The 114,379-nt window shown below is 71.8% G+C and carries 96 protein-coding genes and 1 pseudogene (1 of these 97 only partly in view); 48 read left to right on the forward strand and 49 right to left on the reverse strand.

Going from position 1 to position 114,379, the window contains the following annotated elements; genetic code table 11:
- Positions 1-4 precede the first annotated feature (4 nt).
- Positions 5-424, forward strand: a complete 420-nt coding sequence (locus WMF28_RS10790) for a hypothetical protein (protein WP_437602088.1) — start codon at positions 5-7, stop codon at positions 422-424.
- A 69-nt stretch (positions 425-493) separates the two neighbouring features.
- Here the strand turns inward: WMF28_RS10790 and WMF28_RS10795 are convergent, their stop codons facing one another.
- Complete coding sequence (locus WMF28_RS10795; protein ID WP_437602090.1) at positions 494-1,030, reverse strand: N-acetyltransferase family protein; 537 nt, start codon at positions 1,028-1,030, stop codon at positions 494-496.
- A gap of 209 nt (positions 1,031-1,239) precedes the next feature.
- Between WMF28_RS10795 and WMF28_RS10800 the strand changes: the two genes are divergently transcribed.
- Positions 1,240-1,680 carry a CBS domain-containing protein gene (locus WMF28_RS10800; RefSeq protein ID WP_437602091.1) on the forward strand — a complete coding sequence of 147 codons (441 nt, stop codon included), beginning with the start codon at positions 1,240-1,242 and terminating at the stop codon, positions 1,678-1,680.
- 186 nt (positions 1,681-1,866) lie between these two features.
- On the opposite strand, the gene WMF28_RS10805 is transcribed toward WMF28_RS10800, so the two are convergent.
- From WMF28_RS10805 to WMF28_RS10815, 3 genes are all read right to left on the reverse strand, one after another.
- Positions 1,867-2,241: a hypothetical protein gene (locus tag WMF28_RS10805; protein WP_437602092.1), complete on the reverse strand. Its 375-nt coding sequence runs from the start codon at positions 2,239-2,241 to the stop codon at positions 1,867-1,869.
- Between the two features lie 120 nt (positions 2,242-2,361).
- Positions 2,362-2,946, reverse strand: coding sequence for a hypothetical protein (locus WMF28_RS10810; RefSeq protein WP_437602093.1), 585 nt, complete (start codon positions 2,944-2,946; stop codon positions 2,362-2,364).
- Positions 2,943-5,054 (reverse strand): hypothetical protein, encoded by a 2,112-nt coding sequence (locus WMF28_RS10815; RefSeq protein ID WP_437602094.1) that lies wholly within the window; start codon positions 5,052-5,054, stop codon positions 2,943-2,945. Before WMF28_RS10815 ends, WMF28_RS10810 begins: the two co-directional genes overlap by 4 nt.
- Before the next feature lie 191 nt (positions 5,055-5,245).
- On the opposite strand from WMF28_RS10815, the gene WMF28_RS10820 reads away from it, so the two are divergent.
- On the forward strand, positions 5,246-5,647 hold the full coding sequence (locus WMF28_RS10820) for a hypothetical protein (RefSeq protein WP_437602095.1): 402 nt from the start codon (positions 5,246-5,248) through the stop codon (positions 5,645-5,647).
- A 148-nt stretch (positions 5,648-5,795) separates the two neighbouring features.
- Here the strand turns inward: WMF28_RS10820 and WMF28_RS10825 are convergent, their stop codons facing one another.
- The 5 genes from WMF28_RS10825 to pepN all read right to left on the reverse strand — a co-directional run bounded on the left by WMF28_RS10825 (position 5,796) and on the right by pepN (position 11,178).
- A complete protein-coding gene (locus WMF28_RS10825; protein ID WP_437602096.1) occupies positions 5,796-6,962 on the reverse strand; it encodes a vWA domain-containing protein in 1,167 nt (388 codons plus the stop codon).
- A gap of 244 nt (positions 6,963-7,206) precedes the next feature.
- Positions 7,207-7,872 (reverse strand): class I SAM-dependent methyltransferase, encoded by a 666-nt coding sequence (locus WMF28_RS10830; protein WP_437602097.1) that lies wholly within the window; start codon positions 7,870-7,872, stop codon positions 7,207-7,209.
- A gap of 3 nt (positions 7,873-7,875) precedes the next feature.
- Entirely contained in the window at positions 7,876-8,229 is a 354-nt protein-coding gene (locus tag WMF28_RS10835; protein ID WP_437602098.1) for a type II toxin-antitoxin system RelE/ParE family toxin, read from the reverse strand.
- The gene (locus WMF28_RS10840; protein WP_437602099.1) at positions 8,181-8,417 is read right to left on the reverse strand and encodes an addiction module protein; all 237 of its coding nucleotides are present in this window, start codon (positions 8,415-8,417) and stop codon (positions 8,181-8,183) included. The genes WMF28_RS10835 and WMF28_RS10840 overlap by 49 nt, the downstream gene beginning before the upstream one ends.
- Before the next feature lie 178 nt (positions 8,418-8,595).
- The gene (pepN, locus tag WMF28_RS10845; protein ID WP_437602100.1) at positions 8,596-11,178 is read right to left on the reverse strand and encodes an aminopeptidase N; all 2,583 of its coding nucleotides are present in this window, start codon (positions 11,176-11,178) and stop codon (positions 8,596-8,598) included.
- 708 nt (positions 11,179-11,886) lie between these two features.
- Between pepN and WMF28_RS10850 the strand changes: the two genes are divergently transcribed.
- A complete protein-coding gene (locus WMF28_RS10850) occupies positions 11,887-12,705 on the forward strand; it encodes a Uma2 family endonuclease (protein WP_437602101.1) in 819 nt (272 codons plus the stop codon).
- Between the two features lie 13 nt (positions 12,706-12,718).
- On the opposite strand, the gene WMF28_RS10855 is transcribed toward WMF28_RS10850, so the two are convergent.
- The 3 genes from WMF28_RS10855 to rarD form a co-directional block, all read right to left on the reverse strand.
- On the reverse strand, positions 12,719-13,786 hold the full coding sequence (locus WMF28_RS10855; RefSeq protein ID WP_437602102.1) for a lysylphosphatidylglycerol synthase domain-containing protein: 1,068 nt from the start codon (positions 13,784-13,786) through the stop codon (positions 12,719-12,721).
- A gap of 118 nt (positions 13,787-13,904) precedes the next feature.
- On the reverse strand, positions 13,905-14,996 hold the full coding sequence (locus WMF28_RS10860) for a TauD/TfdA family dioxygenase (RefSeq protein WP_437602103.1): 1,092 nt from the start codon (positions 14,994-14,996) through the stop codon (positions 13,905-13,907).
- A gap of 115 nt (positions 14,997-15,111) precedes the next feature.
- Entirely contained in the window at positions 15,112-16,095 is a 984-nt protein-coding gene (gene rarD, locus WMF28_RS10865) for an EamA family transporter RarD (protein WP_437602104.1), read from the reverse strand.
- Between the two features lie 225 nt (positions 16,096-16,320).
- Here rarD and WMF28_RS10870 point away from each other — a divergent pair, with 225 nt between their 5' ends.
- The 3 genes from WMF28_RS10870 to WMF28_RS10880 all read left to right on the forward strand — a co-directional run bounded on the left by WMF28_RS10870 (position 16,321) and on the right by WMF28_RS10880 (position 19,458).
- Positions 16,321-17,883 carry a hypothetical protein gene (locus tag WMF28_RS10870; RefSeq protein ID WP_437602105.1) on the forward strand — a complete coding sequence of 521 codons (1,563 nt, stop codon included), beginning with the start codon at positions 16,321-16,323 and terminating at the stop codon, positions 17,881-17,883.
- Positions 17,884-18,338: 455 nt separating this feature from the next.
- Positions 18,339-18,587 carry a hypothetical protein gene (locus WMF28_RS10875; protein WP_437602106.1) on the forward strand — a complete coding sequence of 83 codons (249 nt, stop codon included), beginning with the start codon at positions 18,339-18,341 and terminating at the stop codon, positions 18,585-18,587.
- A 505-nt stretch (positions 18,588-19,092) separates the two neighbouring features.
- The gene (locus WMF28_RS10880; RefSeq protein WP_437602108.1) at positions 19,093-19,458 is read left to right on the forward strand and encodes a hypothetical protein; all 366 of its coding nucleotides are present in this window, start codon (positions 19,093-19,095) and stop codon (positions 19,456-19,458) included.
- A 124-nt stretch (positions 19,459-19,582) separates the two neighbouring features.
- Here the strand turns inward: WMF28_RS10880 and WMF28_RS10885 are convergent, their stop codons facing one another.
- Positions 19,583-19,954: a thioredoxin family protein gene (locus tag WMF28_RS10885; protein ID WP_437602109.1), complete on the reverse strand. Its 372-nt coding sequence runs from the start codon at positions 19,952-19,954 to the stop codon at positions 19,583-19,585.
- A gap of 100 nt (positions 19,955-20,054) precedes the next feature.
- Here WMF28_RS10885 and WMF28_RS10890 point away from each other — a divergent pair, with 100 nt between their 5' ends.
- From WMF28_RS10890 to ureG, 11 genes are all read left to right on the forward strand, one after another.
- Complete coding sequence (locus WMF28_RS10890) at positions 20,055-20,591, forward strand: RNA polymerase sigma factor (protein ID WP_437602111.1); 537 nt, start codon at positions 20,055-20,057, stop codon at positions 20,589-20,591.
- 51 nt (positions 20,592-20,642) lie between these two features.
- Positions 20,643-21,440, forward strand: a complete 798-nt coding sequence (locus WMF28_RS10895) for an N-formylglutamate amidohydrolase (protein ID WP_437602112.1) — start codon at positions 20,643-20,645, stop codon at positions 21,438-21,440.
- Positions 21,441-21,617: 177 nt separating this feature from the next.
- Positions 21,618-22,538 (forward strand): Uma2 family endonuclease, encoded by a 921-nt coding sequence (locus WMF28_RS10900; RefSeq protein WP_437602113.1) that lies wholly within the window; start codon positions 21,618-21,620, stop codon positions 22,536-22,538.
- Between the two features lie 291 nt (positions 22,539-22,829).
- Positions 22,830-24,248 carry a glycoside hydrolase family 15 protein gene (locus WMF28_RS10905; RefSeq protein WP_437602114.1) on the forward strand — a complete coding sequence of 473 codons (1,419 nt, stop codon included), beginning with the start codon at positions 22,830-22,832 and terminating at the stop codon, positions 24,246-24,248.
- A 179-nt stretch (positions 24,249-24,427) separates the two neighbouring features.
- The gene (locus tag WMF28_RS10910) at positions 24,428-25,282 is read left to right on the forward strand and encodes an urease accessory protein UreD (protein ID WP_437602115.1); all 855 of its coding nucleotides are present in this window, start codon (positions 24,428-24,430) and stop codon (positions 25,280-25,282) included.
- 10 nt (positions 25,283-25,292) lie between these two features.
- Positions 25,293-25,634, forward strand: coding sequence for an urease subunit gamma (locus WMF28_RS10915; protein ID WP_437579651.1), 342 nt, complete (start codon positions 25,293-25,295; stop codon positions 25,632-25,634).
- Positions 25,635-25,652: 18 nt separating this feature from the next.
- Entirely contained in the window at positions 25,653-25,964 is a 312-nt protein-coding gene (locus WMF28_RS10920; protein WP_437602116.1) for an urease subunit beta, read from the forward strand.
- A 12-nt stretch (positions 25,965-25,976) separates the two neighbouring features.
- Positions 25,977-27,698, forward strand: coding sequence for an urease subunit alpha (gene ureC / locus WMF28_RS10925; RefSeq protein ID WP_437602117.1), 1,722 nt, complete (start codon positions 25,977-25,979; stop codon positions 27,696-27,698).
- Position 27,699: 1 nt separating this feature from the next.
- On the forward strand, positions 27,700-28,335 hold the full coding sequence (locus WMF28_RS10930) for an urease accessory protein UreE (RefSeq protein ID WP_437602118.1): 636 nt from the start codon (positions 27,700-27,702) through the stop codon (positions 28,333-28,335).
- Positions 28,332-29,012: an urease accessory protein UreF gene (locus WMF28_RS10935; RefSeq protein WP_437579655.1), complete on the forward strand. Its 681-nt coding sequence runs from the start codon at positions 28,332-28,334 to the stop codon at positions 29,010-29,012. The genes WMF28_RS10930 and WMF28_RS10935 overlap by 4 nt, the downstream gene beginning before the upstream one ends.
- Entirely contained in the window at positions 29,009-29,653 is a 645-nt protein-coding gene (gene ureG, locus WMF28_RS10940; protein WP_437602119.1) for an urease accessory protein UreG, read from the forward strand. Before WMF28_RS10935 ends, ureG begins: the two co-directional genes overlap by 4 nt.
- Positions 29,654-29,741: 88 nt before the next feature.
- On the opposite strand, the gene WMF28_RS10945 is transcribed toward ureG, so the two are convergent.
- On the reverse strand, positions 29,742-30,260 hold the full coding sequence (locus WMF28_RS10945) for a peptidylprolyl isomerase (RefSeq protein ID WP_437602120.1): 519 nt from the start codon (positions 30,258-30,260) through the stop codon (positions 29,742-29,744).
- A gap of 670 nt (positions 30,261-30,930) precedes the next feature.
- Entirely contained in the window at positions 30,931-31,146 is a 216-nt protein-coding gene (locus WMF28_RS10950; protein WP_437602121.1) for a hypothetical protein, read from the reverse strand.
- 479 nt (positions 31,147-31,625) lie between these two features.
- Here WMF28_RS10950 and WMF28_RS10955 point away from each other — a divergent pair, with 479 nt between their 5' ends.
- From WMF28_RS10955 to arfB, 3 genes are all read left to right on the forward strand, one after another.
- A complete protein-coding gene (locus WMF28_RS10955) occupies positions 31,626-32,030 on the forward strand; it encodes a hypothetical protein (RefSeq protein ID WP_437602122.1) in 405 nt (134 codons plus the stop codon).
- A 115-nt stretch (positions 32,031-32,145) separates the two neighbouring features.
- A complete protein-coding gene (locus WMF28_RS10960; protein WP_437602123.1) occupies positions 32,146-33,654 on the forward strand; it encodes a DUF1990 family protein in 1,509 nt (502 codons plus the stop codon).
- 54 nt (positions 33,655-33,708) lie between these two features.
- On the forward strand, positions 33,709-34,137 hold the full coding sequence (gene arfB, locus WMF28_RS10965) for an alternative ribosome rescue aminoacyl-tRNA hydrolase ArfB (RefSeq protein ID WP_437602125.1): 429 nt from the start codon (positions 33,709-33,711) through the stop codon (positions 34,135-34,137).
- A 9-nt stretch (positions 34,138-34,146) separates the two neighbouring features.
- On the opposite strand, the gene WMF28_RS10970 is transcribed toward arfB, so the two are convergent.
- The 3 genes from WMF28_RS10970 to WMF28_RS10980 all read right to left on the reverse strand — a co-directional run bounded on the left by WMF28_RS10970 (position 34,147) and on the right by WMF28_RS10980 (position 38,591).
- Positions 34,147-35,103, reverse strand: coding sequence for a Uma2 family endonuclease (locus WMF28_RS10970; protein ID WP_437602126.1), 957 nt, complete (start codon positions 35,101-35,103; stop codon positions 34,147-34,149).
- Between the two features lie 71 nt (positions 35,104-35,174).
- On the reverse strand, positions 35,175-35,720 hold the full coding sequence (locus WMF28_RS10975; RefSeq protein WP_437602128.1) for an NUDIX hydrolase: 546 nt from the start codon (positions 35,718-35,720) through the stop codon (positions 35,175-35,177).
- Between the two features lie 99 nt (positions 35,721-35,819).
- Entirely contained in the window at positions 35,820-38,591 is a 2,772-nt protein-coding gene (locus WMF28_RS10980; protein WP_437602129.1) for a DUF2961 domain-containing protein, read from the reverse strand.
- Between the two features lie 119 nt (positions 38,592-38,710).
- On the opposite strand from WMF28_RS10980, the gene WMF28_RS10985 reads away from it, so the two are divergent.
- Positions 38,711-40,072 carry an ADP-ribosylglycohydrolase family protein gene (locus WMF28_RS10985; protein ID WP_437602130.1) on the forward strand — a complete coding sequence of 454 codons (1,362 nt, stop codon included), beginning with the start codon at positions 38,711-38,713 and terminating at the stop codon, positions 40,070-40,072.
- A 77-nt stretch (positions 40,073-40,149) separates the two neighbouring features.
- On the opposite strand, the gene WMF28_RS10990 is transcribed toward WMF28_RS10985, so the two are convergent.
- The 7 genes from WMF28_RS10990 to WMF28_RS11020 all read right to left on the reverse strand — a co-directional run bounded on the left by WMF28_RS10990 (position 40,150) and on the right by WMF28_RS11020 (position 48,610).
- Positions 40,150-41,091 carry an ABC transporter permease gene (locus WMF28_RS10990; RefSeq protein ID WP_437602131.1) on the reverse strand — a complete coding sequence of 314 codons (942 nt, stop codon included), beginning with the start codon at positions 41,089-41,091 and terminating at the stop codon, positions 40,150-40,152.
- Positions 41,088-42,590 (reverse strand): sugar ABC transporter ATP-binding protein, encoded by a 1,503-nt coding sequence (locus WMF28_RS10995; protein WP_437602132.1) that lies wholly within the window; start codon positions 42,588-42,590, stop codon positions 41,088-41,090. Before WMF28_RS10995 ends, WMF28_RS10990 begins: the two co-directional genes overlap by 4 nt.
- Positions 42,591-42,597: 7 nt before the next feature.
- A complete protein-coding gene (locus tag WMF28_RS11000) occupies positions 42,598-43,617 on the reverse strand; it encodes an ABC transporter substrate-binding protein (protein ID WP_437602133.1) in 1,020 nt (339 codons plus the stop codon).
- Between the two features lie 141 nt (positions 43,618-43,758).
- Positions 43,759-44,577: a hypothetical protein gene (locus tag WMF28_RS11005; RefSeq protein ID WP_437602135.1), complete on the reverse strand. Its 819-nt coding sequence runs from the start codon at positions 44,575-44,577 to the stop codon at positions 43,759-43,761.
- A 69-nt stretch (positions 44,578-44,646) separates the two neighbouring features.
- Positions 44,647-45,693 (reverse strand): nicotinamidase, encoded by a 1,047-nt coding sequence (locus WMF28_RS11010; protein WP_437602136.1) that lies wholly within the window; start codon positions 45,691-45,693, stop codon positions 44,647-44,649.
- Between the two features lie 60 nt (positions 45,694-45,753).
- Positions 45,754-47,679 carry a hypothetical protein gene (locus WMF28_RS11015; protein WP_437602137.1) on the reverse strand — a complete coding sequence of 642 codons (1,926 nt, stop codon included), beginning with the start codon at positions 47,677-47,679 and terminating at the stop codon, positions 45,754-45,756.
- 67 nt (positions 47,680-47,746) lie between these two features.
- Positions 47,747-48,610 (reverse strand): protein phosphatase 2C domain-containing protein, encoded by an 864-nt coding sequence (locus WMF28_RS11020; protein WP_437602138.1) that lies wholly within the window; start codon positions 48,608-48,610, stop codon positions 47,747-47,749.
- A gap of 424 nt (positions 48,611-49,034) precedes the next feature.
- On the opposite strand from WMF28_RS11020, the gene WMF28_RS11025 reads away from it, so the two are divergent.
- Positions 49,035-49,733 (forward strand): DUF2238 domain-containing protein, encoded by a 699-nt coding sequence (locus WMF28_RS11025; RefSeq protein ID WP_437602139.1) that lies wholly within the window; start codon positions 49,035-49,037, stop codon positions 49,731-49,733.
- Between the two features lie 80 nt (positions 49,734-49,813).
- Here the strand turns inward: WMF28_RS11025 and WMF28_RS11030 are convergent, their stop codons facing one another.
- Positions 49,814-50,503 (reverse strand): NUDIX hydrolase, encoded by a 690-nt coding sequence (locus tag WMF28_RS11030; protein ID WP_437602140.1) that lies wholly within the window; start codon positions 50,501-50,503, stop codon positions 49,814-49,816.
- A gap of 254 nt (positions 50,504-50,757) precedes the next feature.
- Between WMF28_RS11030 and WMF28_RS11035 the strand changes: the two genes are divergently transcribed.
- Positions 50,758-51,597 carry an STAS domain-containing protein gene (locus WMF28_RS11035; RefSeq protein ID WP_437602141.1) on the forward strand — a complete coding sequence of 280 codons (840 nt, stop codon included), beginning with the start codon at positions 50,758-50,760 and terminating at the stop codon, positions 51,595-51,597.
- A 62-nt stretch (positions 51,598-51,659) separates the two neighbouring features.
- On the opposite strand, the gene WMF28_RS11040 is transcribed toward WMF28_RS11035, so the two are convergent.
- Positions 51,660-53,177 (reverse strand): L,D-transpeptidase, encoded by a 1,518-nt coding sequence (locus WMF28_RS11040; RefSeq protein ID WP_437602142.1) that lies wholly within the window; start codon positions 53,175-53,177, stop codon positions 51,660-51,662.
- Positions 53,178-53,227: 50 nt separating this feature from the next.
- A complete protein-coding gene (locus WMF28_RS11045; protein ID WP_437602143.1) occupies positions 53,228-54,625 on the reverse strand; it encodes a WD40/YVTN/BNR-like repeat-containing protein in 1,398 nt (465 codons plus the stop codon).
- A 186-nt stretch (positions 54,626-54,811) separates the two neighbouring features.
- Here WMF28_RS11045 and WMF28_RS11050 point away from each other — a divergent pair, with 186 nt between their 5' ends.
- The 6 genes from WMF28_RS11050 (at position 54,812) to WMF28_RS11075 (ending at position 57,448) form a co-directional block, all read left to right on the forward strand.
- Positions 54,812-54,943, forward strand: coding sequence for a hypothetical protein (locus WMF28_RS11050; RefSeq protein WP_437489870.1), 132 nt, complete (start codon positions 54,812-54,814; stop codon positions 54,941-54,943).
- Positions 54,944-54,991: 48 nt separating this feature from the next.
- Positions 54,992-55,498 (forward strand): RNA polymerase sigma factor, encoded by a 507-nt coding sequence (locus WMF28_RS11055; protein WP_437602144.1) that lies wholly within the window; start codon positions 54,992-54,994, stop codon positions 55,496-55,498.
- The gene (locus tag WMF28_RS11060; RefSeq protein WP_437602145.1) at positions 55,488-56,036 is read left to right on the forward strand and encodes a hypothetical protein; all 549 of its coding nucleotides are present in this window, start codon (positions 55,488-55,490) and stop codon (positions 56,034-56,036) included. Before WMF28_RS11055 ends, WMF28_RS11060 begins: the two co-directional genes overlap by 11 nt.
- 85 nt (positions 56,037-56,121) lie before the next feature.
- Positions 56,122-56,532, forward strand: a complete 411-nt coding sequence (locus tag WMF28_RS11065; protein WP_437602146.1) for a DUF2809 domain-containing protein — start codon at positions 56,122-56,124, stop codon at positions 56,530-56,532.
- Between the two features lie 90 nt (positions 56,533-56,622).
- Positions 56,623-57,033 carry a GFA family protein gene (locus tag WMF28_RS11070; RefSeq protein WP_437602147.1) on the forward strand — a complete coding sequence of 137 codons (411 nt, stop codon included), beginning with the start codon at positions 56,623-56,625 and terminating at the stop codon, positions 57,031-57,033.
- Between the two features lie 28 nt (positions 57,034-57,061).
- Positions 57,062-57,448: a VOC family protein gene (locus WMF28_RS11075; protein WP_437602148.1), complete on the forward strand. Its 387-nt coding sequence runs from the start codon at positions 57,062-57,064 to the stop codon at positions 57,446-57,448.
- A gap of 251 nt (positions 57,449-57,699) precedes the next feature.
- On the opposite strand, the gene trxA is transcribed toward WMF28_RS11075, so the two are convergent.
- The 8 genes from trxA to WMF28_RS11115 form a co-directional block, all read right to left on the reverse strand.
- The gene (gene trxA / locus WMF28_RS11080; RefSeq protein WP_437602149.1) at positions 57,700-58,101 is read right to left on the reverse strand and encodes a thioredoxin; all 402 of its coding nucleotides are present in this window, start codon (positions 58,099-58,101) and stop codon (positions 57,700-57,702) included.
- Between the two features lie 157 nt (positions 58,102-58,258).
- On the reverse strand, positions 58,259-58,705 hold the full coding sequence (locus tag WMF28_RS11085; RefSeq protein WP_437602150.1) for a hypothetical protein: 447 nt from the start codon (positions 58,703-58,705) through the stop codon (positions 58,259-58,261).
- Positions 58,706-58,712: 7 nt separating this feature from the next.
- A complete protein-coding gene (locus WMF28_RS11090; protein WP_437602151.1) occupies positions 58,713-59,102 on the reverse strand; it encodes a DUF4150 domain-containing protein in 390 nt (129 codons plus the stop codon).
- Between the two features lie 12 nt (positions 59,103-59,114).
- Positions 59,115-59,765 (reverse strand): DUF3540 domain-containing protein, encoded by a 651-nt coding sequence (locus WMF28_RS11095; RefSeq protein WP_437602152.1) that lies wholly within the window; start codon positions 59,763-59,765, stop codon positions 59,115-59,117.
- Positions 59,766-59,800: 35 nt separating this feature from the next.
- Positions 59,801-60,844, reverse strand: coding sequence for a pentapeptide repeat-containing protein (locus WMF28_RS11100; RefSeq protein ID WP_437602153.1), 1,044 nt, complete (start codon positions 60,842-60,844; stop codon positions 59,801-59,803).
- On the reverse strand, positions 60,841-63,516 hold the full coding sequence (locus WMF28_RS11105; RefSeq protein WP_437602154.1) for a DUF2169 domain-containing protein: 2,676 nt from the start codon (positions 63,514-63,516) through the stop codon (positions 60,841-60,843). Before WMF28_RS11105 ends, WMF28_RS11100 begins: the two co-directional genes overlap by 4 nt.
- A 98-nt stretch (positions 63,517-63,614) precedes the next feature.
- Positions 63,615-66,038, reverse strand: coding sequence for a type VI secretion system Vgr family protein (locus tag WMF28_RS11110; protein ID WP_437602155.1), 2,424 nt, complete (start codon positions 66,036-66,038; stop codon positions 63,615-63,617).
- A 95-nt stretch (positions 66,039-66,133) separates the two neighbouring features.
- A complete protein-coding gene (locus WMF28_RS11115; RefSeq protein ID WP_437602156.1) occupies positions 66,134-68,410 on the reverse strand; it encodes a DUF2169 family type VI secretion system accessory protein in 2,277 nt (758 codons plus the stop codon).
- Between the two features lie 622 nt (positions 68,411-69,032).
- On the opposite strand from WMF28_RS11115, the gene WMF28_RS11120 reads away from it, so the two are divergent.
- Positions 69,033-69,272 (forward strand): hypothetical protein, encoded by a 240-nt coding sequence (locus WMF28_RS11120; RefSeq protein WP_437602157.1) that lies wholly within the window; start codon positions 69,033-69,035, stop codon positions 69,270-69,272.
- Positions 69,273-69,349: 77 nt separating this feature from the next.
- Positions 69,350-70,606, forward strand: a complete 1,257-nt coding sequence (locus WMF28_RS11125) for a radical SAM protein (RefSeq protein ID WP_437602158.1) — start codon at positions 69,350-69,352, stop codon at positions 70,604-70,606.
- 32 nt (positions 70,607-70,638) lie between these two features.
- Here the strand turns inward: WMF28_RS11125 and WMF28_RS11130 are convergent, their stop codons facing one another.
- Positions 70,639-71,811 (reverse strand): lipase family protein, encoded by a 1,173-nt coding sequence (locus tag WMF28_RS11130; protein WP_437602159.1) that lies wholly within the window; start codon positions 71,809-71,811, stop codon positions 70,639-70,641.
- Positions 71,812-72,069: 258 nt separating this feature from the next.
- Between WMF28_RS11130 and WMF28_RS11135 the strand changes: the two are divergent.
- Positions 72,070-72,327, forward strand: a pseudogene (locus tag WMF28_RS11135) (WYL domain-containing protein); the annotation flags it as partial.
- Between the two features lie 88 nt (positions 72,328-72,415).
- On the opposite strand, the gene WMF28_RS11140 reads toward WMF28_RS11135, so the two are convergent.
- The gene (locus WMF28_RS11140) at positions 72,416-76,363 is read right to left on the reverse strand and encodes a protein kinase domain-containing protein (RefSeq protein WP_437602160.1); all 3,948 of its coding nucleotides are present in this window, start codon (positions 76,361-76,363) and stop codon (positions 72,416-72,418) included.
- A 104-nt stretch (positions 76,364-76,467) separates the two neighbouring features.
- Here WMF28_RS11140 and WMF28_RS11145 point away from each other — a divergent pair, with 104 nt between their 5' ends.
- Entirely contained in the window at positions 76,468-76,674 is a 207-nt protein-coding gene (locus WMF28_RS11145; RefSeq protein WP_437602162.1) for a hypothetical protein, read from the forward strand.
- A 6-nt stretch (positions 76,675-76,680) separates the two neighbouring features.
- On the opposite strand, the gene WMF28_RS11150 is transcribed toward WMF28_RS11145, so the two are convergent.
- Both WMF28_RS11150 and WMF28_RS11155 read right to left on the reverse strand, forming a co-directional pair.
- Positions 76,681-77,166, reverse strand: a complete 486-nt coding sequence (locus tag WMF28_RS11150; protein ID WP_437602163.1) for a hypothetical protein — start codon at positions 77,164-77,166, stop codon at positions 76,681-76,683.
- A 278-nt stretch (positions 77,167-77,444) separates the two neighbouring features.
- The gene (locus tag WMF28_RS11155; protein ID WP_437602164.1) at positions 77,445-79,010 is read right to left on the reverse strand and encodes an AbgT family transporter; all 1,566 of its coding nucleotides are present in this window, start codon (positions 79,008-79,010) and stop codon (positions 77,445-77,447) included.
- 281 nt (positions 79,011-79,291) lie between these two features.
- On the opposite strand from WMF28_RS11155, the gene ssuD reads away from it, so the two are divergent.
- Positions 79,292-80,431, forward strand: coding sequence for an FMNH2-dependent alkanesulfonate monooxygenase (gene ssuD / locus WMF28_RS11160; RefSeq protein WP_437602165.1), 1,140 nt, complete (start codon positions 79,292-79,294; stop codon positions 80,429-80,431).
- A 62-nt stretch (positions 80,432-80,493) separates the two neighbouring features.
- Here the strand turns inward: ssuD and ssuE are convergent, their stop codons facing one another.
- The 5 genes from ssuE to WMF28_RS11185 form a co-directional block, all read right to left on the reverse strand.
- Positions 80,494-81,060 carry an NADPH-dependent FMN reductase gene (ssuE, locus tag WMF28_RS11165; RefSeq protein ID WP_437602166.1) on the reverse strand — a complete coding sequence of 189 codons (567 nt, stop codon included), beginning with the start codon at positions 81,058-81,060 and terminating at the stop codon, positions 80,494-80,496.
- Between the two features lie 176 nt (positions 81,061-81,236).
- A complete protein-coding gene (locus WMF28_RS11170) occupies positions 81,237-83,150 on the reverse strand; it encodes a hypothetical protein (RefSeq protein WP_437602167.1) in 1,914 nt (637 codons plus the stop codon).
- Between the two features lie 622 nt (positions 83,151-83,772).
- Positions 83,773-84,525, reverse strand: coding sequence for a hypothetical protein (locus tag WMF28_RS11175; protein ID WP_437602168.1), 753 nt, complete (start codon positions 84,523-84,525; stop codon positions 83,773-83,775).
- The gene (locus WMF28_RS11180) at positions 84,522-85,127 is read right to left on the reverse strand and encodes an RNA polymerase sigma factor (protein WP_437602169.1); all 606 of its coding nucleotides are present in this window, start codon (positions 85,125-85,127) and stop codon (positions 84,522-84,524) included. Before WMF28_RS11180 ends, WMF28_RS11175 begins: the two co-directional genes overlap by 4 nt.
- Positions 85,127-86,227, reverse strand: a complete 1,101-nt coding sequence (locus WMF28_RS11185; RefSeq protein WP_437602170.1) for a hypothetical protein — start codon at positions 86,225-86,227, stop codon at positions 85,127-85,129. Before WMF28_RS11185 ends, WMF28_RS11180 begins: the two co-directional genes overlap by 1 nt.
- 725 nt (positions 86,228-86,952) lie before the next feature.
- Between WMF28_RS11185 and WMF28_RS11190 the strand changes: the two genes are divergently transcribed.
- A complete protein-coding gene (locus WMF28_RS11190) occupies positions 86,953-87,459 on the forward strand; it encodes a hypothetical protein (RefSeq protein ID WP_437602171.1) in 507 nt (168 codons plus the stop codon).
- A 72-nt stretch (positions 87,460-87,531) separates the two neighbouring features.
- Complete coding sequence (locus WMF28_RS11195; protein WP_437602172.1) at positions 87,532-88,257, forward strand: hypothetical protein; 726 nt, start codon at positions 87,532-87,534, stop codon at positions 88,255-88,257.
- Positions 88,258-88,365: 108 nt separating this feature from the next.
- Here the strand turns inward: WMF28_RS11195 and WMF28_RS11200 are convergent, their stop codons facing one another.
- Both WMF28_RS11200 and WMF28_RS11205 read right to left on the reverse strand, forming a co-directional pair.
- Positions 88,366-89,676, reverse strand: coding sequence for an ammonium transporter (locus WMF28_RS11200; RefSeq protein WP_437602173.1), 1,311 nt, complete (start codon positions 89,674-89,676; stop codon positions 88,366-88,368).
- A gap of 236 nt (positions 89,677-89,912) precedes the next feature.
- The gene (locus WMF28_RS11205) at positions 89,913-91,565 is read right to left on the reverse strand and encodes a 4-alpha-glucanotransferase (protein WP_437602174.1); all 1,653 of its coding nucleotides are present in this window, start codon (positions 91,563-91,565) and stop codon (positions 89,913-89,915) included.
- A 293-nt stretch (positions 91,566-91,858) separates the two neighbouring features.
- Here WMF28_RS11205 and glgX point away from each other — a divergent pair, with 293 nt between their 5' ends.
- From glgX to WMF28_RS11250, 9 genes are all read left to right on the forward strand, one after another.
- Positions 91,859-94,213, forward strand: coding sequence for a glycogen debranching protein GlgX (glgX, locus tag WMF28_RS11210; RefSeq protein WP_437602175.1), 2,355 nt, complete (start codon positions 91,859-91,861; stop codon positions 94,211-94,213).
- Positions 94,214-94,692: 479 nt separating this feature from the next.
- Positions 94,693-97,899: a malto-oligosyltrehalose synthase gene (gene treY, locus WMF28_RS11215; RefSeq protein ID WP_437602176.1), complete on the forward strand. Its 3,207-nt coding sequence runs from the start codon at positions 94,693-94,695 to the stop codon at positions 97,897-97,899.
- Between the two features lies 1 nt (position 97,900).
- Positions 97,901-99,730 (forward strand): malto-oligosyltrehalose trehalohydrolase, encoded by a 1,830-nt coding sequence (treZ, locus tag WMF28_RS11220; RefSeq protein WP_437602177.1) that lies wholly within the window; start codon positions 97,901-97,903, stop codon positions 99,728-99,730.
- Positions 99,731-99,764: 34 nt separating this feature from the next.
- Positions 99,765-100,565, forward strand: a complete 801-nt coding sequence (gene tsaA, locus WMF28_RS11225) for a tRNA (N6-threonylcarbamoyladenosine(37)-N6)-methyltransferase TrmO (protein WP_437602178.1) — start codon at positions 99,765-99,767, stop codon at positions 100,563-100,565.
- A 161-nt stretch (positions 100,566-100,726) separates the two neighbouring features.
- On the forward strand, positions 100,727-103,546 hold the full coding sequence (locus WMF28_RS11230; protein WP_437602179.1) for a PAS domain S-box protein: 2,820 nt from the start codon (positions 100,727-100,729) through the stop codon (positions 103,544-103,546).
- 262 nt (positions 103,547-103,808) lie between these two features.
- Positions 103,809-104,894, forward strand: coding sequence for a polyprenyl synthetase family protein (locus WMF28_RS11235; protein ID WP_437602180.1), 1,086 nt, complete (start codon positions 103,809-103,811; stop codon positions 104,892-104,894).
- Between the two features lie 114 nt (positions 104,895-105,008).
- On the forward strand, positions 105,009-108,176 hold the full coding sequence (locus WMF28_RS11240) for a cation-translocating P-type ATPase (RefSeq protein ID WP_437602181.1): 3,168 nt from the start codon (positions 105,009-105,011) through the stop codon (positions 108,174-108,176).
- Entirely contained in the window at positions 108,173-108,457 is a 285-nt protein-coding gene (locus tag WMF28_RS11245) for a hypothetical protein (protein ID WP_437602182.1), read from the forward strand. The genes WMF28_RS11240 and WMF28_RS11245 overlap by 4 nt, the downstream gene beginning before the upstream one ends.
- Positions 108,454-109,068, forward strand: a complete 615-nt coding sequence (locus WMF28_RS11250) for an HMA2 domain-containing protein (protein ID WP_437602183.1) — start codon at positions 108,454-108,456, stop codon at positions 109,066-109,068. The genes WMF28_RS11245 and WMF28_RS11250 overlap by 4 nt, the downstream gene beginning before the upstream one ends.
- A gap of 21 nt (positions 109,069-109,089) precedes the next feature.
- On the opposite strand, the gene WMF28_RS11255 is transcribed toward WMF28_RS11250, so the two are convergent.
- Positions 109,090-109,377 (reverse strand): TMEM165/GDT1 family protein, encoded by a 288-nt coding sequence (locus WMF28_RS11255; protein ID WP_437604242.1) that lies wholly within the window; start codon positions 109,375-109,377, stop codon positions 109,090-109,092.
- A 537-nt stretch (positions 109,378-109,914) separates the two neighbouring features.
- Between WMF28_RS11255 and WMF28_RS11260 the strand changes: the two genes are divergently transcribed.
- Together WMF28_RS11260 and WMF28_RS11265 are read left to right on the forward strand one after the other, a co-directional pair.
- Positions 109,915-110,130 carry a hypothetical protein gene (locus WMF28_RS11260; protein WP_437602184.1) on the forward strand — a complete coding sequence of 72 codons (216 nt, stop codon included), beginning with the start codon at positions 109,915-109,917 and terminating at the stop codon, positions 110,128-110,130.
- Positions 110,127-111,245 carry a collagen-like protein gene (locus tag WMF28_RS11265; RefSeq protein WP_437602185.1) on the forward strand — a complete coding sequence of 373 codons (1,119 nt, stop codon included), beginning with the start codon at positions 110,127-110,129 and terminating at the stop codon, positions 111,243-111,245. Before WMF28_RS11260 ends, WMF28_RS11265 begins: the two co-directional genes overlap by 4 nt.
- 218 nt (positions 111,246-111,463) lie before the next feature.
- Here the strand turns inward: WMF28_RS11265 and carB are convergent, their stop codons facing one another.
- Positions 111,464-114,379, reverse strand: the 3' portion of a protein-coding gene (carB, locus tag WMF28_RS11270) for a carbamoyl-phosphate synthase (glutamine-hydrolyzing) large subunit (protein ID WP_437602186.1). Its footprint extends 357 nt past the window's final position; the window shows 2,916 of its 3,273 coding nt (coding positions 358-3,273); its start codon lies beyond the right edge, outside the window — the gene reads right to left on this strand; its stop codon occupies positions 111,464-111,466.

The raw sequence follows: 114,379 nt of genomic DNA on the forward strand, positions 1-114,379 counted from the left end.
TTGGATGATCCATCGACAGACGGGTGAGATCGAGCTCGCATCCGGGGTCCGCATCGGACCCTCGTACTCGGAAGCGCAGTTTTTGTCGTCACCGCTCGCGCGGACGGCCAACGCCCTGAGCCAGGCGCAGCCGTGGAGCGGTTACAGGACGGCGCGCCAGCGCATCGGCTTCCGGACCTTCCGCGTCACGCTGCACTTCTGCAGCGGCAAGATCGCGTTGGTCGAGCTCTTCGAGGTGGGCGCGGAGTCGAAGGCGTTCTGGAACGACTGGTCCGAGAAGGAGGAGGCCGAGCGCAAGGCGAACCACGATGCCTGGCTGGAATCGATCCTCGGCGCGCCGCCGTACGAGTATCCCTGGGGCAAGATCACCTCCCAGTACGATCCGCGGGGCGGCTACAGCAGCATCGTTGTGCGCTTCGCCTAGCGCCCAGGCCCGGGCTGCTTGCCGGCGTCCCTCGGACGGGGGCGCTGCGGCGCTCGTCGGTGAGGGGCGCTACAGCGCTCGCCGGTAGCGGACCTCCGGCAGGCTGCCCGCGCCGACGCGCGCTCGTCGCTGCGCGCCGTCGCGGGCGAAGCCGGAGAGTTCGTAGAAGCGGCGCGCCCGGGTGTTCCCCTCGAGGACCCAGATCGTCATGGTCCGGTGGCGGCGCTGGGCGAGGTCGGCCTGCGCGGTGTCGAGCAGCGCGGCGCCGAGGCCGCGACCCCACGCGGCGGGCAGGAGGTAGATCGTGTACAGCTCGCCGACCTCGAGGGGGTCGTCGTCGTCGTCGCGCGTCGGTCCGGCGCTCGCGAAGCCGAGCACGGCGTCCGCGGCGCAGAGCAGCCAGGCGCGCGTACCGGTCGCGGCGCCGTGGCTCAGGATGCGCTGCCAGCTCGTCTCGCGCAGCCGCGGGGAGAGGGCGTTGAGGTCGTCGGCCGGGACGAGGCCGAGGTAAGCCGCTCTCCAGGAGTCGACCTCGACGCGCGCGATGGCGGCCGCGTCTGCCGGCTGCGCCCGGCGGATGACTGCCCTCGTGATCCGCTCCGACATGGTGTCTCGCGTCCCAGTATGCCTGGCGTCGCGGCGCGAGGCGCTGCCGTTGTGTCGTCCGGAGCGCTCGCCGGCCGGGCGCGCCATCAAGCGGCGCCCGACGCCGCATTCATCACGCTGCTCCATCCGCTGCAGGCGCCGGTCCCCTAAGGTGCGGGTGTGCGCGGTGACGCAACCGAGCGCTGCAAACGGAGCCGAAGGAGGAAACCATGCTGTGCAAGGAGATCATGAAGAGAGAGATCCAGAGCGTCATGACCGAGGACACGATCCAGACGGCCGCGTGCAAGATGCGCGATGCGAACGTCGGCTTCCTTCCTGTCTGCGACGACCAGGGGAAGGTGCTCGGGACGCTGACGGACCGCGATCTCGCCATCCGGGTGCTGGCCGACAACCGCCCGCTGAGCACGAAGACGGGCGACATCATGACCCGCGCGGTGGTCGCGTGCCGGCCTGACGACGAGGTGCAGCGCGCCGAGCAGCTGATGGGACAGCACCACAAGTCGCGCGTCCTGTGCACCGAGGCGGACGGCCGGCTGGTCGGCATCATCAGCCTGTCGGACATCGCGCAGCGCGAGGACGACAAGAACACGGCGCAGACCATCCGCCGGGTGACCGAGCGGGAGGCGCCTCAGGGGGCAAGGGCGCAGTAGCCGACCTGCGGCGATCGCGAAGGGAGCCGCCTCGACGGGCTCTCCGGGCCCGGGCTGGACGGCCCGGCCGGGGCGGCGCTGCGCGAACCGCTCGTCCAGGCGGGCCGACGAGGGCGGCCTCGCGCCGGCACCCGGCGGGCGTGACGCCGGGCCCGGGGGCCGCGCGCGGTCACGTCACCTTTCACGTCACCTTTCCGGGCCCCGCAGCGCTTCGACCAGCGCCTCGACAAGCGCCCGCACCGGCAGCGAGGGCGCCCGCTCGCCGAGCAGCTCGAGCACGTCCTCGTCGTCCTCGCCGCACGAGAGCTGCACGGCCGCGACCACGGCCCCATCGCGCTCGACCGCCAGGTCGAAGATCCCTTCCTCGTCGCTCACCGGCACGCCGAGCAGCGCCGACAGACGGCGGCCCAGGAGCTCGGCCAGCGGCTCGTCGCCGTCGAGGCTCGCCTCGTCGGGCTCGATCCTGGCCTGGACCGCGCGCGCCGGCCCCCCGCTCACCTCGGCGCCCTGGCGATCGAGCCGGAAACGCAGGCCGCCTGCCTCGAAGAATCCCGTTGTCACGCGCTGGATCAAGGCACGGCGCGCGCGCCCGGGCAAGCCGGTCCGACCGCGAGCGCCTCCGCCGCGGGTCTCGGCGCGGAGTTGCCCCTGGGGCGCCGCAACGACGCGCCCGACGGGGGCTCAGAGCACGCTGACGAGCGGCCCGGCGTCGCCGTCGAGCCATTGCTCGGAGATCACGAAGCTGGTCGAGATCCCCATCTCGCCGCGGTATCCCGAGGTGCCCGTGAGGATCTCGATCACCCTCCGGTCCCCGAGGCGGACGGGGAAGACCACGGAGACGCCCGTCGCGAGCTCCTCGCTGCTGTTCTGGTCCAGCGAGAACCACGCCTCCCCGGCGCTCGCTCCGAGCGTCCTCACGGCGGCCAGCGAGGGCGCCGCGCAGTCGATGCGGAGCCACTCGCGCCGCATCCGCGCCTTGCAAGCGGCGCCGCTCCTGTCCCGCGCGAGCCGCACCGGCTCGGCGGCGTCCCACTCCGCCGTCGCGGGCCGTGGCGTCCGCTCGGGCGCAGGCGGCGCCTCCTCCAGCGCGCGCACCCCGGACGCCGCCGCGGCCTCTCCCCCGTCCGGGAGGCCTGCCCCCGTCTCCGCCCGAGGTCCGACCGCGGCGCCGTCCGGCTCGGCTGTCCGGGCGATCAGCGACTCCGAGGCTTGCGCCGGCGCGAGCGCGCCGAGCAGGACTGTACCGATCCACAGGAGCCTCTTCATAACGTCCTCAGGAAGGCGACGAGCGCCGCCTTGTCTTTCCGCGACATGTGGCTTGTGCGGCCCATGCGATCCTCGTTCTGCGCGACGAGCTCTTCGAGCGTCCTCGCGGAGCCATCGTGGTAATAGGGCGCTGTCCCGGCGATGAAGCGCAGCGAGGGCGTCTTGTACACCGTGCCCTGCTTCTCCCTGTAGAACCCGGGTCGGGCGACGAGGCCCGGCATCGGGTAGCCCATCCGATCTGTGTACTCGGTCTCGGGCACGTGGCAGCGTGAGCACTGCGCCGCCTCGCTCGTGAAGAGCGCGAAGCCGTGCTTCTCCTCCGGCGTGAGCGGCCTATCCTCCCTGGGCGGAGGCACGAGGCCCTCGCGCAGGAAGCTGGCGAGATAGCTCGCGCGCAGCGAGTGCGCGCCGTCCGCGCCGCCGCCCATCCCCCATCGATGCAGGCCGAAGCCCTCCAGGATGCGCGCGGCGAGGAGCTCGCTCTGGGCGTTCCAGCCATAAGGACCCTCGGCCGAGACGCGCCCTGCGAGCATGGGTGTCTGTCGAGCCACGCCGCCCGCGAGCCCTGCCATCGGCCGGTTGTCGGCGGATCCGAAGAAATTGGCGAAGTCGCCGCCGCTGACCTCGTGCCACACGTGGCCGTCGTCGCGCCCATCGGGGTGACACCCGGCGCAGCCGAGCCCGCCGCTCGTTCTCCAGTCGGTCGCGTTGTAGAAGAGCTTCCGGCCGATGGCGGCCAGGTCGAGGAGCGGGGGCTCGGCCAGCCGGATGAACGGCACGGGCCCCGGCGCGAGGGGAACACCTGCCTTGTGCTCGTCGAGGCGGACGATGGCGAGGGCGTCGGTCGAGCGGCAGTACACCCAGGCCAACGATTCGTCCCCGGAGAGGGCGACGCCGCTCGGCGCGCCGCACAGGGTCGCCACGCCGGCGTCGCGCGAGAGGGTGTCCAGGGACCCCGGCGCCGCACCGGCGAGCGCCGGTGAGCTGCCGAGCGGGTACGTGCGGAGGGGCCGGAGCGTCGGCTCGACCGAGAGCGCGTCGAGCTCCACAAGGGCGTCGGTGCCCTCGCTGGCCACGAGCAGCGTGCGGGTGCTCTCGCGGTAGACGAGGGCGCGCGGCTGGACGAACGGGGCGAGCTCGCTCCTGGGTGCTTCGAGCTCCGGGTCGCCGGTGATGTCGAGCTCGAAGTCCCGCGCGATCCGGCTCGGGGCGCCCTCGCGGCGGCGCGGCGCGAGGGGCTCGTCGTTGCCCGTGATCAGGACGTCGACCGTGGCGGCGCCGAACCACGAGAGCTCGCCGAGCGCGCCGAGCGCGTGGCGCGCGACGAACAGGCGGCGGCCGTCCGGGGAGAGCGCGGCCGCGTATCCGAGCGAGGCAGCGCGCGGGTCGTCCGGAGGGGCGCGGTAGGGCGATGCGGGCAGCGCGATCGGCCTCGCCTGCGGGGGAGAGCGCAGATCGATCCGGGTGAGCGCCGACGACGTGAGGTGCGTGATGTACGCGGCCGCGCCGTCCTCGCGGATCACGACGCCGCGAGGCTCGCGCGGGACATCGATCGACCATGACTTCGTGGCGGTCGCCAGATCCACAGCGGAGACCTTGTCGGTCCACGCGCTGGTGACGATGGCGGTGCGCTCGTCCGGCGTGATCGCCAGCCCCCAGGCGTCGGCCGGCAGCGGCACGCGCGCGACCTCCACGAGCCCCGCGGTCGGATCCGGCTGCATCACGAGCAGCAGCCCGGGATCTCGGATCGTGACGAGCACGCGGCCCCCGAGGGCGAGGACCTGCGCGGGTCGCCCCGGCATCGCGATCGCGATCGGCGGAGCGCTCACGTCGACGGGCAGCGGGATGCGCCGGAGGGCGCGGTGGTCCTCGTCGGCCAGGTAGAGCGCGTCGCCCTGCGGCGCGCGCATGAGGGCGCCGCCGGTCCGCTGGACCGCGCGGAGCTTCGGGGACGGCGGCGGCGGGGACGGTGGTGGTGGAGACGGCGGTGGAGTCGCCGTCTTCTCCGCTCCGGCATTGCGCTCGTCCGGCGCGGTTTGCCTGGAGGGGCTCGAGCAGGCCGCGGCGAGGGCCGCGGCCAGAAGGAGAGTCGATGTTCGCGGCTTCATCGGGCGCCCGCGACAACGACAGCGCGCACCGGAGTTATTCCAGGATCCGCCGGATCCGGTTCTCCGCGCCGCGGCCGGCGACCCGACACTGCGCCATGGCGCCGCCACCTGCCCGACGGCAGTTGTCACCCCGGAATCCCCTGATTTCTGCCCACTGAACCCTGGTATGCGCTCTGCCATGGGCGCCGCGCATGGGAGACGCCGACATCACCTTGCGCCACCTCGCCCGAAGGCCGCTTCGCCTCGAAGCCCCCGGCGAGCCCGTGCCGCCGATCGAGAGCGTCGCCGTGGTCCTGTCGGGCCGCAGGCGGCGCTTGCCGGCGACGGGCAAGCGCCGCATTGCCTGGCCGGGGCGGCCCTTCAGCGGCGCGCACTTCCGCGTCGACGCCGTCTACCAGCGCACCGTCTCCGAGCTCCGGGCGCGCGGCAGCGTGCTCTGGCTGGTGTTCACCCCGCTCGCACGTAACGCGACCGCGGCAGCGCTGCGGGACATCGTCAGGGAGATCCACGCGGGGGCGAAGACGGCAGAGGAACGGGCCGAGCTGTATACGGCGCTCCTGGTGATGGCGACCATCGACCCCTGGGGGGCATAATCGGAACGACGCCATACCTGACGGCGCTCCGCCCGTCTCCCTGCGCGAGATCACCCGCGGTAACCCCGGCGCCGTCCTCGCTCTCTCGGGCTTCTCCGGCGCCAGGGATGCCATCGACGGGCCTCTCAGCAGGACGAAGCCCGCAGGCTCAATACGCGAGCACCTCGCCGCCCGACGAGAGCTCGCACGCGCCGTCCAGGGGATCGCCGCCCGTGCGGAGGATCTCGGACGGCTCCGGCTCGTGGTAGACGCCGGAGAGCGCGATGTCGACCATGCGCAGGATCGCGCGATCGAGCTTTGTCACGTAGTAGCAGGGGATCGTCGGCTCCTTGTGAGCGCCGCCAACCCCGGAGTCATCCGTCAAGAAGAGGTAACGGCCGCCCGTCAATTGCGCGGCTGAGCGCATGGTGAGCTCGGTGAGCTCGTCCACGCCGCTCGACGCGACGGGATAGACAGCCACCCCGCGGTCCTTGAGGGCTTGTATCCCGTCGGCCATGGCCGCCGCGTTGCTGTCGTGGTGGGGCGCGTCCGCGACCCAGAAGGCGAGGCGCGCTGTGTCGCCGCCCGTGCTCCAGGCGAGATCGGCCGCCTTGGAGAGCGCCTTGTCGGGCGCCTCCGGGAAGTCGCCGCCGCCGCCGGCCGCCTGCTCGGCGAGCTTCACCTGGAACTCGCCGGGATCGGTGCGGAAGTCGAACCACCGCACGACGTAGTCGTCCTCGGTGTCTCTATAAAGGACCAGCGACCAGCGCTGCTCGGCGTTCGGGTACTTGGCGAAGATGGAGTCGGAGAGGGCGATGAACTCCGTCTGGAGATACGCGATCTCGTCGCCCATGCTGCCGGTCGTGTCGATGATGAGCGAGACGTCGAGCGTCTCCCGCTTCACTGGAGGCGCCGCGAAGAAGCTGTGCGCGGCCTGGTGATCGGCCTCGGTGAAGGGCATGAGGCCCGGGAGCTGCTGCGCGTAGAGCGTGCTCCGGTACGAGAGGAAGAAGTCGAAATTGCGATTGTCGTCCCAGACGCCCGCGGTGAGCGTGCCTGGCTCGATGCTGCCTCCGCCGCCGGCGCCTCCGCCGCCGGCGCCTCCTTCGCCGGCGCCTCCGCCGCTGCCGGGGGAGCCGACGCCGCCTGCGAGATCGCCGCCGTCCGTCGGACCTCCCGTACCGGCCGAAGCGGTGCCGTCGACGTCGCCAGGGCCGGGGCCCGTCCCCGGGATCTCGCCATCGCTACCGTCGTCTGAGCTCGAGCTCGAGCTCGAGCACGCCCCCAGCGCGAGAAGGCATCCCACCGTGAAAGCGAAGCGCACACAGATACGCATGGGGTCTCCTTGGCCGCCGGGGTCCTCACGTGCCGACGTCGGACGCGGCCAGGCGTGCTGCAGTGCATAGTGCATGGAGCGTACCGAGCCCCGATCGCGCGATCTCCGGCGTTTGCGTGGCTGTCCGTTGTGCGGTCTGTGCCAGGACGCGCCGGAGCGCGACCCCGACGGCACAGGCGCTCGCGGGCTCCGCAGGGCGCTGATGGGCTCGCGGTCCTCGAGCTCGGTCGGTCCCGTCGCCCCCTCAGCCGATCGCCTCGGCCGTCAGCCGCCGCGTCCTCCGGCCCGACGCGAGCGTGAGGTGCTGTCCCCAGCTCGTCTGGTGCGGCACCTCCCCGTCCACGATCTCGCTCGCCCGGATCTCGAACCCGGCGGCGCGGTAGGCGGGGCGCAGCGCGTCATCGATCCACGCGTCCGAGAGCTCGGGGAGGCCGAGCCGCGCCGCGTAGGGCCGGTCGTCGAAGACGCTCTGGTTGAGCAGCGCGATGAGCTCCCCGCCCGGCCGGACGAGCCGGCGCAGCGCCTCGAGCACCGGCGCCTCCGGGAGCACGAGGGCCGAGAGCAGCGAGGCCCAGGGGAAGTTCAGCGTGAGGGTGTGGGCGAGCCCGGTGAGCTCCTCCGGCAACGCCTGCACCGACGCGACGACGAAGAGCGCGTTCGGCCGGCCGCCCCGGGCTGCCTTGCGGCCGGCGCGCCACGACACCTCGCGCATCCGCTCGCCCGCGGGGTCCACGCCGATGCAGAGCGTGTCGGGGTGGGCGCCGGCCGAGCGGTACACGAAGCGGCCGTCGCCGGTGCCGACGTCGATGAGGACCCGCGCGTGGCCAGCGAGCTTCGCCTCGAGGTCCGCGCGCGTCCACGGGAGAGACGCCTTGCCGAGCTGCACGATCATCGTCGCCTCGAGCGCCACCGCTCACTGGCCGGGGCGTCGCATCCAGTACCCCGGCCGCCGCCTCGCGTGAGCGAACGCGACGATCTGGATCGCGGAGCCTTCTGCCGTGAAGAACGCGACGAAAGGGAAACGGCGCAGGGCATACTTTCGATAGGGATAGCCATCCTGCCATAGGGGCCATGCATCGGGCGCATCGGCGATCGCGTCGAGCGCCCCCTCGATGGCGCTCACGAACTCGAGGCCGAGCCGAGGACGGCGCCGCTCGTACCAGTCTACAGCTTCGTCCAGCTCCGTCTGAGCGTCGACGCGAACGAGGATCGGTCGGGTCAACCAGCGCCCAGTCGCGCGAGGACCCGCGCCCGAACCTCGGACCACGGGGTCCCCTCGCTCCCCCCATCGCGCACCGCCTGCTCTCTGCGCTCGAGCTCCTCGAGCCAGGCGGCGTCCCAGGCATCATCGTGCGGCTCCCCGACGCTGGCGAGCAGCTCGGACGCGATCTTGAGGCGTTCTCCTTCAGGAAGGGCCAGGGCGGCAGCGAGGATGTCCTCGGTGGGATGGGCCATCGTGTGTCTAGCGTACCTCGGCTCGCGCGCCGGATCGACCCGTCGCGCCGGGCCGGGCTGGTTCAGCCGCGGGAGCGGTCGGTTCAACCGCCCCGGCTCCCGGGTCGCAGAGCTCGCTCGCGACGCCCATGCGCGCGCCGGTCGCTCCTCTGCGCGGAGTCGCAAGGGCCGGCTCGGCCTACCCGCTCGCCGCCGCGAGCTCCCGGCACCCGATCGCCCGCGCGAGGTCGTCGCTCGACTCGCGCAGCATCCGGACCAGCATCGGCAGCCGCTGCCTGGCCGGCGGCGCGCCGCCCGGGGCCGCCTGGAGCGCCGTGAGCCGCGCCTCGGCCGCCGCGAGGAGGTCCCGATCGACGCGGTACGAGGGGAACAGGTGGGTGAAATACGCGGATGCGAGCTCGTGCGTCCGCGTCTCGAAGACGTGCTGCACCCGCTCGAAGAACCCCTCCACGTACGGCTCGAGCAGCGCGCGCTGGAACGACCAGTTGAACCCCGACATGGCCGCGCTCGTGAGGTGCAGCGAGCCGTACCCCTCCCCGTGGAAGCGCTCCCACGCCGCGGCCTTCGCCGCCGGATCCGGGCGCGCCGTCTCGGCGCGCAGCGCGGCGCGCTGGCCGCGATCGGACGGGTCGCGCTCGCGCTCCTTGGCGAGCCGCTCGTCCGCGCCCGCCATGCCGCGCGCGATCCACTTCACGGCGACCGTCCAGCGCATCTCCTGGTCGATCTCGAGCCCCTCCACCTCGATCTCGCCGTCCACGAGGCGCGCGGCCACGACGAGGTCCGACGCCGAGTAGGCCGCGTGGAGGAGCGCCCGCGCCCACACGATCTGCGCGTCGCCGCGGGGCGCCGCCCGGAGCGCCGAGAGGGCGAGGCCCGTGAACGCGCTCGCCTCGGCCTCGCGCATCGGGTCGGGCACGTAGCGCGCGAGCGCCGTCACCGCGTTCGTGAGCACCGGCTCGACGAGCGAGAGGTCCGGCTCGGACGGCAGCTTGTCCCTCACCAGCGCGAGGTACGCGGGGGAGGCGAGCTTCTTGTCGCGCACCATGCTCCAGAGCGACGACCAGAGCAGCTGCCGCAGGAGCGCGTCCTCCACGCGGCCGATGTGCTCGCGCACGAACGCGAGCGAGCCCGGATCGAGCGCGATCTTCGCGAACGTGAGGTCGTTGTGGTTCGGGAACACGAGGAGCGGCGCCCGCTGCCCCCGCGCCGCGGCGACCTCGGTCGTGGCGCCGTCGATCTCGGCGGGCACCGAGTCGACGACGAGCGCGCCGCCCTCCTCGCGCGCGAGCGCCACGTCGATGCGGTGCGGCCGGAGGGTCGGGTAGTCCACGGGGGCCGTCTGCACGACGCGGAGCCGGCCGATGCGGTCGCCGTCGGGCTCCCACTCGGCCGTGAGCGTGTTGAGCGACGCCTGCTCCAGCCAGACGCGCGACCAGGCGCCGAGGTCGCGGCCCGAGCCCTCCTCCAGCGCGGACAGGAACTCGCGCAGGGTCGCGTTGCCGTACTGGTAGCGCTTGAAGTAGCGGCGCATCCCGTCGCGGAAGGCCGGCAGGCCGATCGCCGCGACGAGCTGCTTCATCGCGGCCGCCCCCTTGCCGTACGTGATGCCGTCGAAGTTCAGGAACGTGTGCTCCGTGTCCGCGAGCTCCCCGGCGATGGGGTGCGTCGTCACGAGCTGGTCCTGCCGGTAGGCCCAGCTCTTCATGACGTTGAACGCCTTCCACACGGCCGGCTCGAACCGGGTCGCCTGCTCCATGGCGAGGAAGGCCATGTACGTGGCGAAGCTCTCGTTCAGCCAGAGATCGTTCCACCACCGCATGGTCACGAGGTTGCCGAACCACATGTGGGCCATCTCGTGGAGGAACACCTCGGCGCGCGTGAGGCGCTGGTGCTCGGTCGGCGGGTCCCGGAAGATCATCCGCTCGCTGTGGGTCACGGCGCCGACGTTCTCCATGGCGCCGGCGTTGAACTCGGGGACGAAGACCTGATCGTACTTTGTGAAGGGGTACGGGTAGTCGAAGAACTCGGGGTAGAAGTCGAAGCCCTGCTTCGTGATCGTGAAGAGCTCGTCGGGGTCGAGGTGCTTCTCGAGCGATCTGCGGCAGTAGAGCCCGAGCGGGATGCCGCGGTGCTCGTCGCGGACGCCGCTGTAGGGGCCGGCGATCAGCGCGAAGATGTAGGTGCTGAACCGGGTCGTCTCCTCGAACACCCGCGTCGAGCGCCCCAGGCCCGCGCCGATGGTGCGGCGGACGCGGGCGTTGCCGATGATCTCCCAGTCCTCGGGCGCGGTCACGGAGAGCCTGTAGCTCGCCTTGATGTCCGGCTGGTCGAAGCAGGGGAACAGGCGGTGCGCGCTGAACGGCTCGAGGTCCGAGTAGAGGTAGTCCTCGCCGTCCTCGGGGTCGCGGAAATGGTGGAAGCCGTCGCCTGTATGGTCGTAGTCGTTCTCGTAGACGACGCGCACGCGCGTCTCCGGATCGAGCAGCTTCCCCGGGAGGCGGATGCGGCAGTCGGACCACTCGGGCTCGACCTCGACGCCGTTGATCTCGAGCCGCTCGATGCGCCGGCCGCGGAAGTCGATGAAGGTGTCGCCGCTGCCGCGGACGTCGAAGTAAGCGAGCGCCTCGCCGCGGTAGCCGCCCTCGCCGCGCGACAGGTCGAGGGAGAGCTCGTAGCGCGCGTTGCCGATGCGCGCGGCGCGCTCCTCGGCCTCCTTCTGGGTGAGCACGTCCCGTCCGGGGCCGCCGGTCTTTTCCGTCATGACGTGCACACCCTAGGACGAACCGCCGGAGGGTGGCCAGCGCATCCGCGCAAGGTCGGGATCGCCGCACCGCCTCGAGGCGCAGGACGGAGGCGCCTGCCAGGCGGCCGGCCGAGGGACGAGGGAGCGGACGGCCGGCCGAGGGAGCCGTCCCGCGCGGCCGGCGGCCGCAGGCTCGATGGGGGCGCGGAGCGAACCCGGGGCGTCGGCCTCCCCCATGCCGCCGGGGGCGCCCGAGACTGCGGGGAGCCTCCGGAGGGAGCCGCGCGGCCTGATTTTGTGCCAGAAGGGCGCGGCTCTGTGCCAGGGGAGGGGGGTCCGGCACTGGCTCAAACGCAATGCATTGCGACACACCGGGGTCCGGACCCCTCGAGAACGCTCGGTCGAGCGATTTTCAGGGCAAGATTGTGCCAAAAAGCGAGCTATTTGGCGAAATTCTGTGCCAACAACCCCGTGCACACCGTCTTCGTTGTGCCAGACGGGGGGTCCGGACCCCTCCGGACCGCAATGCAGAGCGCTTGCGGGGGTCTCGGACCCCTCCGGACCGCAGAGGCGAGCGCGCGCGGGGGCGCGGGATCCCTCCCGGGCGCAAGCAGCGCGAGCGGGGGAGCGCAGCGCGGCTCGGCGTGGCCTGGAGCGCCCTTGTTGAGGGGCCGAGGCCGGGCGTGTGCCGTGGTCGCGCCCGCGCGGGCTCGCGAAGCTCGGACCATGCAGCGCGCGCCGACGTCCTGGGTGATCGACCCCGACGATCCTCGGGCCCCCCCGCAGGAGCTCTGGGACCGGATGACGCCGGAGGAGCGGCAGCGCGTCCTCGACACGCTCCCGTCGGAGTTCGAGGTCTCGGAGGCGAGCCCTCCCGAGGGCGACTTCCACTTCAACCCGAAGGTGGCGGCCCGGGACACGCTGGGCGGGTACTTCCAGAGCATCGGCAGGCGCGTGTACCTCGCGTGCGAGCTGCCGGTCTACGACGCGGCAGGGCGCATGGTGGCGCCGGATCTCATCGCAGTGCTCGACGTGGAGATGAAGGAGCGGGCCTGCTGGTCCGTGAGCGCGGAGGGCAAGGGGGTCCATCTGGCGCTGGACATCCTCTGGAACGAGAGGAGCAAGAAGAAGCTCGAGGACAGCGCCGCCCGCCACGCGTCGCTCGGGATCCCCGAGTACTTCGTCTTCGACCGCCGGCGCCGCCGGTTGCGCGGCTTCCGGCTCGCCGCGGGAAGCGCGCGCTACCAGCCGATCGCCCCGCACGAGGGCCGGCTCACGAGCGCCGTGCTCGACCTGGACCTGGGCCTGGAGGGGGACCGGCTGTGCTTCTACCATGCGCTGGCCCGGCTGCCGGAGCCGCGCGAGGTGCTCGCCAGGCTCGGCGCGATGGTGGACGACCTCGCGGCGCGCATCGAGGACGCCGAGCAGCGCATCGAGGACGCCGAGCAGCGCTTGGATGAAGAGCGACAGCGCGCCGACGAGACCGAGCGAAGGCTGGCCGAGGCCCTGGCCGAGCTGGAGGGCCTCAGGCGCGAGCGCGGCTGAGCGCGCCGGCGGCTCAGCGCGCGGGAGGGCTGCGGCGCCACGCGAGCGTGGCGGCGATCCCCGCGAGCGCGAAGGCCGCCTGGAGGAGGTGCAGGAGCAGCGAGACCGCGATGGCGGAGCTCGCGGTGAGGCCGAGCAGCGAGGCGGCGAGCGTGAAGGCGCCGTCGGTGGCGCCGATCTGGCCCGGGATGAGGTCGCCGGCCGCCGTGCCGGCCGCGCCCACGCCGTACGCGGCGAGCGCGCGGAGGAGGTCGCTCTCGGCGCTGACGGCGGCGAGGAGGACACCATACTGCGCCACCTGGAGCGCGCGGCCCGCGACGCAGGCGACGAACGGCCAGCCCGGGACGGGCGGGCGCTCGCGGACGGCCTCCTGGAAGGCGGCGGTGAGCTGGCCGGCGCGGGCGAACCGCCGGGTGATCCACGCCGAGGCGGCGCGCTGCCGCGCCGCGAAGGCGACGCCGAGGCCGCTCGCGACAAGGAGGGCGGCGTGCGCGAGCACGCCTAGGGCGAACGGGGAGGCGCCGCCGCCGATGCGGAAGAGCGCCGCGGCCGCGAGGAGCGACAGCGGGGCCGCGGCCAGGAGCGCGAGCGACTGGTTCGCGGTGGCGATCGCGGCCGCGCGCGGGGCGCCGACGTGGGGCGAGAGCAGCGCGGCCTTGACCGCCTCGCCCGCGGCGCGGCCGGCCGGCATCAGCGCCATGACGGGGTAGCTGACGACGTGGATGCGAAGGAGCTCCGCAGCCGGGATGCGCTGCGGCGCGCAGAGCACGGCGGTGGCGATCGTCTCGCAGCCGACGCGCGCCGCCTCCAGCGCGATCAGGAAAGGCAAGAACGGCGCGGCGCGGGTCACCGCGGCGAGCATCTCCGCCGCGCCGACGTGCCGGATGAGCGCGACGAGGGCGGCGAGGCCAAAGGCGCCGAGCGCCGCGTGGAGCAGCGCCCTGCGCCGCGCGCCGGGGGCGGCGGACGTGTTCAGGGCGGCGGGCGGCGCGGCAGGGACGCGCGCCCCGCCGCCGGGCATGGGCCCGGGGTCGCTGTCGGGGCATTCCTCGGCCGCTCGGGCCGGAGGCAAGGGAGCCATGGGAAGGAGGTGCGCTGCGAGGCGCATGCCGGCGCCATGTGGGCGCGGCGTGCGCACGCGGCGGCGAGGCGCCCCGCGGAGAGCGCAGGCGCCCGGGGCGCTCCCCGGGCGCGACCGCTCACGCGGGAGCGAGCGGGGCGTGGAGGCGCGTGCCCGGCACGACGATGCCCCCGCGGTCGCCGGGGGTGAGCGAGCCGAAGCGCTCGCGGAACACCGGCGGCAGCGGCCGCGCGCCGGGCGGAGCGAGCCAGAGGCGGAGCAGGTGCCGCCGGCGATCCGGCTCGGGCCAGTCCTCGAACGCCGTGCGATCGTGGAGCAGCGTGTGGTTGTGCACGAGCTGGATGTCGCCCGGGCGGAGCTCCATGGTCATGTGGAGCGCCGGGTCGTTGGCGAGGGCATCGAACAGGTCGAGCGCCTCGATCTGCCGCGCCGTGAGCGGCGGGACGTCGGGAAAGCGGCGCGCCGACTCGATGTACTGCCGCTGGTAGACGGCGGACAGGAGCTGGGTGTGCCAGCTCAGCACCGGGATGCGAAAATAGGGCCGCTCGCCCGCCGGCACCTCGCCCCGGCGATCGGTCTCGAGCGGCGCGAACAGCGCCTCGGCCAGGTCCGGGCGCGCCCGCCGCAGCTCGTTGTACAGCGTGACCGAGCTGACCAGCGCCGAGAGCCCGCCCGCCCTGGCGGTCCGGAGGCAGAGCAGCGCCACGACGTCGCACGAGTCGGTGTGGAAGGTCTGCCGCTCGTGCGTCTGGTAGATGCGCACGCTCGGGTCCTGGCTCGACAGGCCGAGGTCCTTCACGTGGCCGAGCACGTGCCCTCGCGCGTTCTGCGAGCGCGCGCTCCCGAGGTGGCTGCCGATGCCGAGGAACGCGATCGCGGCCGCGCGGGGGTCGCCGCGGTCGAGCCAGGCGCCGCGCAGCCCGCGGAGGAGGGCGAAGCCGCGGCCGTCGAGCACCTCCGCGAGCACGCGGCGGAGGCGCGCGGCGAGCGACGGCAGCGGGAAGGCCTCGCTGCGCATCCGCGCCGGGTCTTCGCCCGTCTCGGCGAAGCGCCGGACGGCGGCCTCGACCTCCTCGAGCTCCGCCGGCGTGAGGTGCTCGATCCAGCCGTCGCTCTGCGCCATCGCAGGGCCGTACCAGGCCGAGGGGCCGGCGATCTGCGCCGGGATCTGCGAGAGGTCGGTGCTCGGTAGGGTCTCTTCAGAGCTCATCGTCTGGCCTAGAGAAGGAGTCGAAGCGTCGAGGCGTCAAGGACGCCGGGGGAGAGATTCGAGCTGAAACGAGTCGAGGACGCCAGTCACGCCAGGGCACCATCTCTCCTCTCTCTCAGCGGCGCGGGCGTCTTGACAGTTCGAATTCCTCTTGTCTCGTCTGCCGAGCGCTCAGCATGCGCTCGTCGTTCAACGCGCGGCGCGCGCGCAGCGCGGCGTCGGCGCTGAACACAGCGAGCCCGGCCCAGATGCAGGCGAAGCTCACGGCCTGGGTGGCCGTGAACGGCTCGCCATAGACCAGCACGGCCAGCAGGAACTGACCGCTCGGCGCGAGGTACTGGAGGAAGCCGAGGGTGGTCAGCGACAGGCGGCGCGCCGCGTTCGTGAACCAGACGAGCGGCAGCGCGGTGATGACGCCGGTCGCGGCGAGGAGGACGTGCGTCCGCAGATCGGTCTGGCCCATGGCGCCCGAGCCGTCGATGTGGAGGGTGGCCAGGTAGGCTGCGCCGAGCGGGGCGACGAACAAGGTCTCCAGGGTGGAGCCAGGGAGCGAGTTGACGGCGGCGACCTTCCGCAGCAGGCCGTAAACGCCGAACGTCCCGGCCAGCGCCAGCGCGATCCAGGGGACCGCGCCGGCGCGCGCGGCGAGGTACACGACGCCCGAGGCGGCGAAGCCGAGCGCGAGCCACTGGGCGGGCCGCGGCCGCTCGCGCAGGAAGAGCATGCCGAGGAGCACGCTGAGCAGCGGGTTGATGAAGTAGCCGAGGCTGGCGTCGAGCAGGCGCCCCACCGCGACGGCGTAGATGAAGAGGACCCAGTTCGCCGAGACGAGCGCCCCGGTCGCCGCCATGGAGATGACGACGCGCCGGTCGCGCAGCGCCGCGCCGAGCGCGCCGAGCTGCCCCGTGGCCAGCGTGAGCGCGGCGAACGAGAGCAGGCTCCACACGGTGCGGTGGGCCAGGAGCTCGAACGCGCCAACATGACGGAGCTGCTTCCAGAAGACGGGAACGATGCCCCACGCGCTGTAAGCCGCGACGCCGTAGACGACGCCCCACGCCGCTTCTGGGCGGCTCTCCGGAGCGTTCTCGGACGTGCGCATGAACGGTCGTGCTCTCCGAGGTGCGACGCCCGCGGCCCGGCGCAGCCGTCACGCGGCGCCGCTCGCGTCCTGCCGACGGCGAACATGTCCAAATTGCTCGCGGATTTCAAGCGTCTTCTGCGGGATGAGCGGCCCCTCGACTTGTCGTCTTCCCGCTCGATACCACCGCAGGCTTTCCGCCGGTGGGTGACCGCCTCGCGGCCTGATAGGATCGCGAGCGTAGCCGTGAACGACCGTCGCGACACCCTCGTATCCATCCCTCATGAGGACATCCAGAGCGCCGAGGATCGCTCGTGGATCGAGCGGCTCCTCGGCTGGCTGGTGCTGCCCGAGCTTCCTGCGGCCGAGCGGGACGAGATCGCGACGACCCTGGAGCGCGTCCAGGACCCTCGCGCCGAGGCGCGGCTGACGTTCCTCGTGGAGGCGCGTGAGCTCCCCGGGGTGGCGCGCGAGGCCGCGGGCGCGATCCTGAGGAGCTCCGGGAATCCTCCGGGCGGCGCCGGGCTCAGGGCCATCTGGGCGGGGGGCGACGCCTTGCTCCGCCGACACGCGATGCTTCTCATGGGACGCGCCGAGGCGGACATCGTCGAGCCGGTTGCCCGGGACCCCGCGCACCCGCTTCACAAGGAGGCAATCGAGGCCCTCGCGTTCGACTTCTCGGAGCCGCGCTTCCAGGCGCTGAAAATCGCCGCCCTCGTGCACCCCGACGCGGACGTCCGCAAGGTCGCCGCCGACGCGCTGCTGTGGGACGAGCCCGTCGCGGCCGAGGCGCCGCTCCTCCGCGCCGCGGCGGATCCAGCGGTCGACGTCGCCCTCGCTGCGCTGGACACGCTCCGTTACTATCCGAGCCAGCGCTGCCTCCGCGCGGTCACCGCGCTCTGCGGGCACCCTGACGAGAGGATCCGCGCCGCGGCAGGTCGCTGTGCCTTCGAGATCCGCGAGGGCAGGTTTCGGTGGGCGCTCGACCGCGCCGACCCGGCCGAGCGGCGCCTTCTCCTCGCATGGATGGATCCGGTCCGGCATCTCCTCGGCATCCCGGAGGACGATGCCGTACCCTGGGCCGACGACCCCGCTGCGCACGCGCGGATCTACCCGCTCGGTGGTGACCGCGGGTCGGACGGAGATCTGGAGACGGCCGAGCTCGTTGCGCTCTATGCCGATCTCGACGGCTGCTGGGCGGACAGGAAGAGTCGATTCTCGGACCGCTTCCGAGCGGAGCGATATGCTGCGGACCGCGGCGTCTTGACGGCGTTCCTGGTGGGACACCCCGATCCCTGGATCCGCGAGCGGTCCGCGGCGCTCCTCGCCGCGTGGGGCGAGCACGAGGCCCTCCTCGGGCTCACCCGCGACGCTGCCTTTTACGTTAAGAAGAGCGCGATGTACTGGCTCGGCCAGCTCTCGGCGAACCGGGCTCTGGCAGCTCCCGTCTGGGAGCACCTCGGCGAGCTCGGGACGACGGGCACGCACGCCCTCGAGACCCTGAACACGTACGTCGCCCATGCGCGGAAGGAGGATTCGATCCCCCGGCTCCTCACGCTCGCCCGCAGCGATGGGCGCGAGCCGGTCCGGGCCGGTGCCATCGATGCGCTCGCCAAGCTCGGCGCTCGCGCCGAGATCGAGGCGCTGCTCCCCCTGCTCGCCGAGCCGCCGCAGGTGACGTGGGGGATTCACATCGCGCTCCTGGGAGCATGCAGGCCCCTCGAGCTCCACCCGGGACGGTGCGACGCGCTTCGCGAGGTCGACAACATCGATGTTCAGATCGCGCTCGCGCGCATGATGGCGGCGTGATCTGCCGCTGATTAGCTCGCCAAGGAGAGTCCTGAACATTCGAGCTGCAGGTTGTTCGATGACCAACATCGGAGGATGAGAACCATGAGGCGCGCGCGATGACCTCTGTGAAGCAGGAGAACCCTGCGGCAACTCCTCCTGTGAGCTCGCCGCCAGTCCCTCCATCGACTGAACGTCATTCCCTGTCTCAGGAGCTCTCTAAGGTCGCGACGCTCAGAATTGTCGTGCCCGAGCCCATAGCAGCGTTGCCAGGGCTGAAGATCACGCGCGATGGAGAGGAGCTGGGGCCTGAAGCATTGAATGCCGGTCGACAAAGGAACGTATGTGCTCAAGGCGACGGTCAGCGGAAAACATCCATGGACGAGGCAGGCTCATATCCATGCCGATGGCTTCGGTGCATCCTTCACGGTCGTCATGCGCGATCTCTAGATCTCAGCGGCGAGATCCGGGACCGGATGAGGACCTACGGAGCCCGGAGCTCTGCGTCCCCGCTCTCGCCTGCGGACGACGCCCGCGCCACGCCGATCCCGGAGGACGATGCGGCGCTTTGGGCCGGCGAGGGGGCGTACGCACCGAAGTGGGCGCTGCCGCCGCGGACCTCCCCGGACGAGAAGGTGCCGCGGGAGCTCCTGGTGCAGCAGTGGGGAAACGTCGCCGCGGTGGCGCGGGAGCTCGGAAGAGATCGCGCCCAGGTGCACCGGTGACTCAGGCGGTACAACATGAAAATCGACGAGTTCCGCTGACCCCGTAGTCCGGGAGGCGCGCCGTGGCCGGGGTCCAGGCGAAGTTGGACGGCGCGGCACTGGCCTCCAACGACCGTCCTGTATGCCCGCTCGTGCGCTCGCCGGAGGCCCACCGTGCTCGCGCCCGCCACCGCGCAGCGCGTGCGCGTCGCTGGATCCCGGGTTCGCTGGCCCGCCGGGGGCAGGACCCGCGCGCGCAGGGCCGCCCGATCGCGGGCAACACCGCGCTTCCCATCCTCCCGACGAGCGGCCGCACTCGCCGCCGCGCCGCGAGATCCGCGTGGCACCCGCGTTGCTGGGCGCGGAGCGCGGCGCCGGGATCTGCGCCGAGCACAACGAGGTAGGAATGCGAAGTATCTACTCTGTGGCAGGGCTATGCGCAGCGACGATGGTCGCGTGCATGCACAACACGACCGACGAGACAGAGCCGGGAGAAACAGGGCCGGGAGAGACACAGCCTGAAAAGATGGGATTCGTCGCCGTCCAGTGGGCTATCGAGGACAGGACCGACGCCTCTCAGTGCAAGGCGTACGGCGCGAAGGCGGCCGAGCTGATGCTCATCGACACGAAGCACAACCACGTCACCAGGCAGGTGGTCCCGTGCGAGCGGTTCGACGCGAGCATCCATGTCTCCGCCGATAACTACGTCGGAGCGATCACGCTCATCGACGAGAACGGCAGCCCGGTCAGCGAACCGCTGCCGCTGGGTCCGTTCGAGGTCTCCGGGGCCGAGACGACGACGCGCCGGGTCAGCTTCCCCGCCGCCGAGGGGCGGCGCGACACCGAAGGGCAGCGAGACAGGCAACGACCGGGCGACCGACAACGCCGGTAGCTTGCGGGCGGGCCTGGCCGCCCGCCCGACCCCCCGAGCGAGCCCGAACGCGCGCTCGCCGCCGCGCCCCACCACGCCAGGCCGCCGCGGCCTCACCACGCCAAGGAGCGCCGACGAGACGCCATCACGGCGGCGACGGCGCTCGGTCCCTCCGCGCCCCCGCGGAGAGCTCCCGCCCCTCGACAAGCTTCAGGAGCTTCTCCCTCGTGGTCAGCCCCACGTGGCGCGCCACCTCCTTGCCTCCGGCGAACGCGACGACCGTCGGGAGCCCGCGGATGCCGAAGCGGCGGGCGAGCGCCGGGCTCCGATCGCCGTCGACCGCCACCACCTTCAGGCGACCTGCGCCCTCCTCCGCCAGCCGGTGCAAGATCGGCGCGAGCGCGCGGCACGGCGGGCACCACTGCGCCGTGAAATCGACGAGGACGGGCACCCCGGCCTCCAGCACCTCGGCATCGAAGTCGAGCTCGTTGATCTCGTGGACGGGATTCATGGACATTGCGCGAGCCTCCATGCCTCCTCAGGTCTCGAGACCCGCAACCATTACAGCGCTCGCCGGTGTAATGTGGGCGCGGCTCGAGACCTGACCTCCGTAGACCATGGAAGCCATCAAGGACGCGGACGACATCCTGGGGCACGTGTCGCACCTTGTGCGCTCGGAGCGTTCGGCGCTCGCGGCGCTGGCGCGCGCGGAGGGGGTGACGCCCGAGGACGCTGTCGACTGCGTGCAGGAGGGCCTCTGCACGCTGCTCACCCTCGCGCAAGAGGGCGCGCTCCCGGACGACGCCGGCGCGTGGGGGGGCGTGCTCGCCGGGATGGTGCGGAACGCCGCGCGCAACCGGCGCCGCCGTCACTTCCGCGCCCGGCCGCACGAGGACGTCGACGCGCACCCGGAGGCCGCGGGGGAGGTCCCGGCGACCGACGAGGCGATCGCGCGCGCGGAGGAGCACGTCCGCCTGCGCGCGTGCGTCGAGGAGCTCTGCGAGATCCAGAAGGCGGTCGTGACGCTGCGCATGCTCGAGGAGCGAGCGGGGGAGGACGTGGCGCGCGCGCTCGGCATCTCGGCCGGCCACGTCGCGGTCCTCCTGCACCGCGCCAAGGTCGCGCTGCGCGCCTGCATGACGACGCCGTCCTGATCGCGCGCGGCGCGGGCGCGCTCGGGTCTGCTATGTCTCGGGTAAGACGCCATGAGCACCCCTCCGCCTGCCTTGCGCATCCTTGCACCCGACGAGCCGCCTGCGTTCGAGGTGGTGAATCCCCAGGGTCGATCCAGCGCGGTCCTGCTCTGCGACCACGCCTCCAACGCGGTCCCGCGGAGCCTCCGCGAGCTGGGCATGCACGAGGAAGCGCTCTGCCAGCACACCGGCTGGGACATCGGCGCGGCGCGCCTCTCGCGCCGCCTGTCCGCGCTCCTCGACGCGCCGCTCGTGCTCTCCGGCTACTCCCGCCTGGTCATCGACTGCAACCGGCTGCTGGGCTCGCCGACCTCCATCCCCGAGATCAGCTGCGGCGTGCCCATCCCCGGCAACGTCATCGACGCCGCGGAGGCCATGGCGCGCGCCGACGCCTGCTTCTGGCCCTACCACAACGCGATCACCGCGCTCCTCGACGAGCGGCGGGACCGCCGCGAGAGCACGGCGATCCTCAGCCTCCACAGCTTCACGCCGTCGATGCCCGGCGAGGACCGACCCTGGCACGCGGCCATCCTTTACGGCCGCGATCGGCGGCTCGCCGCGCTGTTCCTCGAGGCGTTGCGCCGCGAGCCGGGGCTCTGCGTCGGCGACAACGAGCCCTACTACGTGACCGATGGCGGCGATTACGGGATCCCCGTGCACGGCGAGGGCCGCGGCCTGCCGTGCGTGCTCCTCGAGATCCGCCAGGACGGCCTGCTCAGCGACGAGGGCGTGGAGGCCTGGGCGCAGCGCCTGGCCGCGATCTACCGGGAGATCGAGGCGGACCTCTTCCCCGCGGCCGGCAGCGCGTGACGCCCGGCGCGCGCGGCGCCGCCCCTCGCCGGCGTGGCCGAGCGCGTCGGCCCGAGCGAGTTCCCGGAGCTGCTCCTCCGGCTCGATGAGCCCGGCCTCGTTCAGGCCAGCGTGGCGGAAGCGCCCCTCCCGGCGAGGCGCGACTGCCGCGGCGGCGTTCGGTGCTAGGTTCTCGGCATGGTCCTACCCGCCTCCGGAACGCCGCGGTCGCCCGGGCCCCCGCTGATCGCTCCGACGGAGGAGGAGTGGCGTGCGATGACCCCGGCGGAGCGCGAGCGCCTGCTGGTGAGCATCGTCGACGCCCTGTCCGACCCGAAGAGCGCCATGGCCGAAGGGCGGCCCCACCACAAGGCCAAGGGGCGGGCGATCGACATGCTCACCCTGCACTTCGGCTCCACCGGACGCGTCATCTACCTGGCGGAGGAGCTGGCGGTCCTGTACGCGGGTGAAGAGGTGTTCGTTCCGGATATCCTCGCGGTGCTGGACGTTCAGCAGCCCGAGGACGATCCGCGGATGGCGTGGGTGGTGGCCGACGAGGGCAGGGGGCTGAGCCTGGTGCTGGAGGTCCTGCACCAGGGCGACCGGAACAAGGATCTCGTCGCCAACGTCGAGCGCTACGCGCGCCTGGGCATCCCCGAGTACTTCGTCTACGACCGGCTCCGGCAACAGGTCCACGGCTATCGGCTCCCCGGGCCGGATGCCACGCGCTACCAGCGCATCGTGCCGCAGATGGGGCGTCACGCTTCGGCGGTGCTGGGCCTCGACCTGGCGGTCGCCGGCGATCGGCTCCAGTTCTTCCAGGGCATGGCCGAGCTGTTCGGCTCCGCGGACCTGATCGGCCGCCTGAAGGGGATGATGGAGAGCCTGGAGTCGAGGGCCGAGCAGGCGCAGGCCCAGGCCGAGCAGGCGCAGGCCCAGGCCGAGCAGGCCATGGCAGGCCTGCGAGAGGCCCTCCTGGCCGCGCTCGCCATGCGCCGGATCCCGTGCCCGGACGAGGCGCGCGCGCGCCTGCTGGCCTGTCAGGACCCGGCGACGCTGCAGCGCTGGCTGCTGCGGGCGATGAGCGCCGACGCCCTCGAACAGATCCTCGCCGACTAGCGAGGAAGAGCTCCTCGCCGACGAGCGAAGCCCCGCGGCGAGACGCGCGTAGCGCTGGAGGAGCTGCGCGTACCCGAGAATGCAGGTCCACCCGCGCCCACCGCTCGCCGTCGAGCCGGTAGAGGCCGTCCGTCGTCCCGGCCAAGAGCGCGACGGCGGGCGCGACGCGCAGGCGCCCGCGGGGGAGTGACGGTGCTCGGCTCGTGATGGTTGACGTCGATGCCGAGCGTCGATGCTACGATTCGAGCTGCGGAACAGAAGACCGATATGCCGCACCCGAACAATCCCGTCATGGACGACACGGAACGTCCGCGACACGCCTTCATGCCAGAAGACAGCCTTGAAGAGTGGATTCTTCAGGAGAGCGAGCGCGCCGAGATCTATCTCCTGAGGAACGTCTCGCCTCCAGACGCCCTCCCGGGGGCCATCATCGCGTCCCCTTCCAGATCGAGCCCTGATTACTACTATCACTGGGTCCGCGACGCCGGAATTGTCATCAAAGCCATCCAGCAGCTCTACCGGTTGGCGCGAGAGCCCGAGGCGCGGCGACGGTACTTCGATCGGATGATGGAGTTCGTGGACTTTTCCCGGCACACCCAGCAGACGGCCGTTCAGGCCGGCATCGGGCTCGGCGAGCCGAAGTTCTTCGTGAATGGAATGCCCTATACGGGCCCGTGGGGACGGCCGCAAGACGACGGGCCCGCCATTCGCGCCATCGAGCTCACCCATTGGGCCTTCCTCCTCCTGGACGAAGGCCGGCGGGAGCTGGTGCAGGAGAGGCTCTACGATGGGAGGCTGCCCACCGGATCGGTGATCAAGGCGGATCTGGAGTACACAGCGCACCGCTGGCGCGCGACGTGTTACGACCTCTGGGAGGAGGTGCTGGGTCATCACTTCTTCACGCGGCTCCTGCAGCGGAAGGCGCTCATCGAGGGAGCCGCGCTCGCGACGAGGCTCGGGGACGACGGGGCCGCGCGCTTTTACGTGGAGCAGTCGAGACACCTGGACGGCGAGCTGCGCCGGCACTGGGAGCCCGAGCGCCAGTTCCTCGTCTCCATCCGCGATCAGGGGACCGATCCCCCGCGGAGCGGCCTGGACAGCTCGGTCATCATCGCGACGCTGGGCGGGTACTCGATCCACGACTACGAGCTCTACGGCGAGGATCTCTACCCGGTCGATCACGAGCAGGTGCTCGCGACCGCCGTGGCGCAGAAGAGGACGTTCCAGTGCCTCTACCCGATCAACGATCCGTCGCGCCGGATCGCGGGCATCGCCATCGGCCGCTACCCGGAGGACCGCTACGATGGCTACCGGACGGACTCGATCGGCAACCCGTGGCCGAGCCTCACGATCGGCTTCGCGATGTATCACTACAAGCTGGCCATGCAGTATCGGCGGTCGACGAGGATCGTCCTCACGCCCACGAACCTGCCGTTCTTTCAGGCGCTGCCCGTGGAGGGCGTGCGATTCGACCCCGGGGAAGAGCTCCTCGCCGGCGATCCTCGCTTCGACCGAACCGTGGACGCGCTTCGGCGCGAAGGGGACGCGTTCCTGGAGCGAGTCCGCTACCACATGAACCCGGACGGGTCCCTGTCAGAGCAGATGAACCGATTCACCGGCTTCCAGCAAGGGGCGGCCCACCTGAGCATGAACTACGCCGCTTTCTTGCTCGCGACGGAGATGAGGAGGCACCTCTTGCTCTTCTCTTGAGCGCGCTCGACGCTCCCCTCCCGTGCGCATGGCCCGTCCGCTCGCCGAGGGAGGCGGCCGGCGTGGGGCAAAGTCCTATGGACAGCGCTGCGTGCGCCGGAGTACAAGCCCGAGGACGGATCGACGAGCAGCGAACAGCGGCGAGGCGGGGCACTTTGCACGATCGACAGGGGCTCTCATTGGCTGACCCGAAGGACCACCCCGAGCACCGCCTGGGGCTGCAGCGGGACAACGGGTTCCTCGAGGTCCGCTTCGAGCGGCACGATCGCACGAGGCCCGTGCACCTCGCGCACCGCGCGCCGTGCCGCATGCTCTTCCCGCGGCAAGAGCCGGACGAGCCGCTGCTCGGGGTGTTCATCACGACCTCCGGCGGGATGGCCGGAGGCGATGTCCTCCAGGTCTCCGTCGAGGCGCGCCGCGGCGCCACGGCCACCGTGACGAGCCAGGCCGCCGAGAAGGTCTATCCTTCGCTCGGCGCCCCCAGCTGCCTCTCGCTCGATCTCCGCGTCGGCGAGGGCGCCACGCTCGAGTGGCTGCCCCGGGAGACGATCCTGTTCGACAGCGCCCGCCTCGAGCGGCGCGTCGAGCTCGACGTCGCGCCCGGCGGGAGCCTGCTGGCGCTCGATCTCCTGGTCTTCGGCCGGCTGGCCCGGGGCGAGCGCTTCACGGCCGGCGCGCTGCACGACGTCTGGCGCGTCCGGCGCGGAGGGCGGCTCCTCTGGGCGGACGCGCTCTCCCTCTCCGGCGACATCGCCGCGCAGATCGCGGCCCCCGCGGGCTTCGGGGGCGCCACGGCGGCGGGGCTCGCGCTGCTCGTCGCCGACGACGCGGCGGCGTGGGTCGACGAGGCCCGCGCGCGGCTCTCGCGCGGGTCGTCCCGCGCGGGCGCCACGCTCGTCGGCGGGGTGCTCGTGGCCCGGGCGCTCGGCGAGGAGCCGGCGCACGTGCGGCGCGATCTCACCGATCTCGTCTCGTGGCTCAGGGCGGCGCGCTCGGGCCATCCGGCGCGCATGCCGCGCTTCTGGTCGATCTGAGGAGGAGTCGATGAATCTCACCCCCCGAGAGAAGGACAAACTGCTGATCTCCATGGCCGCGATGGTCGCGCGCCGGCGGCTGGAGCGCGGCGTCAAGCTCAACTACCCCGAGGCGATCGCGCTCATCTCCGACTTCGTGCTGGAGGGCGCCCGCGACGGCCATTCGGTGGAAGATCTGATGTGCCGGGGCGCGCGCGTGATCTTCCTGGATCAGGTGATGGAGGGCGTCGCCGAGATGATCCACGATGTCCAGGTCGAGGCCACGTTCCCCGACGGCACGAAGCTCGTCACGGTCCACCACCCGATCGGCCCGCGGCTCGGGATCCAGTCGGAGCCCCAGGGCAAGCCGTAGCGGCGAGGAGGAGGTGTCATGATTCCCGGAGAGATCATCAGCCCGGCGGCGCAGCTGGACATCCAGGTCAACCTGGGCCGGCCCGTCGTCACGCTCAGCGTCGAGAACACAGGCGATCGGCCGATCCAGGTCGGCAGCCATTACCATTTCTACGAGACGAACGAGGCGCTCGTCTTCGACCGCCAGAAGACCCGCGGCATGCGGCTCGACATCCCGGCCGGCACCGCGAAGCGCTTCGAGCCGGGCCAGAAAGAGGAAGTGTCCCTGGTGCCCTACGGCGGCGACCGCGTCGTCGTGGGTTTCCAGGGGAAGGTCAACGGCTCGCTCTAGGAGGCTCAGGCGATGGCTCATCCGATCTCTCATTCCAGCTACGCGAGCCTGTACGGCCCGACGGTGGGCCAGAAGGTGCGGCTCGCCGACACAGATCTCTTCATCGAGGTCGAGCAGGACCTCACCGCGCTCCACGGCTATGGCGAGGAGGTCACCTTCGGCGGCGGCAAGGTCATCCGCGACGGCATGGGCCAGTCCCAGCGGACGCAGGCCGAGGGCGCCGTCGACACGGTGATCGTGGGCGCGCTCATCCTCGACCACTGGGGCATCGTCAAGGCGGACATCGGCCTCAAGGACGGCCGGATCGCCGCCATCGGCAAGGCCGGCAACCCCGACGTGCAGGACGGCGTGACCCTCGTCATCGGCCCCGGCACCGAGATCATCGCGGGCGCCGGGAAGATCGTGACCGCCGGCGGCATCGACACGCACATCCATTTCATCTGCCCTCAGCTCGTCGAGGAGGCGCTCTGCTCGGGCCTGACGACGCTGATCGGCGGAGGCACCGGGCCGGCGGCGGGCACGACCGCGACGACCTGCACGCCCGGCCCCTTCCACCTCCGGCGCATGCTCCAGGCCGCCGAGGCGCTGCCGGTCAACATCGGCCTGTTCGGTAAAGGGAACACGAGCCGGCCCGCCGGCCTCATCGAGCAGATCGCTGCTGGCGCCTGCGGGCTGAAGCTCCATGAAGACTGGGGCACCACGCCGGCGGCGATCGACAACTGCCTCGCCGTCGCCGACGACTACGATGTCCAGGTGGCGATCCACTCCGACACGCTGAACGAGGGCGGCTTCGTGCAGGATACGATCCGGGCCTTCAAGGGGCGGACGATCCACTCGTTTCACACCGAGGGGGCCGGAGGCGGCCATGCGCCCGACGTCATCGCGCTGGTCGGGGTGCCCAACGTGCTCCCTGCGTCCACGAACCCGACCCGGCCGTATACCCGGAACACGGTCGTCGAGCACCTCGACATGCTCATGGTCTGCCATCACCTCAAGAAGGAGATCCCGGAGGACGTGAAGTTCGCCGAGAGCCGTATCCGGAAGGAGACGATCGCCGCCGAGGACATCCTGCACGACCTCGGGGCCATCTCGATCATGGCGAGCGACAGCCAGGCGATGGGGCGCGTCGGCGAGGTCGTCCTGCGGACCTGGCAGACCGCCGACAAGATGAAGCGCCAGCGCGGCAAGCTGCCGGAGGAGAAGCAGGACAATGACAACTTCCGCGCCAAGCGCTATGTCGCCAAGTACACGATCAACCCGGCCATCGCCCAGGGGGTCAGCCGGCATATCGGCTCGGTCGAGGTCGGCAAGCTCGCCGATCTCGTGGTCTGGTCGCCGGCCTTCTTCGGGGTCAAGCCGGACATGGTGCTCAAGGGCGGCTCGATCGTCACGGCGGCGATGGGCGATCCCAACGCCGCCATCCCGACGCCGCAGCCCGTGCACTACCGGCCGATGTTCGGGGCCTATGGCCGGAACGCGATCGAGAGCTCGGTGCTCTTCGTGAGCCAGGCGTCGCTCTCGCGCGGGCTCGCGGCGAGCGCCGGGCTGTCGCGCCCGCTGCTCGCGGTGGAGAACACCCGGTCGGGGATCTCGAAGGCGAGCATGATCCACAACAGCGCCACGCCGCGCATCGAGGTCGATCCGGAGCATTACACGGTGAGGGCCGACGGCGAGCTGCTCACCTGCGAGCCGGCGGAGGTGCTCCCCATGGCCCAGCGCTACTTCCTGTTCTGACATGCGACGCGCCATCGAGGTCATCCCCCACGGGAGCACGCCTGAAGCCGCCGCCGAGGCGTGCGTGACGCTCGCCTACGACGACCGGCACCGCCGGCGGATCCGGCTCGCGACCGACGAAGGATGGGAATTTCTGCTCGACCTACCGGAGGCGACCGTGCTCGGCGACGGGGACGGCCTTCGCCTCGACGACGGCGCCTGGATCCGGGTGCGCGCGGCGGACGAGGAGCTCGTCGCGGTCACGTGCCGCGAGGCGCCGGACCTGGCCCGCATCGCCTGGCACATCGGCAACCGTCATATCCCGGCGGCCTTCGACGGCGCGCGGATCCTCATCCGCCACGATCATGTCATCGTCGACATGGTCCGGGGGCTCGGCGCCGAGGCGACGCCGCTCCGCGCGGCCTTCACGCCGGAGCGCGGCGCCTACGACCGGCAGGCGCCGCACGGGCATGGGCATTCCCACGAGCATGGGCATTCCCACGACCACGAGCATGGTCATGGGCATTCCCACGACCATGAGCACGGTCATGGGCATTCCCACGACCATGAGCACGGTCATGGGCATTCCCACGACCACGAGCACGGTCATGGGCATTCCCACGACCATGAGCACGGTCATGAGGACCGAGACGGGTGAGCTCCGTGGGCGATGGCGCGCTCTACCGCCTGTTGAGCTGGATGTCGCCGGCCTATCCGGTCGGCGGATTCAGCTACAGCCACGGGCTGGAGTGGGCGGTGGAGGCGGGGCTGGTCGGCACGGCGGAGCAGCTCCGGGCCTGGGTCGCGACGATCCTCGGCGAGGGCTCCGGCCGGGTCGACGCGGCGCTCCTCGCGGCCGCCTTCCGCGCCGAGCACGACCGGGAGCTCGACGAGGTGGCCGAGCTCGGGGCGGCGCTCCGGGGCACCCGCGAGCTCGCCCTGGAGAGCGCCCAGCAGGGGGCCGCGTTCCTCACCATCACCCGCGCCGCCTGGCCGCACCCTCGCCTCGACGCGTTCGCCGAGCGCCACGCCGGTGAGGCGCCGTTCCCGGTCGCGGTCGGGCTCGCCGCGGCCGCGCACGGGGTGCCGCTCGAGGCGGCGCTCCTTGCGTACCTGCACGGCTTCGGCTCGGGCCTTGTCTCGGCGGGCATGCGCCTGATCCCGCTCGGCCAGACGGACGGTCAGCGCATCGTGGCGGCGCTCGAGCCGGTCATCGCCGGCGCTGCCCGGCGCGCCGGGGACACGCCGCTCGACCGCATCGGCGCCGCGACGCCGGGGGTCGATCTCTCGTCGATGCAACACGAAACCCAGCACACGAGGTTGTTCCGATCATGACAGCAAGCACTCACGGTCCCCTCCGTGTCGGTATCGGAGGCCCGGTCGGCTCCGGCAAGACGGCGCTCGTCGATCGCCTCTGCAAGCGCATGCGCGACGAGTGGCGCCTCGCCGTCGTCACAAACGACATCTACACGAAGGAAGACGCGGAGTTCCTGACCCGCTCGGGCGCTCTCAGCCCCGATCGCATCGTCGGCGTCGAGACCGGCGGCTGCCCCCACACGGCGATCCGCGAGGACGCCTCCATCAACCTGGCGGCCGTCCGCGAGATCTCGCAGCGCCTGGCCCCGCTCGATCTCGTGTTCGTCGAGTCCGGCGGAGACAACCTGGCGGCGACCTTCTCACCGGAGCTCGCCGACCTCACCATCTACGTCATCGACGTGTCGGCCGGCGACAAGATCCCGCGCAAGGGCGGCCCCGGGATCACCCGATCGGACCTGCTCGTCATCAACAAGATCGACCTCGCGCCCATGGTCGGCGCGAGCCTGGAGGTGATGGACCGGGACGCCCGCAAGATGCGGGGAGAGAGGCCGTTCCTCTTCACCAACCTGAAGGAGAACAAGGGAGTCGAGGAGATCGCCGCCTTCATCGTCAGGAAGGGCGGCCTCGACGCCAGGACGAGCGCCCCGGCAGGCGGCTGAGAGGCCAGCAGAGGACCCAGGTCATGCCTGGGGGATGGGGCAGGGCGCGCGCCGCCATCACGTCAGCGCGGCGGCGCGGCGGCGCGGATCAGGCTTCCTGCACGACGATGCGATTCATGCGGATCGGGGTCTGGGGCCGATCGCCTCCGTCGGTGCGCGCCGTCTCGATCTTGCGCACGACGTCCATGCCCTCGATCACGCGGCCGAACACGGGGTGCTTCGAGGGGCCGGGCGTGAACCAGTCGAGGTAGGCGTTCTGGACGGTGTTGATGAAGAACTGGCACGAGCCGCTGTTGGGGCTGCCCGTGTTGGCCATGGAGAGCGTGCCGGGCTCGTTCGAGAGCTTGGCGTTGGCCGGGTGCTCGTCCTGGATGCATCCGTCGGGCCCGTCGCCCGTGCCCGCCCGCGGGCTCTTCGGGTCGCGGCTGTGCGGACAGCCGAACTGGAGCATGAAGCCGTTGATGACGCGGTGGAAGTGCAGCCCGTCGTAAAAGCCACTCTTCGCGAGCTTGAGGAAATTGCCGGCGGTGATGGGCATCTTGTCGAGGTAGAGCTCGATCGTGATGTTGCCCAGGGAGGTCTCGAGGAGCGCGGTCGGGTTGGCCATGGGCGAGAGGGTAGTAGAAGGCGCGGTCGGGCGGCAAGAGCCGGCGAGGCGCCGCGCGCACCTCCGCCCTGGGCAGCGCGCGCCTCCGCCCTGGGCAACGCGCGCCGCTCGGTCCGTGACCCCACGCGGCGCCCCGCGGCCGGCGCCGGCGCTCACCCGGGAGCGGCGATTGGCTCCTGGAGCACCGATCCGCTTGAAGACCGAGAATGAACAACAGAGGACACAGAGCTGGGGAATCCCCTTATTTTGTGCCAGTTCACAGAGGGAAATTGAACAGGGAGGCGGGGAGTTTTTCTGAGATTTTACTCCCCGCCTCCCCGCCTCCCTGTGAATTTTCTGAAAAAATTGAGGGGAGTCCTCAGGACACAGAGGAGAAGCAGGGGAATGGCACGTTCATTTCTCTCTCCTCTGCGCCCGCCGCGCCGCCGCTGGAGGCGCCGGTGGAACCGGAAGAGGAGCCGCTGGCCGATCCGGCGTGAACCGAGTCTATATTGTGATTTGGCTCACGTTTGCTTTAAAATGTAAGCAATCTTCATAGGATACAACTTCGCGGACCAGGACCCGTTGTGGTCGCGGGCGAGCCCGGGGGTAGTGGTCGCGTTTGCCTGAAACGCGACCCCCCGATCCAACGGCGACCACCAATTCCCCAAAAATCAACGTGATCGGGACTCTAGTCAACAACGTTGCAGGTTCGCAGGAGGACCCAAACGATGCCCCATAGAACGAAGAGAAAGACCACGAACTCGACGGTCCAGCCGATGATGTAGATCAGCCTCGGTGCCCTGATCTCTCGTTCGATGTCGCTCGCCTCCACCCTCTCTGGACGTCGCGCGGGCGGGCCAGAGGCCGAACTCCCAGCTTCCTCTTGCTCGCGCTCGCCGCTCATGACCAGCTTCGTAGCATGCAGCGTCGCTGCCGCACCCGTGCGCGGCCCGACGTCCGGCATCACGCCAACGACCCGACCCAGGTGGGGCGACCCGACGTCATGGCGGCGGGCCGAGACAGCGAGGGCGTGGACCAGCAGCCAGCGCGATCCAGGCGACCGCTCCGCGCTGCCGGCGTGGGACGAGGGCGCGCGCCCGGCAGGGTGACCCTGGCGCGTCGCGCCCGGCGCCGGGCGTTGCATGGAGCGCCCCCGGGATGAGCTGAGGCAGCTTGTCTCATCCGTGGCTCCCTGCCGCGGGTGAGCCTCCTCCGGAGGCGAGGCGATGGGCAGGTCGCGGCCCGGCGAACTCTGTAAGCCACCGTATTCACGAAGGATTCCAGGTGTCCGCGCGCGGCGGCACCGTTCGTGTAACAGCCGCCTCCCACGCACCGGGCCCGGCCTTTGCGCCGGGCCCTTTCAGCACAACGGAGGAGGTATCCATGACGCAGGCAGGCAATCCGAGGTGGTGGGATGAGCAGAGGACGTCGGGCTGGGAGCGCGTGAAGGAAGCGCTGCGCCGCGACTGGGAGCAGACCAAGGCGGACTTCACCAACGACAAGGGGCAGGAGCTCGACCAGGACATCGACGACACGGTGAAGCAGGCGCTCGGCAAGCAGCCGATCCCGCCGCGCCACGTGCCGAACAGCGACTGGGACGAGGTCGAGCCGGGGCTGCGCTACGGCTGGGGCGCGGCGAGCCAGTACAGCGAGCACAGCGACTGGGACGATCGGGTGGAGAGCAAGCTCAGGGAGGAGTGGACAGATCTCAAGAGCGGGCGCACGTGGGACGAGGCGAAGGGCACCGTGCGGCGCGGGTGGGAGTCGGCGCGGCGCAAGGCGTCCTGAGCGGCGCGCGCAAGGGCGGCGGCCGGACCTGAAAGCCCCGGGCACGCTGCGGGCCGGGCCTGGCACGGCCGCCGCCTTTCGTCGGCCATCCGGTGGGTGCAAAGGAGAACGGGGAATGAAGGTTCTTGTGACCGGCGGCACAGGGGTGGTGGGCCCGGAGGTGGTGCGGCGACTCGTGCGGAGAGGGCACGGCGTCCGGCTCCTGTCGCGCCACGCGAGCGACGATCGCAGGTCGTTCGAGGGCGTGGTCGAGGCGTTCGACGGCGACATCGGCGACGCCGCGTCGGTGCACGGCGCCGCCGAGGGGTGCGACGCGGTGATCCACCTGGCGGCCGTCGTCGCCGAGCGGCCGCCGGAGGTCACGTTCGAGAGCGTCAACGTCGAGGGCACACGCAACCTCGTCGCCGAGGCCGAGCGGGCGCGCGTCCAGCGCCTCGTCTACGTCTCGTCGCTCGGCGCCGATCGCGGCGAGTCGGACTACCATCGCTCGAAGCAGCAGGGCGAGGCGATCTGCCGCACGTTCTCGCGCGAGTGGATCATCGTCCGCCCCGGCAACGTCTTCGGACCGGGCGACGACCAGGTCTCGCTCCTGCTCAAGATGATGCGCGCGCTGCCGGTCGTGCCGCTCGTCGGGAAGGGCGACGATCCGTTCCAGCCGATCTGGTGCGAGGACTGCGGCGAGGCCCTCGCCGTCGCGGTCGAGCGCGCCGACCTCGCAGGGCGCGAGCTCGACCTGGCGGGCCCGGAGGTGACCTCGATGAACAAGGTGCTCGACCGCTTCGAGGCCATGACCGACCGGCACCCGGCCCGGCTCCCGCTGCCGGCGTGGATCGAGTCGACCGGGGCGAAGCTCGCGGCGAAGCTCGGCGTCGAGACGCCGGTCAACGCCGACCAGATCACGATGGTGACCGAGGGCAACGTCATCCCCGAGGGGCGCGAGAACGCCCTCGACGTGCTCGGCGTCAAGGCGACACCCCTCGACGAGAGCCTGGTCAAGCTCGGCGACTCGCTGCCCGAGCAGCTCCCGTCCGAGGGGCTCGGCCCGATGCGCCGCAAGATCTACAGCGCCGAGATCCGCGGGGCGCGCTTCGACGCCGAGGGGCTCATCGCGCTCGTGCGCGACGAGCTCCCGGAGCTGACCCCCCGCAAGACGGTCGTCGTCGGGGCCGAGCCCGAGAGCCCGACGCGCATCGCGCCGGGCGCGACGCTCACGATGGCCCTGCCGCTGCGCGGGCACGTCCAGGTGCGCGTCGAGGAGGTCTCGGCCCGCGCGATCACCCTCGCCACCCTCGAGGGCCACCCGCTCGCCGGCGCCGTGCGCTTCCTGGCCGACACCGCGCCCGGAGGCGACGGGGCGGTCCGCTTCGAGGTGCAGACGTGGAACCGCGCCTCGACCCTCGCCGACCTCCTGGTGATGGAGACCCTCGGCGGGGCGATCCAGACGTACACGTGGACCTCGCTCGTCGAGACCCTGATCGAGCGCAGCGGCGGCCGCGCCGAGAAGGGCGTCGAGGTGATCCGCGACGACCCCGACGAGCGCGAGGGCAAGGCGTTCGAGCGCTGGCTGGAGGAGCTCATCCTCCGTCGCGTCCGGAGCGACGGCGCCGCCGCCCCCGCGTGCTAGGGGTCAGGCGCTCCGCGCGGCGCTCGCGCCCGCCGCAGAGCAGAGCGAGCCGCCGTGTCCCACCCCCTCGTCATCAACGATGCGCTGACCGCCCCGGCCGCCCTCCTCAGCTGGAGCGCCGTGCGCGCGTCGGGGCCCGGCGGTCAGAACGTCAACAAGGTCGCCTCCAAGGTCGAGCTGCGGTTCGACTTCGCCGCGTGGCCGGAGCTCGACGAGGGCGCCAAGACGCGGCTGCACGCGCTGGCGCATGGCCGGCTCGACGCCGAGGGGCGCCTGCTTATAGTAAGTCAGCTCACGCGTGACCAGCAGCGCAACCTGGACGATGCGCGCGAGAAGCTGCGCGCGCTGATCCTTCGCGCGCTCGAGGTGCCGGTGCTGCGGAGGCCGACGCGGCCGACGCGGGCGTCGAAGCGGAGGCGGCTCGACGAGAAGCGGCGCACGAGCGAGAAGAAGCACGTGCGCCGCGGCGGGGAGAGCGACTGACGGCGACCGTCAACGCTTGCGCCGGGAGCCCGCGACGACCTCGGCCGCCGTTGCCGCGGTGGCCGCGCGCTTGAGCCATCGCCGCAGCTGGGTCGGATCGTCGCAGCCGGCGATCGTGCGAGCCACCTTGGCCGGCACCACGACCCCGCGCGCTTGCAGCACCGTGGTGATGGCCTCCTGCGCCATCCTGACTTCGCCGCGCGCCTCTCCGAGCGCCGCGCCGCGCGCCTCGCCGCGCGCCTCTCCGAGCGCCTCGCCGCGCGCCTCGCCGCGCGCCTCTCCGACCGCCTCGCCGAGCAGCGCGCCGCGCGCCTCGCCTTCTGCGACCGCCGCCTCGAGCGCCGGCACGCGCTTCTCGAGCAGCGCGCGGGCCACGGCGTCGTCCGAGGAGGTGGCGTCGAGCAGCGCCTGGATCGGCAGCGGGCGCACGAGGCATCGGTCCTCGATGACCGCATCCTTCGCAAGCGGCTGCCAGCCGTCGGTCTCGCGCGACCATTCCAGCACCCGGCGCTGCTTCACCAGGATGCAGAACACCCGCCGCACGCCCCGATCGATCAGCCGGCGCGCCTTGCTGGTCGGAACGGCGAGGGCTTGCTTGTCGCTGACCTCGAAGGCCAGCTCCTCCAGCCGCCGATGGCCTCCGCGATCGGGTTTCTGCGAGAAGACGCTGGCGTCGGGCGCATAATCGCTGCCGTCATCGGCCCGGGTGAGCATGTCGACGGCGCCCCGGTAGCCGGCGGCGACATGGGCGCCGAGGACGTAGGTCAGATCGAAATGCTGCGTCGCGTGCGGCGCATCGGCCGGGGCGGCGAAGAGCTCGGCGCCGTCGAGGTACTCCACCCGCGTCTCGGGCGGGGCCAGCCGGTCATCGACGTGCGGGCGGGCCCTGCCGCTCGAAGGCGTCTGGAGCGTGCGACCCGACGCGCCTGCGCCGGGGGCGAGGAGGACGTGTTCGTGCCTGGGCATGGCCTCCAGCATAGCCCAGCCAGCGGCCGGTAGGGCTCGCAGCGCCCGCGGCGGGATCGCCGCGGCGCGGATTACGCGTGCGCTCTCAGACAGCCCAGCTCGTAAAGCCCCATCCAGCCGACCTCCGGGTCCGTGCAGGCGCCCTCCCTGAGCTGAGCGACGAAATCCTCGATCGGCTTCTCGATCACGTCGATGAACTCGGTCTCATCGAGCGCCTGCTCCCTCTCGCGCACGCACTCCACGGCCAGGAACGCGTGGCGCTCGATGGTCGAGTAGGCGCACTCCAGCGGGCGTCCGAGCGGCAGGAGCCGCCCGGCGACATACCCCGTCTCCTCGATCAGCTCGCGCGCCGCCGCGGCCTCCGGGGTCTCGCCCGGCTCGACGCCGCCGCCGGGGAGCTCGTCGAGGATCCGATCGGGCCCCGGCCTGTACTGGCGCGCCAGGATCACCCGCCTCTCCCGGGAGATGGCCAGGATGCAGACGACACGCCCCTCCTTCTTCAGCGAGAACGTGCGGACCTGCCCGTCCGGAAGCTCGAAGGTGACGTCCTCGATCCTCCGCCACGGCGAGTGCTGGATCACGCGCCGCGCCAAAGCCTTCCACCCGACGACCGTCATGGGAAACCACCTCTGCGCCCCGAGCGCCCCGGCTCCGCCGCGGGGCGGCCCGAGGCGCACCGGTAGCCCATCGCGCGCGCGGCCACCAGCGGGCGCGGCTCAGAGGCCGAAGAGCTCCTGGAGAAATACGCCGCCCTTGCCGGCCCCTGCGTGCGTGAAGAACAGGCGCCCCGCGCCGAGGCCGCCCCCCTCCGCGACCCATTCGGCCGCGTGCGCGCGCAGCCGGGCGATCGGGTGCGGCGCGAACGCGAACGGCGAGCGCGAGCGGTAGACGAACGTGGCGTCGTAGTCGACAGGATAGCTCGTGATCGTCAGGTAAAACCACCCCTTCCGCTCGAATACGAACGGAGACTCGGTATGGCCGCTGTTCTGCGTGGCCGTCTCCGGCCCGAGCGTGAGCGCCATGGCCGGTGGACTCCAGTGGACGAGATCGAGCGACGTGCGGTAACCGACGCCGCTCAGGCGCGACTCCCGCGACGCGCAGCGCGTATAGTAAACCACCCACAGGTCGCCGAGCCGAATGAGCATCGGATCGCGGGCGACGCAGATATCCTCGAAGAGCGTCCCTCCCTCCCGGGTCCAGGTGACACCGTCCTGCGAGCGCGCGATCCGGAAGCCGGATCGGTCGGGGTCGGGCGTGCCCACGTGAAAGACCATGACCAGGCTGCCGTCGCGGTCCCGGACCACGTGCGGGGCCCAGATCCAGCGCTCGCCGGGGAGGGCGCGGGTGGAGAAGCGCTCGGGAGCCAGCGCGAAGCTCGGCGAGGCGGCTTCGACCCAGCGCGCCGGGCCGGGGCCGGGCGCCGCGGCGAGGACGAACGCGCTCTCGGCCTCCGGCCGATAGGGCTCGTGGCCGAAGATACCGGTGAGGATCCAGCGGCCGTCGGAGAGCTGGATCACCGCGTGGTCATTCACGTAGAACGGGCCCCCGGGGAGGCTGTCCGTATCGAAGATCTTCACCGCGGGGCCCTGCGTCAGCCGCGGCGCGGGAGGTCCGGAGAAGAAACGCAGCGTGTAGCCGGCCTCGCTCCACGGCGCGGGGGAGCTCCGCGCGTCGATCTCGAGGACGGGGCGCCTGTCCGCGCCGCATTGACCGGGGAGCAAGTCGACCCAGAGCGCGTCCTCCGCGAGCGACCGCACAGGGTTTGCCTGCATCTCGTGGAGCACGCCGACCTCCCGCCCGTCGAGCCTCACGCTCGCCGTCTGGGGGGCCTCCGCCGCGGAGTACGCGCGGAGGAGCAGGAGCCCGCGCGCCTCGGGCGGGCACGCGAGCTCGATCCGGGTGACGCCGCGGCCCTCACGGACCCAGAAGGACCGCCGGGGCTCCGAGCGCTCGGCGTCGACGGCCGAGCGCGCGAGGCGCCGCTCCCCTCGCACGCGGACCTTCTGCTCGCCGATCTCCCGGTGATCCGAGAACGCGTACGCGAGGCCGAGCGAGCGCACCCGCAGCGGCGTGTAGGCGCCGGTCGGCCCGGCCTCGGCGCCGAAGCGCATGCCAGAGCGGCTCACGATGGGGTCGGCCACGTGCAGGCGGTACAGGGAATGGTCGAACCGGGCGCGTCTCCAGCCATCCTCGGGATCGATGACGTGGAGGCGGAGAAGGCCGCTGAAGGGATTGCTGTGCGCGCCGAGGAAATAGAAGCCTCCGTTGAAGTAGTCCTCGGTGCCGGTCCCGATCTGCAGGGGGTGAGACATCCTGTCGGTCCGGATCATCTCGTCACCCTCGAGGTACAGTCGGTCGCCCGGGCGGCCGCCGCTGAGGTGCTCGAGGAGGGCGACGAACTGGAGCGGCTCATCGCTCTCGAAGAGGGGCATCGTCGTCTCGCGCCCGGGGGCCGTCTGATCGCGGTACTGCGCGAGGAGCCGCACGCCGCGGTGGACGGGCGCGAGGTCGACGGCCGCCTCGATATCCGAGGTACCCCCCCCGAGCGCGACCTCGACCGAGAGCGTCTCTCCCTCGGAAAGCGGAATGGGCAGGCGCGTCGCGAGCCTGCCGGCCCCTCCGGCGTCGGGCGCCCAGGCGGCGTGCAGCGCGCTCCGGAAGGTGGTCCATCCGCCGTCGGTCTCGGCGCCCGTGCTGGCCAGGCCGAAGAAGAAGGACGCGGGCACAGGCGGCTGCCCGCCGATCCTCACCTCCAGGTCCTTCAAGCTGCCCGCAGGGATCCGGATGTCGAGACCCGATACCGTCGCGGGGCCTGTCGCCAGGAGGAGCGGGGCGCCGGGGCCCAGGGCCTGCCGGTGCGACGGGGCAGGCAGGGTGGCGGTCCAGTCCTCGGTCATGAATCGCGCGAGCTCCTCGGACGTCGGGCCCGAGGCGGCGCCGGGACCTTCGCGGTAGGTGATCTGGTAATAGATGGGGACGCCCCGGAAGCGGACCTTCGCCTCGCTGGACCACGCGAAGGGGACGTAGCTGGTGAATGCACCCGAGCTCGCGTCGACGCCGAGCGCGAGGGGCGATCGCCAGGGGCCTCGGCCCTCGAAGAAGCCGAGGAGCGGCCCGCGGTACGCGGTGCGTCCGTCGATCTCGATCCAGATCTCCTGGTCCGGTTTCTCGAGCTCCGCGCGCGGGGCGGTCATCCATATCCGCGTGATTCTCCCCTCGCCGCGGGCATGGAACAGGACCCGGTGCTCCCCCTCCAGCGCGACACCCGCGCGGTAGCCATCGTCATTGCCGCCCGCGGGGTCGTGCGTGGTCACGCTCCGGGTGACCCACCCGGGGTGAAAGGAGAGGAGATCCTCCAGCACCGGATCGATCGACGCGGCACCCGGCGCGATGGCGAGCGGCGCGCCGAGGAGATAGCGGGCCGCGCGGGAGACGAAGAGGTCCAGGCGCGCGCCCGTGAGGCGCCCGTGGCGAACTCCGGTGCTCATGATCACAACCTAATGGTGCGGACGGCGCCTGGGCAGCGGGCTCGTCTGGGTACCTCGCTTGCATCAACGCGAATCGAGACAAGGCGCGACGCTCCGGGCGCGCGCTCGGCGAGCAACTCATGCGCACCCGCGGCTTTCGACGCCTCGTCCAGGGGACACCCCACATCGGGCCTTCTGCGCGGAAGCGTGGCCTGCTGCTCGCGCTCCTCTCGATCGCGCCGCTCGCGGGCGCAGATGACCCGCCGAGGCGCGCGTTCGCCGATCCTGTGGAGCAACGGGACCCGCCGGGAGTGTCCGCCAGGCCACGGGCGCAGCTCGAACGCGCAGCGTACGCCGAGCGGCTCCGCGCGATGTGGATCGGCGCGTGCATCGCCAACTGGACGGGGCTGCGGACAGAAGGCGTCCGCATCGAGCGCCCCTTCTTCACCGACGCCGACTGGGGGAAACCCCTGGGCCGCGACGGGGCGCGGATCGACTTCGTGCTCCTCGACCCTTGCCCGGCCGACGACGACACCGACATCGAATATGTCTACTTGCACCTCATGACCGAGGCGGGGACGCTCTTCCTCTCTCCCGAGGAGATCCGGGACGGGTGGCGCGCGCATATCAACGATTTCATCTGGGTCTCGAACCGGAGGGCGCGCGATCTCCTGGAGCGAGGGGTGCTGCCCCCCGCCACGAGCGATCCGGCGCTCAATCCGGACGCGCTCCAGATCGACGCGCAGCTCACCACGGAGATCTTCGGCGCGCTCGCGCCCGGCATGCCGGAGCTCGCGCAGCGGATCGCCGACCTTCCCATCCGGACCACGGCCCGCGATCACGCCGCGCACGCCGCGCGGTTCCATGTCCTCCTTTTCTCGCTCGCGGCGACCGTCGATCTGGAAAAGCCGAGGCGAGAGGAGATCGTGCGTATCGTCGGCGAGGCCAGGAGCTACCTGCCGGACGGGTCGAAGGCCGCCGATGTCATCGATTTCGTGCTCTCCGCGTATCTATCGGTCGAGGATCGCGACGCGTGGGAGAGCGTCCGTGACGCGATCGCGGAGCGCTACCAGGAGCGGGCCTCGGAGCACGGCTTCGTCTATCGAGGGTTCACGGAGTCCGCGATCAACCTGGCGACCGGGACGATGGCCCTTCTGTTCGGTGAGGGGAGCTTCCTGCGCACCGTACGGATCGGCACCCTGTCCGGGTGGGACTCCGACAACGGCACGGCGACCATGGGCGCGCTCGTGGCGCTCATCGGCGGGATGGAGGAGCTGCACCGCGCCTTCCCGGGAGCGCGCCTTCCCGAGCGTTACTGGATCCACCGCACGCGCCCCACCCTGCCAGACCGCCTGCCGGAGGATCGCGAGGCCGAGGATACCTTCACGGAGATCGCGAGGAGGATGGCCGCGCTTGTCGATCTCGCCGTGGAGGGCGAGGGCGGCCAGGTCGAGCCGACCCGGTGGGTGCTCCCCCTCGCCTCCGCGAGGGCGGGACGATGATGGGCCCCTCGCAGAGGGCCGTGGAGCGACGTCGGCCCGTCCGATGGGAGGCGGCGCGCGCGGCCTGCGGGCCCGCGTCAGCGCGCGGCCGTGCCGGCCGCGCGCGCGCGCCGCACCCGGTCGATGGCGACGGCGACCACGATGATCGCGCCCGTCGCGATCTCCTGCACCCAGCTCGGCAGCCCGAGGTGGACGCCGCCGGTCCGGATGACCGTGATGAGCAGCGCCCCGATCATGCTCCCGGCGACGCTGCCCTCGCCGCCCGAGAGCGGCGCGCCGCCGATGACGACCGCCGCGATGACCTCCAGCTCGAGGCCCACCGAATCCGTCGGGTCGCCCACCGTCAGCGTCGCGAACTCCATCACGCCGGCGACGCCGGCGAGCAGGCTCGACACGGTGTACACCGCGATCTTCACGCGCCCCGTGTCGATGCCGCACAGCCGCGCCGCGGCCTCGTTGCTGCCGACCGCGAACACGTGGCGCCCGAAGCGCGTGAAGGCGAGGACGGCGGAGGAAAGGAGCGCGAGCGCGACCGTCATCCACAGCCCGGGCGCGGCGAGGTCGGCCGAGAGCAGCGCGTCGAGCCCGCGCGGGTCGGCGTCGATCTTTTGCTCGGACGCGAGCCCCTTCGCGGCGCCGCGGAGCGCGCTCATCGTGCCCAGCGTCACGACGAACGGCGTCATTCGCGCGCGCCCCACGAGCGTGCCGGCGAGGACGCCAGCGAGGCCCGCCGCCGCCACCGCGGCGAGCGCCGCCGGGAGCGCCGGCACCCCCGCGCGCAGGAGCTTCGCGAGGACGACCGTCGTGAACGCGACGAGCGAGCCCGTGGAGAGGTCGATCCCGCCGCTCGCGATGACGAGGGTCATGCCGAGGGAGCAGATGCCGACCACCACCGTCTGCCGCGCCATCGCGAGCAGGTTCTGGCTGCGCAGGAACGTGTCGGGCGCGAGCGCCGCGAAGAGCGCGCACACGAGCGCCAGGGCGACGAGCGGACCGACCCACGGCGGACGCTTCTTCACGAGGATGCCTCCAGGAGGAGCGACGCTCCGGTCCACGACGACGCGGGTCGCGGCGGCTCGAGGGTCCCCCGGCGGAGGACCGCGATGCGATCGCACGTCGTCACGAGCTCGTCGAGCTGGCTCGACACGAGCACGATGGCCCTGCCGGCGGCCGCGAGGTCACGGAGCAGCGAGAGCACCTGCGCCTTGCTCGCGACGTCGATGCCGCGCGTCGGCTCGTCGACGAGGAGCACGTCGAAGCCCTCGCGGAGCAGGCGCGCGAGCTGGACCTTCTGCTGGTTGCCGCCCGAGAGCTCACCGGCGCGCTGATCCGGGCCTCCTGCGCGGATCGCGAGCTTCTCGATCCAGCGCGCCGCCTCCGAGAGGAGCGACCTCGGCGCGGCGAGGAGCGGCGCGCGCGGCGAGAGCCAGACGTTCTCGGCGATCGAGCGGCCGAGCATCAGCCCCTCGCCGCCGCGATCCTCGCTGAGGAGACCGACGCCGCGGGGAGCCCGCAGCGTGACCGCGCCGCTGCGCCTCGGATCGAGCCCCGCGAGGATGCGGAGGAGCTCGGTCCGCCCCGAGCCGACGAGGCCGGCGATGCCGAGGATCTCTCCGCGGCGCAGCGTCAGCGACGCGCGCTTCGGCCGCTTCACACCGGAGACGTCCCTGGCGTCGAGCACCACCTCGCCCCCGTCCGGGGGCGCCGCCTCGGACGCCGCGCGCTCGCGCGCGCCCTCGAGCGCGCGTCCCAGCATCTCGCGGACGATCTCGGCAGGCTCCGTCTCGCGAGGATCACCTTCCCCTGCGGTGCGGCCGTCGCGGAGCACGGTGTAGCGGTCGGCGTGCGCGCGCACGTCCGAGAGGAAGTGCGTCACGAGCAGCACCGCGAGGCCGGCGTCTCGCAGGGCCCGGACGCGGTCGAACAGGCGCACGGCGTCGTCGTGACCCAGGCTCGAGGTCGGCTCGTCGAGGACGAGGAGCCGCGCCGCGAGCCGCCCGCCCTCGCGGAGGCCGCCTTGCGCGAGCGCTCGCGCGATCTCGACGAGCTGCTGATCGGCGACGCCGAGTTCACCGACCGGCGCATCGAGCGGGGCGCGGGCCGGGTCGGCGGCGACGAGCGCGATCGCGTCGCGCGCGACGGCGCGCGCTCTCGCGCGGTCCCGGAGCCCGAGCCGGGCGCGCGCGGCCGGCTCGATCCCGAGCATCACGTTGTCGGCGACCGTGAGGTGGGCGCAGAGCGTCCGCTCCTGCGGGACGAGGACGACGCCGGCGCGGCGCGCGCCCTCGGCCGACGCCGGCGCGTACCGCGCTCCCCCCAGCAGGATCGCGCCGGCGTCCGCGCGCTCCATGCCGAGCAGGATGCGCGTCAGCGTGCTCTTGCCCGCGCCGTTCTCGCCGAGGAGCGCGTGGATGCTCGCCGGAGCTACCCGCAGCGAGACGTCGCGCAGCACGGCGTTCCGGCCGAACGCCTTCGCGAGACCCGTCACCTCGAGGAGGGGCGCGCGCGCTCCGGCCATGAGCCGCTCACTCCCCGAGCCACCGGGCGGTGTCCGGATTCACGATCTCCTTCACCGCCGGGTCGTCGAGGTCCTGCTTCGTGACGACGCGCGCGCCCGTGTCGATGCGCCGCTCGACCTTCTCGCCGCGGAGGTGCGCCACCATCGTCTTGACCGCGAGGTATCCCATGTTGAACGGGTCCTGCACGACGAGCGCCTCGATATCGCCCTCGCGCAGCGCGCCGAGGAGCTTCTCCGAGGCGTCAAAGCCGACGAACTTCACCTGATTCACGAGGTTCGTCTTGCGGAGCGCCTGCAGCATCCCGAAGGTCGTCGACTCGTTCGGCGCGAACACGCCGGCGAGCGTCCCCTCCGCCGCCTTCTGCGCGAGGAGCAGGCTCTCGCTCTTCTTGAACGCCGTCTCCGTGGTGGCGCCGCCGTGCTGGTTCTCGCTCGCCACCGTGATGCCGGGCATCGCGCGCACCACGTCGAGGAAGCCGTCCTCGCGGTCCCGCGTGCTCGCCGAGCCCTCCTGGTAGCGGAGCATCACGACATTGCCCTTCCCGCCTATCGCCCTGCCGAGGTGCTCTCCCGCGAGCTTGCCGGCGGCCCGGTTGTCGGTCGCGATGAAGCTCACGTGCTCATCACCGGCGAGGTCGGAGTCGAACACGACAACCGGGATCCTCGCCTGCGCCGCCGCGTGCACAGGCGCCTTCAGCGCCATGCTGTTGAGCGGCGCGAGCACGACGCCGGACACGCCCTGCGCGACGAAGCTCGAGACGACATCGATCTGCGCCTTGAGATCGTCCTCCCTGAGCGGCCCCTTCCACACGATATCGACGTCGAGCTCGCGCGAGGCCTTCACCGCGCCCGCGTGCGCGCTCTTCCAGAACTCGTGCGTTGTCCCCTTGGGCACGACGGCGATGCGGAGCCGCGCGCCGCTCTTCGCGCCTGTGCCAGCGTCCGTCGACGTCGTATCCGACGACGTCCTCGAGCACGCAGCGAGGACGGTGATCGCGATGGCGCACGCGAGGACATGAGTGTTCATCGGCCCGGCGATGCTAGCCGATGGATCGCCGCCGCGCCCGCAGCCGCGAGCACATGATTTGTATGGATCCGCCGGAGCAGCTCTGGCCAATCAGCGCGGCCATCCAGGGATACAAGACGGCGATCCCACCGGTTGAGCTGATTACCCTCCGAAGCCGCCGGCGGCCGCCTTGGAGAACGACGCGCCGCCCTGGCTGGCGCGCACCGCCGACTGGGAGAACAGCGAGAACGCCTTGCGGATGTCGGCCGCGTCGCTCTTCGGCGTCAGGATCCAGCGGTCCTCGATCCCCATGTCGCGGAAGACGGCGCGGAAGTCGGTGTTCCCGTCGTCGATGCCGATCGCCGCCACGATGTGGGCCTCGGCCCGGCGCATGTCGCGGACGAGCGCGCACACGTCCTTGGCCTTGGCCCACGTCGAGCCCGCGTCGGCGCCGTCCGAGATGATCAGCGTGACCGTGCGCGCCGGGACGCCGCTCAGCGCGAACTCCTGCGCCTTCGCGATCACCGTTCCGAGGAGCACCACCGTCTGGTCGTAGAGCGGCGTGCCGAGCATGGGGTCGTAGTTCTTCGTATCCATCTTCACCGCCTGGGCGATCGGGCAATACGGATACAGCACCTCTCCGTTCAGGTAGCGGTTGTGCGCCAGGATGGAGTCGCGCTGCTTGGAGTCGGCGAGGGCGCCCACAACGAGGTTGTGCCCGTCGCGCACCGCCCGGGCGTTGCCGGCGAATTTGATGGATCCCGAGTCGTCGGGCATCACCGTGACCAGCACCACCTCCGACGACGCGACGTCGTCCACCTGCACGCCGAAGCCCGCCTGGATCTGGGCGCCCAGGTCGGTGATGTGCAGCGCCTGCATCGCCTCGGGCGAGAGCGCTCCCTCGTCCCGCGCGGCCTCGAACAGCTGCTCGATGTCGAGCGAGCCACCGCCATTCATCGTCTTCCCGTTGTCCTTGCTCATGGTATCGGATCCTCCAGGGTCATGCGTTCCAGCGCGCGAAGCCGGGGCGGCCGGCCGGGCCGCGCGGCGCTAGACGAGCCAGCGCGCGACCGGGTCGGTGCTCTTCACGAGGTTCATGCCGGCGGCGGCGAACCGGCTCAGCGCCTTGTCCGCCTCGGCGGTGAAGTCGGCCACGAATCCCCCCTTGCCGTCGGGCACGGTGACCGGCGACATGCAGTCGGTCATCACGTAGATCTTCTTCGCGAGCGCGCGGTCGGTCAGCGCGACCTCGGTCAAGATGTCCTCGATCGAGCTGCGCACGCAGTGGCTCGAGGCCTGGCCGGCGATGATCACCGCGTCCGCGTGGAGCAGCGTCTTCAGGAAGAGCGTGCTCCGCTGCGCCAGCGGCTGGCCGTCGTGGCGCGTCAGCACCTCGGGCTGCATCACCGAGTAGTTCTCGGTGAGCGGGTTGCCGCCCTTGACCTCGACCCACGACTGCACCCCGCGCGCGAACGCGTGGAACATCCGCGCCTCGTGCACGACCCCCGCGAGCGCGTGGCCGTCGCTGCCGAGGATGCAGTGCGGCGGCCACAGGTAGAGCCTGTATTTGCCCGCCTTCTCGAGCTCCTCGCAGTAGTACCGGACCTGCTTCATCAGCCACGGATAGTTGCCGCCGCAGAGCCACTTCGCCACGGCCGGGTTCGGCCGCACCTCCCCCGCGTCGATCTGCGCCGTGGTGATCTCGCGGTACGCGCTGAGCGGCCGGTCCTCGCGATCCACCCAGAACGACGGGAAGAAGATCTGGTAAGCAAAATGGGTATCCATCGTGACCGTCATGTTCGTGATGGACGCGAGGTTCCTGTAGATGAACTCGGCGATGCGGCGGCTGTCGTCGACCGCGCCCGTGCCGCTCCTGCCGGCGACGTACAGCGAGCCCTGCGGGAAGCAGAAGTCCTTCTGCACATCGATGAGCAGGAGGTGGACGTTCTGCGCGTCCGCGGCCGACGGCTTCATGCCGTGCGCCTTCCGCCACGCGGCGGCGGCGCCGTGGAGCGCCGTCTCGTCGGGGTGGTAGCCCCACCGCTCGGCGTTCCTCGGATCGTAGAAGGTGGGCAGCGGGAGCTCGGTCGTTTTCATGATCTCTCTCTCTCCTCTCAGGCGGCCCGCGAGCGCGGGCCGATCAGCTCAGCCATGGATTCACGCGATGCGAAGCAAGGTGATCGACTGCGCGTCGACGACGAACAGGCCCTCGGGCCCGACGAGCAGCCGGGAAGCCTGCGTGACGAACGGCTCGGTGCCGGGGAACTGCCGCGTCTCCACGAGCGCTCCCCCTCGGACCTCGACGCGGACGATGCCGCTGTCGGTCGCCGAGAGCAGGAACCCCGACGCCGCGCACTTGCCCGTGAGCGCACCGAGCCACGAGCCGCCTTCCCCCTCGCCGTCGGCCATCGCCTCGACCGCGCCGTCCTCGCCGACGACGATGCACCGGTGCACGGTGCGGCCGGCCTGCTCGGCCGCGAGGAAGAGCCAGGCGCGCCCGCGGCCGGCGCGGGACGCAGCGCCCGGGCCCGCGTCGAACACGCATATGGCCGAGGTGAGCTTGCCGCCGGGGAAAGGCAGCTTGACCGTGTCCTTGAGGCCCGGCCGCTCGGCGTCGAACACGAACGCGATCGAGACGTTCCCGGCGCGGTAGAAGCCGAGCCCGAAGCGCGGACCCGCCCAGAACACGGTTTGCCCGGCGAGGACATCGCCCATCGGGACGGCGTCCGCCTCGCCCGACAGCGCGGCGGCGCCCGGCTTGCCGCTGCGCAGGAGCTGGCCGCCGCGCGTCCAGTAGCGGGCGCGCTCGCCCACGTCGAACATGGGCCTCGTCCCGAGGCAATCCACCTGGATCCGCTCGGGCGCCGCCCCCGGCGAGAGCAAGACGAGCTCGCCGCCCCGGCCGATCAGCGTCGCCCTCCCGTGCACCGCGAACCGCATCGCGGGGTGAGGCGCGCCGGACATCACGAGCGACCCGTCCTCCCGCAGGAAACGCCCGCCCTCGTTCACGAGGTAAGAGAGCCCGCCCGGCCCGACGGACGCGGCAAGGATCACCCCGCGCGTGCTCAGGATCCGCGTCGCGAGCACCTCGCCGTGGACCACGGTCGACTCCTTCACGACCGCCGGCGCGGCGCCCGCGCAGGTCGGGCAGGCAGGGCGCGCGTGCTCGACGCCGCACGACGGGCACCGCGTCCACGCGAGCGCCTCGATCAGCCGGCGCGGGAACACGCCGCGCTGGTCCTGGACGAAGACGCGGTACAGCGCGTCCAGGAGGTCGTCCGGCAGGACGCGGTAGGGGATCGCCGGCTTCGGATACCGCACCTCGCGGTCGAACACGGTGATGCGGCGGAGCGGCCTCGCGCACTCGGGCACGCGCGCCGACGGGGACCGCGGCCGGAAGACGCCGCCATAGGGCCCCACGCAGAGCAGGCTCTGCATGGCCATCACCGCGAACGCGTACCAGTCGGAGTCCGGCGAATAAGGCCTCCCCAGCATCGGTCGGGGCAGGGAAGGGTCGCAGAGCAGCGGATCGACGAAGCGCTCGGTGAACACCTGACACAGGAACGGGCCGAACTGGAAGCTGTCGGCGTCGATGACGAACGCCTCGCCGCCGGCGACGAGGACGTTGAGATCGTTGAAGTCGCCGATCACGACGCCCCGGCCGTGGATCGCCTCGACGGTCCGGTGGAGCCCCGCGAGCACCCCGGAGACCGCGGCCGACGAGAGCCCGCCGTGGCGCATCGACGGCTCGCCGTACCGCAGGAGCGGCTCCGCGCCGCGCACGAGGCGCATGGCGTAGCCCACGAGGCGCTTCCTCGCCTTGTCGGTCGCGAGCTCGACGGGCGCGATCACCTGGCCTGGCAGCGCGCCGGGAAAGGCGCGCAGCTTGTCCTGGTGGCGCTCGATGCGGTCCTGCGCCGCGCGCTGCTCGGCGTCCTGCCCCGCGTAATCCGGGTGATCGGGCGTCTTCCAGACCTTGAGCGCGCGGCCGTCGCCGAGGTCGAACACGTCCGCCTCTCCGCCCTTGCCGATCGAGGCCTTGGGGTCGAGTCGAACTCGCTTTGCACCGAGATACACGTCCACCTTCGCCTCCTCTCGGCGTTCGAAAATCCGCGCTATCCCCCGTCGTGACGCCGCGCAGGGCGGCGCGTCAGGCGCGCGCGCTCCGCGCCCTTCGCACGACGACAAGGGTCGTGTCGTCGCGCAGCAGCCCGCCTTCGCGCTCCATCCGCTCTTCCTTCCACACTGGCCGCGTCACCGTGCGGTTGATGAGCGCGAGCCGCCTCCTCACCGCGTCCGGGTTGCCGAAGGTGCGATCGTCCTCCCAGAACCGGGAGAGCGGGCCGACCTCTCCGCCGCCGCCCGGGAGCTGCCGGGACGACGACTCCAGGAGATCGAGCGCGCCGTCGGTGCCGAGCAGGGCAGTCCGGAGGGCGCTCGACGGAAAGGCGCGGTGCACGGTGAAGCGCGGCGCCTCGCCGCCCGGCGGGCGATCGAGCAGGCCGTAAGCGAGGTACGGGGGTTCGTTCCTCGGGAAGGGGCCGAGCCGCAGGAGCTCGTCGCCGAGGGCGATCAGGCCGTCGCCGAGGGAGAACGCGCACGCCGTGTCCCCTGAGACGGCGAGGCCGACCGCGGTGAAGAGGAAGTAGGTCGACACGACCTCGGCGAGGCTCCCGCCCATGCCGCCGGCCATCGCCCGGAGCGGCGCGAGGGTCCCGAGCCGCACCTCTTCCCAGGTCTCCGGCGACGCGACGTCGGCGCCCCGCCGGAGCGCGCCGAGCACCTGCTCGGTCACGAGCCGGGCCCCGAGCGCCGCGCCCACCTCGCTGCGCGCGCCGCTGCCGCAGCCGTCGCAGACCACCGCGGCAAGACAGCCGCCCTCGACCCGGAAGGCGTAGGCGTCCTGGTTGGGCCGCCCCACCGCGAGGTGGTCGGTCCCGGTCACGGTGCCGCCGGCGATCTCGAACGGCGAACCTCCTCCCACGTCCGTCAAGAAAGCGACCTCGCGAGACATGGACATCCCTTCTGCGCCCGGCGAGGGGGCGCTGCGGCCGGACATCGGCCCGTCAGAGCGCCACACGCGCGGCGCTCTCGGCGTCAGAGCTCCGCCATCGGCGCCGGCCCTGGGGGCCTGAACGCGGCGAGCATCCGATTGTTCGTGTTTTCTATACACTAAGCTTAGTGTTCTATGTACACCTTGTCAACCCTGGGGGGGCGGAATGCGCGAGGCGCAGCGCCTGGGCACCGCGCGCGGGCACGCGTTGAAGGGGCTGCCTTCACCGAAGGGGCTGCCTTCACCCACCGCCAGCCTGCGGGGCTCCTCGTCGGCGTCACGGCGCTGGTCACGATCGCCGCAGGGACGGTACGGTGGGCGCGTCGCGGCGCCGCGAGGCTGACCGATCGACGGGAGGGGTAATGATCCGCAACCAGGAGAGCGCATGACAACCACGACCGATCTCGCGAAGCCCGAGCCGAGCTCCGACGCGCCCCGTACGACGGCGGAGCACGCGAAGCTCCCGCTCATCCTGCTCGCCGTCCTCACGATCATCAGTATCGCCACCGTGTGGAGCCCCGCGGCCGGACGCACGAGCTGGATGCTCGAGGTGGGCCCCGGCCTCGCCGGCGTCGCCGTCCTGATCGGCGTCTACCGGCGCTTCCCGATGTCCCACATCGTCTACTGGGGTGTCTTCCTCCACATGCTGATCCTGATCTACGGCGGCTATTACACCTACGCGCTCACCCCGCTCGGCAGCTGGGCCAAAGAGGCCTTTCATCTGAGTCGCAACCATTACGATCGCGTCGGCCATATCGCGCTCGGCTTCTTCCCCGCGCTCACGATCCGCGAGGTGCTCCTTCGGCGGACGCCGCTCCGCCGCGGCGGCTGGCTGACCTTCCTCATCCTCTCGGTGGTCCTCGCGATCGCCGCTTTCTGGGAGCTCCTCGAGTGGTGGGTCACGCTGCTCGTCGCGTCCGACGTGGGGCAGGCCTTCCTCGGCTCGCAAGGCGACATCTGGGACGCGCAGTGGGACATGGTCCTCGCGCTGATCGGCGCGATGGTCGCGCTGCCGCTGCTCGGCGGGCTCCACGATCGCTCGATGGCGCGTGTCCCTGGGCTGATCGAAGGGGCGCCGCGTTGACCGCGGTCGAAGCTCCGCGATGAGCTCCCGCGTGCTGGCCGACGCTGCGTGGAGATTTCTTCCATGAGGACCGCACGTCCTCAGATCTCGAAGCTGAACCCGTCCTTCTCCAGCCGCTCGTACTTCCGCCTGTCGAACCGGTAGAGCCGCGCCGCGCGGTGGGCGACGTCCTGCTCGACCTCGTCGAGCTCCACGAGGAGCCCGGTGCCGAGCACCTTCTTGCGGAAGTTGCGCTTGTCGAGCGGGCGCTCGAGGATCTTCTCGTAGAGCCGCTGGAGCTGCGACAGCGTGAACTTCGGCGGCAAGAGCTCGAACCCGACGGGCCGATACCGCACCTTGCCCTTGAGCCTCTCCAGCGCCATCGAGAAGATCTCCTCGTGATCGAAGGCGAGCGCCGGGGTGTCGTCCACCGAGAACCACGCGGCCTCGCGCGCGTCGGTCGCCGCCTTGACCCGGTGATCCCCGAGCTTGACCAGCGCGCAGTACGCCACCGAGACGACGCGCTCGCGCGGGTCGCGCCCGAGCGCGCCGAACGTGTAGAGCTGCTCCAGGAACACCCCCGACAGCCCCGTCTCCTCCGCGAGCTCCCGCCGCGCGGCGTCGTCCAGCGCCTCGTCGACGCGCACGAAGCCGCCCGGGAGCGCCCACCTGCCGCGGAACGGCTCGAGCTCCCGCCGGATGAGCAGGACCTTCAGATCCTCGTCATCGAGGCCGAACACGACGCAATCCACCGTCAATGCCGGCCGTGGGTGCTCGTACGCGACGGACATCCGAACCTCCGTGTAACTTCTACACGAGGCTTAGTGTGTATCGTACACCACGTCAACCCGCGGCGCGCCGGCATGGGAGACTCCATGCCTCGATTCCCTCATCGGGACATCGCGTATGAACAGGGCAGGCGAGCTCAGCGAGCTGTGCGATGTTTCCCCCGGTGGGTTCATGAAACTCGCTGGCCACGGACGACAAACGCTCGACGGCCAGCACGCGCGCGGGATAGAAAGCTCTCATGGTGGGGGAAGAGAAAATGACCACGACCGGGGCGGAGACGCGGGAAGAGCTCGAGGCGCAGCTCCGGGAGGCGCGGCTGCTTCTCCGCGCCATCCTCGACAATCTTCCGATCAGCATGGCCAGGTTCGACCGCAGGGGCATTTTCACGTTCCAGGAGGGCAAGGGGCTGGAGAGCATCGGCATGAAGCCGGGGCAGCTCCTCGGCACGAACGTGCTCGAGCTCTACGCGGACCATGCGGAGGGCGCGGAGCGCCTCCGGCAGGGGTTCGCGGGGAAAGCCTCGCACAGCGTCCTCGACGCGCACGGCGTCCCCTGGGAGACATGGCAGATCCCCGTGCGCGACGACCGCGGGGAGCTCGACGGCCTGATCAGCATCACCCTGGACGCCACCACGGTGAGGCAGCGAGAGAGCGAGCTCCAGACGAAGCTCGATCTCATCGAGAAGCAGCAGAAGGTCATCCGCGATCTCTCGACGCCCATCATCGAGGTCTGGGACAAGGTGCTGACCCTCCCCATGGTGGGCGTGGTGGACAGCCTGAGGATCTCCGAGGTGATGGACAACCTGCTCACGGCGATCGTGAACAAGGACGCTCGGTTCGCGATCCTCGACCTCACCGGCGTCGATGCGGTCGACACGCAGACCGCCGGATACCTCATCGAGATGATCAAGGCCATCCGGCTCCTCGGCGCGGAGGGGATCATCACGGGGATCCGGTCGAACGTGGCCCAGACGATGATCGCGCTCGGGCTCGACCTCTCCGGGGTCACGACCGTGGGCAACCTCCGCGCCGGCCTCAAGCTCTGCATGCGGCGCATGGCCGCGGAGCACGAGGCGGCCAGCGCGCCGGTGAAATAGCGGCCCGTAGAGGCGCCCGCCAGGCGCGAGCGAGCGCGTTATCCACGCTCGGGCCGCGGCGGTCAGCGGTGGATCACGAGGCGCGTCGACGGGTCCTTGCGCGTGACCTGGACCGCGTACCACCCCTCGGGCACGGGGGGATCGGTCCAGTGGAAGAGCCACTTCGCGTCGACCGGCGAGAGGTTCACGCACCCGCCGCTCTGCCCGTCACCCCAGTTGTTGTGCCAGTACGCCGCGTGCAGGAGATACTTGCTGAAGAAGTGCTGGCTCCACGGCACCTCCGCCTCGATCCAGTCGTCCGCGTTGACGTGGGGCGTGATGAGCGTCTTCGTCACCCACTTGCGGTTGATATGGTACTGGCCGAGCGGCGTCGTGGAGGGCGGCACGACCGGCTCGGGGCTCTCCGACCTCTCCGGCTCGTCGGCGCCGTTGCGCCCGGCCGAGATGAGCGTCGCGAAGACGGGCCGGTCGTCCTCGTACGCGATGAGCCAGCCGTCGAGCGCCGCGATCTCGATCCACGTGTTCCTCGGCCCCTCGGCCGGCGGAGCGGGCGCCTCGCCGCCGAGCTGGATCCGGCGTCCCCACGGGTTCCGCGACTTCCGCGGCTTGACGACCACCGCATCTCGCTCGAGCACCCAGCGCCCGTCGTCGCGGGTCTCGAGATAGGTCAGCTTGCCGGCCCGCTTCGAGCGGCCCGTCAGCCCGACGCGGTCGAGGCGCTCCCACACGGCGTCCGTCTTCTCGAGCTGGTTTTCGTCGGTGAGGCGGTACTTGGGGCGCGGCTTGCGGCGAAAGAACGCGAGGGGGAGCCGCACGTCGGGGCCGAGGTGGACGCCCTCGAAGGTGGCGGGCTCATACGGCTTCACCTTGTCCTTCGGCACGAACGTCAGATCCGACGCCCAGAGCCACGTCGCCCCGCCGGCCTCGACCTCCTTCGTCCATGCGACCGACGACCGCGGGCGGACCTGGATGTGCCGCAGATCGTGGATCCCCGCGGGCCACGCCGGCGCGTCGATGCCCTCGACGTTCAAGAGGCGCTTGAGCCCGAGCGACTCGCCGTAGAGGTACGGCAAGGGCTGATCGACCCGCGGGGCGTGGGCGAGCAGCGTCTTCAGCATGGGATCGGCCGCGTCCAGGGTGGCGCGCTCGCCGTCGACGCAGACGTACCCGCGCGGCTCCACGGCGTAGAACGCCGGGCAATCGCCGGCGCCGCGCAAGGGCTCGGGGCTCTTCAGGCGGACCGAGCCGCCGATCGAGAGAAAGCCGATCCACTGGGCCTTCGGCCTCGGCGCAGACCGGATCCACACCTGGCGGCTCTTGGCGTACACGCGGGAGGGACCCGCCGGCGCCGCCTTCTCCGCCGCGGCGGGCGGGGCCTCGGCGGCCGGAGCCTCCGGCGGCACGAGAGCGACGGCCGGCGCGACGGCGCCCGGGGGGCCGGCAGGGCGCCCGATGGCGGGCTCTGCGACCGCGACGCCCGCGCTCCCGGCCGGGTCGGCGCCCGAGCCGGCGTCGTGCCGCGACGGCGTGCACCCGAGGCAGAGCACGCCGAGGGCAGCGAACCACGAGCGGCCGGACATAGGCACGGCACCCTAGCACGCCGAGCCTGCCCGGCAGAATGATCTGCCAGTCAGAGCCTCCGGCGGAAAAGGCCGTTCGCGCCGAGGAGCGCGTGGGCGCCGGCGTAGACCCAGCGCTGCTCGTAGTCGACGGCGAGCGACTCGACCTGTGCGCCGAAGAAGCCGAGCGAGCGCCAGCTCCTCCCGCCGTCGGTGCTGTGCAGCACGCCCTCTCCCGAGCAGCCGATCACGAGCTCTTCCTCCCGCTCCGGGTTCACGTTCACGGCCGAGCCCGTCGTGCACGGCGCCGCCTCGACCTGCGTGTGCTCGCCGTCGACGGTCACGAACCATGCGTCGCTCATCGGTCCGCCGTGCACAAGGATGTACGCTCGCGTCGGTCCGAGCGCCGCGCGCGCGGCGAAATCGGGGACACCGCGACGGTCGAGCTCGCGCCAGCGCTCGCCGCCGTCCTCCGAGAGCAGCCACCGCGAGCCCACGACGAGGCGGCGGTCGCGGAAGGCGGCCAGCGTCGAGCAGCGCGCGATCTCCGGCGATGCGGTCCAGCCGTCGCTGTCGCGGGGGCTCCGGTAGAGCCCGTCGGGGTAGGCCGCGAGCACCTGCCGTTCGTCGACGGCGAGGCCCCGGAGGAAGCCCTGCTTCGGCAAGGCGACCTGGTACCAGCCTCGCCTGGCCTCGTCGAAGAACGTGAGCGCGTCCCCGTCGCTCGGCGCCATCCAGATGCGCCCGCCGGCCGCGTCCTCGACCAGGCTCGTCCCTGGATGGCCGGGCAGGTGCAGGCTGTCCCAGGAGCGGCCGCCGTCGCGGCTCGCGTGGCTGCTTTTCTCCTCGCCTTGGGTCGTGGCGAAGAGCGCCTCCCGGCTCGTCAAGAGCACGAGGGGCGAGTCCCACGTGGGCCCCGAGCCCAGGGGTTCCCAGCCGGTGTCCGCCCGCGCGATCCCCAGCGCCGCGCGCGCCGCGCTGCTCGCGTTGACCCCCGCGAACCCGAGCACCAGGGGCCAGGCGACCCAGGGCGGGAGCGGCGAGCCCTTCGGCCAGAGCGCGAGCAGGCTCCCGCCGAGCATCAGCGCCCCGAGGAGGAGCGCGACGGCCAGCTCGCCTGTGTGCGCCGTCCGCGCCGCGAGGCCCGTTCCCAGGAGCAACGCCGCCGCTCCGAGCAGGAGCGACAGCCCGCCACGCACCTGATGGACCCGGACATCGAAGTCCCGCACGGCGCGCTCCGCCGCCTCCGGGCCGAGCGCGGCCCGGCTCAGCGCGACGAGCAGGCCGCCGCCGAGCACCAGGGCGAGGCCCGCCGGCGCCTGGGCCCACCGCGCCTCCCCGAGCAGCTGTCCCACATCCGGATCGAGGGCGAAGCCGAACCAGCCGAGCGCGGCGTTCGCGACGAAAAGGACGCCAGCGACGACGAGGACGATGCCGGCGGCGAGGGTGAGCCGAGCCAGGGAGCGCAAGCGCAACCGCTCGTACGCCGGGCGGGATACGGCCGCAACGGCCGGCGCGTGCATGGGTCCGGTCGCCGGGATCTCGGTCGCCGGAATTTCGATCGCGCGGGTGTCACGCTCGCCCCCGCTCGCGCCTAGAGCCGAGGAAGGCCGGTGAGGACCGCCGGCCGGAGAAGAAAGAAAAGGAGACCTCCCATGCGTCGTTGGCTCAAGGTGACCCTGTTCGCGGCCGTCCTCGCAATCCCGTCGATGGCCTATGCTGGCACGCAGCTCGCCGGCGGCTGTCCGTGCGCGGATTGTCCGTGTCCGGACTGCCCCTGCGGCTGAGGACCCAGCCCGTTGGAACTGCGCGCGCGATCGCTGCTCAACGCGTCGATGAGACGCCTCGCCGACGGCGATCGCGCGGCGTTCGACCCTGTCTATGCCGCCCTCTGGCCAGCGATCGGCGCGTTCTGCCGCCGCATGCTCGGGGGCGAAGCGGACGCGGAGGACGCGGCGCAGCAGGCGCTCCTCAAGGTGTTCGATCGCGCCAGCTCGTTCGACCCCGAAGCGGACGCGCTCACCTGGGCGCTCGCCATCGCGGCGTGGGAGTGCCGCACGGCGCGGCGGCGGCGGACCCGGTCGAGGGAGGCGCCGGACGAGCTCATCCCCTCGGTCGCGGCCGACATGCCCACGCCGGAGGACGCGGCGATCGCCCGGGATCTGGACGACGCGGCGCGCGAGGTGCTCGGCACGCTGGCCGAGGCGGATCGCGAGACGCTGAGGGCGACCCTGCTGGAGGGCGATCGCGATCCATCGGTATCGGGCGCGGCGTTCCGCAAGCGCCGCGAGCGCGCATTTGCCCGTCTCCGGGAGGCGTGGAGGAGGATCTATGGAACCTGAGGCGCTCGCCGGCCTGAAGGAGAGGGCCTATCGTGCGTACGAGCGCGGGAGGGCGCGACAGGCCGCCTGGGCGGCGTCCCCGACGATCGCCGTGGCGCTCGTCGCCTCGCTGATGAGCGACCGTCCGCTCACCACCGCGATCATCGGCGCGGCGCTCTACGTCGCCGCGGCGCTGCTGTCATGGCGGGGGCGGGAGCTCGGGCGGGGCGTGCTCCCGGGGGTCGCGGCGGGGCTCGTGCCCTTCGCGATGGCGCACGCGGCGCGTGTTTACGGCCACCTGTGCACGCCGGCGGGGTGCGCCTCCATCTGCGTCCCTGCCTGCCTTTTGGGCGGGGTCGCCGCCGGCGTGGTGCTCTCGCGCGCGCTGCGCCGGTCGAACCGGCTCGGGGCCTCCTGGGCCTCGGCGTGCGGCGTCGCCGCCCTGACGGGCGCGCTCGGCTGCGCCTGCGTCGGCTTCGGCGGCGTGCTCGCCCTCGCGGCGGGGCTGCTCACCGGCACCGTGCCGCTCGTGCTCCGGCCTGCGCGCGGCGGCGCGTGAGGTGGCATATCGCTCGCGTCGGCGAGCGCGACGTGCCGTATCGACGACCTCGTGGCCCGGGCTGGAGGGGTGTAGGCTGGGCGCCGTGGAGGATACGGCGCACGGCCCGGGAGCTGCTCGCAAGCGCCTCGCGCTGGCCCTCCTCATCGTCGCTGTCGTCCCCGTGGGCCTGATCGCCCGGTTCCACGGCGGTCCGATCTGGCTGCGCAACGGCGCCGGCGCGGTGCTCTACGAGGTCGTGTGGATCGCCGCGGCGCAGCTCGTGTGGATCTCCGCCCGCACGCACCGGCTGGCGCTCGCGGTCCTCGCCGCGACGTGCGCGATCGAGCTGCTCCAGCTGAGCGACCTGCCCTGGCTGTGGGCCGCGCGCAGCACCACCCCGGGGCGGCTCCTGCTCGGCGCGAACGGCGGATTCGATCCCGCCGACTTCGCGCTGTACGGCATCGGCTGTGTCCTCGGTCATGCGCTCTGCCGGCCGCTCCGGGCCTCCCGATGACGCAGCGCCGCGGCGGTGCGGCGGTTGCGCTGCGCGCCCGGAGAGATCAGGCTGGCGCTCGCGACATCCAGGGACAAGGAGGCGACGTCCATGACCGAGGCTCACCACACCGGCGGCTGCCTGTGCGGCGCGATCCGCTACCGCGCTCGCGGCGCGCCGGCGAGCGTCAATGTTTGCTACTGCAGCCAGTGCCGGCGTCAGACCGGCGCGCCCATGCCGTCGTTCGCCACGTATCCCGACGAGCAGTTCGAGCTGCTCTCCGGCTCCCCCGCGACGTATCGGTCGTCCAGCTTCGCCGTCCGCCAGTTCTGCTCGACCTGCGGCTCGTCGCTCTTCTGGCGTCGTGACGGGACGCGGGAGCTCGATATCTTCCTCGGCACGATGGACCGGCCCGGCGACCTGCCGCCCCCCGCCTTCCAGCTCTGGACCGTGCACCGCGTGCCCTGGCTGCCCGCCATCCCGGGGGCCACCGACTACCGCGGCGACAAGACCTCCGGCTAGCCATTCACGCCCCATGGTAAAGGGGCGTATGCACAAGAGTCGCCTGGCTGGGTTGATCATCGATTGCCGTACCGACGATCTCGATGGCGCCGCGAGCTTCTGGAGCGCGGCGCTCGGGATGCGATCGCGTGGCCCCGACGGCGAGGCTTACGTCCGCCTGGACGCCGCGGAGCGCGATCTGTCGGTCGAGGTGCAGAGCGTGAAGCACGGAAGCCGCGTTCACCTCGACATCGAGACCGACGACGTCGAAGCCGAGGTGCGCCGCATCGAGCGGCTCGGCGCCAAGCGGGTCATGCAGGCCGGGACATGGTGGGTGCTCGAGGCGCCGACCGGCCAGCGCTTCTGCGTGGTGAAGACCCCTCGCCCGGACGCGCCCGGGTTCTCCACCTGGAACGACGACGGGCAACCGCTGTAAAAGCGGCGATCCGGCACCTCTTCACGAAATCCCGCAGCGGCACCCGCCACCAGCGCCGGAAGATCGGCGTCCTCCGGCGCGCCCCGGTGGCGATCGTGCCGACTATTCGACACTGTCAATTTCTGCGCTCCCGTACGCGAAGGACAGGATGCGCTGCCGAGCGGTATCTCTCGGCATCCGAGGACCGACCCCGGTAGGGAGCCTCTTTCGCGCTGCCGGCTCCCGCCGCGTTCCCCCCGGCCGCGCGTCCCTCAGGGCCCCTCGGCCGCCTGGCCTCCCTCGGCCGCGCTCTTCGCCTCTTCCTCGGCGATCTTCGCGCGCACCTCGTTCATGTCGAGCGAGCGCACCTTCTCGATCACCTGATCCAGCGCCGACGCGGGCAAGGAGCCCGCCTCCGCGAACAGCAGGACCTTCTCGCGGAAGATGAACAGCGTCGGGATCGACCGGATGTTGAAGGCCTGGGCCAGGTCCTGCTGGTCGTCGGTGTTGATCTTCCCGAACACGATGTCTGCGTGCTTCTCGGAGGCCTTCTCGAAGACGGGCCCGAAGACCCGGCAGGGGCCGCACCAGGGCGCCCACCAGTCGACGAGGACGATATCGTTCGACTCGACCGTCTGCTCGAAATTCTCGGCGCTGAGCTCTCGGGTACTCATCCGCGGAGCATAGCCCCGAAACCCACCCATGTCGCCGAGCGAGCGGCCGATCGCCCCGCGCCGCGCCCGCGCCTCCGCCGCCGCGCGCAGGCCGGAGCGCGAGCGCGCCGACTCTGCCCGATGTCGTCTCCCGCTGACTCCGCTGCTTCCGCCGCGCTCAGGGCGCGTTGCAGACGATGATCTGCTCGATCGCCTCGACGAGGAGGTGCTCGACGCGGTCGGGCCCGATGTCCGCGGCGCGGGCGAACCGCTCCAGATCGAACGGCGTGGGGTTGACCTCGAGGTAGGCGAGGATCTGGAGCGGGTAGCCGGTCCAGCGGATGACGCAGAAGCCGACAACGTTGCGGCTCGCCCTGGCGTCGCGCAGGCCGAGGGCGAGCTCGATGCTCGGCGTGTCGTGTCCCTCGTCGATCACGATGCGCGGCGCGTGGCCCGCCCTCCGGAGCTCGGCGGCGAGCTCCTCCATCGGGGGGCGCAGCAAGCGTTCGCGTAAGTCGTCGAATTCACGTAGGAAATCGACCTCTGCCGGCGCGCGCGCCGCCTCGATGCGCCGCGCGTAGCGGGCCGTGAGGCGCTCGATGCGGAGCCGGTTGTGCTCTTTCATGGGCAGGCTACGGGGCGAGGAGCAGCACCTTGACCTGGCTCGGGACGAGGCTGACGCCGGGCGCATTGACGGAGTTCTGCATCGTGACGCTCGTCATCCGCGTGGCGGGCGCGCCGCCCACGAGCACCGTGAACGCCGCCGTGACGTGCCGCGAGGGGCCCATCACGGTGTGCGAGACGACGCCCGTCTCCAGGCCGGCGTTGTCGCCGTTCGTCAGCGGCACCTGCGTCATCATGTTGTGCGCCGGCGTGCACATGAACAGCACGTTGTAGACCGCCGGCACCCCCATCGGCTGCGCCGCCAGGTTGGGGTAGGGCACCGGCAGGTGCGCCGGCGGCGTCAAGCACACGTCCGGCCCGCCCAGGGCCATGCCTCCCATCTGCGTGTTCGCGAACATCGGTGCCTCCTGTCAGCCGAGGTGGATCTGCCCACCGTCGATCTTTGTCAGCTCGCCGCTCGAGACGAGCGTCGCCTGCGCCTTGATGTTGACCGCGGCCTTCGCGGTGACCTCGTAATACTGAGTCCGCACCTGCTCCGACTCGGCGATGAACCGGTAGGCCCGGTCGAGCCGCTGCACCCAGCGGTCCGCGATCGACTCGACCGACCGCGCGACCGTCTTCACGCGGTCCACCTGCGCGACGAGCCGCTCGCCCACGTACGTCATCGCCCCGACGGCGAGCGAGCCCTCGCCCGCGGCGACGCGCACCTTGCCCGCGGCCACCGAGGCCTCGGCCGGCGTGACGAGGCGCACGCCCTCGCCCGCGGCGATCGTGACGCGCCCGCCCGGGGCGCTCACCTCCAGGTCCCCCTCGGCCACGAGGCGCGTCGGCGCGTCGCCCTCGCGATCGAGCACCGCGAGCACGTGGCACCCCGCGTCGTGCAGCGCGACGAGCACCCGGTCGCCGAGCGCCGGCTCGACAAGGCAGCTCACCGCGCGCTTCGCCGCGTAGTCGCCCGACCCGACGCGCACCTGGAACGACCGGTCCACCGCCCCGAGGACCGTACCGACCTCCTGGATCGCGAAGGTCTCCACCCGATGTCTGGCCAGATTGTCTCGCATGGTCTCGTTCTCCTGCTGTCGGGAGGGGCATCCCCTCAGGGCGTCCATCGCTCGGCTTCGAGCAGATCCGGGTCGTCGCCGAGCGCGGCGGACCGGCTCGTGAAGGTCGCGCCCGCGTCGCGCGTCTGGTGGAAGCGGGCGCGGAAGAGCTTCGCATGCGAGAAATCCGCCTTCTCGACGCTCGCGTGCGAGAAGTCGGCGTACGTCAGGTCGGCGTCGCGGAAGGTCGCCAGCGGGCAGGCCGCCCGCTGGAAGATGGCCTGGTAGAGGTCGGCGCCGGCGAGGTTCGCCGCCTCGAGGTCGGCCTCCGCGAAGATCGCCTGCCGCGCCTTGAGGCCGGCCGCGGAGACGCCCGCGAGCCGCGCGCCGAAGAAGAGGCCGCGCTCGGCGTCCGCGCCGTCGAGCTTCGCCGCGGTGAGGTCCGCGCCCTTGAAGCTCGCCTGGACGAGCCGGGCGCCTCGCAGGTCGCACCCGGCGAGGTCGGCGTCGGTGAGCTGCGCCAGGGTCAGGTCCATGCCCGACAGATCCTGCCCGCGGAGGCGGGCGCCGACCAGCACCGTGAGGTGCATCGTCGCGCCGCGCAGGCTCGCGGTCGACAGGTCCGCCTTGATGAAGCAGGCCTGCTTGAGCTTCGCCCCGTCGAGCGCGAGGCGCGCTGCCTCGGTCTCCACGAGCGAGAACCGGTCCAGGTTGGCCTCGCGGAAGCTCGTCTCGTCGGCGCGCCCCTTGATCATGCTCCCGATCGTGAGGTTCACGCGGTCGAAGCTGGCCCGCGACACGTCGCACTCGGCGAAGCTCGCGGAGACGAGGTCGCTCTCGTCGAGGCGCGCGTGGAGGAGCGCGCACCCGCTCCACACGGCGTGGCGGGCCCGCGCGCCGGACAGGTCGGCGCCCGAGAGGTCGCACCCGTTGAACATCGACTCGCTGACCTTCGCGCCCTTCAGCCTGGCGCCGCGGAACGTCGTCTTCTCGAACACGACGCCCGACAGGTCGAGCCCCGACAGGTCGAGCCCCGAGAGGTCCTCCCCGGCGATGACCTCGCCCTCGGCCACCTTCGCGAGCAGCTCGTCGCGGGTCACTTGCTCTGCCCCGTGAACACGACGTTCTTGATGTGCGCGTCGGAGAAGGTGGTCCGCTGGTCGCCCTTCGCGTCGAGCAGGTTGGCGCGGAAGAGGTTCGTGTTCTCGAAGCGGGCGCCGGGCACCTTCGCCTTCTGCAGCATGGCGTCCATGAGGTTCGCGCCCGTCAGATCCGCCTCGGTCAGGTCGGTCCGCATGAACCGCGCGCCCTTGCCCGAGAGCTGCACGAGGCGCGCCTTCCGGAGGTTCGCCTCGCTGAAATCCGCGTTGTCCGCCGTGGCGCCCTCGAAGATCGCGCCCTCCAGGTCGACCCCGCGGAGGTTCGCCCGCGCGAGCTCGGCGCCGGTGAAGTCCGCGCCCGGCAGCGCGGAGGCGGAGACCACGCGCAGGGCCGTGGCCCTCGCCTTGCGGAACGAGGCCTCCTCGCCCTTGAACTCGACGAAGGCCGCGTCCTCGAGCTCGGCCTCGCCGAAATCCGCGCCCGCCCCCGTGCACTGGAAGAACGTCGCCTTGCGCAGGCTCGCGCCGGCGAAGCGCGCGCCCGTGAGATCGAGCTGGAAGAAGAGGACGTCGTCCGCCTGCGCGCCGCTGAAGTCCGCGCCTCGCACCCGGGCCTCCAGGAAGTCGGCCTCGGCGAGGTCGGCCCCCGAGAACCGCGCCTCCTCGAGCCACGCCTTGTGGAGGACCGCCTTGCGGAGGTCGACCCCGTCGAAGCTCGCGCGCGAGGCGCGCGCCTCGCCGAGGTTCGCCCCGCGCAGCGTGGCCTTCCCGAGCCGCGCGCCCTCGAGCTTCGCGCGCGTGAGCACCGCGCCCGTCAGATCGGCCCCGCCGAGGTCGCACGCCGACAGATCCGCGCCCTCGAGGAGCGCCTCGCGCAGGTCGGCGCCCGCGAGGCTGAGCTCGTGGAGGTCGGCGCCCGTCAGGTCGCGCCGGGCGAGCGACTCGCCGGCGGCGAGCGCCCGCTCCACCTCGGCGCGCAGGTCGGATTTCTTCCCCTCGGGCGCCGGCTCGGCCGGCGGATAGAAGTGAGCGAAGGCGCGGTACGCGAGGAGGACGTTCTCCTCGGCGCTCCGGAGGCTCGCCGCGAACGCCGGGTCCGCGAGCTTCGCCTCGATGTCGTCCATCGGGGCGCCCGCCTTGCGTCCCACCTCCGCGAGCTCGCGCAGGCGGGCCAGCTCCTCGTCGGCGCTGAACTTCGGCGGGCCGCCCCCGTCGCTCTTGCTCTTCGCGACCACCGCGTCGAAGTCGAGCCCCTGCTCGGCGCACAGCTTCCGCACCTCCTCCTCGGTGGCCCTGCGCTGCTCCTCGGCGTCCTTCTGGAGCTCCGCGGCTTCCAGGTCCATCCGGGCGGCGTAGTCCGCGAGCTCGTCGGGCCTCGGCTCCTCCGGGCGCTTGATCTCCCGCGGGAGCTTCTCGTCCGGGTTCATCCCGAGCACGAGCAGGGTGAGCCGCGCCTGATCGAGCTCGCGCTGCGCCCGCGAGATCGACCGCTCCTCCATCGCCCCCTCGCGCCGGATGAGCTCGTCCATGTCGCTGATGACCTCGTCCGGGAACGACGGGGCGTCGGGCTCGGGCTCCGGAAGCAGATCCTTCTCGCGCAGCGCGTGGAGGTGCCCCTTGTCCTTGTCGAGCCGCCGCTCCAGCGCCGCGCGGTAATGCTCGACGGGCCTCGGCGCGTCGGCCCGCTCCAGGCCGGCGATCAGCACGCGCACGTCCTCGGCGTCGTCCTCGGCCACCGGCACGACGCCGCGGAAGATCGCGACGCCGCGCTCGAGGTCGGGGAAGAGGAGCACCGTCTCCAGGCGCGTCGCGACCTCCCGGAGGGGCTCCTCGCCGTCGGTCACCGTCTCGCCCGTCTCGCCCCGCTGCCGCACGAAGCACCGGGCGCGGAGCTTCGGAGCGTGGGTCTCGAGCAGCGGCCGCGCCGGGTGCAGGTTCTTCAGGCGGATGGCCTCCCCGCCCTCGAAGTAGTCGGGCAGCCGCTGGTCCTCCGGGGCCACCTGGAAGTACGCGGGGTCGAGATCCCGGGCGAACCCGGGAAAATCGTGCTGGAGCCACTCGCCGCCGTAGGTGCCGAGCTTGGCCGTCCGCGAGGCGAGCGTGGGGTCGAGCGCCCCGAAGCCCGCGGGGGGCGGCCTGTCGCCCGGCGACATGAGGAGGCGTCGCGGGTCCTCGAGGTGGGGCAGGGGATGCACCTGGGTCCCCTCCTCGTCGACCGGGGCGAGCCCCATCCCCCTCGGGTTCAGCGGGTACTCCGCGCCGCCGAAGGCGTATTCCCAGGCGAGCGGCATCTCGGTGATCGGCTCGGGCTCGGTCGGCGCGCCGAGGTGCCACCGCCGCTTGCCGACGACCGCGATGGACTTGTCGACGAGGGGCCTGTCGGCCGGGCCGACCTCCAGGCCCGCGGCGAACGCCGGCCGGGGCTCCCCGCCGGGCGAGAACGCCTTGCCGAAGACGAGGACCTCGCCCCGCGGCTTGGGCATCCCCTCGTCGAGGAGGCCGTCCTTGCCGAGCGCGGGCATCACCCGCTGCCACATCGACACCTCGGGCAGCGGGACCTCCGGCGCGTCGAGCGGGAAGAACACGAGGAGCCCGATGCTCAGGTGATGGTTGCGCCGGACCGTGAGCACGCGCTGAAGGACGGAGAGGCGGAGGGGCTTGATGACACGCATGGGGCTCGGAGGATCGGTGTTCGCGGGTGGCGCCTCGCTCCCGCCCTTTCGCGGTCGAGGCCGATGTCTCGCTGGCTTGGCGACGGCGCGCCTCGTCGCTAGCTGACCACGAAGATGCCGTGCTTCCTGATCTCGGCCGCGACGCTCTGCAGGGTGAAGCTCCCGTTCTTGAGCTCGACGGTCTTCGTCGTGAACTTCGGACCCTGGATGGTCAGCTCGGGACCGTTCTTCACGGAGACCGACGCGCCGAGCTTGAACTCCACGGAGTTGGTGAGGTTGAACGACAGCTTCTGGCCAGCGGTGACTTCCATGTTCCTGCTCAGCGAGAACGACTGCTTGCTCCCCACCGTGAACTCCTGCGCGCTCGTCGCCTTGAGCTCCGTCGTCTGCGCCAGCTTGATGTCGAGCGACTTGGAGACGTTGACCGACGTGAACCCGCCCGCCTTCAGGTCGAACGCCTGGCCGACCGTGACCGAGACGGCGCGGCTCAGCTTCAGATCGGTCGACGCGGCGGCCGCGACCGACAGGAACGCGCCCAGCTTGATGTCTCTCCCCGCCCCGATGGTCATCGACGAGTTGAAGCCGTGCACCTCGGAGGTCGCGCTGCCCTTCGTGATGAGGACATAGTTGCCCTCCCGCTCCTTTGTGTCGTTGCCCGTGGTCTTTTCGTTCCTGTTCCCCTTCGTCTCGATGTTGAGGTCCGACTGCGAGAAGATGTTCACGTCGGCGGCCAGGGACTTGATGTGGACATTGCCCGACTCGGAGGTGATCGTCACATCGCCCTTGGCCGTCTCGGTGAGGGTGCCGGCGACGGCCTGCGTCGTGATGTCGCCCGCGGTGGCGGTCGTCGCGATGTCGCCAGAGGCGGCGGTCGTCGTGATGTGGTCCTCCACGGTGCTCGTCCAGCTGGCGCCGACCTGGAAGTCCATGTTCACCCCGCTGTCGAGCAGGATGTTGCCGTCGGTCTTGCCGATGAGCTCGTGCCCCTTGTTGGGCGACCCCATGCGCATGTACGTGTTCGAGTACGGCGTCGAGAGCGTGATGCGCTGTGACCCGGCCTGGTCCTCCAGCTCCAGGCGGTTCCTGCCGCCGGTCTGGATGACGTTCTTCGTGTGGTTGCCGCTCGTCACCGGGCTCGGCGTGAGCACGTTGGGCACCACGCCGGCGATCACGGGCCGGTCCGGGTCGCCGCCGAGGAAGCTCAGCACGACCTCGGTCCCCCGGCGCAGCGGGAAGTGGAACCCTTCGACGCCGCCGCCGTGCGGCTGCATCATGCGCACGAACGTGGAGCCGCTGCCGTCGCGCGGGCTCGCCTCGTCGAACTTGAGCTTGACCAGGTAGCGCCCGTGCTCGTCGATCTGCGCGTACTCGCTCGACGCCGAGCCGTCGACGGTGCCGTTCTCGTAACCGTAGATGCGCGGCCACGCCGTCCGCGACTCCGCCCTGAACTGCGTCGCCGCCGGGATGGCCGAGACCTCGACGAAATAGACCTCTTCGTGGGTGAGCCCGGCGAGCTCCTCGAAGTCGCCGTGCCCGGCGGACTGGTTGCCGTGGTGGCGCAGCTCGACGGCGAGGTACTTCGCGTTGAACCGCGCGCGCGGGTGGTCCTCGAGCTCGAACGTGGTCCCCGAGCGCAGGTGGAGCCGCGCGCCGGTGGCCTGATAGACCGCCTCCCGGGCGAGGTATTCCTCCGCGCGCAGCTGGGCCAGCCGCTTGCCGGCGTCGGCGCTGAAGAAGCGCTCGCCATGGAGGCTGATCTCCCCGGTGCCGTACGGGGACACCGGCGCCGCGCCCGCGAGGGGGAAGTGCGGCCGGACATAGTCGTAGTCCCTGAGCTTCACCCGCGACGGCAGCGCCCCGTGCTGGCAGGAGAAGGTGCGGAACGAGGCCGAGGCGCTCCGGTCCTCGCCGGTCTGGGGGTGGTAGCGGACCGGCGTGTGGAGCGGCTCGGCGGGGTAGCTCCTGTCGTCGCAGAGGATGAGCTTCTCGCCGTCCTCGGTGTGCTCGAAGTAGTAATAGATGCCTTCCCGCTCCATCCAGCGCGAGATGAAGTCGAAGTCGCTCTCGCGGTACTGGCCGATGTGCTCCTCGGTCTCGTAGCTGCCGAGGTTGAGCTCGACATCGCCGCCCGTGATGCCGTTCTCCTCGAGCACGAGCTTGATCACGTCGGGGACGCTCTTCTTCGTGAAGATGCGGCTGTGCTTCGACAGCGTGAGCCCCCAGAGCCGCGGCACGAGGACCGCCCGCAGCAGGGCGCGTCCGCCGAACTCGTGCACGAGGTCGACGCCGGCGAGCACGCCGGTGAACACGTAGGGCGGATTGGTATCCTCCAGGCGGTCGATCGAGAGCCGCGCCTTGGCCCCGACCATCTCGGCGAAGTCCGTGTCGTCCTCGCCCTCGCTCGGGATGGAGAGGAAGATCTCGAACCTGTAGGGGCGCGAGATCGCCTCCACGCCGCGGAAGCCGACGACGCGCGCCGGGCCCTGCAGGATGCTCGAGGAGAACGTGATGAGGTCGCTCATGGTCGTGTCTCTTCCAGGGTGCGAGGAGGCGAATGCTCCGCCTTCGTTCCCGAGGGCGCTCGTCTCATGGAGCTAGACGTAAAAGATTCAGCGAGTCAACCATGTGAAGGAACATCAATGTCCTCTCCCGCCGGTGGTATCTCGACGATGGCGCGCAGGACGGCGCCGTTCGACTTCGCGTTGGCGAGCTTGACTCCATAGACGTTGGCGCCCGCGAGGTCCGCTTCGCGCAGATCGGCGCCATCGACGTTGGCGCACGCGAGGCTCGCTTCCTTGAGCTTCGCCGCGCGCAGGATGGCGCCAGCGAGGTTGGCGTTCGCGAAGCTCGATCGCGAGAGGTCGGCCTTGCTTCCGTTGGCGCCGGCGAGGCTCGCCCGGTCGAAGACGGCGTCGGTGAGGCGGGCCTGCCGCAGGTCGGCGCCGTCCAGCGACGCGCCCTCGAAGCGCGTGTGCGCGCCTCTGGCCGAGGTGAGGTCGGCGCTCGTGAGGATCGCCGAGGAGAGCTGCGTGCGGTCCAGCGTGGCGCGGGAGAGGTCGGCGCGCGTCAGGTCGGCCGCCGTGAGGCGCGCGTCGGTCAGGTCGGCGCCGCTCAGGTTGGCCCTGGCGAGGCGCGCGGAGGTGAAGTTGCACCGGGCGAGCGTCGCGCCGGCGAGGTTGAGGCGCTCGAGGGAGGCGCCGCTCCAGTCGAGGCCGTCGAGCTCGGCGCCGGCGAGCTCGAGGTCGTCGAGCGGCTGGCCGCTCTTCAGGCGGGCGAGCACCGCCGCGCGCATGCCGCGCGCCTCCGGCTCGGGCGGGGGGGCGTCGGGCGGGGGTGGCTCGGGCGGGGGTGGCTCGGGCGGGGGTGGCTCGGCGGGCGAGGCGTCGGCGGGGACGGCGGGAGCGGCGTCGGCGGGAGCCGCTTCGACGGGCGGGGCGGCGCTCGCGGGCGCGGGCTGGTCGATGACGGGGTGCGTCTGGTCGAGCCCGGCGAGCGGCGGCTGCACCCGGGGCGGCGGCTCGGGCGACGCGGCGTCGGGGCCCGGATGGGCGAAGGGCATCGCGAACGGCACGGAGCCGGGGGCAGGCTCGGGGCGCGGCGGCGGCTCGGGCGCGGGCACGAAGGGCAGGGGCGGGGGAGATTGCAGCGGCGTCACCTGCTGCGTGACGGCGCTCCAGTGCGGCTCCTGGCGCTGCGAAAAGGGCAGGGGCGGGGGAGATTGCAGCGGCGTCACCTGCTGCGTGACGGCGCTCCAGTGCGGCTCCTGGCGCTGCGAGAAGGGCAACGGGGGCAGCGAATGCAGCTTCGTCACCTGCTGCGTGACGGCGCTCCAGTGCCCCGCCGGGAGCTCCGCCCCCCGGGTGGCAAGCGCGCTCCCCAGCTCCGTGATCGCGATGGGCGCGAGCGGCGGGGCGATGCCCGCCGCCGTCGAGGGCCACGGCAGGGGCCGCCCGGGCATCTCGACGCCCGCGACCACCCGCATCCGGGCCGGCAGGTCGTCCGGCAGGAGCGCGACGTTCCCCCGCCAGACGAGCGAGCAGAGCAGGTGATCCGCATCGATCGTCAGCGTGTCGGCGACGAGCTCGATCGGATGCCCCGGGTCGTCGCCTCCCGGCCCGGTCCGATGGAGCCGCGCGAGCCCGCGCGCCGACGGCAGCCTGGACCGGATCCACGGCATGTGCGGGTGCAGCCCCTGAAGAAAAATCCACTCGTCGCCGCGGAGGAGCTCGATCTGCTGGTCCGCGGGGGCGGCGTGGAAATAGCGAAAATCGAAGCTGCCATCGAGATCCGGCGCCAGGAGGTCGGGCGCCTGATCCCGCGCGAGGAGGCCGCTCCTCGGAGCCCAGTGCCTCGCGATGGGCCCGACGCCCGCGGGCCTCACCGGATGGGCCGGATCCACGACGCTCGGCAGCGCCGTCCCGGAGCCCACGCCGACCGGGTTGGCGTCGATGTGCGGGCCGCCGAACGCGCGCTCGTACTCGAGCGGCATGAGGCTGAAGGGACGCGGGCTCGGCGCCTCTCGCGTGGATTCGCCGTAGACGTGGAGCACCTTGTTGAAGACCCAGCGATCCTCGCGGAAGAGCGCGACCCGCACCGCGAGCGCCGTCGCGGTCGTCCCCGCGGGGGCGGCCGCGTGTCCGCGCACGAGGACCCCTGCGCCCGGCAGGTAGGGCGCTGTCTCACACGCCTCCTCCAGGCTGCCGCGCCCCTCGCGGAGCTTGTCGGAGCGGACCAGCGGCGCCGGGGCGGCGAGCTCGGCGTTCCGGTCGTGGACGAGGGCAAACGTGGCCTTGACGATGACCGTGAGCCGCTCTGCGCCCTGCATGCGCCACAGCACGGCCCCGCAGGAGGCCGGCGTCAGGGCGACGATCGGGAGAGGCCAGGGCGATTGCACAGCGTGATCTCGGCTGGCCCGCGCGCCTTCGTGCAGCGGAGGGCTCTCAGACAGCCGACGATACTCGGCGAGTCTCTCGGACGCAAGCGCGGGAGACGCAAGCGCAGGAATTGACGCTGAGGATCACTCGTGTCGAGCCTTCTCACAGGACCATGTCGCTGTGAAGATCGGCTGAGCCGAAGAATCTATGGTGCATGTAGGGAAAGGCCATGACGGCTCGCCCGTGTGCCGCGGCGAGGCACGTTCGGCACTCAGGCTGTGCTGGGTCGGTAGCTGTGTCGTCTGGCTGAAATGTTCGCCCCTTGCAGGAGTCGAGAAACCAATGCAAGGACGCCGAACCGCCAGGACGCAAGAAAGAATAAGGCTGCTCCGTGCGATCTGTCGGCGCCCGCTCCGGCAAGAAGCATGGCGGCCCTCGCCGCCGTCGTGTCCCGCGCTGAGCCATCGTCGGAACGACAAAGCGTCGTGTGCGCCCGCTCGCCAAAGAGCGCCCCCGGGGATCACTCCTGATCTGCTTTTGGTGGCTGCCCTCCGTGGTGGGCGGGCTCACGCAACCCAAGGTTACCAGCGCGGGTCGCCGGAGCTCGTGACGAGCTCGGCGCCCAGAGAGAGGAGCCCAGGGATGAGCATGGACAGCAAGGAGTCCTCGCAGGCCGTCATCGCGACGCACGGTGGCGGTCCGGTGAACCTCGAACTTGTCGCGCAGAGCCTCCGCGAGGAGCAGATAGCGAGCATACGGCAAGAGGCGGTAAGATCGGCCATCCTCTCGGTGACCGAACTGCGCCAGGGCCGGAGGCGCTGCGATTCGCTCGCCTTCAGCGAGTGGGTAGAATTCTCGTCTGCGCCGGGGCCCCGCGGATAGCCGGAGAGCGCGGCGGCACGAGCGCAGCGAGCAGCCCCGTCATCTGCTGACCAGCTCGTGGAGGAGAAGCTACAGCCATGGCATCCATCATGAGGCTGCCCGTCGCGGGCGAGCCAGAGCACGCGGTGCCCATCTCGACCTATGTCGTCAAGCTCGTGAGCCGCTGCAATCTCAACTGTAGCTATTGCTACATGTACAACCTGGCGGATCAGACCTACAGGAGCCAGCCGGCGGTCATGCGTGACGAGGTCACGGCGGCGATGTGTCGGCGCATCGTCTCGCACGCAAGACGGCACGGCATCGCGGGCGTGCACATCATCGGGCACGGCGGAGAGCCCCTGCTCCTCGGCAGGCAGCGCTTCCGCGCGTGGGTCGAGCAGGTCAGGGGCACGCTCGATGAGGGCGGCGTGTCGTCGTGCTTCACCGTCCAGTCGAACGGCGTCTCGATCGACGATGCGTGGATCGAGCTCCTCGCCGAGCTCGCCGTGCGCGTGGGTCTCAGCATCGACGGTCCGAAGCGGTTTCATGATCGCCACCGCGTAGACCACCAGGGCCGTGGCTCGTTCGACGACGTGATGACGGCGATCCGGCGCCTCCAGGCCCACCCTCTCGGTCCCGGGATCTTCGCGAATGTGATCGCGGTCGTCAATACGGACATTCCGCCCCGGGAGATGTTCGAGCTGTGGCAGTTTCTCGACATCCCGGGCCTGGAGATCAACCTCCCCCACGCCAACCACGCGCATGCGCCGCCCTCGGGCGCGATGTCGTACGGCGACTGGATGATCGAGTTCTTCGATCTCTGGTTCGAGCAGAATCGGCCGGATCGCCACGTGCGGTACTTCGAGAACATCCTGCGTCTGCTCTTCGGGCACCCGAAGAGCACCGACAACATCGGCGGAAAGCCCGTGGGCGCCGTCATCATCGAGACCGACGGCGGCATCGAGCCGACCGACGCCTTCAAGTGCTGCGAGCACGGCATCACCAAGCTCGGTAGCAACGTCCTGCGCAACGAGATCGATGACGCGTACCGGTCCGCGATCCTGCGCAAGATGCTGGGCGGCGTATCCGAGCTCTGCGCGCAGTGCCGTGCCTGCGAGCTGCGCGACGTGTGCGGAGGCGGGTACATGCCGCACCGCTTCAGCCGCGAGCGGCGGTTCGACAACCCCTCCGTGTACTGCCCCGACCTGCTGAAGCTCATCCGTCACATCCGGATGCGCGTCCTCGCGTCGCTGCCACCCGATCTGGTCGCCGCGGCCGCCCGGCGTGCGACGGCCCGCGAGGCCGACAGCCGCGTTGACGAGCGGCGTGATCCCAAGATCGCGGAGCGGGAATGAGCTTCACCGCGGAGGACGCTCACCGGAGCGCTTCAATCGCCGTGAGGCGCCGGAGTCGGCTCGAACTCGGATCCGGGCGGGATCTTGTCCGAGGTGCGCAGGTACCACCACGGCGAGTGGTCGCCCCAGGAGACCGGCAGATGGATCCACCTGAGGTTCGGGATCTGGTCGATGATCAACGCCGTGACGCCGAGCACCATGTACATCACCAACCACGGGACCTGTTTCACTGTCTCCGTCCCCCGCATCCAGCGGCCGTTTTTCTCGATGTACTCCCGACCGAAATGTTCGAAACTACCCAAAGAGCATGGTGGCAGGCGCGGCACAATGTCCTTGCGGTAGATATGTCGGAAGAGCTTGCTCTCGAATTTCTTCCCGATCATGCGGGCGAACGTCCTGTTGCCGACCATCGGCTGCCCGAAGGTGTACACGCCGCGGAGCACATCCCGGAGTTGCTCGATGTTGCTGTCGGTGTAGATGCGCGCCGCGGTGAGGACGGCCAGCGCGCCGCCCAGGCTGTGGCCCGTGATGTAGAGCGCCTCCAGCGCACGCCGGGGCGCCACCTCGGGCCGGCTCCGCGCCGCGCGGCGAGGCCCGGCGGCTCGGCCCACCGGGGCTGGCGGATGACACGACTGGAGGGGGGTCGTCATGTCGTCGAAAATGCGGCAGATGGGTGTGCCTTCGAGCATCCCTTTCAGGAAGCGTCGGAGCTGCGGCCACAGGGCCCAGGTGGCGCGAGCGAAGCCGCCGTGTACGGATCCGGATCCTGCTCGTTCGAATGGAGTCATTCGGACGTTCGTGCTCATCAGCCATGTGATGAGGCTCACGGGTCGTGTCCCCCGGAAGCAAAGGATCGCCAGCCGCCCATCTCTACTCTGCGCGAGATACGCGTACGGGGACACGAAGAGCGCTTCATTCTCGAAAGTGAGCCGGATACACTCGCAATCGATGCCGTGGTTTTTCATCATCTCCTGAAACGACTCGATGTCCGAGTAAGCCCACGTCGATGCCCTGGCGAGTATACTCGTGACCTCCGGGTCGTAGCTCCCACCCTTCGCGCTCACCAGATGATCGAGCGTCCGGTGGTCGCCCCCACTTTTCGCGCTCTCCTCCCTCCCCATGCGGACGCTGGCATCATCTGAGATGGACACATCCTCGTCCGGATCAACATCATAGGGATCTTGCTCGATATCATCGAATCTCATGGTGGCCTCCTCCATGGATTGACGCCACACGACCCTGCGTCCGCGCGGGTCTGCCGCAGCCATCACGCGCCGGCGTCGCTGCGCTGACTCGCCTCGGCTCCCGTGCTGACATCGGAGCACCCATCGCGTCCACGGCGTTCGTAGGACCCTACCCGCGCCAGCGCAACCGGCGGGCGAGCTCATCGTGAAGTGCGAGGACCGGATACCGGCTCGGGGCACTCTGCAACCGCCCGCCTACTCCGGTACTCCGGCGCGGGCGCGCTCGCGATGCGCTACCAGAGCGAGTCGGGGCACAGCTCCGAGCGCGACGTCTGGCCGGTCCAGATCGCCTACTACGATGGCAAGCAGATCGTCGCGGCGTGGTGCTGCCTGCGCGCGTCGTTCCGGCACTTCCGCGCCGGGAACACACCGGAAATCGGCACCACCGTCGTCCCGACCGTCGCGCGGGTGACCGGGCGGCCGGCCCGCACGTTCGCGCAGTGGGCCCGGGAGCACGCGGCAGCGTTCGCGGCATAGGTGAAGACCTCACCCGGTCCAGCCCTCTCCGGGAGAGCGGCTGGACTTCCCGCAGGCCTGCCGTGAAGGCGGCCCTCGACCGCAGCGCTTACCCGATCGAGGCGCCGTCGCGCTCGTCGCGCTCGCCCAGCCACGCGCGGGCGAGCGCGAGCGTGCGGGCGTGATCGTGCACGTTCTCCAGGAATCCTGCCCGCCACACGGGGTCCGCGATCCGCGCCGCCCGCTCCAGCAGCCGGCCGCGGGCGGTGGCGATCGCGGCGCGGGCCTCCCCGTGCGCGCCGCACGCCTCCAGGGCCTCCGCGCGCACCAGGTAGATCTGCGACTCGCCCTCCTCCAGGTGGCCCTGCGAGGCGATGATCGGGGCGGCGAGCTCCGCGGCCCGGTTCGCGGCTTCGAGCGCCTCGGCGGCGCGCCCCGCGGCGAGCAGCACCCCCGCGAGCGTGCCCAGAGCGCACGGGATGAGCGGCGGGACATCCGCCAGGAGCTCGCAGCCGCGGCGCGCCTCCGCCTCGGCGCGAGCGAGATCCCCCGCGAGGCGAACCACGTCCGCGAGGTAGACGTAGGTGCCCCCCTCCATGCGCCGGTCGCCCGAGGCCACGAACGACCGGAGCGCGTCGTCCAGCAGGGCGCGCGCCTCGTCGAGCTCGCCGAGGTAGCTGAGCGTTCGGCCGAGGTTCTCCTTGGCGAACGCCACCATGTACAGCAGGCCGAGCCGCTCCGCGTCGGCGATCGCTGCGCGGAGCAGGCGCGCGGCGTCGGCGTACGCGCCGAGCTCGTTGCAGAAGTGGCCGGCGTTGCCGCGCGCGCCGCAGGCGCCGCGCACGTCGCCCGCCGCCTCGAAGGTGCGGATCGACGCCTCGCCGAGCTCCCGGGCGGTGCCGACGTCCCCGGCCAGGATCGCGCAATGCGTGCGCAGGCGCAGGACCGGCGCGCTCACGGTCGGGTCGTGCTCGAAGCGCGTGAAGGACGCGTCGATGCGCGACGACAGCGCCTCCGTCTCCTCGCTCTGGCCCTTCTTGTAGAGCAGGACCATGGCCGCCTGCGCCATGGCGATGAGCTCGGGCCCGGTCGTCGCCTCCGCCGACCACCGCGCGCACAGCGCCCTGGCGAGCGCGACGACGCCGTCCTCGCGCCCCACCAGGTGGGAGGCCCAGAGCGCCACGCACGCCGCGCGGCACCACGGCGCGCCCCCCTCGGGCAGCGCCGACATCGCCCTCGTCGCGTGCAGCTCGGCCGCCGCGCTCTCGCCCCGGTACTGGTACGCCTCCGCCTGGACCGTCTCGATCTCGCCGAGCGCCTCGCCGGCCGCGCCGCACGCGATCGCGCGCTCGGCGCGCTCGATCGCCGCCGCGTAGTCGTTGCCGCCGAGCGCCTGCTCGGCCGCCCGGCGGTAGCAGCCGATCGCGCGCTCGAGCTCGCCGCCGCGCTCGAAGTGCGTGGCGAGGACCATGGCGTCGGTCTCGCCGGCCTCGGCCAGCCACGCGCCCGCGAGGCGGTGGCCGAGCCGCCGGTCCTCCTCGGTCAGCATCTCGTAGGCCGCGTCGCGCACGAGCGCGTGCCGGAAGGCGTACTCCACCTCGCCCTGGAACGTCGACTCGTGCACGCGCGTGATGAGCTCGCTCCGCGCGAGCTCCGCGAGGCACGCGTCGAGGTGCGCCTCGCTCGCCCCGGCCCCGAGCAACGCGCCCGCCGCGCCGCGCCAGAACGCGCCCCCGAGCACGCTGCCCGCGCGCAGCACCCGCCGCGCGTCCGGCGCCTGCCCCTCCAGGCGCGACTGCATCATCGCGAGCACCGTCTCCGGGACGCCGCCGCCGTGGCCCTCCGCCGCGGCGCGCACGAGCTCCTCCAGGAAGAACGCGTTGCCCCCCGAGCGGTCGACGATCCGCGCGACGCCCTCGGCGTCGAGCCCCCCGAGCGCCTCGCCGACGAGCTTCTCGCACGTCCTCCGCGCGAGCGCCGTCAGCCGCAGATCCGTCAGCGCCCGCTTGCTCCACAGGTCCGGGAAGGCCTCGCGCACCTCGGGGCGCGCGAGCGCCAGCACCATCAGCCGCTCGCCCTCGAGGACCCGGAGCGCCGCGTCGATGTACTCGACCGTGGGCCGGTCGCCCCAGTGCAGGTCCTCCAGCACGAGCAGGAGCGGCCGCGCCCGGGACTCGGCGCGCGCGAGCTCCACCCACGCGGCCTGCATCTGGTCGCCCATGAGCTTCGCGTCCTGCCGCGCCGCCCGGAGCAGCACGCTCTCGTCCGCCGGGAAGGGCGTGCCCGCCATCTCGCCCAGGAACTCGGCGACCTGCCGCCGCAGCGGCTCGGCGACGTTCACCGCCACGCGCGCGGCGAGCTTCTGCCGCCGCGCGTCGAGCGGCTCGCCGTCGAGCAGCCGCGCGGCGCGGCGGACCACCTGGCCGAGCAGACCGAACGGCGCGCCCACCCGCATCGGATCGCCGCGCGCGATCCAGAGCTCGAAGGGCTCGCCGCGCGCGCCGAGGCGCCGCACGAGCTCGTGGCGCAGGCGCGACTTGCCCACGCCGGCCTCCGCCGTGACCAGCACCGCGCGGGCCTCGGACTCGGCCACGCACTCGTCGAAGGTCGCCTGGAGGAGGAGCAGCTCGCGCTCCCGCCCCACGCACCGCGTCGGCTTGCCCAGCAGCATGCGCGCCTCGTCGGCGGGCTCGAGCTCGCCGACGAGCGCGAGCCCCGCGCCGTCGAGGGCCACCTCGAAGCGGTCGCCCAGGAGATCCGCGGTCATCCGGTCGAGGAGGACGGGGACCGCGTCGGCCGAGCTCGCCGCGAGCAGCGCGCTCGCGCGGTCGATGACCTGCCCCATCGGCTGCGTCTTCTCGAGCTCGTCCCAGCCGGTCGCGAGCGCCACGCGCGCGCGGGGCAGGAGGTCGCGGAGGGCGAGGGCGCAGCGCGCGGCGTTCACCGCGAGATCCGTCGGCGAGCCCGCGCCGGAGAGGACGGTCGCGAGGGAGCCGTCCCGGAGCAGCTCGAGCTGCGCGCCGTGCCGGGCGGCGACCTGCCGGAGCGCCTGCGACGTGTCGAAGAGCGTGCTGAGCAGCGGGGCGTCGCTGAGCGAGGCGGTGATCTCGCCGGAGTCGAAGCGCGCGGGGATCCGGCCGCCGGCCGCGTCGGACGCGAGGATCACGCTGACGAGGCGCCGCTCGCGGCGCGTCAGGCCGGCGGCCGACGTGGGCGCGCTCGAGGACGACTCGGCGACGCGCTCGGCGAGCGCGCGCAGCTCGTCGAGGACGGCCCGCGCGGCGGGGCGCTCCTCCGGCCGCTTGGCGAGCAGCCGCGTCACGAAGGCGTCGAGCTCCCGCGGGAGCCCGGGCACCAGCGCGCTCGGGCGCGGGGCCTCCTCGAAGACCACCCTGGCCAGCAGGGCGAGCGGGTGCGACGCGGCGAAGGGCGGCCGGCCGGTCAGGCAGGTGAACAGGACGCACCCGAGCGAGTAGATGTCGGCGCGGGCGTCGATCTCGCCTTCGCCGACCACCTGCTCGGGCGCCATGAACGACGGCGTGCCCACCGTCGCGCCGGTGCGCGTCAGCGAGGACGTCGCGTCCTCGAGGCGCGCGAGGCCGAAGTCGACGAGGGTCGCCCGCTCGATCTCGCCGCCCGGGAGGAAGAGGTTCTGGGGCTTGACGTCGCGGTGGACGACGCCCTGCGCGTGCGCGAACGCGAGCCCCTCGGCCACCCGCAAAAGGAGCCTGAGCGCGGCGATCGGCTCCATCCGGCCCCGGGAGAGCCGCGCCCCGAGGTCTTCCCCCTCGAGCCACTCCATCACGAGGTAGAGCTCGCCGTCCGGCGTCGTCCCGTGGGCGACGTACTGGACGATGCACGGGTGCGACAGGCCGGCCAGCGCGCGCGCCTCGCGGGCGAACCGGCTGCGCTTCTCGTCGGTCGGCTCCCTGAGGACCTTGATGGCCACCGGCGCGCCGCTCGCGTCGTCGCGTGCGCGATAAATGGTGCCGAGGCCGCCCTTCCCGGCCTGCCGCTCGATCGTGTAGCGCGCCCCCAAGCGCTCCCCCGGTGTCATCGGGGCTCGAGTATCTCATGGAATGAGGGCGTGTCCGCCAGCCGCAATCGGCGCCGGCGGCCCACGAGGCCACGCCTCGCCGGGGTCGCGACGAGGCCTGAACGATGGCCATCTCCCCGTCCATTTCAGCGAAGTCGTGTCGTCTCGCCGCTGCGTGCGCCTCGCGGGGAGATCACTTCGACCCGTGCGAGCTGCTCGCGGCCGACGCGCGCGGCGAGCTGCGCCCCGAGTTCCGCGAGCGCGACGTGGGAGGCGGCTGGCGCGCGCGCTCTGCGGGCATGACGCGGCTCAGCGGCGCTCTGCGGGCATGACGCGGCTCAGCGGCGCTCTGCGTCAGCGCCCGTCTCGTCCCGATCCGCGGCGCGGGCCGCGTGGAAGGCCGCGTCCAGCCGCGCCGCCTCGCGCGCCGCCTCGCCGTCCGGCAGGCCGCGCGCCCCCGCGGCCGCGACGATCGCCTTCCGGAACCGCGCTCCGGCCCGGCGGTACTCGAGCGTGACGAGCATCAAGCAGAAGGCGACGAGCAGCACGTCGCGGGCGTTCGGTGACGGTAGAGACCAGGCGAGCCAGCCGATGGCGATGGCGAGCAGCGCGCCGCAGAGACCCCAGGACTCCGAGCGCTCAGCGCCCTCGGCCGCCGCCGTGGCGGTCAGCGCGCCGGCGACGGAGGGTGGTGGCTCGGCATCCTTGTCGGAGGGCACTCGCCCCCTTGCGTCATGAACGACCGGCGCGTCGCCGCCGGTCATGGGGGGCGCCGAGGACACCACGACAGCGTTCCCTGCCGCACCGCGATGCATTGAGCTCATACGAACACCCTCCTCGCTTTGCCGTCCGGCCCTGCACAATGTCCGCGCTTGCACGCCGCGCGCCGTCGCGTAAATACGCGAGCACACGAGAGGATCTCACGGCTGAGGCCGCATCGCATGCGCCTTGGTCGCGCAGGGCACGCAATTGGTGCGCGCTCGTCGAGATCTCGGCCTGGACGAGGCGCACCGAGGGCGCCGCGGTGGGTGGATGTCGCTCGCTCCCTCTCCTCCGTGAGCGCGCGGCGCGGCCCGGGCTCCGCGGCGGGGAGCGCAGGCGATCAGGGATAGACGTAGGGCGCGTCCAGCCCGAGCGGGAGCCCGAGCTGCCAGTAGGCGAGGAGGAACAGGCTCCACGCGACGAGGAACGTCACGGAGTAAGGCAGCATCAGCGCCATGAGCGTGCCAATCCCGGTGCCCTTCACGTACTTCTGGCAGAACACCACCACCAGGGGGAAATACACCATGAGCGGCGTGATGATGTTCGTTGTCGAGTCGCCGACGCGATAGGCCGCCTGGGTGAGCTCCGGCGAGATGCCGAGCGACATGAGCATGGGCACGAAGATCGGCGCGAGCAGCGCCCATTTCGCCGACGCGGAGCCGATGAGGAGGTTCACCGTCCCGGTGAGGAGGATGATGCCCACGATGGTCACCGTGCTCGGGAGCGCCATGGCCTGCAGCGTCGCAGCGCCCTTGAGCGCCAGGAGCGCGCCGAGGTTCGACTTGTTGAACAGGTAGATGAACTGCGCGGCGAAGAAGGCCATGACCAGGTAATAGGCCATGGTGCCCATCGTCTTGCTCATCCCGCCGATCACGTCGCGGTGGCTCGTGAACGTGCCCGCCGTGTAGCCGTAGACGATCCCGGGGATCAGAAAGAACAGGAAGATGAGCGGCACGATCGCCGTCATGAGCGGCGCCGTGCTGCTCGTCAGTTGACCGCCCGGCGCGCGCAGGGGCGACGACGCGGGCGCGCTCGCGGCGACGAGCAGGGCGACGCACAGCGCCATCGCCGCGAGCCCCGCCCAGAGCGCGCGCGCCTCGCGCTGCGTGAGGTCCGCCACGCGCGGCTCCTGCTCCGGCGCGGCGTCGACGGGCGTGCGGGCGAGGCGCGGCTCGATCACACGGTCGGTGATGAACCAGCCGAGCCCGACGACCAGCAGGCAGGAGGCGCTGCAGAAGAACCAGTTGCAGAGCGGGTTGACGGTGCGCTTCGGATCGAGGATGCCGGCGCCGGCCTGGGTCAGGCCCTGCAGCAGCGGGTCGAGGCTGGAAGGGATGAAATTGGCGCTGAAGCCCCCCGAGACGCCCGCGAACGCCGCGGAGATGCCCGCGAGCGGGTGCCGGCCAGCGGCCTGGAAGATGACGGCGGCGAGCGGGATGACGAGCACGTAGCCCGCGTCGGCCGCTGTGTGGCTGATGATGGCCACGACGATCACCATCGGCGTGAGCAGCACCCTCGGGGTGATCGCGAGGAGCTTCTTCAGACCGGCGTTGATGAACCCCGAGTGCTCGGCGATGCCGACGCCGAGCAAGGCGACGAGCACCACGCCGAGCGGATGGAAGCCCGTGAACGTCGGGACCATGCTCGCGAGGAACTCGGTGACGGCCTTGCCCGAGAGCTGGCTCTGGACCTGGAGCGGCTGCTTCGTCCTCGGGTCGATCTCGCTGAACTGGAGCGGCGCGAGCGCCGCGGACAGGACCACGACCGCGGCGGCGAGCACGACGAAGAGCAGCGCGGGATCGGGGAGTTTGTTGCCCGCCCTCTCGAGCGCGTCGAGGGCGCGGCTCGCCCGGCCCGCCCGCGCTTCGAGCGGGGCCGGAGGGAGCACGGGTTGCTTGCTGGACATGCGCGCATCGTAAGGCGATCCGCCCGGCGCGTCGCCATGGTCCACCGTCCGGACGACGAAGAGGGCCGCCGGGGTTCGTGATGGAGCCTGTCCGGGGTTGCTGCTCCAGCAGCAAGCGCTGCGTGCGGGGTGCTGCTGGAGCAGCAACGGCAGCGGCCCGGGGCGCGCAGCTTCAGGTGGCGGCCGGCGCTCGCGCGGAGATCCATCGCTCACGGCTGCGGCGCGAGACGTGCTTGCGGGCCTCCGGCCCGGCGAGCCACGGGCGAGGAGCCCATGTTTTCATGAACGTCTTCTGGTTTCTCCCGACGCACGGTGATGGCCGCTATCTCGGCACCGCCGAGGGGGCGCGCCCCGTCTCGCTCTCTTACCTTCGTCAGATCGCGCAGGCCGCCGACGACCTCGGCTATCACGGCGTGCTGCTCCCCACGGGGAGGTCCTGCGAGGATGCCTGGGCGATCGCGTCGGCGATGATCCCGCTCACGCAGCGGCTCCGGTTCCTCGTCGCGCTGCGGCCGGGGATCGTCTCTCCCACGTGGGCTGCCCGCATGGCGTCCACGGTCGACCGCCTGTCGGGCGGCCGCCTGCTGCTCAACGTTGTGACCGGCGGCGATCCCGCGGAGGCCGAGGGCGATGGCGTCTTTCTCGGCCACGACGAGCGCTATGCGGTGACCGACGAGTTCCTCACCATCTGGCGCCGCGTCATGGCCGGCGAGACGGTCGACTTCGAGGGCAAGCACCTGCGCGTCAAGGGGGCGAAGATCCTCTATCCCCCGATCCAGGCGCCGCACCCGCCGCTCTACATCGGCGGGTCGTCGCCCGCGGGGCACGCCCTGGCGGCGCGCCACCACGACGTCTACCTGACCTGGGGCGAGCCGCCGGCCGCCGTGGCCGAGAAGATCGCGGACGTCCGCCGCCGCGCGGCCGCCGAGGGGCGCGAGGTGCGCTTCGGGATCCGCCTGCACGCCATCGTCCGCGAGACCGCCGAGGCGGCGTGGGCCGCCGCGAACGACCTCATCCGGCACCTGGACGACCGCGCCATCGCCGCGGCGCAGCAGGCGTTCTCGCGCTTCGACTCCGAGGGCCAGCGGCGCATGGCGGCGCTGCACAGCGGGCGGCGCGAGGCGCTCGAGATCAGCCCGAACCTCTGGGCCGGCGTCGGGCTCGTGCGCGGCGGCGCCGGCACGGCGCTCGTGGGCGATCCGGAGACGGTCGCGCGCCGCATGCGAGAGTACGCCGCGCTCGGGATCGACACGTTCATCCTGTCGGGGTATCCGCACCTCGAGGAGGCCTATCGCGTCGCCGAGCTGCTCTTTCCGCGGCTCTCCATCGAGCGGAAGGGGCCCGATGTCCGCCCCAACCTCACGGGGCCGTTCGGCGAGGTGATCGCCAACGACATCCTCCCCCAGCGGTCGCAGAGCTGAGCCGGTCGCGGCGCCGCGCTGCGCGGGGCGCCCGCGCCGGCGGCGCGCCCCGCGCGGGGATCTCAGGCGGCCACCTCGCGCGCCGGGAGCGCGAGGCCTTCGCGGAGCACGCTGTCGATGAAGGGCCTCACGATCTCCTCCAGCTTGCTCCCGAGCTCGTCGTCGATGTCGAGCTGCCCGTCCTCGCCGAGCCGCAGCGCCTTGTCGAGGAGGAACAGCCCTGCGAGCACGTGCCGCGCGCCGAGCGACTGGAGGACCGGGCGGAGCCCGTAGTCGATGGCGAGCACGTGCGCGAGGGTCCCGCCCGTCGCGAGCGGCAGCACGGCCTTCCCCGCGAGCCCGAACTGCGGCAAGAGGTCGAGGAACGCCTTGAGCACGCCCGTGTACGAGGCCTTGTAGATGGGGGTCGCGATGACGACCCCGGCCGCCTCGGCGACGATCCGCGCCGCGTCCGCCACGGCGGGGGAGTCGACGCGGCCGAAGAGGAGGTCCTCGGCGGGGAGGTCGCGGACGTGGAGGAGGGTGACGCGAAACCCCTCGCGCCCGAGCCGCGCCGCGATGCGGGCAGCCAGCGCGGCGGTCTTCGAGCGCGCGGAAACACTTCCAGTGATGATGGCAATGCCAGACATGGGCGCGTCATAACAAAGCCCCTGGCCATTGTCTACTATAACGGATATTTGTCCGTTAAAACGGATTGCTCTCGGCGGACCGGCGCTGCGGCCCCTGTGCATGGGAGCCTGTCTGCGCGGGAACGGAGGGCGTTGTCGAGGAGCGCGCGCTCGCCCTCACGAACGCGCGCTCGCGGCTAGTTCTCGAACCGGACGTTGTCCAGGTAGTAGGGCCCCGAGTTGCCGATCACGTTGAGGTTGAACTGAAGCTTCACGTCGCTCGGCGCCGCGTTCAGCGCGTTCAGGGTCGCCGTCGGGAGCGGGGCGAACTGGATCCTCTGGAACGACCCCGGGGCGACCAGGCTGAGCGAGGTGTTCCCGGCCCACTGGTTGTCGATGCCGGCCGACGGGATGGAGATCAGCACCTCGATGTTGCCGGCCCAGCTCGGGGCCGGCTGGATGGGGGACACGAAGAGGTCGAGCGTGATCTTGTTGCCCACCGGGGTGAGGCCCGCGGTGCTGAAGCTCGGGCTGACGATCGCGTTGAAGCTGGCCGGGGTCTGGACCTGGAGCGAGGCGATGCCCTCCACCGCGCGGCCCGTGTGGAGCGACAGCTGCGCCTGCGTCGAGGTCCACGCGCCCGGCTCCTCGAACCCGAGGATCGGGTTGTTGAGGAGGAAGTCGGCCATCACGTCCTTCCGGAACGGGATGAACAGGTCGGTGAGGGCCTCCGAGATGATGAAGCGCTGGCCGCCCTCGATGGGGTCGCTCTCGAGCTGCTCGGTCGTCTGGATGAACGGGCTCGTCTTGGCGAGCGTCTTCGTCGTGCCGAGGTCGAGATCGACCGTCGGCGAGCCCGTGGCGTCGCCGATGGGCTCATGGCACCCGCTGCACGAGAGCGAGAACGCGCGCCCGACGATCTGGTCCGGCGTGAGCGTGCTGCCCATGGCGGTGAGCTCGCTCTGGATGCTGGTCCTGAGCGCCGAGGGCCCGCTGCCGAACGTCGCGAAGTAGTTGTTCTGCAGGCCGATCATCTGGCTCTCCCCGGCGTTCATGGTCGTCGGGTAGCTCGGCTCGAAGGCGAAGCGGTTGATGTCGTCCGCCGCGGCGAGCCGCTCCACAAGGGCGGGGAACGACGTGCTCCGGAAGGCGACGGCGCGCGCGTCGGTCGAGGCGGGATCGAAGAGCGGCGCGGCCGGGGTGTCCTTCACGAAGGACGGGGTCACGACCAGCGTGGCGCTGCTCCCGGAGCCGCCGTGCAGGAGCCTGAACTCCCGCAGGTTCCAGGTCGTGAAGGGCACGGGCGGATCCCCGACGACCTCGGGGGCGAAGAGGAACTCGTTGGTCCGGATCTGGCCGCCGTACGGCCCTGCGTTCTGGCCGTAATGATCGATGTGAATGACGGGCTCGAACCCGGACAGGCCCTCGAAGTAGAAGTCGTGCAGCGCGTCCCTCCGGGTCGCCAGGCTCTTTGTCGGATCCGACAGGCCGTACCAGAAATCGGCGACCGGGCGGCAGCCTTCCCGGCCGAGGCTCGGCGTCGGGTTCGGCAACCGGGCCTCGAAGATGATGAAGTTGCGCAGCTGGAACGCGCCCGGCGTCATGCCCGAGCGCCTCGCGAAGACCACGCGGTATTCACCGCAGTTGGCGCCGTCCGGCGGGGCGAGGTCGAAGCGGTTCGACAGGGTCGTGGCGACGTACGCGTTGTCGGCCGTCTCGTCGGCGAAAGGATCCCTGTCGGCCTCGAAGCCCACGGCACGGGGGCAGTCGATCGGCCAGCCGTTGATGGCCCCGTCCGAGCCGGGGATCACCACGTCATCGCAGCTCGGGCCGAGGCCGAGCCCGTCCGCGGCCTTCCGGTTCGTGTCCATGAGCTGCCGGAACAGCTGGAGGGGCGTCATGCTGACGCCCGCCTGATCGATGAGCTGCTGGAGCGCGTCCTTCAGCGTGAAGGCGCTGAGGATGTCGGCGTTCGTGACGACGAGCGACTTTCGCCCCTCGATGGCGAACGGCAGGGTGAGCGCCTGGGCGGCGGACGCAGCCTCGCCCTCCGCGAGATCGGCCGGCTCGCCGTCCCCCGGCGCGATGTCCGCGCAGGAGACCGGCAGCATCGCGAGCGAAACCAGCGCGGCGCGCCGCGCCCTCCGCCACGCCCCGGCGGGGGCAGAACCAGAATGAGAGCGCACCGAAATGCTCGAACTCGACGACCTGGAGAACATGAAACCTCCTGAAAACGATGACGACAAACAACGACGGAGCCGCGCTGCAGAGCGCGCGCTCGCGGATGGCGGATGAAGGTGCGGGCCGAGCTCGACGATCGCGGGTGAGCGCGTGCGTCGGCCCGCGAAGAGACGGAGCCAGCGCGCGCCCGCAGGGGTACGCCTCGCCGCGGCCGACGCCGGCACTGCGAGCGTGGGAGCACCGGCCCGTCGAGTACGGCCCGCGACGAGGCGCTCCGGCGCTTTCATCGCCCGGAGCAGCTGCCCGTGAACGCGGGCTGGAACTTAGTACTGTTTACGAACCGATCAAGCTCATGGGGACGGTGTACGGGATCGCGAGGTTGACCCCCGGCTCGTCCCGGAACCCTGGATCGAACACCGCGGGGCCGGTCGTGCGGCCCGTGGGCCCGCAGGGGTTCCCTTCCCGTGAATGCTGCCGAACCCGCCGGTCCTTCACGGAATCGTGAGGGGGTCGCGTCGTTTTCCGGCCGCCCGGCCTGCCGGCGTCACGGGCTCACGGCGCCGCGCTCACGATCCGGCGCACCGGCTCGGCGAAGGAGCTCGACGGGTAGCGCGCGACGAACGCCGCCGCGCGCGCCCGCGCCTCGTCGGCGCGCCCGAGGCGCATCAGCGCGCGGATCGCGATGAACTCCCGCTCCTCCGCGAGCCGCCCCTTCGGGAAGTCGGTCTGGTGTCTGTCGAGCGCGGCCAGGGCGGCCTCCGGGTCCTGCGCGAGCGCGGCCCTCGACCTGTCGACGAGGTTCGACTCGCGGACCAGATCGTCGTTGTCCACCGCGACGATCGCCTCGGGCGCGGGCGCGGGCGCGGCCAGCCGGGGGGGGCGCGGCGCCTCGCGGCGGGCGGCGGCTGCGGCCGGCTGCGACGCCGCGGCCGCAGGCGGCGGCGCGTCGGGCGCCGGCGCCGCGGCGGGGACGCCGCCCCGCGCGCTCGAGAACAGCTGCTCCAGCGGCAGGTCCGTCAGCGACGGGGGCGGCGCGACCGACGCGGCGGCGCTCCGGCCCTCGTCGAGGGCGACGTGGAGCCCGGCCCCGCCGGCGCCGAGGCCCACCGCGAGGAAGATCCCCTTGATCCACATCGGCACCGTCGCACCGGCGCCCGCGGTCGTCCCGAGCGGCGCCACCCGGGCCGCGGTGCGCGCGAGCTCGGCGGCGGTCATCGAGCGCGGGCGCGCGGCGGCGAGGAGGAGCTCGCGGGCTCCCAGCGGGGCGCCGCCACCTTCCTGGTTCCATCGCTTCGGGTCGCTCATCTGGCCTCCCTGCTTGCGCGCTCGGCCCCGCTCTTCTTCAGCAGCGTCGCGAACTCTTTTCGTGCTGCGTGGAGCCGCGAGTATACGGTCCCGACGGGGACGCCGACCAGGCTCGCGATCTCGTTGCAGGGCATCTCTTCGATCTCGAACATGACAAACACGGCTCTTCGATCGAGATCCATGGCCTCGAGGATGCCATCGAGCTGCAATCCCGCCTGACGTTGGGAGGTGATCTCTTCCGGGCCGCGCGCGGAGTCCGGCACGTCGTCCACCACCTCGCCGAGCCGCTCCCGGCGCGTGTGCGCGCGGCGGCGGTGCGAGGCGGCGACGCGGCGGCAGATGGCGAAGAGCCAGGTCGTGATGGGGCAGGCCCAGTCGAACGACGGGAGGCGCCGCTGGACGACGATGAAGACGTCCTGGAAGGCATCTTCCAGGTCCGGATGCTGGATGCCGAACCGCTGCAGGGTGGCCCAGACGAATCCGCCGTGCTCGGCGTGCAGGGCGACGAGGCTCCGTGGCGGCTGCCTGGCGTCGCCCAGGACCTCGGCTTGTAAGCATTGCTCCACGCTCTGGTGGATGCCGGCAGCCGGGGGATCCTTCATCAAAACGTGACCCCGACACCCCCGAACGCCGCGCCGGCGACGGCCGGCTGCTCGAAGCCCGCCGGCTGCCCGTCCTGCAGCTGGAAGCTGTACCGTGTCATCGGAACGAAGAGGTCGATCCCTGTCTCGAGCCGCAGCGGCCCGACGATGCGGACGCCGAGCCGGGTGCCCGCCCCGAGGCTGAGCCACGCCCGCGAGCCGACGTCGGTCGGCAGGATCGTCGGGGTGATCTGCTCGTCCCCGTAGATGACGGCGTAGATGGCGCCCGCCACCACCCGGCCGCAGAGCCCGAAGACGAGCGATCGGCTCCGGACCATCTCCAGGCACCCGCCGAGCCAGCCCGCCGTGAGGCCGAAGGCGAACGTCCGCCGGGTCGCGTGCTGCTCCGGGAGCCAGAGCGCCCCCGTCTCGAGGGTCCACCGCGGCAGGATCGACCACTCGCCCGACAGGGCGACGCCGGCCCCGGGCGAGGGGACGATGCCCACGGACGCGAACCCGCGCCAGGCGACCGAGATCTCCGCGGGCGGCGGGCCCTCGGCCGGCGGCGGCGCTGCCCGGGTCTCCGCCGGCCAGGGGAACGGCGGCTCCGGCGACCGCACGGCCTCCGGAGGGCTCGGCGGACGCACGGCGGCCGGGGGCGGAGGGCTCGGCGGCGCCTCGGCGACCGGCGGCGGGGGGGCGTCGGCCGGGGGGGCGAGGCCGGCCTCGGGATCGGTGGTGAGCATGATGTGCACGGCCGCGGCGGCGACGATCCCGTCGCAGCTCAGGCCGTGATCGGAGAACTCGCGGACGGTCGGCGGGGCGCCGTCGCACAGCTGGGTCCGGATCGTGGCCGACCAGGCGCCGGGCTGCCCTTGCACCACGGCCTCGATCGAGGCGACCTTGCCCGTGGTGACGAGCTCCCGCCCGAGCCGCCGCGAGATCTCGGCGCGAAACCGGGACGCCGAGGGGCACTGCACCTCCGCGCCCGCGAGGCGCACCCACGACACGTCCGCGGCGGCGCGGTCGCACTCCTCCGCCCGCGCCCCGGCCGGCGCGAGCGCAGCGCAGGCGCCGAGGACCGACACGAGCGCACGTAGCAGGGCCGGCGCGCGGCTCACCGCCGCCTCCCTTCGCGCCGGCTGCTCGGGCTCGCTGCGGGGGAAGGGGCGACTTCGTGGGGGGCGGCGCGCCATGACGGAGAGAATGCTAGCTCAGTCGCCAAACGGTTCGGGGCTCGTGTACACGCGGGTGGTTCACAACTCACAGGAATTACGGGCGCCGTTGCTGGTTTGCTTCCCCCGCGTGTACACGAGGAGCCCCGGGTGGGGAAGGCTCCCGGACGAGGCGTGGATGCTGGCAAGGCGACGAGTGCCTCGGCCCTCCGCGCGCTGACGCGCGCCGGGCGGCGAGCGCGATTCGCCTGGCGTGCGCGCGCGACAGGAAGGCCGCGGGCGTGCGCGTGGGATGGAGTGCCGGCGGCGCCGCGGTGAGCGAGGCGGAGCCCGCTGCGGGGGGCGCGCCACGAGAGCACGAGCGCGCGGGGCAACGTCGTGCGCTCCGCCGCGTGGAGGGCGACATGGCCGCCGCGAAGCGAAGCGTAGCAGTCATCGATTCGCTATGGGATCGAGCAGCTCTTCTATGCTCGCTCCACGCTTGGTGTAGACATGTCTGGACATGAGCACGTCATGAACGTGCATGTCGGCTGCCAGCGTGATTGCCGGGCACGAGAGGCGCGATTCGAGCGGGAGGCAAGGCTCCTGTCGGAGCTCTCCAAGCCGGGCATCGTGCGGCACGTGGTGCGCGCGGACGCCACGCGTTCTATCTGGAGGAGCTGATCCGCGCTGTGGCGGAGCGCAAGGGCGAGGTGCTGCCGGAGACGGTGCTGGCGATGGTCCAGGCGCGGCTCGCGGCGCTCGACGGCGAGGCGCGGAAGGTGCTGCGCGCGGCGAGCGTGTTCGGCGACGTCTTCTGGCGGGGCGGCGTCGCGGCGCTCCTCGGGAGCGCGGAGGCGTGCCCCGCTGCGCGCGACGTGCTCTCGGAGCTCTGCGACGGGGAGGTGATCGTCCGCCGCAAGGAGAGCCGGTATCGGGCGGCGGAGGTCGTGGCGGCGCACGAGCACTGGGGCGCGTCCGGGTACAAGCGCACGTTCGCCCACCTCGTCCATGCGGAGGCGCTCCACGCCGCGGGCGACCGCGAGGGGGCGTCCGCGGTCATCGCCGGCGCGCGCGAGCGGCTGCTCGCGCGGGCAGAGAGGCTGCCGGCGGCGCACCGCCGGAGCTTCCTCGGCGAGATCCCCGAGAACGCGCGCGTGCTCGAGCTCTCCCGGCAGTGGCTGCGCGCCGCGAGCTGACGCGGCACGGCGCCCGGCCGTCGCGGACGGCGCGCGGGCCCGCTGCCGGAGGGACGCGTGGTAGAATGGCGCGTGCCTCCTTCGATCTCGGTGCGCGCCTCGCGGCGCAATCCCACCGCGGCGCGAGCTCGGCTGTGGCTCTGCGGGGCGCTGGCCGGCGCGTGCTGCGCCGGGGCGATGGGCTGCGCGGAGAGCGCGCCCGCTGCGCCGGCGCGAGGGGCCCGGGCCGCCTCGACGGCGCCCGCGGCGCAGGTCGCCTCGGCGGCGCCCGCGGCGAGCTCCGCGCCCGCCGGCACGCCGCCGGCGTCTCCGCCGGTGGAGGGTGAGCGACCTGGCGAGACGTCCCCGCAGGAGCGCTGGGTCGGCACGCTGACGCTCACGAAGGGCGAGCAGCCGCTCATCGCCGGGAGGATCATGTCGCGGGAGGACGCCGAGCGCTGGCTCGGCCCCGGCTGGCGAGCGCTGGAGGGGCAGCGCGTTCGCGTGATGGCGGTGCTGCGGGACCACGTCTGCGAGCCGCACGCGCAGTGCCTGACGGGAGGGCGCATCCCGCTCCTCGAGCAGGTCGCGTCGATCGCGCTGTGCAGCGGCGGTGACGCCGCCGGGCGACAGGAGGTCATCGACTGCACGCCGTCGCCTGCTCAGCTCGCGCGCTGCGAGGCCGAGTGCCGCGGCCTCAGCGACGACTGCGATCAGCGCGCCGGCGACCGCGGTGCGCTGCGCCGCTGCGGGTGCGCCAAGATCACGTGCGAGCAGCGCTGCCGCGAGACCGGCGAGCCTCTCTTCGCGTGCAGGTGACGCGCTCGCGCCGCTCGACGCCCGCGCCAGAAGGGCGGGGGACAAAACGGCGAAGGCCGCCCGGCTCGTGCCAGGCGGCCCTCGCGGGCGCGCTTCCGCTGCGCTGGATCAGGCGCCTTCGCGCGCGAGGACCGGCGACCCAGAGGGCACGGGGGAGGCCGGCGGCGTCGACTCCACGGCGTGGGCGCCGCCCTCGCCGAGCGAGTAGGCCTCCTCGCCGTGGAGGGCGCCGTCGAGGCCCTCGTCTTCCGTCTCGTCGTCGACCCGGAAGCCCATCACCGCGTTGATGCCCTTCACGAGCACGAAGGTGACCGCCGCCGCGTACGCCGCCGCGACCCCGACCGCGATCGCCTGCTCGACGAGCAGCGCCGAGTTGCCCTTGATGAGGCCGTCCTGGCCGGCCGGATTCCACACCTTGGAGGCGAACACGCCGGTGAGCAGCGCGCCGAGCAGACCGCCCACGCCGTGGATGCCGAAGGCGTCCAGGCTGTCGTCATAGCCCAGCTTGCCCTTCATCATCACCGCGCCGTAGCACACAGCGCCCGCCGCGAGCCCGATCGCGACAGACGCCATCGGCCCGACGAAGCCCGCGGCCGGCGTGATGGCGACGAGCCCCGCCACGAGCCCCGACGCCACGCCGAGGAGCGACGGCTTGCCGAAGCGCACGCCCTCGATGAGCGCCCAGGCGAGCGCGCCGATGGCCGCCGCGATGTGCGTGTTCACGAACGCCACCACCGCGAGCCCGTTCGCGGCGAGCGCGGAGCCGCCGTTGAAGCCGAACCAGCCGAACCACAGCATGCCGGCGCCGAGCAGCGTCATGGTGAGGTTGTGCGGCACGATCTTGCGCGTCGGGTACCCCTTGCGCTTGCCGATCATGATCGCCATCACGAGCGCGCTCGCGCCCGAGGCGAGGTGCACAACGGTGCCGCCCGCGAAGTCGAGCGCGCCGCGCGACAGGAGCCACCCGCCCGGGTTCCACACCCAGTGACAGATGGGGCTGTAGACCACGAGCGACCACAGCAGCGTGAACACCACGTACGACGAGAACTTGATGCGTTCGGCGTAGGCGCCCGAGATCAACGCCGGCGTGATGATGGCGAACATCAGCTGGAACACCATGAACAGGAGATGAGGCACCGTCATCCCCTCGCGCGGATCGGTGCCTACGCCGTTCAGGAACGCGTAATCGAGGCCGCCAATCAACCCGCCCTTGGATTCGGCGAACGCCATCGAGTACCCGATGGTCACCCACGCCAGGGTCACGATACCCATGGCGAAGAAGCTGTGCATGTATGTGCTGAGCGTGTTCTTGGTTCGGACCATGCCCCCGTAAAACAGGGCCAGCGCTGGCGTCATCAGCAGTACCATTGCCGACGAGACCAGGAGCCAGGTGGTGTCCGAGGCGTTGATTTCGTTCACTGGTGGCCTCCTCGACCGCGAAGGTAAAAGAGGCCAGTTTTCCGGAATGTTTCGGCGGCATGTACTTCACGAGCTCGTGAAACGTGCCGCCGCGACGCAGCGAGTCAGTCTGCGTGGGCTCCCCAACCGCCGGCGCGCGGGGCGGACTGGGACTTACAGCGGGTCAATGGATTTGCAGTGATGCCGCACGCCGGCGAGGGCCGCGTGCTTCAGTCACGGGCAGCTCGGCTCAGCGCTCAGCCACGCCCGCTCGCCTGGATGCTCTCCCGCACCCGCTCGAGCGCAGCCCGCACCTCGGGATCCCGAGCCATCTGTGCCGGCGCCGCCGGCAACCGCAGCGACCAGTTCTCCGGCCCCACGGTCCCCGGCGTGTTGATCCGCTCGCGCGTCGCGAGCACGTCCTGCACGAGCAGCAGCACGAGCTCGCTCTTCGACCCGTGGATGAGGTCGAGCAGCGCGCGGTGCGTCTCCTTCGTGAACTCCCGCCCTAGCTCCTGCCGCCGCGGCGAGAGCTGCGGCAGATCGAGCACCCCAGCGCGCTCCCGGTCGTCCCGCGACTCCCACCACGCCACCACCGAGTCGGTGTCGTGCGTCCCGAAGCACGCGACCGAGAGCGCCGGGTACTCCGCCGGATTGCGGAACCTCACGTCGTCCTTCTCCCAGATCAGCACCTTGTAGCCCGGCACGCCGAGCTCGGTCAGCGACGCCCGGACCCACGGCGGCACCGCGCCGAGATCCTCCGCCACGAGCTGCGCCCCGGTCTCCGCCGCCCCCGCGATCATCGCCCGCACCACGCGCTCGCCGTGCTCGCGCTGCTCCGGCTCCTCCGCCGGATCGAACGTCGCCCTGGGCCGCTCGCCCCCCTGGCCCTGGCTCCCGCGCTCCGGGAAGATGTACGTCCGGTAGAAGCCGACCAGGTGATCGATCCGGAACCGGTCGCAGAGCAGCCCGGTGTAGCGGCAGCGCCGCCTCAGCCACGCGAAGTCGGTCTCGCGCATCCGGGACCAGAAATACGGCGGAAGCCCCCAGTTCTGGCCCTCCGTGTCGAACTGGTCGGGCGGGGCGCCGACCGACCTGTCGTGCCGGAACTCGCCCTGATGCGCCCACACGTCGGCGCTGTCGCGCGCCACCATGAACGGGAGATCGCCCATGATCTCCACCCCCTTGTCCCGGAGATCCGCGCGCGCCGCCTCCCACTGCGCGTGCGCGAGCCACTGGACGTACTCGTAATAGAGGATGTCCCGCGCGCGCTCCTGCCGCAGCTTCACGAGCGCCTCCGGCCTCCGCTCGCGGATCTCCTCGGGCCAGTCCCACCACGCGACGCCGTTGAAGCCGTCCTTGAACGCGCGGAACTGCGCGTAGTCGGGCAGCCAGTCCGACTGCCGCTTCACGAACGCGGCCAGCTCGGCCGCGCGCGGCGTCTGCTTCGCGTGGTGCTCCCGCTCGAACCTGTCGAAGGCGAAGCGCAGCGCCCGCCCCTTCACGCGGCGCACGAGATCGTAGTCGACGCGCGCGCTCGTCCTCGCGCGATCGAGCGCCGCCATGTCGTCGCCGAGCGCCTCGCCGTGGAGCTCCGCCGGGAGCTCGGGCACGGCCGAGAGCGAGATGAACATCGGATCGATGCCGAACGCGGAGAGCGCCATGTACGGCGACGTCTCGCCGCCCGCCACCTCGCCGAGCGGCAAGAGCTGCACGAGGCGAAGCCCCGCGGCGCGCATCCACGCGGCGAACTCGGGGAGATCACCGATCTCGCCGATGCCCCACGAGCGATCGCTGCGCAGCGAGAAGAGCGGCACCGTCACGCCGGAGATGCGGCGGCGCGCGCCGGAGGGAGGTGGCGAGCTCGGGGACGAGCCCTGGGACTGATGTTCGGCAGAGGGGGAAGACATGGGCGTTTTTCGCTTGGCTCCAGGCGTTCGGGGCGGAGTCTATCCCGGGTCGCGCGCTTGGCGATGCTCCTTCTGCTCCGTCGAGCCGCCCCGGCGCCGCCGCGTCGTTGCCGCCTGCCGGCGCGCCGCTCCGCGTCGGGCCGGGCAGCGCGGAAGGCGGCGCCCGACCGGTGAGCTGGCGTAGCCTGCGCTGCGTGGATCCGGGCCCCGGGAGCGAAAAATCGAGCCGCGGGCGCTTGTGCCTCGACAGCGGCGCCGATTTCGCGAATAGGGCGGCTCCACAGGTTTTTCCGATGACTAGACGCATATGGCCCGGCACGCCGACCCCCCTCGGCGCCGTTTATGACGGCGAGGGGGTCAATTTCACGCTGTTTTCTCAGTCCGCCACGAAGGTCGAGCTCTGCCTCTTCGAGGCCGTCGACGATGTCGTGGAGCGTGAGCGCATCGAGCTCCCCGAGCGAACGGCCCACGTCTTCCATGGGTACGTGCCGGGGCTCAAGCCCGGCCAGCTCTACGGCTACCGGGTGCACGGGCCCTACGATCCGCGCTCCGGGCACCGCTTCAACCCGGCGAAGCTCCTCGTCGATCCGTACGCGTACGCGCTCTCCGGCGAGCCGAACTGGAAGGCGCCGCTCTACGCCTACGACCGCGGAGGGCCGCCCGAGCGCGGCGAGGGCGGCGCCGGCCGGCCCAAGGAGGCGGCGGGCCGCGACGGCGCGGCGGCCGAGAAGGGCGAGGGCGGGCGCGCGGGAAAGACGGCGAGCGATCGCCGCGGCGCCGAGGCGCGCGGGAAGGAGTGCGCGTCCTCGCCGCCGCCCCCGCTCGCGCCGCCGCTCCCGCTCGACGACCTCGAGATCTGCCACCGCGACAGCGCCTGGGGCGCGCCGAAATCGGTCGTCGTCGACCACCGCTTCGCGTGGGACGGGGACCGGCCGCCGGCGACGCGCTGGCAGGACACGATCATCTACGAGGTGCACGTCAAGGGGTTCACCCAGCGGCACCCCGGCGTCCCCGCGCACCTGCGCGGCAGCTACGCGGGGCTCGCCTCCGAGGCGGCGATCGCCCACTTCAAGAAGCTCGGCGTCACCGCGCTCGAGCTGCTCCCCGTGCACGAGATGGCGAGCGAGCGCGAGATCTGGGAGCGCGGGCAGATCAACTACTGGGGCTACAACACGCTCTCGTACTTCGCGCCCGCCGGCCGCTACTCAGCGAGCGGGCGGCTCGGCCAGCAGGTGACCGAGTTCAAGGCGATGGTGAAGGCGCTCCACGCCGCCGGCATCGAGGTGATCCTCGACGTCGTCTACAACCACACAGCGGAGGGCAACCACCTCGGCCCGACGCTCTCCCTGAAGGGGATCGACAACTGGAGCTACTACCGGCTCGTGCCGCACAACCCGCGCTACTACATGGACTTCACGGGCTGCGGGAACACGATGAACACGCGTCATTACCAGACGCTCCAGCTGGTGATGGACAGCCTGCGGTACTGGGTGACCGAGATGCACGTCGACGGCTTCCGCTTCGACCTCGCGTCGGCGCTCGCCCGCGGCCACCACGACTTCGACCGGCTGAGCTCGTTCTTCGACATCATCCACCAGGACCCGGTCCTCTCGCGCACGAAGCTCATCGCCGAGCCGTGGGACGTGGGCGAGGGCGGCTATCAGGTCGCCAACTTCCCCGTCCTCTGGACGGAGTGGAACGATCGCTACCGCGACTCGGTCCGCCGCTTCTGGAAGGGGGATCTGCTCGCGGCCGACCTCGGCTACCGGCTCACCGGGTCGAGCGATCTGTTCGCGTCGAGCGGGCGCCGGCCGTACGCGAGCGTCAACTTCGTGACGGCGCACGACGGCTTCACGCTGAACGATCTCGTATCGTACAACGAGAAGCACAACGAGGCAAACGGCGAGGGGAACCGGGACGGCACGAACAACAACCACAGCTACAACCACGGGGTCGAGGGCCCCTCGTGCGACCCGGCGGTCGTCGAGCTGCGCGAGCGCCAGAAGCGCAACCTCCTCGCGACGCTGCTCCTCTCGCAGGGGGTGCCGATGATCAACGCCGGCGACGAGATCGGCAAGACGCAGCTCGGCAACAACAACGCTTACTGCCAGGACAACGAGATGTCGTGGCACGACTGGGATCTCGACGAGCGGCGGAAAGAGCTCTTCGAGTTCACCTGCCGCCTCATCGCCCTGCGGCGCAGCCAGCCGGTGCTGCGCCGGCGGACGTTCTTCTCGGGCGGCTACGTGCACGGCAGCGGGCTGAAGGACGTCGTGTGGTTCCGCCCCGACGGCGCCGAGATGAACGCGGAGGACTGGACGCACCCGAACGCGAGGGCGATAGGCTATCTGCTCGGGGGCGACGCCCTCTGGTCGATGGGCCCGCGCGGCGAGCCGATCGTGGGTGACACGCTGCTCGTGCTCATCAACGCGAACCATTCGCCGTTCGAGTTCGTGCTGCCAGCGATCGAGTTCGGCGAGCGGTGGGAGGTGCTCATCGACACCCGCACCGCCGCGGAGCCGGCGCGCACGGTGCCGGCGCGGGCAGGGGGAGAGCGCTACCTGCTCGTCGACAGGTCCGTGGCGGTGCTGCGGCTCCTGGAGCGGCAGGAGAAGAAGAAGACAAAGCGGGTGAAGGCGCGGGCGTGACACCTCCCGTCGGCGCGCCGCCCCACGACGAGCGCGCGGGGCTCCATCTCATGCGCTGACGCGTGTCTCGTCCGGGCGCGGACGCGGCCTGTTTCGCGCGCTCCAGGGCCCTTCGCCGTGCGCCCGAGCGCGCGACGAATCTCCAAGCGCTGGTCATCAATGAATCTCCTGATTCTGTCGGACGAAGGCTGTCCGCCTCGCTCCGCCCGCACGGGCAGGGCGCCATGGCGAACCTACGGAGGGCCGCGTCGACGGCGCTTGCGCTGCCCGGGCGCCGCGCCGCCGAATCCGGGCACGGTGCTCCGGGCTCAGCGCAGGTCCGAGGGGCCCCGGGCGCACCTTTGCTGCAATTCCCTATGTGCCTCGGGTTCTCCCTTCGTCGGCCGGTCCAGATCGACAGGAGCTCGCGGCAATCACGACAGATCCTCCCTGCACGACGCTTCGTTCGAAGTAGATTCTGCCCCGGAGGCACTCGACGAATGACGGAAGCGCCGGACGATCGGAATCAAAAGGTGAGCAGCCATCCAGACGGCGCCGCGCAGCAGGCGGCGCGGCTCGTCGCGGCGGCGTGCGAGGGCGTGGCGCCGCGGCTGCCGCGCGCCACGTACCGCGTGCAGCTCAACAAGGATTTCACCTTCGAGCAGGCGCGGCGCGTGGTCGCCTACCTCGACGCGCTCGGCGTCAGCGATCTCTACTCGTCGCCCTTCTTCAAGGCGCCTACGGAGAGCCTGCACGGCTACGACCTCGTCGATCACAACGCGCTGAACCCCGCGATCGGCGGCCGCGACGATCTCGATCGGCTCACGGACGAGCTCGCGGCGCACGGCATGGGCTTCCTCCTCGACTTCGTGCCCAACCACATGGGGGTCGGCACCTCCGACAACGCCTGGTGGAGCGACGTCCTCCAGAACGGCCCGAGCTCGCTCTACGCGCCGTTCTTCGACATCGACTGGGCGCCGCTCAAGACGGAGCTGAAGCACAAGGTGCTGCTCCCCGTGCTCGGCGACCACTACGGGCGCGTGCTCGAGCGCGGCGAGCTCAAGATCGAGTTCGACAGCGGCGCGTTCGTCCTCCGGTACTTCGATCACGTCTTCCCGGTGAACCCGCGGACGTACGGGATGGTCATCGGGCCGCTCGTGCCCGGGCTCGTCGCCGCGCTCGGCGAGGAGAACGACGCGCTGCTCGAGCTGCAGAGCATCATCACAGGGCTCCGCAACATGCCGCCGCGGACCGAGACGCAGCGGGCCAAGGTGATCGAGCGGCGTCGGGAGAAGGAGATCCTCAGGCGGCGGCTCGCGGCCCTCGTCTCCGACTCGCCCGACGTCGCGTCGGCGGTGGCGGAGGGGGTCGAGCGCGTCAACGGCAAGGTGGGCGATCCGCGGAGCTTCGACCCGCTCGAGGCGCTGCTCGAGGAGCAGGCCTACCGGCTGAGCTACTGGCGCAGCGCCGCGGAGGAGATCAACTACCGCCGGTTCTTCGACATCAACGAGCTCGCGGCGATCAGGATGGAGCACCGGCCGGTCTTCACCGAGGCGCACCGGCTCGTCTTCGAGCTCTGCGAGCGCGGACAGGTCACGGGGCTGCGCATCGACCACCCCGACGGCCTCTGGGACCCGATCGGCTACTTCGAGGACCTGCAGCGGGGCTACCTGATCGAGCGCTGCCGCCGCCGCTTCCTCGCCGAGGCCGAGCCGGAGCCGCGGAGCCGTGAGGACGCGCGCAGCCGCCCGCCGGCCGCCACCCGCTTCGCCAAGCTGGAGCCGGCGATCCGCGCGGCCATCGACGAGCGCGCGGGCGCCGGGGGGGCGCACGACCCGCGCGGCGCGTCGATCGCGCGGCCGATGTACGTCGTCGTCGAGAAGATCCTCGCCCGCGGCGAGACGCTGCCCGAGGCGTGGCCCGTCCACGGGACGAGCGGCTACGACTTCACCGCGGCGGTCGGCGAGCTCTTCGTCGACGCCTCGAGCGAGGCGTCGATGAACGCGATCTACGAGCGGTTCATCGGCGATCACCTGGAGTTCGAGGCGCTCGTCTACGAGAAGAAGAAGCTGATCCTGCGGACGGCGCTGGCGAGCGAGCTCAACGTGCTCACGCACGCGCTGAACCGGCTCACCGAGCGCGACCGCCGCTTCCGCGATTTCACCCTGGGTTCGCTCAACGAGGCCCTGCGCGAGGTGATCGCGTGCTTCCCGGTGTACCGCACGTACGTCAACGAGCAGACGCCGACGATCTCGGACCACGACCGGGTCGCGATCGGCCGCGCCGTCGCCCTCGCGCGCCGGCGCAACCCGACGATGGAGGCCACGATCTTCACGTTCGTGCGCTCGGTCCTGATGCTCGACCCGGATCTCTTCCGCGAGGAGGACCGGCGCCACTTCTGCGAGTTCGTGATGAAGCTCCAGCAGCTCACCGGGCCGGTGATGGCGAAGGGGCTCGAGGACACGTCGTTCTACATCTACAACCGGCTCGTGTCGCTGAACGAGGTCGGCGGCGAGCCAGAGCGCTACGGCGCGAGCGTGCTCGCGTTCCACCGCGGCAACGTGCAGCGGCAGAAGACGTGGCCCGCCTCGATGCTCGCGACCTCGACGCACGACACGAAGCGGAGCGAGGACGTGCGCGCGCGGATCAGCGTGCTGTCGGAGATCCCGTCCGCGTGGGAGGAGGCGCTCCTCCGCGCGGCCGCCGCGGCGGCGCCGCTCAAGGCCGAGATCGAGGGCCGCCTCGCGCCGGACAGCAACGAGGAGTACCTCTTTTACCAGACGCTCCTCGGGAGCCTGCCGATCGATCCGCTGCTCGGCGCTCCCGGAGGCCCGCGCGCGCCCGAGGGCGACGCGCTCTCGTCCTACGCGGACCGGCTCGTGCACTACATGCGCAAGGCCACGAAGGAGGCGAAGGTCAACACGTCCTGGATCGACGCGCAGCCCGAGTACGACGCCGCCGTCGAGGCGTTCGTGCGCAAGGCGATCTCGTCCGCGGACGTGGTGGGCGCGCTCCTGCCGCTCGCGCGCGTGGTCGCGTGCCACGGCATGTGGGGCTCGCTCTCGCAGACGCTCCTGAAGCTCACGTCGCCGGGCGTGCCCGACATCTATCAGGGCAACGAGGTGTGGGACTTCAGCCTGGTCGACCCCGACAACCGCCGCGTGGTCGACTACGCGTCGCGCGAGAAGGCGCTCGCCGAGATCCGCGCGCGGTGGAACGGCGGCGACCTCACGCTCGCGCGCGAGCTCTGTGCCGGGGCGCGCGACGGCCGCATCAAGCTCTTCGTCACGCACGTCGCGCTCGAGCTGCGCCGGCGGCACCCGGCGCTCTTCGGGGCCGACGGGGACTACGCCCCGCGCGCCGTGATCGGCGACCGCGAGACGCACGTGGTCGCCTTCGCGCGCCGCGGCCAGCAGGACGGGCGCTCGCTCGTCGTGGTCGCGCCCCGGTTCAGCGCGCGGCTGCTCGGCGGGGCCTGCGCCCCGCCGACGGGGAAGGCGTGGGCGGGGACGTTCGTCGACGTGGAGCCCGGCCTCTACACGGATCTCTTCACCGGCGCCGAGATCGAGGCGTCGCCGTCCGGCTCCTCGCCGCGCGACGCGGCCGCGACGTCCGAGCCGAGGGACGGCGCGGTGCTCCCGCTCGACCGCGTGCTCTCCGATTTTCCCGTCGCCCTGCTGCTGCGGGCGGCCCAGCGAGGTCAGTGACATGAAGGCGATTCGCACGATGGGCGCATGGATCGAGGGCGGCGCGGTCCGCTTCCGCGTCTGGGCGCCCGACCACGATCGGATCGAGATCGTCACCTACGGCAAGGACGGCGAGGAGATCACGGGCACGCTGCCCGCGACCCCCACCGGCGGCGGCACCTTCGAGGCGACGGCGCCGGGCCTCGGGGCCGGCGCGCTCTACAAGGTGCGGATCGACGGCGAGGGGCCGTTCCCGGACCCCTACGCGCGCGCGCAGCCGTTCGGCGTGCACGGCCCGTCGGCGGTCGACGACCCCTCGTTCGCGTGGACCGACGCGGGGTGGAAGGGCGTCGCGCTCGAGGACCTCGTCATCTACGAGGTGCACGTCGGCACGGCGACCCCGGAGGGCACGTTCGACGCGCTCATCGGGCGGCTCGCCGACCTCCGGGAGCTCGGGATCACCGCGATCGAGCTCATGCCGGTCGCGAGCTTCCCGGGCGAGCGCGGGTGGGGGTACGACGGGGTCGACCTCTTCGCCCCGGCCGCGGCCTACGGCGGCCCCGAGGGCCTCCGCCGCCTGGTCGACGCGGCGCACGCCGCGGGGCTCGGGGTGATCCTCGATTGCGTCTACAACCACTTCGGCCCCGACGGGAACTACCTCCGCGCCTATTCGAAGCGCTACTTCACCGATCGCCACAAGACGCCCTGGGGCGACGCGGTGAACTACGACGGCGAGGGCGCCGAGCAGGTGCGCGCGCTCGCGATCACGAACGCCGAGATGTGGATCCGCGACTACCACATCGATGGCCTCCGCCTGGACGCGACGCACGCCATCGTCGACGACACCGAGCCCCATATCCTCCGGGAGATCGCCGAGCGCGCGCGGGCGGCCGGCGAGGGGCGCCACGTCGTGGTGATCGCCGAGGACAGCCTGAACGACGCGCGCCTCGTGAAGCCCGTCGAGCAGGGCGGGTACGGCCTCGACGGCGTGTGGGCCGACGACTTCCACCATGAGCTCCGCGTCATCTTCGCCGGCGATCGCGACGGCTACTTCGAGGATCACCGGGGCACGGCCGAGGACCTCGCCGCGACGATCCGCAAGGGGTGGCTCTACGAGGGGCAGGTCTCGAAGCACGCGGGCAAGCCGCGGGGGACGCCCGCCGAGCCGGTGCCGCCGCCGCGGTTCGTGCACTGCATCCAGAACCACGATCAGATCGGCAACCGCGCGCTCGGCGATCGGCTCGGGGACAAGGTGAGCCCGGCGGCCTTCCGGACGACGTCGGCGCTGCTCCTGCTCACGCCGTACACGCCGCTCCTGTTCATGGGCCAGGAGTGGAACGCGCGGACGCCGTTCCAGTACTTCACCGACCACAACGCCGAGCTCGGCCGGCTCGTGACCGAGGGCCGCCGGCGCGAGTTCCAGTACTTCTCCTCGTTCGGCGACGCGGAGGTGCCGGATCCGCAGGATCCGCGGACGTTCGAGCGCTCGAAGCTCGACTGGAGCGAGCGGCAGCGGCCGGAGCACGCCGGCGTGCTCGCCTGGTACCGCGAGCTCCTCGGCCTCCGCGCGTCGCACCCGGCGCTGCGGGGCCGCGCGCGCGACGCCTTCTCGGCCGAGGCGCTCTCCCCGGACGCCGTCCGGATCGAGCGCCGCGGCGGCGAGATCGCCGTGATCGCGCTGGTCGCGCTCCGCGGCGCGCTCGCCCTGGACCTCGGCCGCCCGGAGGCGCGGGGGCTCGCGTTCAGCGAGGAGCCGCGGTTCGGCGGCGCGGCGCAGCGGGCCCCGATCGAGCGCGGCCGGGTGGCGTTCGAGGGCCCGGCGGTCCTGATCGTCGAGGTGCCGCTCCCGTGACGGAGGCGACGGCGATCCCATGGATTCCGGTCCGATGCTGAGGCCTGTCACGTTCACGCCGATCGGCGTGGTGCGCACCCCGTTCCCCGACCGGGTGAGCGCGCCGCGACAGCCGCACGCCGCGGCCGGGGCGGAGGGGACGATCGAGCTCGTGCCCGGCCGCGGCCTGGACCACGCGCTCTGCGACATCGAGGGGTGGGACTACCTCTGGGTGGTCTTCTGGTTCCACCTCAACGAGGGCTGGCGCCCGAAGGTCCTGCCGCCTCGGAGCGCCGGCAAGCGGCGCGGCGTGCTGTCGACACGCTCGCCGCACCGCCCGAACCCGATCGGCCTCAGCGTGGTCAAGCTCCTCGCGGTGGACGGCCTCACCTTGCGCGTGAGCGGCGTGGACATGATCGATGGCACGCCGGTGCTCGATCTGAAGCCGTACGTGCCGTACGCGGACGCCTACCCGCACGCGCGCACCGGCTGGGTCGCGCCGCTCGCTCCGGCCGAGGCGTCGGCGGATCCGGAGCCGGGCTTCGAGGTGGTCTGGGGCGAGCGGGCAGCCGAGCAGGCCGCCTGGCTCGATGCGGCGCACGGGGTCGCCCTGCGGGAGCGGGTGGACCGGGTGCTCGCGCTCGGCCCGCAGCCGCACCCTTACCGGCGGATCCGCGTCGACGGGGACGCGATGCGGCTCGCCGTGACCTCGTGGCGGGTGCGGTTCAGGTCCGAGGGGCGGCGGATCGAGGTGCTGTCGGTGGCGACCGGCTACCGCGAGCAGGAGCTCTGGAGCGGAGATGCGCCCGAGCTCGCCGCCCACCGGCAATTCGTGGAGCGGTTCGGACGCGGCTAGGGCGCGCGCTCTTCTGGCCAGGATCGTCGGGTCTGCCTGGCATGCCGAGGACTCCACCTCGGCGGTCCATCCCCGGCCCTTGCCGAACAAGCTGAGAGCAGCCAAAGCGTCCACAACGTTTTGTCGACAACGCCGGGCGGAGTCGATCGGCTCGAATGGGCGTGATCTCTACAAAGTATGTTCGCAGTGCCAGGCCGTGTGGAGCCGAGCAGCGGGGGACGGATCCGCAGTTCCGTCTGCTCGCCGAGGGCATCCCGCAGCTGGTATGGGCCGCCGGCAGCGACGGCTCGTGCAACTATGTCAACGGTCGCTTTCGCGAGTACACCGGCCTGACGGCGGAGCAGGCGGCCTGCCTCGGGCTGGCCGCCGTCCTCCATCCGGAGGATGCGGCGCGCTGCACCGCCGCGTGGAAGGCGGCCGTCGAGCGGGGCGCGGCGCTCGAGCTGGAGGTCCGCGTGCGGCGGCATGACGGCGCCTATCGCTGGTTCCTCGCTCGATCGGAGCCCATCGCGGACATCGGCGGCCGGGGGGCCCGCTGGCTCGGCACGGCCACCGACATCGACGAGCCGGCGCGAGGGGAGGGGGCGCCGCGCCGGCAGATCGACGGCGAGCCGCACCTGAAGGCGGCCGTCCTGGATCAGGTCGGCGAGGCGCGCCTGCGCGAGAGCGAGGAGCGGTTGCGGCTGGCCCTCACGGGCGGCCAGCTCGGCGTCCGGGAGTGGGATGTGAGCTTCCGCAACATGGCCGATCCGTCGCCCGTCATGGTCTGGGCCACCGGCCCCGACGGGCGCGCCACGTACGGGAACCGGAGCTGGTCCGAGTTCTCGGGCCAGACCGAGGCGACCTCCCTCGGCTTCGGCTGGCTCGACGCGATCCACCCCGAGGACCGCTCGGCGACGATGGAGGTCTTCCGGCGGGCCGAGGCGCGGCGCGAGCCCTTCCGGCTGGATTACCGCCTGCGTCGGCACGACGGCGAGTTCCGCTGGTGCATCGCCTCGGGCTCGCCGCGGCTCGGCCCGGGCGGCGAGCTCCTCGGCTACGTCGGCTCGATCATCGACATCACCGAGCGCAAGCATGCAGAGCTCCTGCTGCAGGAGAGCGAGGCGCGATTCCGCCGCGCCGTGATGGCGGTCCCGTTCCCCATCATGATTCACGCCGACGACGGCCAGGTCGTCTGCGTCAACCGCGCGTGGACGGACATCGCCGGCTACGCCAGCCGGGAGATCCCCACCGTCGAGGAATGGCTCGACAGGGCGCATCCGGCGCAGAAGGACGCCATCCGCTCCAGGATCAAGGCCCTGTACGCGCTGGAGGGCGCCACCAGCGGCGAGCTCGAGGCCGCGATCATCACGGCGAACGGCGAGCAGCGCACGTGGCTGTTTCGCGGGGCTCCGCTGGGAAATGACGCGGCGGGCAGGCGGCTCGTCATCAGCATCGCCCACGACATCACCGTGAGGAAGCAGGTCAGCGACACGCTCCGCGAGAGCGAGGCGAAGTTCCGGTCGCTCGCCGAAGCCATGCCGCAGATCGCCTGGACGGCGCGTCCGGACGGCGGCATCGATTACTACAACCGCAGGTGGTACGAGATCTGCGGTGTGAAGGAGGACGAGGCGACCGGCGACAGCTGGGTCCCCTTCGTGCATCCGGACGATCGCCAGCTGTGCACGGACAGCTGGTTTCGTTCGGTCCTGTCCGGCGAGCCGCTCCAGATCGAATACCGCTTCTGGGTCCTCGGTGCCCGTGAGCACCGCTGGTACCTGGGCCGCGCGGTGCCCGTGCGCGGGCCTTCGGGCGAGATCGAGAAGTGGTATGGCACGTGTACGGATATCCACGATCAGAAGTGCGCCGAGGTGACGCTGAAGGAGGCGGACCAGCGCAAGGACGGGTTCCTGGCGATGCTCGCCCACGAGCTGCGCAACCCGCTCGGGCCCCTCCGCAATGCCGCCGAGCTCCTGCGGCGGTCCGGGCCCCAGCAGCCGTCGACGACGTGGGCGTGCGGCGTGCTCGATCGACAGGTCTCGCACATGGCCCGGCTGGTGGACGATCTCCTCGACGTCTCGCGCGTGGCCCGCGGCCGGATCGAGCTGCGCAAGCAGCGCTGCGACCTGACGCAGCTGCTCCGGCAGACCGCCGAGGACTACCGCAGCACGCTGGAGGCGAGCGGCCTCGGGCTCTCGCTGGAGATCCCGGCCGCGCCGCTGTGGGTCCTCGGCGATCCGACCCGGCTGTCGCAGGCCATCGGCAACGTACTGCACAACGCGAACAAGTTCACCGACGCCGGCGGCCAGGTGACGGTCACCCTGTCGGCGGCGTCCGAGAGCTCCGCCGCGATCCGCGTCCGCGACACGGGCATCGGCATGGATGCGGCGATGCTGGCGCGCGTCTTCGTGCCGTTCAGCCAGGCCGATCGCAGCCTGGACCGCAGCCGGGGCGGGCTCGGGCTGGGCCTCGCGCTGGTCAAGGGGCTCGTCGAGCTGCACGGCGGCGCGGCCTCGGCCGAGAGCGCGGGCATCGGCCATGGCGCGGAGATCGTCCTCCGCCTGCCGCTGGAGCGCGGGATCGCGCCGTCGGTCGGGAGCGCCGCGCCGGCGGCGGACATCGCGGCGCGATCGCTGCGCATCCTGATCATCGAGGACAACGTGGACGCCGCGGAGACCTTGCAAGCGTTGCTCGCCATGGAGGGGCATCAGGTCGAGGTGGCCCTGTCCGGGCCTGCCGGCGTCGAGGCGGCCCGCTCGTTCCTGCCGGAGGTCATCCTGTGCGACATCGGTCTTCCCGGCGGGATGGACGGATACTGCGTGGCGCGTGCTCTGAAGGGAAATCCAGGTCCGTCCCCCTCGCTCATGATCGCGCTGACCGGCTATGGCCGGGAGGAAGATCGGCGCCGGGCCCAGGAAGCCGGCTTCTCGATGCTCCTCATCAAGCCGATCGAGCCGAGCGCGCTGCAGACCCTCCTCGCCTCGATCGCCGCGCGGGGGTGAGACGCAGGGCGCGGGGCTTGCCGGCGCTCGGCGGCCTCGGCGCCTCCACGCCGGAGGCGTGAGGGGGCCGCCTCGACGATCGATCACCGGGCGGTCCCCCCGCCGTCCACGGCCATGGCCTCCGGGGGATCTCCGTCTCCTCTTGGCGCTCGTCGCCCGGGCGACGGATGCTGTGCGCGCGTCGTCATCGGAACGCACGCGGTGCTCCGCGCGAGGCGGGCGCGGCTCCGTGTCACCCGGTCTGCCATATAGCAATGAATCCATGAGCGAGCCGCGGTCGAGCCCTCCTCCTGCAACCCACCAGCGCGACGAAGATCCGGACGGGGAGCGACAGGTGAACGGCCCCACGCGGGGAGATGCGTCGCGCGAGCCGCCCCTGACCCGCGCCTTGCAGCGGGCGCTCGGCGCGCTCCCCGCGGCGCTGCCCGAGGAGCTGTGGGGCGAGGCGCTGGTCGGGCCGGCGCGGGGCTTCTTGCAGCGCCCCGGCAAGGACTTCCGCGCCCGGCTCGTGGCGCTCAGCTGGGCGCTCGGCGGCGGCGACGCCGCGCGGATGCCCGACGAGCTGCCGCTGCTCGTGGAGATCCTCCACGCCGGCTCGCTGATCGTCGACGACGTTCAGGACGACTCCGCCGCGCGGCGCGGCGCGCCGGCGCTCCACCGCGTGTGCGGGGTGCCGCTCGCCATCAACACGGGCAACTGGATGTATTTCTGGGCGTTCGACCTGCTCGGCCGCACGCGCTTCGGCGCCGCGACCCGGCTCGCGCTCTACCGCCGCCTCGGCCGCACCCTCTTGCGCTGCCACGAGGGGCAGGCGCTCGATCTCACCGTGCGCGTCGCGGCGCTGGAGCAGCCGCTCGTGCCCCGGGTGGTGGCGACCATCACGCGCCTGAAGACGGGCAGCCTGATGGGCTTCTGCGGCTACCTCGGGGCCCGCGCTGCGGGCGCGAGGGAGCTGCTCGCGCGGCGCATCGCGCGGTGCTGCCGCGAGATCGGCGTGGGCCTGCAGATGCTTGACGACCTCGGCGGCATCACCTCCGCGGCCCGCGCCGAGAAGGGGCTCGAGGACCTGCGCCACCGCCGCGCGACCTGGCCCTGGGCGTGGCTCGCCGAGAGCGCCGATCCCGCGACCTTCGCCGACGCGCAGCAGCGGCTCGCCCTGGCCGCGGACGAGCGCGCCCTCCGGAGCGTCGCCTCGACGCTCCGCGAGCGGGTCGAGGCGACCGGCCGGATCCACGTCGCGGGCCACGTCGGCGGCGCCCTGGCCACGCTCCGGGCCGCGGTCGGGGGCGCGCCGGCGGTCGTCGAGATCGAGCGCGAGATCGAGCAGCTCAAGCGGAGCTTCGGCTGAAGCCGCGCGCGGCCTGCGCGCCGCCGCGCCGGCCCGGCCGGGCGATGTGGCCGGCTCGCACACCGGCGCTGGCTCGACCTTTGAAGAGGTCTCGATCCCAGCGCGGAGAGGATCATGGGGCGTTCGGGCACGGGCTGGATCGATCTTACCGGCGCGGGCAGGGGACGCGGCGGCGGCAGCGCGCGGCGGCTCCGCCGCTCGCCTGGGCGCGATCTGCACGGGCGCGCCGGGATCGCGCGGGTGCGCGCCGAGGTGGACGGCCTCTTCGGGGATCCTGCGCGCGCCGCGCGCATCGAGCGCGACCTCGCCGCGGTCCCCGGCGTCGTGTCCGCGCGGGCGAGCGCGCGGACCGGGCGGGTGCTCGTGCTCGTGCGGGAAGACGCGGCCGAGGCGTCCGCCGCCGCGCTCGCCGCCCACGCCGTCGTTGGCGCCCCGCCGCCGCCGTCCGCGCGCCGCGCCGCGCTGGCCGTGGCCGAGGGGGTGAGCTCGCTCGTCCGCGGAGCGTACCGTCGCGTGCGCCGCGAGGGCGCGCCGGCCGGACGCGATCGTCGCAGCGGGCGCGCGCCGGCCGAGCGAGACGGCGAGGGCGCCGCCGCTCCCCACCGGGCCCACGCCGAGGACGTGGGCGAGGTCGCCCGCGCGCTCGACGTCGAGCCGACCGCGGGGCTCGGCGCCGACGAGGCGCAGCGCCGCCTCCGCGACGTCGGTCCGAACGAGCTCGCGGGAGTCGCGAGCCGCTCGTCGATCGAGATCCTCGCTGAGCAGATTTTTACAGTACCAACCGCGCTGCTCCTCGGCGCGGCGGGCCTGTCGCTCGCGCTTGGGGATGTGGTCGACGCGGGCGCCGTCCTCCTCGTCGTCGGCGCGAACGCTGCGATCGGCACGTACACCGAGTCGCGCGCCGAGGAGCTCCTGCACGCCTGGGGCGACCTCAGGGTCGGGTGGGCGCGCGTCGTGCGCGACGGGCGCGAGCAGCGGCTCGCCGCGTCGGAGATCGTGCCGGGCGACGTGCTCGCGCTGCGCGCCGACGAGCCGGTCGCGGCGGACGCGCGCGTCGTCGCGTCGCGCGAGCTCGCCGTGGACGAGAGCACGCTGACGGGCGAGAGCGAGCCCGTCGACAAGGGTCCCGCGAAGGTCGACGCCGGCGCCCCGCTCGCCGAGCGCCGGGGCATGGTGTACGCGGGCACCACGGTCGCCTCGGGCGAGGGGACGGCGGTGGTCGTCGCGACGGGCGGGCGGACCGCGCTCGGGGACATCCAGCGGGCGCTCTCCCGCGAGGGCGAGCGCACCCCGCCGATCGAGCGGGAGCTCGCCTGGATCGGCCGGCGCCTCGCGGCCTTCGCGCTCGCGAGCTCCTCGGCGGTGGTGGTCGTCGGCCTCGCGCGGCGTCGGCCTCTCCGCGTGCTCGCGCGGAGCGCCGTCGCCCTCGGTGTCGCGGCCATCCCCGAGGGGTTCCCCGCCGTGGGCACCACCGCGCTCGCTCTCGCCAGCCGCCGCCTGCGCGGCCGCGGTATCGTCATCCGCCGCCTCGCCGCGGCAGAGACGCTCGGCGCCGTGAGCGTCGTCTGCGCCGACAAGACCGGCACGCTCACCGAGAACCGCATGCGGGTCGCCGAGATCTTCCTCCCCGGCGAGGGCGTCCTGCGGGTCGCCCGCGCCGCGCGTGACGAGCGCGGCGGCGGCTCGGGGTCGCCGCGCGGGCTCACGCTCGTCGGCGAGGACGGGCGCGAGGTCGCCTCGAGCGCCCCGTGCGTGCACGCGCTCGCGCGCATCGCCGCGCTGAACGCCGACGTCGAGCTGAGCGACGTCGGCAAGGTCGTCTACGGCAGCGGCACCGAGCGCGCGCTCGTCGAGTTCGCGCTCGCGGCCGGCTATCCCGTGTCGTCGCGGCGCGTCGCCGCGCGGCGCGTGAGCGAGGAGCGCCGCTCGGCCGAGCGCGCGTTCATGGTGACGGTCCACGACCACCCGGAGCTCGGGCACATCGAGCTCGTGAAGGGCGCGCCCGAGCAGGTCGTCGCGCGCTGCGACGCCCCGCGCGGCGCCGGCCGCGACGAGGTGCTCCGGCAGAACGACGCGATGGCCTCGCGCGGGCTGCGCGTGCTCGCCCTCGCGTGGCGGCGGAACGGCCGGCCGGACAACGACGCCCCGCTCGAGCTCGCCGGCCTCGTCGGGCTCCGCGACCCGGCGCGCGCCGGCGCGCGGGAGGCGCTCGCGACCCTCTCCGACGCGGGCATCCGCACCCTGATGCTCACGGGCGATCAGGAGCGGACCGCGCGCGCGATCGGCGTCGAGCTCGGCATTCCGGACGACGCCGTGCACAGCCGGGTCACGCCCGAGGCCAAGCTCGACATCGTGCGCGCGCTCCAGCAGCGCGGCGAGATCGTGGCCATGACGGGCGACGGTGTGAACGACGGCCCCGCGCTCAAGGCGGCGGACGTCGGCGTGGCCATGGGCAAGCGCGGCACGGACATCGCGCGGGCGGTGGCCGACGTGGTCCTCGCCGAGGACGACCTGCCGAGCCTCACCGAGGCGGTCTGCGAGGGGCGGCGGCTGCACGACAACGTCCGCCGCGCGATCGCGTACTTCGTCGCCACGAACGCGAGCGAGGTCCTCGCGATGCTGGCCGGCGCCCTGGCCGGCGTCTCGCCGCTCACGCCCCTGCAGCTCCTCTGGATCAACCTGCTCACCGACGTCGCGCCCGCGCTCGCGCTCGCGCTGGAGCCGGCCGAGCCCGGCGTCATGCGGCGCCCCCCGCGCGACCCTGCCGCGCCGCTGCTCGGCCCGCGCGACCTCCGCGCGCTGGGCCTCGACGCGGCCTTGATGTCCGGGGCGTCGCTCGCTGCCTACGCGCTCGGCGGCCGCGCGGCTGCGGGGTCGAGGGCGTTCACCGCGCTCGTGACCGCGCAGCTGCTCCACATCCTCGCCTGCCGCGCCGGCGCCGCGGAGGAGGCTCCGGGGCCCCTGCCGCGCCAGGACAACCCGCACGTGGCGCGCGCGCTCGCCGCGACCTCCGCGCTCCAGGCGCTCGCGCTCGGCTCCCGCACCCTCGGCCGGGTGCTCGGGGCGCCGCGCCTCCGCGCCGGCGAGCTCGCGCTCGCCGTGCTCGCGGGCGCGCTGCCCTCGCTGCTCCGCGGCTCTCTCGGGCGCGCTGCGGGCGCCGGCCGCGAGATCGTGATCGTCAACCCGGACAACACCGTCGACGTCGTCAACATCGAGCGCGCGGACGAGGACGTGAGCGCCGCGCGCGCCGCCTGTCCGCGCAAGGGGAATAGGGTATCATGAGGTTTCATCCACCGTCGTTCGCCCTGGGGGTCGGCAGCGCCGTCCTCCTGATGGGCAAGAAGCAGCATCTCCGGCCGGTGGTCGTCGAGATCGCGGCGCTCGGGCTCCACCTGGGCAGGCTGGGCCTCGCCTTGGTCGAGCGCCAGCGGGAGCACGCCGAGGATCTCTGGGCCGAGGTCACGGAGCGCGTCCGGCACAAGGCCGGGGGCGCAGTGCGCGGCGAGCGCGCTCCGCGCAGGAGCAACGGCGCCTCGGTGCTCCACGGCGAGCCGTCGTCATGAGGCCGCCGGTGCTCGTCGTCCACGTCCTGGAGCGGCGCGTCCGCCTGCGCGCGCCGGCGCTGTCCGGCCATCGTCGCGCGTGCGAGAGCGTCGCGGCGCAGCTCGCGGCCGATCCTGGCTGCGAGGTCGTGACGGTCCGTCCGGCCACGGGCTCGGTGATCATCGAGCGCCTCGAGGGCGGTCTCGATCCGGAGCGGCTCCGCGCCCGGCTCGCCGAGCTGGTCGGCGAGGCGCGCGCCGACGACGGCCACCTGCTCGTCGCGCCGCGGCCCGAGGGCCACCCTGGCCCGACGCGCGTCGCGCGCGCCGTCGCGCACGCCGTCGTCGGGATCAACGCGGATGTGCGTGAGGCCATGGACTACCGCGCGGATCTCGGCACGCTCTTGCCGGTCTTCTTCGCGACGGCGGGCCTCGCCGAGGTCGGCGTGACGCGCCGGCTGCCTGCGCCGGCCTGGTTCAACCTGCTCTGGTGGTCGCTCCGGTCGTTCATGACGTTCAACCCTGGGGCGGTATCAGAGGAGCTGCGCACCGCCGCCGGCGGGGCGCCCTGCTCCCCGGCCGGCGCGGGCGACCGGCCAGGCGGCGCGGACCCGCCCCGTGGCGAGCTGTAGCGGCGCGGAGCGCGCCGCGGGCTATCCCGCGGCCGGTCGGAGCGCGCCGACCAGGTAGATGCCGCCCATCACGATGAGCAGGGCGCCGGCGAGCCCTTGAGTCCAGCGCGGGTTGATGCGCGAGTTGACCGCCTCGGCCAGCGCGACGGCGATCAGCGTGCTAAGCACCAGGGCGGCGGACGCGCCGATGAACACCGATATGCGGCTCTTGCCGGCGGCGCCGAGCGTGAAGACCGCGATCTGCGTCTTGTCGCCGAGCTCGGCCAGGAACACCGTCCAGAAGGTCGCCAGAAGGACTTTCAGATCCATGGCCAAGATAAAGCACGCTCCCTCCGCGAAGTCTCCTCCGTCGTACAGCGCCGGAGCGCAGTCGGCGGGCTGAGCGGCGCGCGGGGTGAGCGGGCTCTCGGCTGGACCGGCTGCGCGGCGCGAACGCAGAGGAGCGGATTCAGGAGGGGGCGAGAGCATTCCGCCGGAGAGCGAATGTTTCTCGTAGCGCACCTCGCCTCGGACATCTTCTTGCGACGTGAGCGTTTCGGCGCGCTGTCGTGCTCGTGGCGCCTCCGTCGACCCCGACGTAAAGCGGCGATGTCTCACGATGGCTCGGGATTCGATTGAACCTTGGTGGCCTCGCGCGTACCCTTCTGTTCCGGATCGTAAGCCCCGGAAGCAGAGGGGAACACGTTGATGGCGCGATGGCAATTTTCTGTATGGATTGGCCTGTTTATTGCATCGCTCGCCCTGTCTCCCGGCTGCAGCTGCGGCAGCGATGATGTGACGGTGACCGGGCCTGGGTCTGGCGGCGGGGGGTTTGGGGGCGCTGGTGGCGCGGGAGCTGGCCCGCAGGTGGCTTCGAACGGCGGGGGCGGGGAGGGGGGGACCGAGGTCGCGGACCAGGGTGTCGCTGCGAGCGATGTGGTCAGCGCGGGCAAGGTCGTGAGCAGTCCGAGCTACCGCATGGTCTTCACGCTCGGTCAGCCGACCCAGAATCAGGGAAAGACGACCTCGCCGAGCTACCGCATGCAGGGCGGGCTGGCTGGGGCGAACGGGAGCTTGCCATGAACGGGATGGGACGGCGTGTCCTCGCGATTTGTGTCCTCCTCGCCGCCTCGGTCGGCGTCGTGCGCGGCGCGTCCGCCGCGGTGCCGACGCAGATCACGCACCAGGGTCGGCTCTTCACGGCGAACGGAGAGCCGGTCAATGACGCGCTCCTTGTGACGTTCGCCGTCTACGGTGCCGAGGCGCCCGAGGACGACGATTCACCTGTCTGGAGCGAGACGCTCTCGATCTCCTTCGATGACGGCTATTTCTCCACGGTGCTCGAGTTCACCGAGGCGCAGGCCGCGAAGGTCTTCGACGGCTCGGTCCGCTACCTTGGAGTCACGGTCGCGAACGATCGGGAGATGGAGCCTCGCACGCCGATCGGGAGCGTTCCGTACGCGATGGTCGCGAACAATGCTGTTGGTGAGATCACGCCGAAGCTGGTGAAGATCGGTGACAAGGTCATCATCGACGAGAGCGGCAACTGGGTCGGCAACCCGAGCGGGATCGCGGGGCCGCCGGGGCCTCCTGGGTCCCAGGGTCCAGCGGGTCTGCCTGGCGAGATGGGTCCTGCGGGTCCCCCGGGGCCGCCGGGCCCTCCTGGGCCCGATGGGCCGATGGGCCCGGCGGGTCTATCTGGCGACAGGGGTCCTGAGGGCCCCCAGGGGCCTCCCGGGCCGGAGGGCCCGCAGGGGCCGGTCGGTCCGTCGGGTGTGCTCGCGACGTTCACGCTCGCGGGCAATGTTGCCCCCTCTTTTGATGGCGGCAGCGCCGCGTATGTCTTCGTCGGTCCTGCGGGGTCGGTGACCATCACCGGCAGCCAGCGTGTGACCGGATCGGCCTCTGCGATACTCGGGCTGGGGCCGTCCAGCGCTCCGTTCGTCACCCCGGTCGGCCTCTGCTACCAGGGGCGTGACGGCACCGGCGAGATCGTCAACTTCCTCGGAAACCGCTTTGCGTTCCACTATTTCACGCCGACCCCCACAACCTACTCTGTCTCTGGCACGACCGTGCTGCCCGAGGGGTCGTGGAATATCGGCATGTGCCTCCGCAATGAGGGGACCACGATCCTTGGATCGCGCTCGACGACCGCCGGCAGCATGCTGAACGGCTGGTTCATCGTCACGAACGACTGAGGGCGAGTCTCTCGCGCTCGACCTCGCCCTTGAGTCCGCGACAACGATAGGATCGAGGCGCTTCAGAGCCCGCCGTATCGAGGAGCTCCGGAGTGGTGAGCCCGGCGAGCCTCGGAGCCAGCCATATCGAGGAGCTCCAGAAAACGGGAGGCCCGGTGAGCCCCCGCGCCGCGGGACGAACAGGGGCTCACCGGGCCGGGCATCTCGGCAAGAGCCCGTCAGCGCAGCGCCACCGGGCTCCGCGCGATGTACTCGTCGTAGGCGAGCGTCCGCAGATCCTTGATGTCCTTCGCGCGCATCGCCCCGATGACCGCGCGCGCGAGCTGGAGATCCGTGATGAGCGGGATGTTCGCGTCGACCGCCCGCCGCCGGATCAGGTACCCGTCCGGGCGCCCGAGCTGGTCGTACTCGCGGGGGATGTTGATCACGAGATCCACCTTCCCCTGCTCGATTGCGCTCATCGCCGTCTCCCCCTCGTCCGGCTTCTTCGCGAGGCTCGTGCACGCGAGCCCGAGCGCCCGGAGCGCCTCGGCCGTGCCCGGCGTCGCGAAGATGGGGAGCTTCAGGTGCTCGGCGATGACGCGCGCCTCGTCCGCGAACCAGTACTTGTCCTCGAGCGGGCCGAGCGACAGCAAGACGCCCTTCTTGGGGAACCGGAAGCCGGTCGCGAGCAGCGCGTGCAGGAGCGCCTCGTGCATGTCGTCCCCGAAGCAGCCGACCTCGCCGGTGCTCGCCATCTCCACGCCGAGCATCGGATCGGCCCCCACGAGGCGCGAGAACGAGAACATCGGCGCCTTCACGGCGACGTAATCGAGGTCGAGCCCGCGGTTCTCGACCGGCTGCGACACGCCGAGCATCCGGCGCATCGCCTCGCGGACGAAGTTGTTCCCCGTCACCTTGGACACGAACGGGAAGCTCCGCGACGCGCGCAGGTTGCACTCGATGACCTTCACCGTGTTGTGCTTGGCCAGGAACTGCATGTTGAACGGCCCGGTGATCGAGAGCGACCGCGCCACCTGCTGGGCGATCTGCTTGATCCTGCGGATCGTCGCGATGTAGAGCGACTGCGGGGGCAGCACGAGCGTCGCGTCGCCGCTGTGGACGCCGGCGTTCTCGACGTGCTCGCTGATCGCCCAGAGGACGAGCTCCCCCCGGTCGGCGACCGCGTCGATCTCCACCTCGCGGGCGTGGGTCTCGAACTTCGAGACCACCACGGGGTAGATGGGCGAGACGGCCTTGGCCCGGGCGAGGATGCGATCGAGCTCGTTGGGCTCGTGCGCCACGCTCATGGCCGCGCCGCTCAGCACGTAGCTCGGGCGCACGAGGACGGGGAAGCCGCCGAGCTTCTTCACGATCTCGCCCGCCTCGGCCGCGTCGACGACGTGGGCCCAGCGCGGCTGATCGATCTCCAGCCGGTCGAGCAGATCGCTGAATTTCTTCCGGTTCTCGGCGGTGTCGATGCTCCCCGGGCTCGTGCCGAGGATGCGCACCCCCGCCTCGTGCAGCCGGAGCGCCAGGTTGTTCGGGACCTGCCCGCCCATGCTGACCACGATGCCGTACGGCTGCTCCCGCTCGTAGATGTCGAGCACCGTCTCGAAGCTGATCTCGTCGAAGACCAGCTTGTCGCACGTGTCGTAGTCGGTGCTGACCGTCTCCGGGTTGTAGTTCAGCATCATGGTCTCGTAGCCGAGCTCCGAGGCCGCGCGGATCGCGTTGACGCAGCACCAGTCGAACTCGACGCTCGATCCGATGCGATACGCGCCGGAGCCGAGCACCATGATCTTCTTCCGCCAGGACGGCGCTACGTCCGTGGCCGACGCGTGATAGCTCGAATAGAGGTAGTTCGTCTCGGCGGGGAACTCGGCCGCGAGCGTGTCGATCTGGGCGAGGTGCGGCACGACCCCGTGCCGCTTCCTGAGCTCACGGATCGAGCCGCGCGCGGCGCCCGTCAGCGTGCCGATCATCCGGTCGCTGAAGCCGAGCTGCTTCGCGTCCCGCAGGATCGCCTCGTCGATCGCGGGCTCCTGCACGGGCGCGGTCCTGTCGGCCTGCGCCGGGACGGGGACCTTGAGCGCCCTGAGGTCCTTGTGCATCCGCACGACGGGCTCGATCTGGTGCAGGAACCACCGGTCGATCTTGGTGAGATCGTGGATCTCGTCGACCGACATCCCCTCCTGCAGCGCGCGGGCGACCGCGAAGATCCGGAGCGGGGTCGCGTTCTGCAGCTCGTCGCGGAGGTCCGTGAAGGTGAACGCCTCGGGGTCGAGCCCCTTCACCCCGATGTCGAGCATCCGGAGCGCCTTCTGGATGACCTCGGGGAACGTCCTGCCGATGGCCATGACCTCGCCGACGCTCTTCATCTCGCTGCCGATCCGCATCGAGGCGCCGCGGAACTTGCCGAGATCCCAGCGCGGGGCCTTGCAGACGAGGTAATCGAGCGCCGGCTCGAAGAACGCTGTCGTCCTGCGGGTGATCGCGTTGGCGATCTCCGGCATCGTGTAGCCGATGGCGATCTTCGCGGCGACGTAGGCGAGCGGGTAACCCGTCGCCTTGCTGGCGAGCGCGCTCGACCGGGAGAGGCGCGCGTTCACCTCGATGACCCGGTAATCGGTGCTGTGCGGGTCGAGCGCATACTGGATGTTGCACTCGCCGACGATCCCGAGGTGGCGGATCGTCTTCAGCGCGACCGAGCGGAGGAGCTGGTACTCCTCGTCGTTCAGCGTCTGCGACGGGGCGACGACGATCGACTCCCCGGTATGGATCCCCATCGGATCGAGGTTCTCCATGTTGCAGACGGTGATGCAGTTGTCGCGTCCGTCGCGGACGACCTCGTATTCGATCTCCTTCCAGCCGCGGAGACACTCCTCGACGAGCACCTGGGGCACGCCGCCGGCGAAGCCGCGCCGCACGGCGTCATCGAGGTCACGCTCGCTCTCGACGATGCCGCTGCCCTTGCCCCCGAGCGCGTAGCCGCCGCGGAGCATGACCGGGAACCCGATCTCGCGCGCCGCGGCCGCGGCCTCGGCCGGCGTGCGGCAGGCGCGGCTCCGGGCCGTCTTCACGCCGATCTCGTCGAGGCGATCGATGAAGAGCCGCCGGTCCTCGGTGTCGCGGATGGACTTGATCGGCGTGCC

The organism is Sorangium sp. So ce590, assembly GCF_051521365.1.
In the GTDB taxonomy this organism is placed as follows: domain Bacteria; phylum Myxococcota_A; class Polyangia; order Polyangiales; family Polyangiaceae; genus Sorangium.

Excerpts from the sequence above, each read along its gene's own strand:
- ureC (WP_437602117.1), top strand. The coding sequence starts at position 25,977 with ATGGCTCATCCGATCTCTCATTCCAGCTACGCGAGCCTGTACGGCCCG.
- WMF28_RS10850 (WP_437602101.1), top strand. The coding sequence starts at position 11,887 with ATGCAGCGCGCGCCGACGTCCTGGGTGATCGACCCCGACGATCCTCGG.
- WMF28_RS10885 (WP_437602109.1), bottom strand. The coding sequence starts at position 19,954 with ATGTCCATGAATCCCGTCCACGAGATCAACGAGCTCGACTTCGATGCC.
- WMF28_RS10795 (WP_437602090.1), bottom strand. The coding sequence starts at position 1,030 with ATGTCGGAGCGGATCACGAGGGCAGTCATCCGCCGGGCGCAGCCGGCA.
- WMF28_RS11245 (WP_437602182.1), top strand. The coding sequence starts at position 108,173 with ATGAGGTTTCATCCACCGTCGTTCGCCCTGGGGGTCGGCAGCGCCGTC.
- WMF28_RS10825 (WP_437602096.1), bottom strand. The coding sequence starts at position 6,962 with ATGCGTATCTGTGTGCGCTTCGCTTTCACGGTGGGATGCCTTCTCGCG.
- WMF28_RS10855 (WP_437602102.1), bottom strand. The coding sequence starts at position 13,786 with ATGGCTCCCTTGCCTCCGGCCCGAGCGGCCGAGGAATGCCCCGACAGC.
- WMF28_RS10985 (WP_437602130.1), top strand. The coding sequence starts at position 38,711 with ATGCGCACCCGCGGCTTTCGACGCCTCGTCCAGGGGACACCCCACATC.
- WMF28_RS11050 (WP_437489870.1), top strand. The coding sequence starts at position 54,812 with ATGCGTCGTTGGCTCAAGGTGACCCTGTTCGCGGCCGTCCTCGCAATC.
- WMF28_RS10980 (WP_437602129.1), bottom strand. The coding sequence starts at position 38,591 with ATGAGCACCGGAGTTCGCCACGGGCGCCTCACGGGCGCGCGCCTGGAC.
- WMF28_RS11180 (WP_437602169.1), bottom strand. The coding sequence starts at position 85,127 with ATGAAGGATCCCCCGGCTGCCGGCATCCACCAGAGCGTGGAGCAATGC.
- WMF28_RS11255 (WP_437604242.1), bottom strand. The coding sequence starts at position 109,377 with ATGGATCTGAAAGTCCTTCTGGCGACCTTCTGGACGGTGTTCCTGGCC.
- WMF28_RS11010 (WP_437602136.1), bottom strand. The coding sequence starts at position 45,693 with ATGAAAACGACCGAGCTCCCGCTGCCCACCTTCTACGATCCGAGGAAC.
- ureG (WP_437602119.1), top strand. The coding sequence starts at position 29,009 with ATGACAGCAAGCACTCACGGTCCCCTCCGTGTCGGTATCGGAGGCCCG.
- WMF28_RS10915 (WP_437579651.1), top strand. The coding sequence starts at position 25,293 with ATGAATCTCACCCCCCGAGAGAAGGACAAACTGCTGATCTCCATGGCC.
- WMF28_RS10890 (WP_437602111.1), top strand. The coding sequence starts at position 20,055 with ATGGAAGCCATCAAGGACGCGGACGACATCCTGGGGCACGTGTCGCAC.
- WMF28_RS11030 (WP_437602140.1), bottom strand. The coding sequence starts at position 50,503 with ATGTCCGTCGCGTACGAGCACCCACGGCCGGCATTGACGGTGGATTGC.
- WMF28_RS11055 (WP_437602144.1), top strand. The coding sequence starts at position 54,992 with ATGAGACGCCTCGCCGACGGCGATCGCGCGGCGTTCGACCCTGTCTAT.
- WMF28_RS10975 (WP_437602128.1), bottom strand. The coding sequence starts at position 35,720 with ATGACGGTCGTCGGGTGGAAGGCTTTGGCGCGGCGCGTGATCCAGCAC.
- WMF28_RS11120 (WP_437602157.1), top strand. The coding sequence starts at position 69,033 with ATGAGCATGGACAGCAAGGAGTCCTCGCAGGCCGTCATCGCGACGCAC.
- WMF28_RS11085 (WP_437602150.1), bottom strand. The coding sequence starts at position 58,705 with ATGAAAGAGCACAACCGGCTCCGCATCGAGCGCCTCACGGCCCGCTAC.
- WMF28_RS11125 (WP_437602158.1), top strand. The coding sequence starts at position 69,350 with ATGGCATCCATCATGAGGCTGCCCGTCGCGGGCGAGCCAGAGCACGCG.
- WMF28_RS10860 (WP_437602103.1), bottom strand. The coding sequence starts at position 14,996 with ATGAGCTCTGAAGAGACCCTACCGAGCACCGACCTCTCGCAGATCCCG.
- WMF28_RS10955 (WP_437602122.1), top strand. The coding sequence starts at position 31,626 with ATGACGCAGGCAGGCAATCCGAGGTGGTGGGATGAGCAGAGGACGTCG.
- WMF28_RS10905 (WP_437602114.1), top strand. The coding sequence starts at position 22,830 with ATGGACGACACGGAACGTCCGCGACACGCCTTCATGCCAGAAGACAGC.
- WMF28_RS11040 (WP_437602142.1), bottom strand. The coding sequence starts at position 53,177 with ATGTCCGGCCGCTCGTGGTTCGCTGCCCTCGGCGTGCTCTGCCTCGGG.
- tsaA (WP_437602178.1), top strand. The coding sequence starts at position 99,765 with ATGCTGAGGCCTGTCACGTTCACGCCGATCGGCGTGGTGCGCACCCCG.
- WMF28_RS10880 (WP_437602108.1), top strand. The coding sequence starts at position 19,093 with ATGGGATTCGTCGCCGTCCAGTGGGCTATCGAGGACAGGACCGACGCC.
- WMF28_RS10820 (WP_437602095.1), top strand. The coding sequence starts at position 5,246 with ATGGGAGACGCCGACATCACCTTGCGCCACCTCGCCCGAAGGCCGCTT.
- WMF28_RS11170 (WP_437602167.1), bottom strand. The coding sequence starts at position 83,150 with ATGCTGCCGGTCTCCTGCGCGGACATCGCGCCGGGGGACGGCGAGCCG.
- WMF28_RS11265 (WP_437602185.1), top strand. The coding sequence starts at position 110,127 with ATGAACGGGATGGGACGGCGTGTCCTCGCGATTTGTGTCCTCCTCGCC.
- ssuE (WP_437602166.1), bottom strand. The coding sequence starts at position 81,060 with ATGTCTGGCATTGCCATCATCACTGGAAGTGTTTCCGCGCGCTCGAAG.
- WMF28_RS11005 (WP_437602135.1), bottom strand. The coding sequence starts at position 44,577 with ATGAGCAAGGACAACGGGAAGACGATGAATGGCGGTGGCTCGCTCGAC.
- treY (WP_437602176.1), top strand. The coding sequence starts at position 94,693 with ATGACGGAAGCGCCGGACGATCGGAATCAAAAGGTGAGCAGCCATCCA.
- WMF28_RS10930 (WP_437602118.1), top strand. The coding sequence starts at position 27,700 with ATGCGACGCGCCATCGAGGTCATCCCCCACGGGAGCACGCCTGAAGCC.
- WMF28_RS11175 (WP_437602168.1), bottom strand. The coding sequence starts at position 84,525 with ATGAGCGACCCGAAGCGATGGAACCAGGAAGGTGGCGGCGCCCCGCTG.
- trxA (WP_437602149.1), bottom strand. The coding sequence starts at position 58,101 with ATGAGTACCCGAGAGCTCAGCGCCGAGAATTTCGAGCAGACGGTCGAG.
- WMF28_RS11155 (WP_437602164.1), bottom strand. The coding sequence starts at position 79,010 with ATGTCCAGCAAGCAACCCGTGCTCCCTCCGGCCCCGCTCGAAGCGCGG.
- pepN (WP_437602100.1), bottom strand. The coding sequence starts at position 11,178 with ATGACGGAAAAGACCGGCGGCCCCGGACGGGACGTGCTCACCCAGAAG.
- WMF28_RS11240 (WP_437602181.1), top strand. The coding sequence starts at position 105,009 with ATGGGGCGTTCGGGCACGGGCTGGATCGATCTTACCGGCGCGGGCAGG.
- WMF28_RS10970 (WP_437602126.1), bottom strand. The coding sequence starts at position 35,103 with ATGCCCAGGCACGAACACGTCCTCCTCGCCCCCGGCGCAGGCGCGTCG.
- WMF28_RS10945 (WP_437602120.1), bottom strand. The coding sequence starts at position 30,260 with ATGGCCAACCCGACCGCGCTCCTCGAGACCTCCCTGGGCAACATCACG.
- rarD (WP_437602104.1), bottom strand. The coding sequence starts at position 16,095 with ATGCGCACGTCCGAGAACGCTCCGGAGAGCCGCCCAGAAGCGGCGTGG.
- WMF28_RS11000 (WP_437602133.1), bottom strand. The coding sequence starts at position 43,617 with ATGAACACTCATGTCCTCGCGTGCGCCATCGCGATCACCGTCCTCGCT.
- WMF28_RS10920 (WP_437602116.1), top strand. The coding sequence starts at position 25,653 with ATGATTCCCGGAGAGATCATCAGCCCGGCGGCGCAGCTGGACATCCAG.
- WMF28_RS11090 (WP_437602151.1), bottom strand. The coding sequence starts at position 59,102 with ATGTTCGCGAACACGCAGATGGGAGGCATGGCCCTGGGCGGGCCGGAC.
- WMF28_RS10840 (WP_437602099.1), bottom strand. The coding sequence starts at position 8,417 with ATGGCCCATCCCACCGAGGACATCCTCGCTGCCGCCCTGGCCCTTCCT.
- WMF28_RS11105 (WP_437602154.1), bottom strand. The coding sequence starts at position 63,516 with ATGCGTGTCATCAAGCCCCTCCGCCTCTCCGTCCTTCAGCGCGTGCTC.
- WMF28_RS11035 (WP_437602141.1), top strand. The coding sequence starts at position 50,758 with ATGACCACGACCGGGGCGGAGACGCGGGAAGAGCTCGAGGCGCAGCTC.
- WMF28_RS11075 (WP_437602148.1), top strand. The coding sequence starts at position 57,062 with ATGCACAAGAGTCGCCTGGCTGGGTTGATCATCGATTGCCGTACCGAC.
- WMF28_RS10950 (WP_437602121.1), bottom strand. The coding sequence starts at position 31,146 with ATGAGCGGCGAGCGCGAGCAAGAGGAAGCTGGGAGTTCGGCCTCTGGC.
- WMF28_RS10790 (WP_437602088.1), top strand. The coding sequence starts at position 5 with ATGATCCATCGACAGACGGGTGAGATCGAGCTCGCATCCGGGGTCCGC.
- WMF28_RS10875 (WP_437602106.1), top strand. The coding sequence starts at position 18,339 with ATGAGGACCTACGGAGCCCGGAGCTCTGCGTCCCCGCTCTCGCCTGCG.
- WMF28_RS11060 (WP_437602145.1), top strand. The coding sequence starts at position 55,488 with ATGGAACCTGAGGCGCTCGCCGGCCTGAAGGAGAGGGCCTATCGTGCG.
- WMF28_RS11205 (WP_437602174.1), bottom strand. The coding sequence starts at position 91,565 with ATGTCTTCCCCCTCTGCCGAACATCAGTCCCAGGGCTCGTCCCCGAGC.
- WMF28_RS11025 (WP_437602139.1), top strand. The coding sequence starts at position 49,035 with ATGACAACCACGACCGATCTCGCGAAGCCCGAGCCGAGCTCCGACGCG.
- treZ (WP_437602177.1), top strand. The coding sequence starts at position 97,901 with ATGAAGGCGATTCGCACGATGGGCGCATGGATCGAGGGCGGCGCGGTC.
- WMF28_RS10815 (WP_437602094.1), bottom strand. The coding sequence starts at position 5,054 with ATGAAGCCGCGAACATCGACTCTCCTTCTGGCCGCGGCCCTCGCCGCG.
- WMF28_RS11150 (WP_437602163.1), bottom strand. The coding sequence starts at position 77,166 with ATGAGCTCAATGCATCGCGGTGCGGCAGGGAACGCTGTCGTGGTGTCC.
- ssuD (WP_437602165.1), top strand. The coding sequence starts at position 79,292 with ATGAACGTCTTCTGGTTTCTCCCGACGCACGGTGATGGCCGCTATCTC.
- WMF28_RS11020 (WP_437602138.1), bottom strand. The coding sequence starts at position 48,610 with ATGTCTCGCGAGGTCGCTTTCTTGACGGACGTGGGAGGAGGTTCGCCG.
- WMF28_RS11130 (WP_437602159.1), bottom strand. The coding sequence starts at position 71,811 with ATGAGATTCGATGATATCGAGCAAGATCCCTATGATGTTGATCCGGAC.
- WMF28_RS10895 (WP_437602112.1), top strand. The coding sequence starts at position 20,643 with ATGAGCACCCCTCCGCCTGCCTTGCGCATCCTTGCACCCGACGAGCCG.
- WMF28_RS11235 (WP_437602180.1), top strand. The coding sequence starts at position 103,809 with ATGAGCGAGCCGCGGTCGAGCCCTCCTCCTGCAACCCACCAGCGCGAC.
- WMF28_RS10995 (WP_437602132.1), bottom strand. The coding sequence starts at position 42,590 with ATGGCCGGAGCGCGCGCGCCCCTCCTCGAGGTGACGGGTCTCGCGAAG.
- WMF28_RS11145 (WP_437602162.1), top strand. The coding sequence starts at position 76,468 with ATGGCCATCTCCCCGTCCATTTCAGCGAAGTCGTGTCGTCTCGCCGCT.
- glgX (WP_437602175.1), top strand. The coding sequence starts at position 91,859 with ATGACTAGACGCATATGGCCCGGCACGCCGACCCCCCTCGGCGCCGTT.
- WMF28_RS10960 (WP_437602123.1), top strand. The coding sequence starts at position 32,146 with ATGAAGGTTCTTGTGACCGGCGGCACAGGGGTGGTGGGCCCGGAGGTG.
- WMF28_RS11095 (WP_437602152.1), bottom strand. The coding sequence starts at position 59,765 with ATGCGAGACAATCTGGCCAGACATCGGGTGGAGACCTTCGCGATCCAG.
- WMF28_RS11140 (WP_437602160.1), bottom strand. The coding sequence starts at position 76,363 with ATGACACCGGGGGAGCGCTTGGGGGCGCGCTACACGATCGAGCGGCAG.
- WMF28_RS10900 (WP_437602113.1), top strand. The coding sequence starts at position 21,618 with ATGGTCCTACCCGCCTCCGGAACGCCGCGGTCGCCCGGGCCCCCGCTG.
- WMF28_RS10810 (WP_437602093.1), bottom strand. The coding sequence starts at position 2,946 with ATGAAGAGGCTCCTGTGGATCGGTACAGTCCTGCTCGGCGCGCTCGCG.
- WMF28_RS11110 (WP_437602155.1), bottom strand. The coding sequence starts at position 66,038 with ATGAGCGACCTCATCACGTTCTCCTCGAGCATCCTGCAGGGCCCGGCG.
- WMF28_RS11250 (WP_437602183.1), top strand. The coding sequence starts at position 108,454 with ATGAGGCCGCCGGTGCTCGTCGTCCACGTCCTGGAGCGGCGCGTCCGC.
- WMF28_RS10800 (WP_437602091.1), top strand. The coding sequence starts at position 1,240 with ATGCTGTGCAAGGAGATCATGAAGAGAGAGATCCAGAGCGTCATGACC.
- WMF28_RS11070 (WP_437602147.1), top strand. The coding sequence starts at position 56,623 with ATGACCGAGGCTCACCACACCGGCGGCTGCCTGTGCGGCGCGATCCGC.